The sequence below is a fragment of the Microcoleus sp. B6-A1 genome, assembly GCF_036705085.1.
GTDB lineage: Bacteria > Cyanobacteriota > Cyanobacteriia > Cyanobacteriales > Microcoleaceae > Microcoleus.
Map to the genome: position 1 here is coordinate 25,474 of NZ_JAUBTU010000007.1, position 99,802 is coordinate 125,275.

At 45.6% G+C, this 99,802-nt stretch carries 68 protein-coding genes, 1 pseudogene and 1 CRISPR repeat array; of the genes and pseudogenes, 50 read left to right on the forward strand and 19 right to left on the reverse strand.

Translation table 11 applies throughout. The annotated features are described in order from the left end of the window. The 6 genes from QUB11_RS03985 to QUB11_RS04010 form a co-directional block, all read left to right on the forward strand. A partial coding sequence (locus tag QUB11_RS03985; protein ID WP_333389869.1) for a hypothetical protein occupies positions 1-274 on the forward strand: 274 nt, incomplete at its 5' end. A gap of 71 nt (positions 275-345) precedes the next feature. Beyond that, positions 346-552: a glycogen debranching protein gene (locus tag QUB11_RS03990; RefSeq protein WP_333038077.1), complete on the forward strand. Its 207-nt coding sequence runs from the start codon at positions 346-348 to the stop codon at positions 550-552. A gap of 523 nt (positions 553-1,075) precedes the next feature. Further along, entirely contained in the window at positions 1,076-2,071 is a 996-nt protein-coding gene (locus QUB11_RS03995; RefSeq protein ID WP_333201059.1) for an AEC family transporter, read from the forward strand. 74 nt (positions 2,072-2,145) lie between these two features. Beyond that, complete coding sequence (locus QUB11_RS04000) at positions 2,146-2,985, forward strand: Uma2 family endonuclease (protein ID WP_333201098.1); 840 nt, start codon at positions 2,146-2,148, stop codon at positions 2,983-2,985. Positions 2,986-3,061: 76 nt separating this feature from the next. Next, a complete protein-coding gene (locus QUB11_RS04005) occupies positions 3,062-3,475 on the forward strand; it encodes a nuclear transport factor 2 family protein (protein WP_190657739.1) in 414 nt (137 codons plus the stop codon). Between the two features lie 486 nt (positions 3,476-3,961). Beyond that, complete coding sequence (locus QUB11_RS04010) at positions 3,962-4,450, forward strand: hypothetical protein (RefSeq protein WP_333256334.1); 489 nt, start codon at positions 3,962-3,964, stop codon at positions 4,448-4,450. Between the two features lie 123 nt (positions 4,451-4,573). Here the strand turns inward: QUB11_RS04010 and QUB11_RS04015 are convergent, their stop codons facing one another. The 3 genes from QUB11_RS04015 to QUB11_RS04025 all read right to left on the reverse strand — a co-directional run bounded on the left by QUB11_RS04015 (position 4,574) and on the right by QUB11_RS04025 (position 6,811). Further along, positions 4,574-5,242: a 2OG-Fe dioxygenase family protein gene (locus QUB11_RS04015; RefSeq protein WP_333201054.1), complete on the reverse strand. Its 669-nt coding sequence runs from the start codon at positions 5,240-5,242 to the stop codon at positions 4,574-4,576. 201 nt (positions 5,243-5,443) lie between these two features. Next, complete coding sequence (locus QUB11_RS04020; protein ID WP_333201052.1) at positions 5,444-6,208, reverse strand: aldolase/citrate lyase family protein; 765 nt, start codon at positions 6,206-6,208, stop codon at positions 5,444-5,446. A gap of 90 nt (positions 6,209-6,298) precedes the next feature. Further along, positions 6,299-6,811: a hypothetical protein gene (locus tag QUB11_RS04025; protein ID WP_333201050.1), complete on the reverse strand. Its 513-nt coding sequence runs from the start codon at positions 6,809-6,811 to the stop codon at positions 6,299-6,301. Positions 6,812-6,945: 134 nt separating this feature from the next. Here QUB11_RS04025 and QUB11_RS04030 point away from each other — a divergent pair, with 134 nt between their 5' ends. The 10 genes from QUB11_RS04030 (at position 6,946) to QUB11_RS04075 (ending at position 27,883) form a co-directional block, all read left to right on the forward strand. Next, on the forward strand, positions 6,946-9,123 hold the full coding sequence (locus QUB11_RS04030; RefSeq protein ID WP_445300747.1) for an FAD-dependent oxidoreductase: 2,178 nt from the start codon (positions 6,946-6,948) through the stop codon (positions 9,121-9,123). Positions 9,124-9,415: 292 nt separating this feature from the next. Then, complete coding sequence (locus QUB11_RS04035) at positions 9,416-15,232, forward strand: HAMP domain-containing protein (protein WP_333201046.1); 5,817 nt, start codon at positions 9,416-9,418, stop codon at positions 15,230-15,232. 265 nt (positions 15,233-15,497) lie between these two features. After that, positions 15,498-16,325 (forward strand): protein-glutamate O-methyltransferase CheR, encoded by an 828-nt coding sequence (locus QUB11_RS04040; RefSeq protein ID WP_333201044.1) that lies wholly within the window; start codon positions 15,498-15,500, stop codon positions 16,323-16,325. Further along, complete coding sequence (locus QUB11_RS04045) at positions 16,279-17,004, forward strand: chemotaxis protein CheB (RefSeq protein WP_333201042.1); 726 nt, start codon at positions 16,279-16,281, stop codon at positions 17,002-17,004. Before QUB11_RS04040 ends, QUB11_RS04045 begins: the two co-directional genes overlap by 47 nt. 7 nt (positions 17,005-17,011) lie before the next feature. Further along, positions 17,012-19,081, forward strand: a complete 2,070-nt coding sequence (locus QUB11_RS04050; RefSeq protein WP_333201040.1) for a response regulator — start codon at positions 17,012-17,014, stop codon at positions 19,079-19,081. Positions 19,082-19,302: 221 nt separating this feature from the next. Further along, positions 19,303-20,130, forward strand: a complete 828-nt coding sequence (map, locus tag QUB11_RS04055; RefSeq protein ID WP_333201038.1) for a type I methionyl aminopeptidase — start codon at positions 19,303-19,305, stop codon at positions 20,128-20,130. 205 nt (positions 20,131-20,335) lie between these two features. Next, positions 20,336-21,028 carry a response regulator transcription factor gene (locus tag QUB11_RS04060; RefSeq protein WP_333052586.1) on the forward strand — a complete coding sequence of 231 codons (693 nt, stop codon included), beginning with the start codon at positions 20,336-20,338 and terminating at the stop codon, positions 21,026-21,028. Between the two features lie 131 nt (positions 21,029-21,159). Then, the gene (locus QUB11_RS04065) at positions 21,160-21,339 is read left to right on the forward strand and encodes a hypothetical protein (protein ID WP_333201036.1); all 180 of its coding nucleotides are present in this window, start codon (positions 21,160-21,162) and stop codon (positions 21,337-21,339) included. A 373-nt stretch (positions 21,340-21,712) separates the two neighbouring features. Next, positions 21,713-22,072, forward strand: coding sequence for a hypothetical protein (locus tag QUB11_RS04070; protein WP_333201034.1), 360 nt, complete (start codon positions 21,713-21,715; stop codon positions 22,070-22,072). A gap of 624 nt (positions 22,073-22,696) precedes the next feature. Further along, positions 22,697-27,883: an nSTAND1 domain-containing NTPase gene (locus QUB11_RS04075; protein ID WP_333389870.1), complete on the forward strand. Its 5,187-nt coding sequence runs from the start codon at positions 22,697-22,699 to the stop codon at positions 27,881-27,883. Between the two features lie 262 nt (positions 27,884-28,145). Here the strand turns inward: QUB11_RS04075 and QUB11_RS04080 are convergent, their stop codons facing one another. Further along, entirely contained in the window at positions 28,146-28,328 is a 183-nt protein-coding gene (locus tag QUB11_RS04080; RefSeq protein ID WP_333389871.1) for a hypothetical protein, read from the reverse strand. After that, positions 28,315-28,527, reverse strand: a complete 213-nt coding sequence (locus tag QUB11_RS04085; RefSeq protein WP_332980081.1) for a hypothetical protein — start codon at positions 28,525-28,527, stop codon at positions 28,315-28,317. Before QUB11_RS04085 ends, QUB11_RS04080 begins: the two co-directional genes overlap by 14 nt. A gap of 227 nt (positions 28,528-28,754) precedes the next feature. Between QUB11_RS04085 and QUB11_RS04090 the strand changes: the two genes are divergently transcribed. Beyond that, entirely contained in the window at positions 28,755-31,043 is a 2,289-nt protein-coding gene (locus QUB11_RS04090; RefSeq protein WP_333389872.1) for an FdhF/YdeP family oxidoreductase, read from the forward strand. Between the two features lie 158 nt (positions 31,044-31,201). Here QUB11_RS04090 and QUB11_RS04095 read toward each other — a convergent pair whose 3' ends face one another. After that, a complete protein-coding gene (locus tag QUB11_RS04095) occupies positions 31,202-32,446 on the reverse strand; it encodes a glycosyltransferase family 2 protein (RefSeq protein WP_333389873.1) in 1,245 nt (414 codons plus the stop codon). A 426-nt stretch (positions 32,447-32,872) separates the two neighbouring features. Between QUB11_RS04095 and QUB11_RS04100 the strand changes: the two genes are divergently transcribed. Both QUB11_RS04100 and QUB11_RS04105 read left to right on the forward strand, forming a co-directional pair. Next, a complete protein-coding gene (locus tag QUB11_RS04100; RefSeq protein WP_333389874.1) occupies positions 32,873-33,280 on the forward strand; it encodes a hypothetical protein in 408 nt (135 codons plus the stop codon). Further along, the gene (locus QUB11_RS04105; RefSeq protein ID WP_333389875.1) at positions 33,274-35,817 is read left to right on the forward strand and encodes a protein kinase domain-containing protein; all 2,544 of its coding nucleotides are present in this window, start codon (positions 33,274-33,276) and stop codon (positions 35,815-35,817) included. The genes QUB11_RS04100 and QUB11_RS04105 overlap by 7 nt, the downstream gene beginning before the upstream one ends. A gap of 251 nt (positions 35,818-36,068) precedes the next feature. On the opposite strand, the gene QUB11_RS04110 is transcribed toward QUB11_RS04105, so the two are convergent. Further along, on the reverse strand, positions 36,069-37,481 hold the full coding sequence (locus QUB11_RS04110; protein ID WP_333389876.1) for a hypothetical protein: 1,413 nt from the start codon (positions 37,479-37,481) through the stop codon (positions 36,069-36,071). A 77-nt stretch (positions 37,482-37,558) separates the two neighbouring features. Between QUB11_RS04110 and QUB11_RS04115 the strand changes: the two genes are divergently transcribed. Continuing rightward, the gene (locus QUB11_RS04115) at positions 37,559-38,584 is read left to right on the forward strand and encodes a hypothetical protein (protein ID WP_333389877.1); all 1,026 of its coding nucleotides are present in this window, start codon (positions 37,559-37,561) and stop codon (positions 38,582-38,584) included. Between the two features lie 307 nt (positions 38,585-38,891). On the opposite strand, the gene QUB11_RS04120 is transcribed toward QUB11_RS04115, so the two are convergent. Further along, positions 38,892-39,215 carry a TMEM14 family protein gene (locus QUB11_RS04120; protein ID WP_190735279.1) on the reverse strand — a complete coding sequence of 108 codons (324 nt, stop codon included), beginning with the start codon at positions 39,213-39,215 and terminating at the stop codon, positions 38,892-38,894. 126 nt (positions 39,216-39,341) lie between these two features. Between QUB11_RS04120 and QUB11_RS04125 the strand changes: the two genes are divergently transcribed. The 4 genes from QUB11_RS04125 (at position 39,342) to QUB11_RS04140 (ending at position 43,084) form a co-directional block, all read left to right on the forward strand. Continuing rightward, positions 39,342-40,646 carry an ATP-binding protein gene (locus tag QUB11_RS04125; RefSeq protein ID WP_333389878.1) on the forward strand — a complete coding sequence of 435 codons (1,305 nt, stop codon included), beginning with the start codon at positions 39,342-39,344 and terminating at the stop codon, positions 40,644-40,646. 367 nt (positions 40,647-41,013) lie between these two features. Then, the gene (locus QUB11_RS04130; RefSeq protein ID WP_333103984.1) at positions 41,014-41,460 is read left to right on the forward strand and encodes a tellurite resistance TerB family protein; all 447 of its coding nucleotides are present in this window, start codon (positions 41,014-41,016) and stop codon (positions 41,458-41,460) included. Positions 41,461-41,609: 149 nt separating this feature from the next. After that, positions 41,610-42,035 carry a thioesterase family protein gene (locus tag QUB11_RS04135; RefSeq protein ID WP_333389879.1) on the forward strand — a complete coding sequence of 142 codons (426 nt, stop codon included), beginning with the start codon at positions 41,610-41,612 and terminating at the stop codon, positions 42,033-42,035. A 77-nt stretch (positions 42,036-42,112) separates the two neighbouring features. Beyond that, the gene (locus QUB11_RS04140) at positions 42,113-43,084 is read left to right on the forward strand and encodes a putative 2-dehydropantoate 2-reductase (protein ID WP_333201012.1); all 972 of its coding nucleotides are present in this window, start codon (positions 42,113-42,115) and stop codon (positions 43,082-43,084) included. 113 nt (positions 43,085-43,197) lie between these two features. Here QUB11_RS04140 and QUB11_RS04145 read toward each other — a convergent pair whose 3' ends face one another. The 4 genes from QUB11_RS04145 to menA form a co-directional block, all read right to left on the reverse strand. Then, on the reverse strand, positions 43,198-44,619 hold the full coding sequence (locus tag QUB11_RS04145; protein WP_333201010.1) for a 2-succinylbenzoate--CoA ligase: 1,422 nt from the start codon (positions 44,617-44,619) through the stop codon (positions 43,198-43,200). Positions 44,620-44,694: 75 nt separating this feature from the next. Further along, positions 44,695-45,828 carry an o-succinylbenzoate synthase gene (locus QUB11_RS04150; RefSeq protein ID WP_333201008.1) on the reverse strand — a complete coding sequence of 378 codons (1,134 nt, stop codon included), beginning with the start codon at positions 45,826-45,828 and terminating at the stop codon, positions 44,695-44,697. Positions 45,829-45,839: 11 nt separating this feature from the next. Next, positions 45,840-46,640, reverse strand: a complete 801-nt coding sequence (menH, locus tag QUB11_RS04155) for a 2-succinyl-6-hydroxy-2,4-cyclohexadiene-1-carboxylate synthase (protein WP_333201006.1) — start codon at positions 46,638-46,640, stop codon at positions 45,840-45,842. 142 nt (positions 46,641-46,782) lie between these two features. Next, positions 46,783-47,679 carry a 2-carboxy-1,4-naphthoquinone phytyltransferase gene (menA, locus tag QUB11_RS04160; RefSeq protein ID WP_333201003.1) on the reverse strand — a complete coding sequence of 299 codons (897 nt, stop codon included), beginning with the start codon at positions 47,677-47,679 and terminating at the stop codon, positions 46,783-46,785. Positions 47,680-48,062: 383 nt separating this feature from the next. Between menA and QUB11_RS04165 the strand changes: the two genes are divergently transcribed. Both QUB11_RS04165 and menD read left to right on the forward strand, forming a co-directional pair. Further along, the gene (locus QUB11_RS04165; RefSeq protein ID WP_333201001.1) at positions 48,063-49,496 is read left to right on the forward strand and encodes an isochorismate synthase; all 1,434 of its coding nucleotides are present in this window, start codon (positions 48,063-48,065) and stop codon (positions 49,494-49,496) included. Positions 49,497-49,511: 15 nt separating this feature from the next. Further along, on the forward strand, positions 49,512-51,548 hold the full coding sequence (menD, locus tag QUB11_RS04170) for a 2-succinyl-5-enolpyruvyl-6-hydroxy-3-cyclohexene-1-carboxylic-acid synthase (RefSeq protein WP_333200999.1): 2,037 nt from the start codon (positions 49,512-49,514) through the stop codon (positions 51,546-51,548). Between the two features lie 130 nt (positions 51,549-51,678). Here the strand turns inward: menD and grxC are convergent, their stop codons facing one another. Continuing rightward, positions 51,679-51,993 (reverse strand): glutaredoxin 3, encoded by a 315-nt coding sequence (gene grxC, locus QUB11_RS04175; protein ID WP_333200997.1) that lies wholly within the window; start codon positions 51,991-51,993, stop codon positions 51,679-51,681. 251 nt (positions 51,994-52,244) lie between these two features. On the opposite strand from grxC, the gene QUB11_RS04180 reads away from it, so the two are divergent. After that, entirely contained in the window at positions 52,245-52,460 is a 216-nt protein-coding gene (locus QUB11_RS04180) for a hypothetical protein (protein ID WP_190731630.1), read from the forward strand. A gap of 174 nt (positions 52,461-52,634) precedes the next feature. Here QUB11_RS04180 and QUB11_RS04185 read toward each other — a convergent pair whose 3' ends face one another. Further along, positions 52,635-53,501 (reverse strand): WYL domain-containing protein, encoded by an 867-nt coding sequence (locus QUB11_RS04185; RefSeq protein WP_333200995.1) that lies wholly within the window; start codon positions 53,499-53,501, stop codon positions 52,635-52,637. 97 nt (positions 53,502-53,598) lie between these two features. On the opposite strand from QUB11_RS04185, the gene cas3 reads away from it, so the two are divergent. From cas3 to QUB11_RS04260, 16 genes are all read left to right on the forward strand, one after another. Further along, on the forward strand, positions 53,599-55,791 hold the full coding sequence (gene cas3 / locus QUB11_RS04190; RefSeq protein WP_333200994.1) for a type I-D CRISPR-associated helicase Cas3': 2,193 nt from the start codon (positions 53,599-53,601) through the stop codon (positions 55,789-55,791). Between the two features lie 249 nt (positions 55,792-56,040). After that, positions 56,041-56,328 (forward strand): hypothetical protein, encoded by a 288-nt coding sequence (locus tag QUB11_RS04195; protein WP_333200992.1) that lies wholly within the window; start codon positions 56,041-56,043, stop codon positions 56,326-56,328. Positions 56,329-56,362: 34 nt separating this feature from the next. Continuing rightward, entirely contained in the window at positions 56,363-56,812 is a 450-nt protein-coding gene (gene mntA, locus QUB11_RS04200; RefSeq protein ID WP_333200990.1) for a type VII toxin-antitoxin system MntA family adenylyltransferase antitoxin, read from the forward strand. Beyond that, positions 56,809-57,240: a type VII toxin-antitoxin system HepT family RNase toxin gene (gene hepT / locus QUB11_RS04205; protein ID WP_333389880.1), complete on the forward strand. Its 432-nt coding sequence runs from the start codon at positions 56,809-56,811 to the stop codon at positions 57,238-57,240. Before mntA ends, hepT begins: the two co-directional genes overlap by 4 nt. Positions 57,241-57,243: 3 nt before the next feature. Then, positions 57,244-60,744 (forward strand): type I-D CRISPR-associated protein Cas10d/Csc3, encoded by a 3,501-nt coding sequence (cas10d, locus tag QUB11_RS04210; RefSeq protein WP_333200986.1) that lies wholly within the window; start codon positions 57,244-57,246, stop codon positions 60,742-60,744. A 57-nt stretch (positions 60,745-60,801) separates the two neighbouring features. Next, positions 60,802-61,857 carry a type I-D CRISPR-associated protein Cas7/Csc2 gene (gene cas7d / locus QUB11_RS04215; protein ID WP_333200984.1) on the forward strand — a complete coding sequence of 352 codons (1,056 nt, stop codon included), beginning with the start codon at positions 60,802-60,804 and terminating at the stop codon, positions 61,855-61,857. A gap of 5 nt (positions 61,858-61,862) precedes the next feature. Then, positions 61,863-62,570, forward strand: a complete 708-nt coding sequence (gene cas5d / locus QUB11_RS04220; RefSeq protein ID WP_333104006.1) for a type I-D CRISPR-associated protein Cas5/Csc1 — start codon at positions 61,863-61,865, stop codon at positions 62,568-62,570. 343 nt (positions 62,571-62,913) lie between these two features. Continuing rightward, positions 62,914-63,747, forward strand: a complete 834-nt coding sequence (gene cas6 / locus QUB11_RS04225) for a CRISPR-associated endoribonuclease Cas6 (protein ID WP_333200982.1) — start codon at positions 62,914-62,916, stop codon at positions 63,745-63,747. Positions 63,748-63,896: 149 nt separating this feature from the next. Next, entirely contained in the window at positions 63,897-64,490 is a 594-nt protein-coding gene (gene cas4 / locus QUB11_RS04230) for a CRISPR-associated protein Cas4 (RefSeq protein WP_333200980.1), read from the forward strand. Positions 64,491-64,517: 27 nt separating this feature from the next. Further along, the gene (cas1d, locus tag QUB11_RS04235; protein ID WP_333200977.1) at positions 64,518-65,519 is read left to right on the forward strand and encodes a type I-D CRISPR-associated endonuclease Cas1d; all 1,002 of its coding nucleotides are present in this window, start codon (positions 64,518-64,520) and stop codon (positions 65,517-65,519) included. Positions 65,520-65,521: 2 nt separating this feature from the next. Further along, on the forward strand, positions 65,522-65,797 hold the full coding sequence (gene cas2, locus QUB11_RS04240; RefSeq protein WP_333200975.1) for a CRISPR-associated endonuclease Cas2: 276 nt from the start codon (positions 65,522-65,524) through the stop codon (positions 65,795-65,797). A 251-nt stretch (positions 65,798-66,048) separates the two neighbouring features. Then, a CRISPR array of direct repeats spans positions 66,049-73,116; the repeat unit is 37 nt; unit sequence GCCGAAAACAACCTAAAACCCTACCAGGGATTGAAAC. A 138-nt stretch (positions 73,117-73,254) separates the two neighbouring features. Further along, the gene (locus QUB11_RS31235; RefSeq protein ID WP_445300748.1) at positions 73,255-73,407 is read left to right on the forward strand and encodes a transposase; all 153 of its coding nucleotides are present in this window, start codon (positions 73,255-73,257) and stop codon (positions 73,405-73,407) included. A 124-nt stretch (positions 73,408-73,531) separates the two neighbouring features. Next, positions 73,532-74,650 carry an alkene reductase gene (locus QUB11_RS04245; RefSeq protein WP_333200972.1) on the forward strand — a complete coding sequence of 373 codons (1,119 nt, stop codon included), beginning with the start codon at positions 73,532-73,534 and terminating at the stop codon, positions 74,648-74,650. A 255-nt stretch (positions 74,651-74,905) separates the two neighbouring features. Next, positions 74,906-75,913 (forward strand): protochlorophyllide reductase, encoded by a 1,008-nt coding sequence (locus QUB11_RS04250; protein WP_333099251.1) that lies wholly within the window; start codon positions 74,906-74,908, stop codon positions 75,911-75,913. An 803-nt stretch (positions 75,914-76,716) separates the two neighbouring features. Then, the gene (locus tag QUB11_RS04255; RefSeq protein ID WP_333200971.1) at positions 76,717-78,777 is read left to right on the forward strand and encodes a ShlB/FhaC/HecB family hemolysin secretion/activation protein; all 2,061 of its coding nucleotides are present in this window, start codon (positions 76,717-76,719) and stop codon (positions 78,775-78,777) included. Positions 78,778-78,790: 13 nt separating this feature from the next. Next, complete coding sequence (locus QUB11_RS04260; protein WP_333200969.1) at positions 78,791-79,030, forward strand: hypothetical protein; 240 nt, start codon at positions 78,791-78,793, stop codon at positions 79,028-79,030. 107 nt (positions 79,031-79,137) lie between these two features. Here QUB11_RS04260 and QUB11_RS04265 read toward each other — a convergent pair whose 3' ends face one another. The 4 genes and pseudogenes from QUB11_RS04265 to QUB11_RS04280 all read right to left on the reverse strand — a co-directional run bounded on the left by QUB11_RS04265 (position 79,138) and on the right by QUB11_RS04280 (position 80,829). Further along, complete coding sequence (locus tag QUB11_RS04265; RefSeq protein WP_333200967.1) at positions 79,138-79,581, reverse strand: hypothetical protein; 444 nt, start codon at positions 79,579-79,581, stop codon at positions 79,138-79,140. 46 nt (positions 79,582-79,627) lie between these two features. Continuing rightward, a pseudogene (locus QUB11_RS04270) lies at positions 79,628-79,859 on the reverse strand (DUF433 domain-containing protein). A 131-nt stretch (positions 79,860-79,990) separates the two neighbouring features. Next, positions 79,991-80,281: a hypothetical protein gene (locus QUB11_RS04275; protein ID WP_333200965.1), complete on the reverse strand. Its 291-nt coding sequence runs from the start codon at positions 80,279-80,281 to the stop codon at positions 79,991-79,993. Further along, complete coding sequence (locus tag QUB11_RS04280) at positions 80,278-80,829, reverse strand: DUF6036 family nucleotidyltransferase (protein ID WP_333200963.1); 552 nt, start codon at positions 80,827-80,829, stop codon at positions 80,278-80,280. The genes QUB11_RS04275 and QUB11_RS04280 overlap by 4 nt, the downstream gene beginning before the upstream one ends. Before the next feature lie 200 nt (positions 80,830-81,029). Between QUB11_RS04280 and QUB11_RS04285 the strand changes: the two genes are divergently transcribed. From QUB11_RS04285 to cruG, 7 genes are all read left to right on the forward strand, one after another. Beyond that, positions 81,030-83,927: a two-partner secretion domain-containing protein gene (locus tag QUB11_RS04285; protein ID WP_333200961.1), complete on the forward strand. Its 2,898-nt coding sequence runs from the start codon at positions 81,030-81,032 to the stop codon at positions 83,925-83,927. Positions 83,928-83,992: 65 nt separating this feature from the next. Then, complete coding sequence (locus QUB11_RS04290; RefSeq protein ID WP_333389881.1) at positions 83,993-86,884, forward strand: S-layer family protein; 2,892 nt, start codon at positions 83,993-83,995, stop codon at positions 86,882-86,884. 65 nt (positions 86,885-86,949) lie between these two features. Next, a complete protein-coding gene (locus tag QUB11_RS04295; protein WP_333389882.1) occupies positions 86,950-89,856 on the forward strand; it encodes an S-layer family protein in 2,907 nt (968 codons plus the stop codon). A 120-nt stretch (positions 89,857-89,976) separates the two neighbouring features. Then, the gene (locus QUB11_RS04300; RefSeq protein ID WP_333389883.1) at positions 89,977-92,592 is read left to right on the forward strand and encodes a CHAT domain-containing protein; all 2,616 of its coding nucleotides are present in this window, start codon (positions 89,977-89,979) and stop codon (positions 92,590-92,592) included. Between the two features lie 249 nt (positions 92,593-92,841). Then, positions 92,842-93,783 (forward strand): gamma-carotene 1'-hydroxylase CruF, encoded by a 942-nt coding sequence (gene cruF / locus QUB11_RS04305; protein WP_333389884.1) that lies wholly within the window; start codon positions 92,842-92,844, stop codon positions 93,781-93,783. A 128-nt stretch (positions 93,784-93,911) separates the two neighbouring features. After that, positions 93,912-94,055: a hypothetical protein gene (locus QUB11_RS04310; RefSeq protein WP_333389885.1), complete on the forward strand. Its 144-nt coding sequence runs from the start codon at positions 93,912-93,914 to the stop codon at positions 94,053-94,055. A gap of 384 nt (positions 94,056-94,439) precedes the next feature. Further along, positions 94,440-95,651: a 2'-O-glycosyltransferase CruG gene (gene cruG, locus QUB11_RS04315; protein ID WP_333389887.1), complete on the forward strand. Its 1,212-nt coding sequence runs from the start codon at positions 94,440-94,442 to the stop codon at positions 95,649-95,651. An 89-nt stretch (positions 95,652-95,740) separates the two neighbouring features. Here the strand turns inward: cruG and QUB11_RS04320 are convergent. Next, the coding region (locus tag QUB11_RS04320) for an Ig-like domain-containing protein (RefSeq protein ID WP_333389886.1) at positions 95,741-99,802 on the reverse strand (4,062 nt) is incomplete at its 5' end.

Here is a 99,802-nt window from a genome sequence, read left to right on the forward strand (position 1 = left end):
TGTGTGTGAAACAGGCATCTTGCCTGTGTGTGGAACAGGCATCTTGCCTGTGTGTGAAACAGGCATCTTGCCTGTGTGTGGAACAGGCATCTTGCCTGTGTGTGAAACAGGCATCTTGCCTGTGTATGGAACAGGCATCTTGCCTGTGTGTGAAACAGGCATCTTGCCTGTGTATGGAACAGGCATCTTGCCTGTGTATGGAACAGGCATCTTGCCTGTGTGTGGCACAGGCATCTTGCCTGTTAACCTAAAATGCCGCACTAGGGTTAATTAATACCGACCTAATTAATTGACAAAAATATAGGAAAATTTAGATAAGAGTTAAGTTAATTGGGAGAGTAGATCGTGATTATTTGGGTAAACGAGCAAATCGATCCGTCTGGTATTCTTTATTCTTGCATTGCTTGTTGCGATGAGACTCAAGCGAAGGATTGCCACGAATCTTTTGAGAAGAATTTGACGGCAGAGCAAAAACAGCAGGGCTGGGTTGCTACCTTGCGGACTGTTAGTTCTTGGGATGAGGTGCCTGTTAATGCTTTGAAATTGAATTGATTAGTGCAAGTCATCAGCCACTTTAGTCTCGCCCTGTTTCCGTTCGATCGAAGTGGCAGGAAAACGTTGCACGTCTGTTCGTCCAAGGCAAGATAACTGGGAGCATCTCATATTTGTAAAAACACTTCTTCTGGCTCCTTCCTTCTTCCTTCTTCCTTCTTCCTCTTTTCTCCTGGCTCCTGACTCCTGACTCCTAACTCGAATTTCTAGCGGAGGGCGGCTTTCATTGAGATGCTCTCAGATAACTCGATCGCACATTGGTCAAATTAACAGAGGTTTTGTGAAACAGAAGGCAAAAAGCTACCAGCATTTGGGGCTGCTAGTCTGAGGATTGTGGCCTGGAAGGTGCGGGAATTTGGGCGGAAATTTTCGGGCCTGCAGTGCTGCCAACACGCTAGGACGAAAAAGCGTGCAAGTGCGATCCTCTTCGAGGGTTCCGCTAACGACAATTCGCATTTCTTAAAGTGATTTTAGGATTACTATTAATAGATAGAGGCATTTCCAATTGTCTAGTTAAATTTTTATGATTGAAACCTTATTTCACGCTTATACGCCTCTAGTTATCTGGACGGGCTTAGGACTGCTGCTGTTTCGGTACATCCCAGTTGATTTTCCCAAGCTGCTGAGCCACTTTCTTTTCTGGATTGGGATACCGCTGCAAATTCTAGTTTTAGCCCGTCAGAGCGATTTTTCGGGTGCTGTGGGATTCACGCCGGCGATCGCCATATTCGTGTTATTTCTGAGTACGAGTTGTGCTTGGCTGACTTGGGTATTATTGCGTAGGCTGAGTGCGGCCCACATCAAAAAGCCCTATTTTCAGGGCAAGAATTCTCTGGTAAATTTATTCTTAGTAAATTTTAATTCCCTGAAGCGATCGAGCGAAGGGAGTTTTATCCTAGCTTCGATGTTAGGGAATACGGGCTTTGTTGGATTAGCAATCACCCCGTCTATCATCAGCACCGATAACACCAACTGGGCTGTCTTGTACAGCGTCACTAACAACGTTATTGGAACTTATTGTTTCGGTGTATTTATTGCTAGCTATTTCGGGAACTCGGAGCAAAAAAAACACTGGTGGACTCAGATCCGGGACGTGCTGACAGTTCCCGCTCTCTGGGCATTTTTAATTGGTTTTTATACTAGAAACATCCCCCTGCCCGAAACAGTGGAATCGGGATTGCAGACTGCTGTTTGGGTGGTAATTGCCAGTGCTTTGCTGCTGGTTGGCATCCGGCTGAGGTCTATTAAGAAATGGGAAAGTTTTGAACTGGCGTTAATCCCGTCGCTGTTAAAAGTGGTAATTGTGCCGGTGCTAATCGGATTGGGTGCTAGTTATTTCGGATTGAGTGGCGATCCGAGGTTTGTGTTGGTGTTGATGTCGGGAACGCCCACAGCTCTTTCCGTGCTGATTTTAGCAGAAGTCTACGAGCTCGATCGCGATTTGTTAGCTAGCAGCATCGCCATCACTTCTGTCGGTTTGCTGTTGATGCTTCCGCTGTGGTTAGCTGGGTTTAGTTAATATTAGCTAAAGTTTCAAATCAGATTGCTATAAAATTTCGCAGTACAATGAACAATAACTGCACGGAAAAGACGATGAATGAGACAATAACTGCTACAGGTCTGCCTCCTGCATTCCCCGACCATACCCAACTGCCAGACGAAGACGGTACATTTGTGAAAAATTTTCAGGAGCATCCTCAGAGCATCATTCTGACAGATTCGATCGGGCCGGTTGTAGAGCGGCTGCATCCAGACGGACAATATGCGATCGGGCAAGATTGCGGCATTTACTGGCGAGAAACTGACCCGCCAGAACGAGGTGCAGAAGCACCGGATTGGTTTTACGTGCCGAATGTACCCGCAACACTCGATGGTTTTCGCCGTTCTTATGTACTTTGGCGGGAACACATGGCTCCGTTCATTGCTTTAGAATTTGCTAGTGGTAATGGAGAGGAAGAGCGCGATCGTACTCCGCTTTCTGTGGCGGCCGACGGTACAACAACTAAACCCGGTAAGTTTTGGGTGTACGAGAGAATTATCCGCATCCCTTACTACGGCATTTATGAAATGAGAACGGGCAATTTAGAGGTCTATCACCTAATAGATTTTGGGTATCGAAGGATGGAGCCAAACGAACGCGGTCACTATCCCATTCCTGTACTAGATGTAGAATTGGGACTGTGGCAGGGAAGCTATCAAAATCAAGAACTGCTTTGGCTGCGGTGGTGGGATTCGCAGGGGAATTTGCTGTTAACTGGCTCCGAACAAGTTGAAATTGAGCGGGGCAGGGTCGAACAAGAACGGGAAAGAGCCGAACAAGAACGGGAAAGAGCCGAACAAGAACGGGAAAGAGCCGAACAAGCAGAGCGAAAAGCCGCCCAGTTAGCCGATCGACTGCGAGCAATGGGAATCGATCCCGATGCTGAGGATTGATATCAAATTCCCAAAACTCTCTCTGTAGCGCGAGCATCCCGCACCTTACCTTTTACAATCACAAAAAACCAAGCTGATGGAAACTAAACCACCTCTACCGCCCTTTACGTTGGAAACGGCTAAAGCCAAAGTTCAAGCTGCTGAAGATGCCTGGAATACCCGCGATCCAGAACGAGTAGCCTTAGCTTATACGGAAGATTCTCAGTGGCGAAACCGTGCCGAATTCTTCAGCGGACGGGAAGAAATCAAGGCTTTTTTAAGACGAAAATGGGCAAAGGAATTAGATTACCGTTTAAAGAAAGAACTGTGGAGTTTTACAGATAATCGGATTTCTGTTCGATTTGAGTATGAGTGGCACGATGATTCTGGCTACTGGTATCGCGCCTATGGTAATGAACAGTGGGAATTTGCCGAAAATGGGTTAATGCGAAGACGTGAAGCTAGTATTAATGATGTTCCCATTCAAGAGTCTGAACGGAAGTTTCGATAAGATTTATCGGTGAGTTGTTAGACGCATAAACCTGGTTTTTTAGGAAAATATGCAGGTTTGTAGTAAGGACTTTAGTCATGATTGCCTAGACCTCTTGCAAAAATAGCTGGGACGGGCAAGATGCCCGTCCCACAAAAAGTTTTTTCTCTTGTGGGATGGGCATCTTGCCCGTCCGAAAATTTGATCGAAAGGACTTTTGCAAGAAGTCTACTCAATGCCAGAAAGACGAATAAAGCCCTCACTACTAACGAAAGGTTTGTAGTCAGGACTTTAGTGATGATTAGAACTCTTGCAAAAATACAAGGCACCCCACCCCAACCCTCCCATTGAATCAGGGGAGGAGGCAAGATTATTCTTGTTTCCCCGCTTAATAAGGGGGACTTGCGGGGGGTGAATTTGACTTTTGCAAGAACTCTAGAGAAGTTTATAGAGCATCTGCGATCGTGTACAATCTGAAAAAACAATTTTAATGGAGTTTTGTTGCAAATGAAATTTTTGGCGATCGAAACACTAATTGTTAGTTCTATCCTTCTGTCAATCTCATCATTGTCCTCTGCTCAAAGTAATCAACAGGGCTCTACAATTTTACCCACAGGAGCTTACTACGCTCAAGGAACAATGTTCAATAACTCCCGTAGAGAGATTGCACATCAAAACAATAGAATCTGCATCAAGATCGTCGATGGCCCTGCAAATCCCTACAAAGGCGTCGAATCTATCACAATTAGCAGCGTGTCTTTGGAAAATGGGAAATACTATATTGATGCAACTGGCACGGAGCTAGTATTAAAAAACAATGGAAAAGCATTCTCTGGCGACATTCGCGGTACATGGGAGTATAGAGGTATCTCCCCCGATCGAAGGAGTGAACCCATACAAGCTAAAAAAATGGCAGAATGTGTAGCGGCTCAAGGACGATATGTGGAGAAGATGGAAGGAATATCAATTTCAGGAATCGATTTTCCCAAGCATTAACCATCATTGAAATGGGGAGGGGCGCAACCAAAAGGTGATCTGTGGGATGCAGTAATGGGTAATCGAAGTAAGGTGCGCGGCGCGCACCCTACATCATTAGGTTATTCGTCCCAGACTTTATCCTCAATCGGTAAGCAAACTCGGAGAAGTCAGCACAAAGACATCCCTGGTTCCCACTCCTTCAGATTCCGGTTTAATCGGCGTAGTAAAGTGGAAAAATTCGTGGTCGTTAACTAACAGCAATTCCCCTGGCTGCAGAATTTTATTAAAAACAGGCTTCTCTTTTTTAGCCAAGTACAAATGCGTTTCCCCGCCGACAATATTAGTTCTGTCCACCGAGAAAATCCCGATAAAGTCAGTACCGTCTTGGTGAATGCCTTCCGGTGCGGGGTTGCCGAAATTGTGCGGCGAACAAGTTGTCCTGATTTGATGGATGCCGATTTCAGCTTCAGGGTGAATTTTGCAGGAATCGAAAAAAGCAAAAATCATCTGTTTGAAATTATCGAGGGCGATTAGTCGATCGTCCAATTCGGCAAATTCCCGCCTGATATCACCCACTAGCGGATTGTATGTTTTGCTTTGATACAAATAGCCGTGAGGTAACTTAACTAACTCATTTCCGTTGACTGCAAACCGCGATAATCTTCTCGAACGATACTTACCTTTCACATACGGATCGACAGGCATATCGTCAAAAAATTCCTTGAAACCTTCTAGCTTAATCGAGTTTACTTTTTTGAAAGTAAACATGAAGGCATAATCCAAATGAATGGATTCTAATACGGTTTTCATAGATTTTACTCCCTGAAGCCTTGCTCCCCTCCCTAATTTTGCCTGGAGGAGGTGTATGCTTCTACTCTAGCGCAGGTTTTTTGGATGTGTCGTAAAAGACACTACAAAAATTGCAAAGATATCGTAAAGCTTGCAAGATGAATCCGGGGCTGGTTCTTCTTTTAATCCAAAATCCCCAATCTAAAATCTAAAATCTAAAATCTAAAATCGATTGACTGCTTTCACCAGCGACTGACAGGCCCGCAGGAAAACGGCAACATCGACCCCAAGTGCAACGTACTGAACGCCAGCATCAATCCACTGCTGGGCGATTTCGGGGTTTTCGGCAAAAGTACCGGCGGCTTTGCCTGCTTTGCGGATGGTTTGCACTGCCTCTTGCATCATGTCGATGACTCGGGGATCGCGGACTTGACCGGGAATGCCGATCGACTGTGACAAATCGTAAGGCCCCAGAAAAATCACGTCCACCTCTGGCACAGTAACAATTTCTGCCAGGTTGTCGATGCCGCCTTTGCCTTCGACATGAATCACAACTAAGGATTCTTCGTTGAGTTTGTCGGTGATATTTGTACCTGCAGCGGTGTAAAGCCCCGCCCGCGTAGCGAAGGAAAGGCCTCGCGTGCCCAGAGGACTGTATTTAGCGCTTTTGACAGCGGTTTCGGCATCGATTTTGCTTTCTATTTGAGGTACTTGAACGCCTGCACTGCCGATATCAAGAGCTCGTTGAATTTGCGGCCCGTCGTTTTTGCGGACACGAATAATCGGTGCAATTCCAGTGCAGTCGGCGGCGCGACACAAATCTTCAGCAGCAAGCGGGTTCAGGGGCCCGTGTTCCATATCGATAACGGCGAAATCAAATCCAGCGTGACCGCATATTTCCATGAATGCGGGATAAGCGCAGTTCATAAATAAACCGAGGACTGTTTCGCCTTGTTTAATTTTTTGTTTCAGTTGGTTTTGACGCATAATTTTGGACTTTTTTTTACCGCAGATGAATGCCGATGAACCCAGATTATTTTTAATAATACAACTAAAATATTGCGGTTACAAATTATTTTAGGTTAAGAGTATCGCTAAAAATTTGGTAGCTGCTTTTGCTTCAATCTTAAAGGGAATCAAGCACAAAAGCCAGCCACAAATAAACATTCCTAAGATTGGTAAAAATATGGCTCCCACGGATGGTTCTACTAACCAAGCAAATAAAGAAAACATTCCTATACTGCCAGTTGTCCACAGCCAAAGAATCAGAATTCCTATAACTGTTGTATGTAAACTCATCCTAATTCTGATGGAACAACCGAACTGTTGATTATGTATATCTCCTTGTATAATTGGGAACAATAAATGTCTCCCGATGATGATGCGATTAATTTTGAATTTTTTGCCATAAATCGTTCCTTCATAGGGTTTTGCAGGGGGTTGACCAAAGGGTATAATTATTCTAAAAACTTTGGGAGGAGTAACAACTTCGTCTAACCTGCGTAAAACTTCCGAATAAGTTAAACTGGTGGTAATTGTTAAACTCTCAAAAGGAATGAATGACCTAAAAAATTTGACGATTTTGAGCATAAGGTAGATCCGGCTGTTCAATAGTTGTTGCTGGTATTAATGCCTCTTATCTAAAAAAGTTTTCCCTGACAACACCGCGAAATACCAGTATACTGCAAAATAAACATTTAGATGGGAGGAGTGTTTTTCGGGCTATGTCAAAATTAATTCCACAATCTCCGATGAAACTTCGACAGTATCTATTTTTGCTCAAAGGTCGATCGATCCTTAGCCTCACCCTCGGCATAATTTCCGCGATAGGGAGCATTTCGCCAGTATTTGCCGCACCGGGTCGCAATCCCGACACTGCTGAAACTTGCGACATTCTAGTAGCAGGCGGCGGGCTCTCCGGCGCTGCTACCGCTTACGAAGGTTTGCTGGCGGGGCGCACAGTTTGCCTCACTGAAATTACTGACTGGGTAGGCGGTCAAATTTCCTCCCAGGGAACTTCCGCACTCGATGAAAGAGATACTCAGCGATCGCTCTTATTTTACCCCCGCGGCTACCTCGAATTGCGGGAACGGATCAAGGAACATTACGGCCGGCTAAATCCCGGAGGCTGTTGGGTTAGCTATTCCTGTTTCATGCCCTACGACGGTCACAAAATTCTATTTAACATCTTGCAGGATGCCGCTAGAAAAGGCAAAGGCACGCTGAAATGGTTTCCCAATACAGTTATTAAAGAACTAGCAATTACTCCTGCTGTGGCGGGGAATACGGTTGGGGGTCAACAAATTAAAAGTGCGATCGCCATTCAACACAAACCGGCCCCCAACACCGGGCCAATCAACACCGAAACTCTTTCTCAGACTATCGAAGATGCCTATCGCTACGAAAATTCTCCGCGATTTAACAAAACTATTATTCGGTTTATTCCTAAAGCATCTGGAACCCCCCCTAACCCCCCCTTACCAAGGGGGGGGAATTCCACCAGTTCCCCTTTACAAGGGGGGAATTCCACCAGTTCCTCCCCTTCTGGCAGTAGGGGGGCTGCTGATTGGTACGTTGTAGATGCCACTGAAACAGGTGAATTGATCGGACTTGCCGATGTTCCCTACCGCCTCGGAATTGACCCGCGTTCCCCTCTTGAACCTTCCTCCGCCAGCCCCACCGGCGATGCTTACTGCACTCAAGGTTTTACCTACACCTTTGCAATGGAGGCAACGAAGGAACCGCAGCAGCATCAAGTGCCGTCTTTTTATCAACAATACGCTCCTTACTACAGTTACGAATTGCAGAGATTGGCGAGCTTTCCCTTGGTTTTCAGCTACCGCCAAATCAGGAGCATGAGACCGGATCAAAAGCGACCTTCAGACCCGAAGCAATTCCCGATTTATCCGGGGGATATTTCGATGCAAAACTGGACTTGGGGCAATGACTATCGTCCCGGCAATTCTCAAGATAATTTAATTTACACTCGCCAGCAGTTGGAAGAAGCAGGTCAACTGCAACCGGGGGGATGGATGGGCGGTTTGCGAACGGAAACTTTGCGAAAGGGAGAGGAAAATGCCAAAGGATTTTTCTACTGGCTGGTAACAGGAACTACTGACTCGCAGCTAGGAGAGGGAGTCAAAAAGCCTAATCCAAACAATCGTTTTTTGAGCGGGTTGGATTCGCCGATGGGGACGGTGCACGGACTTTCTAAATATCCTTATATGCGGGAGGGCCGACGCATTATTGGGCGGCCGAGTTTCAATCAGCCTCAAGGTTTTACGGTGTGGGAAGTTGATATGTCTCGCACTGACTTTACGGCTGATTTTTACCGCCAGAATTTGTCGGAGGAAGAGTATCGGAAGTTGTGGTTAGCTGTGGGTGGTTTGAATGCGCCGGCTTTGGCTGTGGGAAGTCAATCTGTTGAGGATACAAAATCGCGATCGCGCGCTACGATTTATCCTGATTCTGTGGGTATTGGTCATTATGCGATCGACTTTCACCCCTGCATGACCAACAGTCCGCCGGAAGCACCAGGAAATACCGAACGCGAAGGCACTCGCAAAGGTCAAGGGCAAGCTTATCCCTTCCAAATTCCGCTGCGGGCAATGATTCCTCAGAAAATTGACAATATGTTAGTGGCGGGTAAAAGTATTGCTGTTAGCCACACAGCGGCCGCTGCTTATCGAGTGCATTCTTTTGAATGGTCTGCCGGTGTGGCGGCGGGAGTTACGGCTGCTTTTTCCCTAGAAAAGGGGATTCTCCCTTATGAATTAGTGGACGAATTGCCATCCCGCGAGCCAAACTTGGAAGTGTTACAGTTGCGGTTGCAACAAAATGCCAATCCCATCGCCTTTCCGGGTACTTCTATTTTCAATAGTTCGTGGCAAAATTGGAAATAATCGCAGTTGGTAATCTGTAGCGCTGGCATCCTGCCCGCCCTACAATAAAATTCACTCTGTGTGGAACAGGGTGGAACAGGCTTTCGGGCCTGTTCCTGACACCCCACAATTAACTGGTTAGCAAGAAGAGTTTGCTAACCCGTATAAAATAACCAATAACAAAATAGCTGATAAACAGCAATTTGTCATCCATCTTTCGATAGAAGCAATCAGACACTGCTTTAGTCGGATAATATCAATAATCTCAAAAATATTCCCCCCTTCCCCTTCAAACTCGTCAAAGGTAACGGTCATGTCAACTGCACAGATAACAAGCCCCAATTCCAATAATGGTTATGCCAAACAGTTACTCAGAACCTTAGTAGCAGTCAAAAAAGGGGACTTTTCAGTTCGGATGCCCATAGACCAGACCGGTCTAGCGGGGAAAATTGCTGACGAACTTAACGACATTATCGATCTCAATGAGAGAATGGCGGCCGAACTCGATCGCATCGGCACAGTTGTCGGTAAAGAAGGCAAAATCGCCCAGCGGGCCACCATCGGCAGCGCCGAGGGGTCATGGGCAGCTAGCGTCAACTCTGTCAATACCCTAATTACAGATTTAGTGCAACCAACCTCTGAAACCGCCAGAGTAATTCGGGCCGTAGCAAAAGGAGATTTATCGCAAACTATCGCCTTAGAAATAGAAGACAGACCCCTCAAAGGAGAATTCCTCCAAACCGCGCAAATTGTTAACACAATGGTAGACCAGTTGAGCTCCTTTGCGTCGGAAGTAACGCGGGTGGCTAGGGAAGTGGGAACCGAAGGGAAATTAGGCGTGCAAGCAGAAGTTAAAGGAGTTGCTGGAACCTGGAAAGATTTAACGGATTCAGTTAACTCGATGGCGGGGAATTTAACAGCACAAGTGCGTAACATTGCCGAAGTGACGACGGCTGTGGCCAATGGCGATTTATCCAAGAAAATTACAGTAGATGTTAAAGGGGAAATTCTCGAACTGAAAAACACGATTAACATCATGGTGGATCAGTTGAGTTCCTTCGCATCTGAAGTAACCAGAGTTGCTAGGGAAGTAGGAACGGAAGGCAAATTAGGGGTGCAAGCTGAAGTGCGGGGAGTTGCTGGAACCTGGAAAGATTTAACGGATTCAGTTAACTCAATGGCCGGCAATCTTACCGCACAAGTACGGAATATTGCCGACGTGACGACGGCTGTGGCAAATGGTGACTTATCTAAAAAAATTACAGTAGATGTTAAAGGTGAAATTCTGGAGTTAAAAAACACTATTAACATCATGGTGGATCAGTTAAATTCCTTCGCATCTGAAGTAACCAGAGTTGCTAGGGAAGTAGGTTCCGAAGGCAAACTCGGCGGTCAAGCTGAGGTGAAAGGAGTTGCCGGAACTTGGAAGGATTTAACGGATAGCGTTAACTTCATGGCAGGCAGTTTGACAGCACAAGTGCGGAACATCGCTGAAGTGACAACCGCTGTGGCCAAGGGCGATTTATCTAAGAAAATTACCGTAGATGTTAAAGGCGAAATTCTCGAACTGAAAAACACCGTCAACACGATGGTTGACCAGTTAAATTCCTTCGCATCTGAAGTAACCAGGGTTGCTAGGGAAGTGGGAACGGAAGGGAAATTAGGCGTACAAGCAGAAGTGCAAGAAGTAGCAGGAACCTGGAAAGATTTAACGGATTCAGTTAACTCAATGGCCGGCAATCTTACCGCACAAGTCCGCAACATTGCTGAGGTGACGACGGCGGTTGCTAACGGTGACTTATCTAAAAAAATTACGGTACAGGTTAAAGGCGAAATTTTAGAACTAAAAAACACCATTAACGTGATGGTGGATCAGCTTAATTCCTTCGCATCTGAAGTAACCAGGGTTGCCAGAGAAGTGGGTTCGGAAGGTAAACTCGGCGGTCAAGCGGATGTGCGAGGCGTAGCAGGAACTTGGAAGGATTTAACGGATAGCGTTAACTTCATGGCGGGTAGTTTGACCGAACAAGTACGGAATATTGCGGCTGTTACGACTGCTGTGGCAAATGGCGACTTGTCGAAGAAAATTACTGTAGATGTTAAAGGTGAAATTCTGGAGTTGAAAAACACCGTCAACACGATGGTGGATCAGTTAAATTCCTTCGCCTCTGAAGTAACCAGGGTTGCGAGGGAAGTGGGAACGGAAGGGAAATTAGGCGTGCAAGCTGAAGTTAAAGGAGTTGCGGGAACTTGGAAAGATTTAACGGATTCAGTTAACTCGATGGCGGGGAATTTAACAGCACAAGTGCGTAACATTGCCGAAGTGACAACCGCTGTGGCCAATGGCGATTTATCCAAGAAAATTACAGTAGATGTTAAAGGGGAAATTCTCGAACTGAAAAACACGATTAACATCATGGTGGATCAGTTGAGTTCCTTCGCATCAGAAGTAACCAGAGTTGCTAGGGAAGTAGGAACGGAAGGTAAATTAGGTGTGCAAGCTTACGTGCGGGGTGTAGGGGGAACTTGGAAAGATTTAACCGATAATGTTAACTTGATGGCGGGGAATTTGACGGCGCAGGTGCGGAATATTGCGGAAGTGACGAAAGCGGTGGCAAATGGCGATTTGTCTAAGAAAATCACCGTCGATGTCAAAGGCGAAATTCTGGAGTTGAAAGATACTATTAACGTGATGGTGGATCAGCTTAATTCCTTCGCTTCTGAGGTGACGCGGGTGGCGCGGGAGGTGGGGACTGAGGGTAAATTGGGCGGTCAAGCTGAGGTGAAAGGAGTTGCGGGAACTTGGAAAGATTTAACCGACAACGTAAACTCGATGGCGGGGAATTTGACAGCGCAAGTGCGGGGTATTGCTAAGGTTGTGACGGCGGTGGCGAATGGCGATTTGAAGCGCAAATTAATGCTGGAAGCTAAGGGAGAAATTGCGACTCTGGCAGATACGATTAACGAAATGATTGATACGCTGGCGACGTTTGCCGATCAAGTTACTACAGTGGCGCGGGAAGTGGGAATTGAAGGGAAATTGGGCGGCCAGGCGAAGGTTCCGGGCGCGGCGGGGACGTGGCGAGATTTGACGGATAATGTGAATGAGTTGGCGGCGAATTTGACTACTCAGTTGCGGGCGATTGCAGAAGTGGCAATTGCTGTTACCAGAGGCGATTTAACGAGGTCAATTTCCGTCGCCACGGAAGGAGAAGTTGCCATTGTTAAGGACAACATTAACCAGATGATCGCCAATCTCCGGGAGACGACGCAGAAGAATACTGAGCAAGATTGGCTGAAAACAAACCTTGCTAAGTTCACTCGAATGCTACAAGGTCAGCGGGATTTAGAAACTGTTTCTAAACTAATTCTATCAGAATTGACGCCGCTGGTGTCTGCTCAGCATGGCGTCTTCTTCATGATGGAATCTGTCGAACATGATCCGTTTCTCAAACTGTTAAGTACCTACGCATACCGCGAACGCAAACAGTTAGGAAATAGATTCCATTTAGGCGAAGGTTTGGTAGGACAGTGCGCCCTGGAAAAGGAACGCATACTGTTGACAGAAGTGCCGGAAAACTACGTTAAAATTGGATCGGGACTGGGAGAATCTACGCCGTTGAATGTGGTGGTTTTACCCGTACTATTTGAGGGACAAGTGACGGCAGTAATCGAGTTAGCTTCGTTCCGCCGCTTCAGCGAAATACACTTGACATTCCTCGACCAACTTACAGAAAGTATCGCAATTGTCTTAAATACAATTGCGGCGAGTATGCGGACGGAAGAGTTGCTGAAACAGTCACAGTCTTTGGCAGAAGAGTTACAAACTCAGCAAAAAGAACTAACGGAAACTAACAAGCGTCTCGAACAGCAAGCGCAGTCACTCCGCGCATCTGAGGAACTGTTGAAGAGTCAGCAGGAAGAGTTGCAACAAACGAATGAAGAACTAGAAGAACAAGCTGAATTGCTAGCGCTGCAAAATAAGGAAGTTGAGCGGAAAAACCGAGATATCGAACAGGCGAGGGGGTTGTTGGAAGAAAGAGCCGAACAGTTGGCTCTAACTTCTAAGTATAAGTCGGAGTTTCTGGCAAATATGTCTCACGAGTTGCGAACTCCGCTAAATTCGCTGTTGATTCTGGCTCGATTGCTTTCTGACAATACTGAAGGCAATTTGACTCTGAAGCAAGTTGAATACACGCGCACAATTTACTCGGCGGGAAATGATTTGCTGGGGCTGATTAATGACATCTTGGATCTCGCTAAGATTGAATCGGGCACGATGTCCGTGGAAATTGAGCAAGTGTTGTTTACGGACTTGCGAGATCATTTGGATCGGACTTTCCGCCAAATCGCCCAGGATAAGAAGTTGAGTTTTAAAATAGAGCTTGAGGCTGGGTTGCCAAAAGGTCTCTATACTGATGCTAAACGCCTGCAACAAGTTTTGAAGAATCTCCTCTCTAATGCGTTTAAGTTTACAGAGCGAGGTGAGGTGAAATTGCGTGCGGAAGTAGCGCGGGAAGGGTGGAGTTTAGAGATAGAAAGTTTAAGGAGTTCCCCTACTGTTTTGGCTTTCTCAGTTAGCGATACCGGGATTGGGATTTCTGCTGAAAAACACAGGGTTATTTTTGAGGCTTTCCAACAAGCAGATGGTAGCACTAGCCGCAAATACGGGGGAACGGGTTTGGGTTTGTCAATTAGTAGAGAAATCGCTAATTTGTTAGGTGGAGAAATTAAATTGACAAGTCGCCCTGGTGAGGGTAGTAGGTTCACGCTTTATCTGCCACAAACTTACCAAGAATCGCGAATAATGAATGAAACGGGTTCGGGGACGGGCAAGCAAACGCCTCAATTACCCCCTGCTAATTCTCCCGCACTTCCTTTGCCGAATTTCCACTTGCCGATCGCGCCTTACCCCTCACCTTTAATCTCTGATGATCGAGAAAATATTGAGAGTGACGATCGCGTGCTTTTGATTATTGAAGATGATGTAAACTTCGCTCGAATTCTGTTGGATATGGCGCAGGAACAGGGTTTTAAAGGTTTGGTGGCTTTGCGGAGCGATATCGGTTTGGCGATGGCGCGAGAGTTCAAGCCAACTGCGATTATGCTAGATCTAAATTTGCCTGTGATGGATGGCTGGACAGTGCTCGATCGCTTGAAGCACGACCCAAGTACGCGCCACATTCCGGTTCACATTGTATCAGTTGAAGAAGGGCGGCAGCGTAGTTTGCAGTTAGGGGCGATCGCCTACTTACAAAAGCCTGTCAGTCGCGAAGCATTGAGCAAAGCTTTGACTGATATTAAGGGGTTTGTGGAGCGGCCAGTGAAGAATTTGCTAGTCGTGGAAGACGACGAAACGCAGCGTCTGGGCATTGTGGATTTAATCGGCAATCACGATGTTTCTACAACGGCTGTGGGGAGTGGTGCAGAGGCGCTAGCAATTTTGAAATCGGGGCATTTTGACTGCGTTGTACTCGATTTGGGACTACCAGATATGACGGGTTTTGAACTGATAGAGCAGATCAAGCAAGAGGCTACTTTGAAAAGTCTGCCGCTTATTATTTATACGGGCAAAGAGTTGACACGATCCGAAGAAACTCAACTCAAGCGCATGGCCGAAACAATCATTGTTAAAGATGTGCGATCGCCAGAACGTTTGTTAGATGAAACAGCTTTGTTTTTGCACCGAGTCCAAGCAAATTTGCCGGAACCGAAGCGCCAAATGCTAGAGCAATTGTATCAAACAGATTCGACGCTGGCGGGCAAAACAGTCTTGATTGTTGACGACGATATGCGGAATATTTTCGCCCTCACGAGTATGCTGGAGCGCCATAAAATGAAGATTGAGTATGCTGAGAATGGCAGAGAGGGCATTGCTAAATTGCAAAATACCCCTGGCATAAATATTGTGTTGATGGACGTGATGATGCCAGAGATGGACGGTTACGAAACCATGCAAGCAATTCGTAATATGCCTCAATTTGCTTCCTTGCCAATGATTGCTCTTACTGCGAAAGCTATGAAGGGCGATCGGGAAAAATGTATCGAAGCTGGTGCGTCTGACTACATTACCAAACCTGTTGATACGGAACAGTTGCTCTCGCTGCTGCGTGTCTGGCTTTATCGATAGGAAGAAGTCATTAGTCATTAGTCATTAGTCATTAGTCATTAGTCATTAGTCAGCAGTCAACAGTCAGCAGTCAACAGTCAACAGTCAACAGTCATTAGTCATTAGTCAGCAGTCAACAGTCAGCAGTCAACAGTCAACAGTCAACAGTCAACAGTCAACAGTCAACAGTCAACAGTCATTAGTCATTAGTCAGCAGTCAACAGTCAACAGTCAACAGTCAACAGTCAACAGTCAACTATGCCCAATAACCAATTAGTAATTAAAAATGCCCCAAAGCCATGAACTTGAAACAATCGAAATTCAACTCCTACTAGAGGGAATGTTTCGCTATTACGGATTTGATTTTCGCAATTATGCTCTTGCCTCTCTCAAGCGCCGTATTTGGAACACTATTCGCTCGGAACGGCTCACCACTGTCTCTGCCCTTCAGGAAAAGGTACTTCACAATCCTGCTTACCTAGATCGTTTACTGCTGGATATTTCTGTCAATGTAACGGCGATGTTTCGCGATCCCAGCTTTTACATTAGTTTCAGAAATAAAGTGGTGCCGCTACTGCGTACTTATCCTTTTATTCGGATTTGGCACGCTGGATGTTCAACGGGCGAAGAAGTCTATTCTATGGCAATCTTGCTGCAAGAAGAAGGACTGTACGACCGTTGTCGGATTTACGCTACGGACATGAATGAATTAGTTTTGAAAACCGCCAAAACAGGGATATTCCCGCTGAAACAAATGCAAGAATATACGCAACTATACCACCAAGCGGGGGGCAAGAAAGCGTTTTCTGAGTATTACACTGCTGCCTATGAAAATGCGATTTTTCGCTCTTCACTTAAAGATAATATTGTCTTTGCTCACCACAACCTAGCAACGGATAATTCTTTTAATGAATTTAATGTTATCTTGTGCCGTAATGTGCTGATTTATTTCAATTCAAACCTCCAAGAGCGGGTACACAAGCTTTTTTATGAGAGCCTGGGAATGTTTGGAGTTTTAGGACTAGGACATCAGGAGTCTATGACTTTTACACCTTATGAAAAATACTATGAACCAATTGAAAGTAGTGATAAACTCTACCGAAGAGTTAAATAAAAAAAATTTTGAAATAGTGGTTGTGGGCACGTCTTTGGGAGGGCTACAGGCTCTGACTGTGCTGCTGGCAGATTTGCCACAAAGCTTTCCTTTGCCTGTAGTTATTGTCCAACACCGCCATAAGAGTTCTCAGAATAGGCTCACGGATGTTTTACAACAGCAAAGCTCTCTCCAAATCACAGAGGCCGAAGACAAAGAGGAGATCGTACCTGGACGGGTTTACTTGGCTCCTGCTGACTATCACTTGCTAATAGAATCGCCCTCTGACGAGGAGTTTAGCCTGTATGAAAACAACTTTACAGAATGGGGGAGCGTGGCAGTGGAGTCAATCCATAATTCAAAATCCCCAATCCCCAATCGCGGAACTCCTAAATTTGCACTATCAACTGAGGCTCCTGTCTCCTACGCGCGGCCCTCAATCGATGTGCTGTTTGAGTCTGCTGCGGATGCCTTTGGGGAGAAAGTGATCGGGATAATTTTAACGGGAGCTAATTCGGATGGTAGTAAAGGGCTGGCAAAAATTAAAGCTGAGGGAGGATTGACATTTGTGGAGGAACCGGCTTCAGCTCTATGCCCGACCATGCCAGCGTCGGCGATCGCAAATGTTGAAGTAGACTGGATTTTACCCCTCTCTAAAATCGCTCCCTGTTTAGTCAATTTGCTAAGAATTAAAGATTAAAAAATTTATGAATCTGCAGTCCCCCCATCGAGTAAATGTCCTTTTAGTTGACGATCGCCCAGAAAATTTGGTAGCTCTAGAAGCTATCCTCAACAGCCCCTCTTATCATCTAGTACAAGCTAATTCGGGCGCGGAGGCTCTGAGATGTCTGCTTAATGAAGATTTTGCGGTAATTTTGCTTGATGTGCAGATGCCGGGAATGGATGGATTTGAGACAGCAACATTGATTCGCTCTAGAGATCGATCGCGAGCGACTCCGATTATTTTTATCACAGCATTCAGCAGTAATGACACCCACGTGTTTAAAGGTTATTCTCTGGGTGCGGTGGATTACCTGTTCAAACCCTTGGAACCCGAAATATTGACATCGAAGGTGGGGGTTTTTGTGGAATTGTTCCAAAAAACCGTCGAGGTGAAGCAGCAAGCAACACAGTTAGCTGCTGTTAATAGTGAACTAAGTAAAAGTGAAGAGCGGTTTCGCACTTTGTGTGCTTGTTCGCCACTGGGAATTTACTTAGCTGACGTTGAAGGCCGCTGTACTTACATTAATCCCCGTTGTCAAGCGATTTGCGGGTTAGCTTTGGACGAAAGCTTGGTAGAGGTTTGGCAGCGGGAAGTTCATCCAGAAGATCGCGATCGCGTAGTCACAGATTGGTTAGCTTGGATTAAAGAAAGTCAGGAATATTCTAACGAGTTTCGATTAGCTGGTAGCGAAAGTGTGCGTTGGGTTCACGTGCAGTCGTCACCAATGTTTTCGGATTTGGGAAAACTTATCGGTCATGTGGGCACGGTTAGAGATGTCACAGACCGCAAGCAAGCAGAGGAAGAACGCGGGAGACTAATCCGCGAACAAGTGGCGCGGCAAGAAGCGGAGAGAGCTAACCAGATGAAGGATGAATTTCTAGCTATTCTCTCTCACGAACTCCGCACTCCTTTAAATGCAATTCTCGGCTGGTCTAGGCTGCTTCGTACCAAAACATTTGACCAAGACACTATTGAGAAAGCCCTAGAAACAATTGAGCGCAATGCTAAATCTCAAGCTCAACTCATCGAAGATATTTTAGATGTTTCGCGGATTCTGCGGGGGAAACTAAATTTAAATAAGCATCCGATTCGGTTGGAATCTGCGATTAAGCTGGCAATAGATTCTTTGCAGCCGCTGACTGAGGAAAAATCAATAGTCATAGAATTAACGTGCAGTCCCAATGTAGGTGAAGTTATCGGCGATCCCGATCGGTTGCAGCAAATTGTGTGGAATTTGCTGTCAAATGCGATTAAGTTTAGTCCGCAAGAGGGTAAAGTAGAGGTGCGGTTAGAGTCAGTTGGAGATGAGGCTCACATTCAGATAATTGATAGCGGCATTGGTATCGCTCCTGATTTTTTGCCTTATGTTTTCGATCGCTTCCGCCAAGCTGATAGCAGCACAACTAGGTCTTACGGGGGTTTGGGACTGGGATTGGCGATCGTCCGTCACTTGGTTGAACAGCACGGCGGTAAGGTGTATGCAGAGAATAATCCGGGCGAGGGTGCGAAATTTACGGTGGCTTTACCTATTGCTCAGAGGAAGACCGGAGGTGCAGGGGATGCTTGGTCGGAACTCAATGACGGGACAGAGGCTCTGCCCAGTCTGGCTAATTTGCAATTGCTGGTGGTGGATGATGACGATGACACGCGGGAGTTTTTGATTGCTTTACTCGAAGACGAAGGAGCTATGGTGCGATCGGCGGCATCGGTGGCCGGGGCTCTAGATGCACTGGAGAGTTATTGGCCGGATGTGCTGCTGAGCGACATTGGAATGCCCGAAGCAGACGGCTACGAGTTGATCGCGCGGGTGAGAGAAATGGAAGTGCTTAGGGGTGGAAAGATGCCTGCGATCGCTCTGACGGCCTACGCCAGAGAGTCCGAGCGCAAGCAAGCGCTGGAAGCGGGTTTCCAGATGCACTTATCTAAACCAGTTGACATAAATAAGTTAATTGCCGCAATTGCTAACCTCACAGGAAGACTCGGAAATCCCGCTCCAACTGATATCTTGCACCATGCTCAAGAACAGGCAAGATGCCTGTTCCACAAAGAGTAAATTTTCTGGTGGGGAGTAGGGGTTGGGCAGGAGAGCCCGTGCGTGAAGGCTGATTGACCCCCCAATTTCGTGCCGATTACTGAGAAAAATATTAAGCTAGCTAAAAGGATACGCGATCGACAGTTCGGAACAAGACACTCGTTTTTCCACAAAAAACTGGATATTTGCCGTTTTTTGCTTCAACCTGCCGTCCAAGTACAAAATTACTCGCCAATCAATTCATGAATATTTTTAGCAGTCTGCTTTCTAGCCCAACTCAAGCACCCCAAGTCAAAAAACAGCGTCGAGGCATTGAAATTAAGTCGGAACGCGAAATCGAAATTATGCGGCAGGCAGCGAAAATCGTTGCAACGGTACTCAAAGAAATTTCCCTAATGGTGAAACCGGGAATGACTACTGCTGATTTGGATGCTTATGCCGAAAAACGCATCCGCGAAATGGGTGCAACTCCCAGTTTTAAAGGCTATCACGGTTTCACCGGTTCGATTTGCTCTAGCATTAATAACGAAGTTGTTCACGGCATCCCCAGCGCCAAAAAGGTAATTCGGGCAGGAGATGTTCTCAAGGTAGATACGGGGGCATATTACCAAGGTTTTCACGGCGATTCTTGCATCACGATCGCAGTTGTGGAAGTGACTCCCGAATCGGCAAAATTAATCCGAGTTGCAGAAGAAGCTCTCTACAAAGGCATCGAACAAGTGAAGGCTGGAGCCTATTTGCTCGATCTGGCTGGTGCGATCGAAGATCATGTCAAAAGCAACGGTTTTAGCGTCGTTGAGGAGTTTACCGGCCACGGTGTCGGGCGAAATTTGCACGAGGAACCGTCGGTTTTCAATTTCCGCACGCGGGAAATGCCGAACGTGAAATTGCGAGCGGGCATGACATTGGCGATCGAACCAATTCTGAATGCCGGTTCTAAATACACTCGGACGCTTTCTGACAAGTGGACTGCTGTAACCGTTGACAATGCTATGTCGGCTCAGTTTGAGCATACTGTGTTGGTGACAGAAACTGGCTATGAAATTTTGACAGATCGTTCAAAAGTTTAAGTGGAAGGGTTCAACAATAATTTTGAGTTTTGAGTTTCGAGTTTTGAATTAAAGATTTAAACACTTTTTAATCGTTAGATCAAAACCTAACTCAAAGCTCTTGAGTTGGACAACAAGTTTTTAACTTCCTTCGAGGGATGGAGTGACAATAAGACTTAAATGCGGCTAAATTAAAAAATAGTGGTAAAGCGTAAAGGTAACAACTATGTCAGCACGATTATTATTGGTAGATGATGAACCGGGCTTGCGGGAAGCAGTACAAGCTTATTTGGAAGATAGCGATTTTGCGGTTGAGGTGGCCAGTAATGCTCGCGATGGGTGGGAACTCTTGCAGCAGACTAATCCAGATTTGGTGATTTCAGACATTATGATGCCCCAGGTGGACGGTTATCAATTTCTCAAGCAAGTGCGGGAAGATCCTCGCTATAAGGCTTTGCCGGTGGTGTTTTTGACTGCTAAGGGGATGACGAGCGATCGCATTCAAGGCTATCAAGCAGGCTGCGATGCTTATCTTTCTAAACCCTTCGATCCCGACGAATTAGTAGCAATAGTAACCAATTTGCTGGCCCGCCGCGCGGCTGCTAAGGAGACGAGCGAAAATCCTGAAAGTCCAGATATTGCTGCTTTGACAAGCCAAATGGCGAGAATTGAGTCTTTGCTGAGCGGGCGGAGTTCGATCGCCCAAAGTCCTTCGCCGATTAAAATTGATTTGACTCCGCGAGAACAAAGTGTTTTGGATTTGGTTGCTCAAGGTTTGATGAATAAGGAAATTGCCCGCCGCTTAGAAACTAGCGTGCGTAATGTGGAAAAGTACGTCAGCCGTTTGTTTAGCAAGACGGGTACTAACAGCCGTACTGAGTTGGTTCGCTTCGCTCTCGAACACGGCTTGACGAAATAGGAGTCCTCTCGACTTGGCTGGAGGCTCTGCCTCGCCGAGCTGCGTTACCAGGCTCTTCCTGGTAACGAGAATTATGCAAAAAATTAGAAATGTTAAGATATAAGTATTGACAGATATTCCGTGGCTGTGGTATGTCACATCAGCTTGCTGGTGGCAGCGCGGGTGTGCCAAAACTGGTGTGCGAAAACGGGTGTGCGATTCCCTACGGGATAGCTACGCACGCGCGGACTTCTCACCCACTTTGCTTCGAGTCTGAGATGAACACTCGCAAACACCGGGGAATTACTTACCGGGAAAACCTGACTGTTTAAGAGTTTTCACGTAGTAAATACAAAGGCAAACAGTTGACCGGATATGCTCCGTTAAGCAAACTTGCCACAAACAGTCACAGATAAGGTTATCTCCTGTGGAAAAACAAGCCACTATTAATTACAGTCCTGGACGCACTCCGACAAAGAAACCGGGTTTTTTACCGAATTTACGGTGTGTAACGCATCTTTAGGCAAAAAAACGCGGTTTCTCGGCCCCCAGGCATAAAATTTTAGACCCTAGTTAATGCTCTCAGATTCATCTGTGGAGTCAATCTAAAATCTCAAATCTAAAATCGACTCACAGCGCTCTAAAGTAGCCGCAGATGTTGAATGTATAGCAGTACCAAAGTTTAGTTTATATCAGGAGGATACCATGAGGAAAATCACGGCGCGACAAACGATAAGTGTTATAGTAGCACTGCCGATCGTACTAATAGCCAATACAAATCAAGCTTTTGCCACTGATACCAGTCAGAAAATAGATCCAATTAAGAAAGTTTCGGATTTTGGCGATGAGCTAGATTTTGATATTGGGCCACCAACAACAATTAGCATTGAAGAAAGCGAGGATTGGGATGAACCTGATTTCGCAGCTACTTTAGATATGGAGATTAGTAAATTTATGACAAAAAATCTTCAAGCTGTAATTGATGAGCCGCCCCCGGTAGTTTATCTCAGTGCGGCCAGGGGCCAGTCAACCCGAGAATGCCGGATTTCTGGGATCTGCGAATAACTGAATCGGATTTGTGCGATTTTGGCGATGGCTGGGACTCCCGCAAACAAAGACTCATTTGCTGGGTAGAATTGGAGCAATTATCAAGATTTCAGTAAACTCCGGTTGATTTTGCTGGGAATATGCGAATAACAGAGTATGTATTTTTTTGGGTATGCTTTAATTGCGATCGGCTAAAATAATAAGTATGCAGGCTGAAATAAACTTAATTAATTGATAGTTCCCAGTGATGGGAAATCGCCAAAAAGGGCAAAAATAAAATTAATCATGTGATTCTTCGCTGTGATTGGCAAACGTAACAACGGGTAAAAGTAAACTTAGTTAGAGCAACCGCCACAACGGTTAGGAAGTTCTTAATTGCACTTTCCCCCTGCCGTCGAGTCCTTCCATCCGTTACATCCATTAAAAAATCCGTTGCCGAACTTCCATCCGTTACATCCGTTACATCCGTTAAAAAATCCGTTGCCGAACTGCCATCCGTTACATCCGTTACATCCGTTAAAAAATCCGTTGCCGAACTGCCATCCGTTACATCCGTTACATCCGTTAAAAAATCCGTTGCCGAACTTCCTTTTTTCGGCAGTTGACAGCACCTATCCTCAGAAACTTTTTCAAATATTAATTATGATTAATTCCCACTGCCAGCAAGACACCGCAGCACAGCAAAACAAAAGTTCGCTGCAAACTCTCACCCGGACTCTCTCGATGTCTCAGGGGCAATTTTCCCTGATTTTGGTGCGGTGCAATTACAGTGCGATGAGAGAGGAAATTGTAAGGCAATTGCGGGAGGAGTCTGATATCGAGATTCGAGAAATTGTCCTCCCGCCATCTGTTAAAACTCTTTACACGACGATAGAAACCAAAATTTCCTGCAGCCATCCGCCAGCTTTAATGGTGTTTGGATTAGAATCGGTAAGTGCGATCGATCGACTGCTGACATCTACCAACTACGTGAGGGAAGAATTTCGGAATAATTTTCCCTTCCCGGTGGTGCTGTGGGTGACAGACAAAATCTTAAAAAAACTGATTCGGTTAGTAACAGATATCGAAACTTGGACGACAAGTGTGGAATTTGTGATTGGCCCCGACGACTTGGTTGATTTCCTGGGCAAAAGTGCCGATCGCATTTTTTCCAACATTTTAGAAAGTGGCAATTGGCGTTTAACTAATTCTGCCATTCTCGGAGCCAATTCTTTGAGTGAACTAGAGTCGGCTAGCCAAGACTTGCAAACTTGCAACATCAGGTTAGAACCAGCTATTGAAGCGAGTTTGCAATTTATTCGCGGTAGGCACGAATATGCTTGTCACCGCATCCCTACGGCTATTGAATTGTATCAAAAAAGTCTCAGTTTTTGGAAGTATCAAGTAGCATTTATTGGGCCAAAAACAGAATTTAGCGATTTGTTATTTACCGTTCACCCTGCACCGGTGTTAGAGGGAATGCTGCTATTCCACATCGGTCTTTGCTACCGCTTCCAAGCCGAAAAACACCGCAGCGGCAACCGTCCTTACTGGACGGAAGCTAAGAATTATTTTCAGGAATGTATTGATGTTTTAGAACGGGCGGGACGGCCGGATGCCGTTGGTATATTCATCAATCAACTTGGCGAAGTATTGCAGCATTTAGAAGATTGGGATGCACTCTGGAATTTAGCTATCAAAGCTCGGAGGTTACATGAAAATATGGAAAATTCAGCAGTTAATTTGGCTCAAGATTACGGCTTTTTGGCTAGAGTAGCCTTAGAGCAAAAGAACTGGCCAGGGGCGAAAGAATGGGCTTTAATCGCTCTAGACGTTCTCAACTCAAATTTAGAAGCGACGGGACAGGGAACGCCTGTAAAGTCGCAGCATCTAGGCTTGTATCTGTTAATTTTAGCAGAGGCCCAGAGTCAGTTGGGTGAGGTGCAGGAGGCGATCGCAAATTTAGAGCTTGCTCGCTTGGAAACCGAACCTTGCTACAACCCGCAACTGTATTTGCGGGTTTTAGAAATGCTGCGATCGCTCTATTTTCAGCGGGGAGAATATCTCGAAGCATTTCAAATTAAGCAAGATTATCGAGCAGTGGAACACACGTATCGGTTCCGAGCTTTTATTGGAGCCGGAAAATTGCAGCCGCACAGAGAAGCGGTTAATTCCGTCGCCGAAACTATTGCCGGCGCTGCTACTATTGCTGACGAAATTACAGCTTCCGGCAGAGAGCAAGACCTCAACCGCTTGATATATAGGATGAACAATACCCCCGACAAACTGACAGTAATTTACGGTCAGTCTGGAGTTGGCAAAAGTTCAATAGTCACGGGAGGATTAGTACCAGCTCTCAAACAAAAAAAAATAGAAATGCGGACTGTTTTGCCCGTAGTGCTGCAAGTTTACAACAACTGGCCGCGGGAATTGACCAGACAGTTATCTGCTGGGAAAGCTGAAATATTCGATCCGGAAATTTCCGAAGCCTTACCAGAAAATGATCCGGTAGATTTTCCTGTAGAAGCAGGTGCAGTCAAGGGAAATCATATTTCGGGATTTCACGGTGACTCGACTGGGAATAATGAGGAGAGAAGGGAGCAGTCACAGCCAGTAGAATTAATCATACAACAACAGGCGATCGAATACGAAAACATTATCAAGGAGCTGCAAATAAATTCAGAACATCTAGTGACTGTTCTGATATTTGACCAATTTGAAGAATTTTTTTTCGTGTGGAAAGAGCCAGCGGAACGACAAGTATTTTTTGATTTTTTGCGGGAATGCTTGAAAATCAAATATTTAAAAGTCGTCCTGTGTTTGCGGGAAGATTACTTACACTATTTGCTGGAATTTTCCCGACCCAAAAACCAGACAGGATTCGTTAACAATGATATTTTAGAGGACATTCTCAGCAAAAACATTCTGTTTTATTTGGGAAATTTTTCGCTGGTCGATGCGCGATCGGTAATTCGCACTTTAACTGAGCGAGCGCAGTTTTACTTAGAACCGGAGCTGATCGAAGAATTAGTCCAAGATTTAGCTGGAGAATTAGGAGAAGTCCGCCCGATCGAACTACAACTTGTCGGCGCTCAACTGCAACAAGAGAACATTAGAACTTTAACTCAATATCAGGAACTTGGCAACAATCCGCAACAAAAATTAGTCGAAAGATTTCTCGAAGAAGTCATCAAAGATTGCGGCCCGGAAAATGAAGTAGCGGCGCGCCGAGTTTTGTATTTGCTGACAGATGAAGATGAGATCCGTCCCCTAAAAACCCGCGCCGAATTAGCCTCTAATTTAGCGACATTTGCTGAAGCTGACAAATTAGATTTAGTTTTAGAACTGTTAGTAAACTCGGGTTTAGTTTTTCGCTGGACGGAACTGCCAGCAGAGCTTTATCAGCTCGTTCACGATTATTTAGTTAGCTTCATTCGCCAGCAGCAAGAATTAGATAAAAAGGCAGAATTTGAGGAACTGCGAAAGCAAAACCAAATTAACCGAGATGAAATTGAACAAATTCGCAAAGACAGAGAGCAAGATGCTTTGCTGTCGGAAGCTAGAGAGAAACAGCACGAAGCGGAAGCTCAACTTTACCAAACTCGGAGATGGCAATTGCGGGCAGCGGTTCTAGGACTGCTTGTGCTCGGAGGTGTTTCGGCGATGGCATTCGAGCAAGCAAAATTAGCAGAAAGCGCGCGGCAAGAAGCAGAAAGAAGTCGGACTGACGCCCTAAATTCGGCGTCGGAATCTTTAGTGATTTCTAATGAAAAAAATCAATTAGGAGTGTTGGGAAATAGTATCAAAATTGGTCGTGATTCTCTGAAAAGTACAGCGCTTCCTGTAGACACTAAAACTAAAATTGCAGAAAGACTCAGACAAGCAGTTTCCGGGGTGCAAGAACGCAACCGTTTCGAGCAGCACAGCAAGTTTGTTTTGGATGTTAGTGTCAGTCCCGATGGCAATTCAGTTGCTTCGGCAAGTGCTGACAAAACTGTTAAATTGTGGACTAAAGAAGGTAAGTTATTAAAAACTTTCAATCACCCGGATAGCGTGACGAGTGTTAGTTTTAGTCCCGATGGGAAAACGATCGCTACTGGTTGTGCCGATCGCACAATTAGAATTTGGCAAGTAGATAACGACAAAAGTGCTAGTGGCATTTTATCCGGCCACCGCGATATCGTCACCAGCGTCAGTTTCAGTCCCGACGGCAAAACCCTAGCTTCCGCCAGTCACGACAACACCGTCAAAATCTGGAACCTTGCGAACAAAAAATTGCTGCAAACCTTAACCGGACACAAAGACTGGGTGCTGGGCGTCAGTTTCAGCCCCGACGGCCAAACAATAGCCTCAGCAAGCGTTGACAAAACTGTCAAACTTTGGAACCGAGAAACTAAAACCCAGAAATTTAAAATTAATCCCAAAACACTAACCAAACATTCTGACATTGTTTACAGCATTAAGTTCAGTCCAAACAGTCGAGAACTCGTCTCAGCAAGTGCCGACACCACAGCCAAAGTTTGGAACCGAAACGGTGAGGAAATCAGAACTCTCAAAGGACACAACGATGAAGTTGTCAGCGCGAGTTTCAGTCGCGACGGCAAACAAATTGTCACCGGCAGTGCCGACGATACGGTGAAAGTTTGGAGTCGCAGCGGCACTTTGCTCAATACTTTTCGAGGACATCAAGACGACGTAAGGGCCGTGAGTTTCAGCGGTGACGGCACTATTGCTTCCGCAAGTAAAGACAAAATAGTGAAAATTTGGAAACCGGACAGCACTCCGCTGAATAAGATTTTATCGGGACACGGAGACTGGGTTTACAAAGTCAGTTTTAGTGCTGACAGTAAAACAATTGCCTCTGCTAGCGGGGACAAAACAGTGAGACTTTGGCGCACTGACGGCAGTTTATTCAAAACCTTAGAAGGTCACAAGGATTCTGTTACCTGGGTGAGCATTTCGCCTGATGATAAAACTGTTGCTTCGGCGAGCGATGACAAAACCGTGAAAGTCTGGAGTTTAGACGGCAAACTGTTAGATACTCTCAGCCACAGCGGCATTGTTAGAAGCGTGAGTTTTAGTCCAGACGGAAAGATAATTGCCGCCGCAAGTGCCGATCGCAAATTGTACCTCTGGCGCTGGAACGGTTCTAAAGCAACTTTGTTGGCAAAACTAGATCACAGCAATCCAGTAATTAGCGTTAGCTTCAGTCCCGACGGCAAAACTATTGCTACTGCTACCGCTGCTGAGGACAAGGTAAGCGGGAAGAAAAAGGCTTTTGAAATTACCGGAGAAAAGAGAGTTTACCTGTGGCAATTTAATGGTTCGTCGGCAAAAATTATGAAAACTCTAGACCACCAAGACAGTGTTAAAAATGTTAGTTTTAGTCCCGACGGTAAGACTATTGCTGCTGCTTGCGGTGACAAAAAAGTTTACTTGTGGGAGTTTGATGGAAAAATGGCGAATTTAACTGAAAAACTCGACCACAGCGATACTGTAGAAAGCGTGAGTTTTAGTCCCGACGGCAAATTGATTGCGGCGGCGAGTGGGGGAAATACTGTTAAGCTGTGGGATTTTGACGGCAAGAAGGCGCTGCTATCGAAGACTTTGGAATCGAGCGATCGCGTGTTGAGCGTTACTTTTAGTTCTGACAGCAAAACTCTGGCTTTTGCTAGTAGGGATAGGACTGTAATTCTGTTGCCTGTGGCGAATTTGGAACTGAATAATATCATTGCTCGGAGTTGCGAATGGTTGGGAGATTATTTGCAGAATGACCCGAATGTTGCTGAGGGCGATCGACTGCTGTGTCTGGGATTTGGGAAGCAGGCGTTAAATAAGGGGAAGCGGTGAAATTGACAGCGGTAAGTTGCGGGCTGCACACCCTACATAATTATATTTTGCTAATTCTCATCAACATAATTTTATGGAAAAATTCTGTATATGTCTCGGCGGTGCGCTACTCGCTGACAAATTAAAGTTTTTGTCGGTGCATCAACTGTGAGTCCAATACGGTAAGCTGTTCTACATTTAAACAGTGTGTCAAAAATCAATAAAACTCTTGTGGGACGCGCTTCTAGCCTGTCCAGAATTTCCAATTTGAATGCGTAACAGCTTAGTCACCAACACGAATTTTATATTTATCTGGATAACCTTTCATTTTTTCCAGATATCCTAATGCAAAGGGATTGTCTGATTCTAAGAATTGAAAAACTATAGGTTCTATCCTACTTCTAATTTCAGCAGGTAAAGCAGCTAGTTCTTTGAGGAACCGATTTGTATATTCAACTTGCCACATTATTTTGTTTGATTGAGTTATAATACTTTAGTGCTTGTTCTTTTGATAATCTATCATCACCTTCAGTTTCTTCTATAAGTTTAGCCAGACCATAGTTTTCCAAAATTTCCTCGATTTTCTCAAATTGTTCAAGGGGGATTTGAACAGCAATCGGCTGCTGATTTTCGTCGATTACATAACTTTTATGTAGTTCTAGCATTTTGTAGTGTTTATATCTGAGTATATGAATTATTATAATAGATACATTTTTTTTGTCAAGAGGCGATCGCGTCTGCCTGTCGAGTTGCTCAACCGATCGCTTAAACAAATCTATCTACTGGCTAATTGTGTTGGCAGTAAAATTGCGCTAAAATTCCACTGACAAGCTTAACCTTTTTGGCAATTCCCCACCGAATTAACCAGCAATCAAAACCCGAGGTAAACCAGATGGATGTCAACTCCCAAAATGTCCAACCAATCCCGCCATTCAACGAGACAAACGAGGAAACACCAGAGATAGGTGGCGGTTTACCCGTAATTGAATATTGGGCCGAACATACATTGTCCCCGGAAGGGCCGAAGCTTTGGAAAACTTTGCTCCACAAAAGTGCTTGTTTGTCCTGTTCTTGGGGCACGGGCGGGCAGAAAGGAGGTTTTACAAATGAAGAGGGCGAAAAACTTCAGCGGTGCATGAAAAGCGTCGAAGCAATCTCCGCTGAAATTAAGCCGGCTATCTCAACTCAATTTTTTGAACAGCAGAGTATTGCACAACTTCAGCAATTAACTTCAATGGAAGCCGACAGGCTGGGAAGGCTTAGTTTTCCGATGATTTTGCGGGCTGGTTCATCTCATTACGATCGCATTTCTTGGGAAGAAGTTTATCAAATTGCCGAAGCTGCTTTTCGCAAAACCCCCGAACGAGTGGCTTCTTACAGTTCTGGTCGCTCTTCCAACGAAGCGGCTTTTCTGCTGCAATTGATGATGCGGGCGATGGGTTCCAATAACTTAGCAGATTGTTCCGATCTCTGCCACGCTCCCTCGACAATCGGGTTAAGCGAAATGTTTGCCACCCGCACCTCGGTAGTGAGTCTAGAAAACTTGAAGGAAGCAGATTGCGTCGTGCTCGCGGGCAGCAATTCTTCCTACAACCATCCCCGCTTGATGAACGAATTGATTAAAATTCGCGACAAAGGCGGTAAAATAATTGTAATCAATCCGGTGATGGAAATCGGGTTAGTCAAGTTTGGTTCTCCGGCATTTCCCGTCAAATCGCTCATCCCCGGTTCCGATATTTCCTCCTTATACTTGCAACCAATTCCCGGTAGCGATACGGCGCTATTTGTGGGCATTCAAAAGTCTATAATCGAACAAGGTTTGCTGGACAAAAGCTATTTGCAAGCTCATACAGAAGGCTGGGAAGCAGTAGTACAGCACGCCCGTGAAACCGATTGGGAAACTATTACTAAAACCTGCGGAGTTTCCCAAGCAGAAATTGAGGCAACCGCCAGAATTATTGGCACGTCCCAGCGAGTAGTCTTTGGTTGGGCGATGGGAATTACCCAACAGGATAACGGTGTAGATAACGTTTTCAGCATTGCCAATACTGCCTTAATGACAGGAAATGTCGGCAAAGAAGGGGCGGGATTAATGCCCGTCAGAGGACACTCAAACGTCCAAGGATTCGGCTCTATGGGCGTCACTGTGAAGCTTAAAAAAGAAATTCAACAAGCTTTAGAAAAGTTATTGAATCGTCCCCTGAGTCCTGTGAAGGGCTACGACACTCGATCGCTCATTGAAGCAGCAGAGGCAGGCAAAGTCGATACGCTGATATGTCTGGGCGGCAACTTGTATGGGGCGAATCCAGATTCAACGCAGGCCAAACAGGCTTTAAGCAATGTTGAAACAGTTATCTACCTCGCAACCAAACCGAATTTAGGGCATTTTCACGGATTGGCAAAGCACAATACAATTGTGATTCCGGTACTGAATCGCTTTGAAAACCCCCACAAAACAACGGTGGAATCTGGGAATAACTTTGTGCGTTTAAATGATGAGGGCGAAACTCATCTCCAGAATTCTGATTTGATTCCTGAAGTGCATTTTTTAACAGAATTAGCCAGCCGAATTCACGGTAATTTTCCCGTTGATTGGCGCCAACTTCAAGACACAAAATACGTTCGGCAATTGATTGCTAAAACTATTCCTGGCTATGAAAAAATAGCGACAATTGATGAAACACAAGAGGAATTTACCATCAGCGGTCGCATTTTTACAGAACCTAAATTCCCTACAGAGTCTGGGAAAGCGAAGATGTTTGTCACGCCTTTACCTAAGCTGAGATTACCGGAAGCGAAAGAGTTTGGAGTATCGGAGTCAACACAGGGTATTGTTGTGGCATTGATGACGGGACGCAGCTATTCTCAGCACAATACTGTCGTCTACAAAATTGATGACAAATACCGGGGAATGCCGCACCGCAACTGCATTTTGATGAATCGTGCGGATGCAGAAAGCACGGGTTTTCAAGAACATCAGCGGGTTACAGTGCAGGGAAATGTGGGGAAAATGGAAAATGTGGAGGTGATTTACGGGGCGGTTCGTGAGGGTGCTGCTTTGATGTTTTATCCTGAAGTTAATGTGATTTTTCACCCGGAGATTGAAAGGCGATCGGGCACGCCGGCTTACAAGCGCGTACCTGCTTTTGTATACGCGGAAGTTCGGCAACGGATTCTGTAACGGATGTAACGGATGTTATGATTAGCTCTGCCTTCTGTCTTCTATAACTCACATTTTAGATGATTTTTAAGAACAGGCAAGATGCCTGTTCCACAAGGAGTTAATTTTTTGTGGGGAGTAGGGGTTGGGCATCTTGCCTGCCCATATGCAAGTCTTAATTAACTCTTAATTTGCAAAGTTCTACCCCGCCAAGTCCATCCCCAGCCGGTTTCTGTTTTAATCGCAGAGGCGATCGCCATCGCCGCCACGAACGCACCTCCGAAACCTCCCAACCACCAGTATTTCGTCGGACAGTCAGAAATCTCGGCACCCAAGCGGCGCAAAGTGTAATGCTGCCAAATTACGATTACGGATAAACAGATAGTTAACCAGGTAATTGGCAATTGGTAATTGGTAATTGGTAATTGGTAATTGGTGATTGTCAGAATTTCTGCGAAGTCCCCGTTTGCCAGCAAGATAGCTAATGCCAACCACGGCATCGGATAAAGAAAAAACATAATTGCAGCCATGTAAACCATCAGCCCCCAACTGCGGTTAGCGCCGAGATACAAATTCTTTGTCCAGCCTTCCCACAATGCGTTCCAAGACCGATACATCCGCACGGATGCCAAATTTGACCCGGAATAAAGTCCGAGCTTTAAACCCGCACGTTTGATGCGTCTAGCTAATTCCACATCTTCCACAATAACGCTTGCAACGGCTTCGTGACCGCCGATTTTTTCGTAGCCCGATCGCCTAAATAACATGAATGGCCCGCCGGCAAAAGCACTGTCTGTTTGCGAGGGATCGTTGACGGCGGTAAAGTCGTAGCAAACTGCTAAGTGATTGAACATTATCGGCTGTACTAACCACTCGGCAAAACACTCACAAACCAGTGCTGGCATACAGGTGAACAAGTCTATTTTCTCGGTTTCGGCTGTGGCGATAGCGGTTTCGATCGCCCCTGGTTTGAGTCGCACGTCGGCATCGATAAATAATAAGAAGTCTCCGGTTGCTATTTGAACAGCTTGGGCGCAGGCCCAGTTTTTGCCCGCCCAATATTGGTTGGTTGGTCGCGGCTCACCTGCTAATATTTTAAGCCGGGGGTCGTTGAGCTGCTGTTGCAGGGTTTGCCCGATCGCCTTGGTGTCGTCTGTCGAGCGATCGTCTACAATCAAAACCTCTAAGTTGTCCACAGACAGCGGTGTACTCTCCAAAATGGCGATCGCGCAATCCCGAATATTCTCTGCCTCGTTGTATGCTGGTACGATTACCGAAACTTTAGGGAACTGCGCGGCGGACTCCGGTGAGGGCCTCGCGGAACTTCTGTCGGTGCGAGGCGCATTTTTGACCGATCGGCGCAAATTCTTACTGTAAGCTCTACTTACAATCAGAGAAAAAATTAGCAGGGTTAACAATATCAAAGCGAACTGACCTCAAAATTTCGGTACAGGATTTGTCTCCCTAAATATTAAAAAATATTAAAGCAAAAAGCTAGTCGATCGCCCGAAAAGTTATTTTGACCGAAAGCATCCAGGATACAAGCCCCCGGATTCATCTCGCGCAAGTCAATGCTTCAATGCTTCAATGCTTCAATCTAAAATCTAAAATCGATTGACCACCTCCTTTGCTATAATTTGTGAGCATCTTTCGGCTCGCCCGCACCGAGGGGCAAGACCCCTCACCCAGACAGCGACCGAAAAGCCGAGGATAGATATCAGTTGTCAGAGGAGATTGCAATGGGCGAATTTTTTACAGTCGATGTGTTTGCGAACACGATAGCGGTACTCGGCGCTTTGGGTTTTTTCTTTTTGGGATATCAAGCTTTGCAGATGTTGAAAAAATAAAGTATGTCAGAACTGAGATGTTACACCATTGTCAAGAACGGGCAAGATGCCCGTTCCACAAAGAATGATTTTTCTTGTGGAACAGGCATCTTGCCTGTTCCTAAACAAGTAATTGAGAATGGTGCAATATCTCAGTCAGAAGTCAGAAGTCAGAAGTCAGAAGGAAAGAGGTCTGAAGGAAAGAAGTCAGAGGGAAGAAGTCCGATGGAACTCGGAATAAGGAAAGAAAGAAGAAGGAAAGAAACAACTATTCCGAATACCCAATGCCCTGTTTTGCCAATGCCCAATGCCCTGTTTTGCCAATGCCCTGGAACACCTAATTTACCTGAAAAAGGCTATACAACTGACTCAACAGTCCAACTGTTTCTTGCGAAAATCAACCAAAAAAAGGCTGGGTTATTATCATGGTGAGCCAACTTTTAGATGGACGCTATCAAATCATTGAAGTCATAGAAACAGGAGAATTTGGACAAACATATCTTGCCAAAGATATTCGCCGTCCCGGAGAACCGCAGTGCTTTGTCAAGCACCTGCGCCCCGGTACTACCGAACCGAAATTAATTAATACTACGCGCCGTCTTTTTCAAAAAGAAGCAGAAGTTCTAGAAAGGCTCGGTCAACACGACCAAATTCCTCAGCTATTCGCTTATTTTGAAGAAAATGAAGAATTTTTCTTAGTTGAATCTTTTGTTGCCGGTCACTCGCTATCAACCGAGATTGTACCGGGCAAACCTATGAGCGAAGAAAAAATGATTCCTTTGCTGAAGGAACTGTTAGAAATTTTAGTGTTTGTACACGGACAGGGAGTAATTCACCGAGATATTAAACCGGCAAACTTAATCCGCCGCTATTCAGATAACAAGTTAGTTTTAATCGACTTTGGCTCGGTGAAAGAAATTCACATTGCTCAAAGACAAGCCCCGGTAACTGTGCGGATTGGCACCCTGGAATATATGCCGATCGAACAATTTCAATACAACCCCCAACTCAACAGCGATATCTACGCTTTGGGAATGATTGGCATCCAAGCAATGACGGGTTTGCCGGCTTACGATTTGCCGAAACTGCGGGATTTGAAAAATTCTAATAAAGGCGAAATTGTTTGGCGACATTTAGCCGTGTGTTCCCAAGCGCTGGCCGATGTTTTAGACAATATGGTGCGCTATGATTTTCGGGAGAGATACCAGTCGGCGGCGGAAGCTTTAGCCGATTTGAGGAAAATTGGCGATCGATCGCGGGCGCGGATTCCCAAGCTAACAATATATCGCGAAGAAGTCGATCGGCGCAGCAGCAGCCGGGGTGATATTACCGTCGTCGGTCGGAGAATATTAGATGAACTGCGCGTCAGTTTGGAATTGCTGCCAGAAGAAGCAGAGGCGATCGAAGATGAGGTATTGAACCCTTACCGGAAATACAGGGAAAAAGGCGAACGCTACGAACAATCACTGCAAGAAGCAATGCAGCAAGAATATCCATTTTCTCTGGAAACTCGCGACGAATTAAAACGCTTGCAGCAAGTTTTAGGGCTTACCGACGAAGATGCCGCGAAAATCGAAGAATTAGTCATTCCTAAATCTTTATTTGCTAAATTGTACAAGGCGATCTCCACAGTTTTGGAGGGACACCGCAACCCCAATGGGCCACCAGCCAGCAGTGCCCCTCAACTCGAATTGCAGGCAAGTCCGGCGGTATCCCCGCAGGTACATCTGAACGGAAAAACCGATTTATCGTTAGCGCAGCCCGCCCCTACGGGGGCTACGCCAACAGAGAGGATCGCCAGCCCAGCAGCACTTGTCCCCAAAGAAACTCGCAAATTCAATCCTTATCTTGCCGGGGCAACAATTGCGGCTCTCTTAGCTGCGATCGGCGGAATTTATGGATATCTCAAGTGGCAAGAATGGCAGCAGCGAGTCCAGAAAGAATCCCAACAGCTCAATCAAATTGAAGCTCTTTATAAAGGCAGTAATTATGAAGACTGCATCAGCCAAATACCAACAATTGCCGATACTTCCAGCCGCTATGCGTCCGCTCAGGAGTTACAAGAACAGTGCCAAGCAGGTCTGCGGTGGAAGAACGCCAAAGTCAAAAATTTCGCTCAGCATTCCGATGCCGTTGGGTCTGTTGCTTTCAGTCCAGACGGCTTAATGTTAGCCAGCGGTTCTAAAGACAAAACCATCCAAATTTGGGATTTAGCTACAGGCAAGTCGATCCGCACTTTTCCAGGAGATTCCTCCACTATTTGGTCGGTTGCATTTGACTCAAACGGTACGAAACTGGCGACGGGAACCGGTTTTTGGCGAGTCATGTTGTGGGATTTGAAAACAGGGCAAGTGATTCGCAGTCTCGACCACACTGCTTCTGTTTGGTCTGTTGCTCTTAGCCCCAACGGACAGCTTGTCGCTAGCGGTAGCGGAGACAAAACCACAAAGATTTCGGATGCAGCAACTGGTCGCTTGATTCAGAGTTTTCCAGACCATACAGATTTTGTTTATTCTGTTGCTTTCACTCCAGATGGAAAAAGTTTGGTTAGCGCTTCTAAGGATAAAAAAATTACAGTTGTTGATGTCACAACAGGGGCGTTGCTCAAAACTATTGAGGGACACGGCGACGCGGTGAGGTCGGTTGCTGTTAGCCCAGACGGCAAGACAATTGTTAGCGGTTCCTACGATGAAAGTATTAAAATCTGGAATATCGAAACAGGAGATTTAATTCGCTCTATCAAGGGACATTCTGACGATATTGTCTCGGTTGCTATCAGCCCGGATGGGAATTTTATTGCGAGCGGGAGCAAGGATAAAACTATTAAAGTTTGGGATTTTGCTACCGGAGAATTGCTGAATACTTTGACGGGACATTCCGATGAGGTTTATGTGGTGACTTTTAGTCCTGATGGCAAAACTATTGCTAGCGGTTCTAAAGACAATACTATTAAGTTGTGGTTGAGGTAATCATCCGATTTTAGATTTTAGATTTTAGATTTTAGATTTTAGATGGGAATGACTTACTGCATAATGGTTGGGAGCTTCCCTACAGTTCCATCCTGTTGAGGAACTGGTGTAATATCAATTCGGGTCGATTACCCCTAATACGGTAGGGGCGGGTTCACCCAAAATATCTGCCAATAATTGACAATCTCAAAAACCCGCCCTTTTAATCGCTCGATCGTACATGATATCATTAGTCATTAGTCATTAGTCATTTAATTGGTATAATTCAGCTCGTTTTTTAAGGTTTTGGGAAAGTGCCAATAAGGCGTTTCTAATTCGTCCTCAGTTGGATAATTTTCAGGGGATTCCTCTCGGATTTGAAAAAAGTGGTAGAGGTTAGCCACAGTTAAATCGGATATTTCTTGCCAATTCGAGGCAGCTAAAGCTTGATAGCCAGTCGCGATCGCCTGCTGGCTGACATAAACTTCGTATCTCCGGCGGATTTCCGGCGACACAGCGAAGGTTAGTTGGTCGCGCAAGGATAGAAAGTGAGACTTTTGCTTTAAAGTTTCATAAAGGGAAGGTTCCGCAGCTAATACCGCGAATGTAGTGTACACGCTGCTTTTTAAACTATCGGCGGTGAGTTTATCTAAACTAGCTAACTGGTGCTGCTCTTTTGGAGACAAAGTTTCCATCCAATCAACCTCATTTTGCCAAAATTCTATTACACTTAAATCATGACCGAGAATCCTAGTAACTTCGGGAAATAAAAAATCTAGTTCTGGTTCCGATTGACATCCTTTAACAACAGTTAGAATATTTTGACGAATTTTTGATTGGAGTTCCAGCAGGCGATCGCTCACCATATCGTAGGCCCGCTGCAAGTGAAACGTGACGCCGATCGCCTGCTCGATCGCCCAAACACATTCCATTTGCCTGAGTTGTCCGGCAGAACAAACCCCCTCCAACAAACTGGGATTGTCATAAATTTTTAAAGCCTCAAACAGCATATCCCGCCCGCTATTAATTTCGGAATTCCGAAGTTTAATATCTGGCACTGTCAGGGCTGACTGACAGCGTTTGATAGCTTTAGAAAAAATCTCATAACCGTTAACCAGTTTCTGGCGGTGCATTTCAAAACTAGAGTCGTGAGCCACCTTAAAAATCTGCTGGATCACCTCTACTCCCCTATCTTTGAGGATGTGTCTGAGATCGATAAATCCGTCTTTAATTTTTAGCTTCTGGTGCTTTGCCTCTTCTCGGATTTTTAATACTTGGTTGAGGTTTACTGCTGACAAAACTGTGCTCGATACAGCGCCAATACCAATGACAGCAGCAGTCGCTTGCATCACTGCCAAATTAATTTTCAGAGAGTTAAGCATTCTGTATATTTTTTGAAACCCCTGATGAGTTTGAGCCACCTGCAACGGCGCCACAGTCACGTATACGGGAGCTACCAGCGGCTGTATGGGGCCACCTCCGGCTAACTGTGCGAGCAATCTTATAACTCCGCGCGAGGATAGAGTTTCACTTCTTGATTGATAAAAAATTTTTGCTATCTCCACAAACTCCCCTGTCACCGGATCTCTAGCAGCAGGGAGCAATTTTCCTGTTTTGGCAGCAGGCTGTACAAGGTTGCCACTATTGAGTCGCGCCTGAGTTGCAGGGGTGAATATATAATCCATGTGGTGACTCAGTTTCCATTCAAAAAGGCAGATGTTCTGTATTGTATGCTGTTTAGGGAAACGAGACATGAAAGGAAATGAATGAGTATCTCAAGGCATTCCAGGCTATTACCCAGTTTAGCGATCGATTGTTGGCAGACGAATATCAATCCGTGGAGATTAAACAGTCAGCTACCCAACTCAGTTTAGATGTGGAACCTTGTATTGACGAAATTAAGCAATCTGCCATCCGACTCAAGGGGTTACTTCAGGTATGTTTCAAAGATGTATCTCAGGCTGAGGATGTCTGGAATAGCAAGCCGAGAATTGCTGGAGCATCTCCTGTTGATGTCTGGGAGCAAATTGGCGAACTAAGCGGATGCGATGTGAGAATTCGCAGTTTAGGAAAACAGGGCAAATATGATGCTGTTGCTAAAGTTCGCCAATCTTGGAGCGACAAGGCGACCAAATTAAAAAATCAGTGGTTTTTGTGGGATAAAAACCCTCAAGTCTTTCAAAGAGATACTATTGGTTTTTTTGAAAAAGATAATTTGCACAAAGAGTTGCGGAATGCAGTTGATGCCCAAGCCGAGCGAGTGATTTTAATTATGGAGAATGAACTGAGTTTAATTTTTCAAGAATTACAATCTATTGATATAGAAAAAATTGAGCTTTGTATTGAATGCTTCGACCTAAACAGTCAGTCTAAATTTAGAGAGCGACTACAATCAATAGGCGGGGAGATTGTATCGAAGTTTACGGAACCACTGAAATATTTGCCTGATTCTTATATGAAAACTTTTAAAGAAACGCTGAAAGAACCTGTAGAAACTCTGGTTCATAAAAGCAAGGTGGGAATCAGTTTGGTCGATTTTGAAGAGTCCTGTAAAGTGATTGGCTTAATCCTGGATAATGTAATTATAGCAATTTTTGATGAGCGCATTAAACTGGCAATTCAAACAGTTGAAAAAGCGATTAAATTCTACAATAATTTTTTAGAGAAGCAGGCGCGGTATCAGCAAGAGACAGCCCAACAGCGATCGGCAGAAAAAAATTGGATCGAATGCCAGCGGCAGCAACTCAGGGAAGTTCAGCAGTATATTGATGCAGTCATTAGTCATTAGTCATTAGTCATTAGTCATTAGTCATTAGTCATTAGTTATTAGTCATTAGTCATTAGTCATTAGTCATTAGTCACTAGTCACTGGTTATTGGTTATTGGTTAGTAGTTATTGGTTATTGTTTATTGGTTATTAGAACGAACAACTAACAATTAACAAATAACCACTGACCACTAAAAACAGTCAACACTCAACAGTCAACACTCAACAGTCAACACTCAACAGTCAACACTCAACAGTCAACACTCAACAGTCAACAGTCAACAGTCAACAGTCAACAGTCAACAGTCAACAGTCAACAGTCAACTGATTATTGATATTGACCGCTGATTTCGTAAACGATCGCGCCCAAAGACGCTAAGCTAGCTAAAATTAGCATTCCGGCGGGCATGAATTTTTGAGTTTTAACAAGGCGCACAATAAAGACTATTACTAAAACAGCGGAGATGGCTGCTGCTAATGTTAAACCCCAACTTTGTCCCATAAGCTGGGCGGTGCCGGCAAAAATTAGCAGCGAACCGCTAATCAAGCCCGAAATGAGCGAGGCTTGGCTTTTGGCCTTGATATAACCCATGATGCCGCCAACCAGTGTTAAAATGCCGTAGCCGATCGCGGCTGCTGTACCTAAATTCATTTTTAATCCTCCCGATTTCACTGTTTGCATCTAAATTTATACAGCGCGGCCTGCAATGAGTGTCACGAATTGTTAGAAAATTTATTAAACCCAGTCAGGATATGTAACTGTTATACAATTGCCATTATGTCAGCCCTAACTTCTGGTGCGATCGCCCAAATCCGTTACCTCCAGCGCCTCGCAGCATCCCTGCTGCTGTATCAATCGGTTCTCAAAAGCCCCGCCGGTCAAGCCTTTCTCGATTTGCTGCAAGCCCTCCACCACAGCGAAGTCAGCGGTTTGGAATGTCAGGTAGCTTACGGGAACTGGTTCAAACTTCAGGCTGCTAAAAATTTAAGCTGGAAAGATTCTCTGATTTGGGAAATTCTCAAAGACGAAAACCCCTTTTCACGCCGAGCACAGCAAACAGATTTTGCAAGTTTGCCCCCCGCGTTGGTGGAGGCCGCCCGACATGATTTAGAAGTGCTGCAAAATATTTACGAATGCAGCAGCGAACAGTTGAGCAAGTGGGTGCGGGTAGCGGGTCAACTTGACGCAGTGCCTCCGATTTGGCATTCAGAAACTCGAGCAGAACAGGGAGATTTGCCACTGCACGGAAAACTGGAAAAATGGTCGAGCGCGGCGGAATCTTTGGCAGTTTATTACCGACAGTTTGGCACGGGTTTGTTTGCTGAATATCGCGCTTTTGCGTGGCGGGGAGGGCAGTTGGCGAGTATTTCGCATCCCGATCGCATAACTTTGAAAGAGTTGGTTTGCTGCGACTGGCAGCGGGATGCTCTTGTGAAAAATACGGAGTTTTTACTGGCAGGTTATCCGGCTTTGCACGTTTTGCTGTACGGAAGCCGCGGTTCGGGCAAGTCTTCTTTGGTTAAGTCGCTGTTAAATGAATTTAGCGATCGCAATCTGCGCTTGATTGAAGTATCTAAATCGGATTTGCAAGATTTGCCGCTAATTGTCGAGCAGTTGCGGGGAGTTCCTCAAAAGTTTATTATTTTTGTGGATGACCTTTCCTTTGAGGAAGATGACGATGCTTTTAAAGCTCTGAAAGTTGTTTTGGAAGGAAATGTCACTGCTCGCTCTCAAAATGTGGTAGTTTACGCAACATCTAACCGCAGGCATTTAATTCGAGAGTTTTTTGACGACAGGCCTCGCCCCCGCGACGGGGATGAAGTTCACGCTTGGGATACTGTGCAGGAAAAACTTTCATTTAGCGATCGATTTGGCTTGACTTTAACTTTTGAACCTGCAGATCAAAACACTTATTTAACAATTGTCCGACATCTGGCAGAACTTGCTGACATCAAACTCGCTGCTGAGGATTTGGAACACCGCGCTAAAGAATGGGCAACTCGTCGCAATGGGCGATCGGGCAGGACTGCGCGGCAGTTTGTTGATTTCCTGAAAGCAGAGTTAGCCCTTTTTGACAAGTAGATGGTCTGCGCTGGGAGGGCGGGTTTTAACTGAGATGTTACATCCTTCTCAATAAGTTTTTTATGAACAGGCAAGATGCCTGTTCCACAATAAAATTCACTCTTTGTGGAACAGGCATCTTGCCTGTTGCTTACAAGGGTGCAAGATGCCTGTTTTAGCCGATATATGGGAAGGCAATTCAGGATCTGAATAAACCCGCCATTGCAGCGCCGAAGGGCGAAATAAAAATTCTTAATTTTTTCATAATTTTCTTGATAATAAATAACTAACCAAATTTGATATAATTATCAAAATCTCCCAAGAAACCTCCAGAGCCAGAACCCATCCTGACTCCATAAATCCACCACTAAATAATGAGGAAAATATCATGGGTTTATTTGATAAAGTATCGCAGACTCGCCAAGAAACGGAAGTAACGTTAGGGCCTGCCGAATCATTTGCGGCGATCGCACTAATTGCGGTAGCAGCCGACGGTTACATCAATGACAGCGAAAGTAAAGCGATTAGCATGACGCTATCTCGGATGCAACTGTTCCGCAGCTATCCCGATGACGTGATGAGAAAAATGCTCGATCGCCTGCTGATGATTCTGCAACGGCAAGGAGTTGAGGTACTGTTTAATGCTGCTTTGGCAACGCTTCCCGACGAACTTAAAGAAACAGTTTTTGCTGTGACAACTGATATCGCTTTAGCAGATGGCGAGGTTTCAGAAGAAGAAGAACAACTTTTGAACGATCTTTACAGTGCATTGGGGCTTTCGGAAGATATTGCACTCAAGATTATAGATGTGATGTTGATTAAGAACAAAGGTTAAGAAAGAAGGGAAAGGAGTGAGGAGGGCGAGTTTTACAATATAAAAAATTAGCACTTACTTAGCTGATAACTTCTCCCAAAGTGCGGGTTTACCGATATGATGGTTAGTAAAATTGCGATCCCATTTGCGATCGCCCGTTACTACCTCAAATGCCTTTCACTTACCTCCGTACTGTTCACTTTCAAGATACCGATGCTGCTGGAGTCGTTTACTTTGCTAACGTTTTGGCGATGTGCCACGAAGCTTACGAGGCATCTCTAGCAGCATCTGGAATTAATCTCAAAGCATTTTTCAGCAATCCCGAGGTTGCCTTTCCCATAATTCATGCTAGTGTAGATTTTTATCGCCCAATGTTTGCGGGCGATCGGCTGATAATTCAATTGACGCCCAAACAACTTACTGGCGATGAATTTGAAATTGCCTATCAAGTATTTTCTGAGGAAGTTGCAGGAAGAAGCGCTGCTAAAGCTCTGACTAAGCACGTCTGCATCGATGCACTTAACCGAACTAGAAAACAGCTATCTGAAGACTTGATGCAGTGGATGAGGAAATTTGAGATTGAAATTTCCGATTAGTTCTATCTTTAAATAATAACAGGGAATGACTGTCAAATTTCTGTTTGGTTGATAATTATTTCTGAATAGTTGATATTATGTCAAATCGCAATTATGCCATTGTGGGCACGGGAGCTTTAGGCGGATTCTACGGTGCTAGACTGCAACAAGCAGGTTTAGAAGTCAATTTTTTGCTACGCAGCGATTACGATTACGTCAAAAAACACGGTTTGATTGTCGAGTCTCCCGAAGGCGACTTCACCCTGCCCCACGTCCGCGCCTACCACGACGCGCACAAAATGCCTCAGTGCGACGTAGTAATTCTAGCGCTGAAAACAACTCAAAATCACTTGTTGCCCAAAATTTTGCCTCCTTTATTAAAGGATAACGGCGCGGTTTTAGTATTGCAAAACGGATTGAATACAGAACCGGAAGTAGCTAAAATTGTCGGTGCAGAACGAGTGGTTGGCGGGCTGTGTTTTCTCTGTTCTTATAAAGTTGGGCCCGGTCACATCTGCCACCTAGATTACGGCACTATCACGCTGGGAGAATATTCCCAAGAGTACAAAGCAATCGGTATTACTAATAAATTGCACCAAATTGCTGCGGACTTTAAACGTGCTCATATTCCCATAAAAATGAGCGATGATTTGCTATTGTCAAGGTGGAAAAAGCTGGTTTGGAATATTCCTTATAACGGGCTGTCTGTAGTTTTGGATGCGAGAACTGACGAACTGATGGCTAATCCTGATACTCTGATTTTAGTTGAGGAAATCATGGGGGAAGTGGTAGCGGGAGCCAAAAGTTGCGATCGCATTATTCCCGATGACTTTATCCCACATATGCTCGAATACACTGAGAAAATGAAGCCTTACCGCACGAGCATGAAAATCGATTATGATGAATCGCGGCCCCTGGAAGTTGAGGCGATTTTTGGTAATCCGATACGGGTGGCGCAGCAAGCAGGTATTAAGTTGCGGCAAATAGAGGTACTTTACCGAATGTTGAAGTTTGTGGATTTTCAAAGACAAGAAGCGGAGAGGACGAGAAGGCTATTAGGTTTGTCCTAATTGGCAATTGGCAATTGGGCGGGGCGGGTTTGTGAGATTTCTCGCTGGTGTTGTAGATATTGGTGAACCCGCCCTTACAGGAATTACTGTCAAATCCGGTTAATTCTATCGATTTACCGGCGATGACACATCGCAATTTCTTGCAATTGTTCTCGATTGACTTTGCCTTGAGAATTGCGCGGCAATTGTTCGACGATTACCCAATATTTCGGCCGCTTAAACTTGCTCAACTTATCTTCTATTGCCGCTTGCAGATTTTTGACAGTAACTTCGGAATTAGCGGGAACGTAGATAGCCGTAACGACTTGACCCCAATCTTTGTCTGGCAAGCCAATTACAGCAATATCCGCCACTAAATTAGTCGATCGCACAACGGCTTCGACTTCCGCCGGAAAGACATTTTCTCCGCCTGTGATAATTTTGTCGCTGCTGCGTCCGACGATATTTAAGTAGTTATTTTTATCAAAAAATCCCAAATCGTCTAATTGGAAATATTCGCGATCGCCAAATTGTTCAGGATAATAACCCAACGCCAAAGATTTAGCATTTACCACAATATTTCCGATTTGATTCTCGCACAAAATATCGCCCTTGGCACTGCGAATAGTTATTTTAGCGTGCGGTAAGATTTTACCGGAACTGTTATTGCCAGCGAGAAAATCTTGGGGTTTTAGTGTAGCAATTTGCGAGGCAGTTTCGGTCATGCCATAACTGGGCGCTAATTTGATGTGATAGTTTCTAGCTGTTTCTAAAAGTTCCGGCCAAGCGGGAGCACCGCCCAAAAGTACAGCACGAAACCGTCCCAGCCAATTAGCTGTATCTGGGTTTTGCAGCAGCCGTTGCAGTTGAGTTGGAACTAAAGAAATGAAAAATTCTTCTGGCTCAATCTGACATATTTTACCATTTTCTAATTCTTTAAATGGCTGAATAGCCAGTTTTCCTCCGGTAGTAAAGGAACGCATGAATTGCATTAAACCGCTGACGTGGTATAATGGCAAAACGCAGAACGAGTTGATTTTGTCAACTTGAAAATATTGTTTAAAGCCTTGCACTGATGCGGTTAGTGTTTCCCAAGTGTGGATGGCAAAACGAATTTTTCCCGACGAACCGCCGGTGGGAATCATAATCGTATCAGTACCGTTTTTAGTCGGCGAATGGAATTCGCGGCTATACAAACGAAGTCCGCCTTCGCGGACTGGGATATGGGGATTTTTGGGAAGCGGGCATTGTCCCCAAATTAAGTCTGGTTGAACTAAATCAAAGACTTGTTGCCATTCTTGTTTTACCCAGTTGGGATTGCAGAGAAAAATCGGGCATTTGGCGGCGCGGGCGGCGGTGAAACTGGCCAGGAATTGCACTGGTTCTGGTTCGGCGAGGCAAATTTTTGGGGGTGTTTTTTGTGCGGGATTTTGGGTGATTTCTTGAAATAACCGATCGACAATTCGGGCAAATTCGCGACTGTCACAACCGATCAGCCAATTATCGGCCAAGCCAGACGCGATATCCAGGATATTTACTGTTAGATTTGTTGCCATAGATGCTTTCACCAAGTTTCTCGATTCAAAACAATTACCTAACCGCTTGATTTAGTCGTGGGAGTAATCTAAAATCTAAAATCTAAAATCTAAAATCGAATGATTGTCATCGAACCAGCAATCTGTGCCGAAGCCGAGTGCTCTATTATTTAAAGACAATTCTGTTGCTAAGTTTAAGGCTGCTTGTCTGCCGATTTCGGTTTCAAATACTGATGATAAAACAGCGTCTATATTGTGAGTTTGACAAAATTTTCGCAGTTGGGATGGGGAACCAGCAATCGCAGGTTTAATGACGAAAATTCCCCGCCAGCCTTGGCTGTAGCACTCTTGGATACGATCGAGGTTGGCTGCAGATTCATCAAGGGCGAGATCAGTTGCATAAATAGCATTCAATGCTACCATTTCCTGAAACTGTGTTACTGGCAGCGGCTGTTCCAAAAATTCAATGCTTGCGGAAAAGTCACTTGCTTTTACCTCGTCGCAAGCTTCCAGCCATGTTTTAGCCTCCGAGTAAGTGAGTCCCCCGTTGGCATCTAACCGCAAAAATGCTTTTTCGCGATCGCACAAATTGTGCATTGCTTGGATTAGCTGCTGAAAAATCTTTAATTCTTGTTCAATTGCAGCAACACCAATTTTCCATTTAAACGTCCGATATCCCTCTAACCAAAGCACTTGCACAGCCTGCAAAGCTGTTTCTCCTGCAGGCAATAAACCGCTGAACCGATTTTTTTCTTCCTCATTCCCAACCTCTCTCCATTGGTGACTGCTTAAGACTGAACCCGCAATCAATCTCGATTTTAGGCGAAGTCTAGATCCCCCTAAATCCCCCTTAATAAGGGGGACTTTGAGAATATTTCTTGTCCCCCCCTTAGTAGGGGCGGTGCCCCCGTGCCCGCCCTTAGTTAGGGGGGATCTAGAGTTTGATAGTGCCGACTCAAAGCCAAATTGACAAGCCGGCAATTCAGCGGAAATAGCAAAAATCATTTCTGATGAAATATTACCTGACAACAGGTGACAAAAATCTAAAGCTTGCTCAAAACTTTCGGAACCAAACCAACTCAAAGGGGCAATTTCTCCCCAACCAATTCGACCATTTTCGTCAGTAAGTCGCAGGATAATTCCTGATCGAATATCCCAAATGCCGTGACTTGTTTGCAAAGGACGCTTAAATTTTCGCTGATAAGTGCGAAACTCGAATTGATAAAGCATTAGTTTTTTAGTTAATCATAAAATTCTCTCACAACTGATCCAAAGTTATCAATATTTTCAAAATGGATATTATGACCAGCTTTTGGTACAATTTCCAGAAGGGCGGCTGGACACAAGCTGGCAATTTCGGTATTTATACTTGTAAATTTATCATCATAAGCTCCCGCTAGCAAGAGGATGGGAATTTGATTTTGTGCGAGTTTTTCCCAGAGAGATGGCTGGTTGCCGGTTCCCATGTTGCGGAGTGATTTGGCTAACTCTAAGGGATTGTTTGCTAAGCGGGTTTCTATGAGTTTGTCGAAGTGGGGAGAGTTTTTTAAAGATTTGAATAAAGGGCGATCGTACCAGTTGAATAAAAAATCTTTAAGGTTGCTATTTTCCAGCTTTTGTGCTATCTGTAAATCGGCTTCGCGGCGGTGCGATCGCTCTTTTTCTGTCTTCAATCCTGGCGAAGCTGACTCTAACACTACTTTCTCGAATCTTTCTGGAAAATGTAATGTCATGTAAAGTGCCAATCGCCCGCCCATTGAATACCCCAATAACAAACATTTGTCTATTTGTAGATTATCTAATAAGTGTATCAATGCTTGGGCTGTATTTGATATATTGTAGCAACTTTCGTCGCCGTTGACTTGGGTTTTTCCGTGGCCGGGAAGGTCAACTGCTAAGCAGCAATAACTGTTAGAAAGTAAGGGAATGACCCTGCTAAAGTCTTGACTGCTGCCCGTGAATCCATGCAAAAATAAAAGTGTCGGCTGATTCTTGTTGCCAGTTAAGGAGTAGTTAAACTTATAATTATTAAATAGGTCCATATACACTTATACGATTCAATGTGAGGTACGGATTGCTAAATTAAAGAAGATTTTGAGAAGTCACCCAACTCGGCCAACTCTCCCAACTCCCTCAGCTTAGCAAACCATACCTCAATTTTACCGAAATTTTTGATTAGCCACTCTACAAAACAAACCCCAATGCCAGCAGCAATCCGCTCGAAAAATGCAGCGTAACTGCGATAAACTTAGAGTTGCTGACCTTTGCCGGTTGGTCGTGATAGTCTGTGACATGGCGGCAAAGGTCGATCGCAAATGGCAAACTTCCAAAAATCAACAGCGTCCAAATTGGGAACATTCCCAAAGCCACAAATAGCACAGTCAAAGCATAAATGCTACCGCATAACCACTGCAACAACTGAGCACCTTTTTTCGTACCGAGTCGCACAATCGGCGATTTTTTCCCCGCAGCCAAATCGTCCTCAACTTGATGAAAGTGAGAACAAAATAAGATGATACTCGTTGTAATTCCCACGATTGCAGAACCCACAAAATTAGTTGCAGACCAAGTTTGAGTTTGACTGTAATAAGCCGCGGCCAAAGCTAGTGGCCCGAAGGTGAAAAAGCAAATAATTTCTCCCAAACCCTGATAGCCAAGACGAAACGGAGGCCCTTGATAAGTGTAGCCGAGAGCACAGCACAAAACTACTAGCAAAATTACTGTTGGGTCTTTTTGCCACCAGCTTATGGCGCAGATTCCTGACACTCCGACTGCTAAAAACAGGTTTGCCAGCCCGAAAATTAAAGCTTTATTTCCGGTTAAGTTAACTAGAGAATGTGCCTTGTTTTTATCGATGCCTGTTTCTGAGTCAAATACATCATTGCTGAGATTCAGCCATGCTATAATCAAAATGGCTGACATTAAAAATGTCGAAAAAATTGACGAATTAATCGTTTGAGTTTCGGCAAAAGCAACTGCTGTTCCTACTGAAATAGGAATCACCGCAACGCTGTACATGGGCGGCTTGATTGCCGCCAGCCACAATTTACTATTTGGACGTTCAATTAACTTTGTTGTCATTACACAAACTTGATTCAATTGATAGCAGCGTAGTAATTTTACAATTTTATTGGTGAAGAAACTCTACTCTGTATCGGGTTGAGTGCGCGGCGGACATCCACACAGAGGCTGTGGCGGTACTCAAACAGCGCAAGTAGCCCGTGTGTAAACCTCTGCGGGGGGCGATCGACTTTTGGGAAATTTAGCCGATCGATCTTAAAGTTTTGTGTCTAAATGTTTCGATTGATCGCCCGACGGTCGGTTTTTTTCCCCAACAGAGCCCAAACAGGGAGGGAAACTCAAAAGGTCGTGTTTTGCGATCGCCCTCCCGTGCTTAGATCGAAATAGGGGTTTTAGCCGGACAAACCCACACTCTATCTGACAAATCTGCTATTCTCGCTTTCATGACAGTAATACCGCACCGCGCTAATCTCTTGCAAGACCGCAATCAACTGCATCAGTTTCTGTTAAATTGCCAGCAGTCTTTAACTGAAAAAGATCGCACAAAAATAGTTAGTATTTCTCAGGAAATTTACCCCCTCGATCCGCTAGCTGTACTGCAAGAGATTTCCGAACCTTGTCAGCGGCACTTTTACTTTGAAAAAAGAGACCCGATTGCCGGCAAAAGTTTTGCAATTGCCGCCCTTGATTCGGCAATCCATCTCACCGTAGCAGGAAGCGATCGATTTGTGGCAGCTCAAAACTTTATTCGTTCAACAGTTGCCAATACAATTACCATTGGTGCGGAACGCTTGCCATTTAGCGGGCCTCACTTTTTTTGTAGCTTTGCTTTTTTTGATGAGAACATTGCTGCTAATTCTTACTTTCCGCCCGCCACCATATTTTTACCAAAATGGCAAATTACCAGACAGAAAGATAGCTGCATTCTCGTCGCAAATGCAATCATAGAAAAAGATCGAAACGTTAAAAACATTGCTGAAAATATTTGGCAAACCTTTGATAAAATTGAATCTCGCAAATACCATAAACTAACTACTGCGATCGACAGTTCGATATCTTTGAAACAAATCCCCGTCAATGATGCCAGTCAATTTAAAACATCAGTCAAGTCTGCTTTAGAATTGATCGCATCTAAATATTTTAGTAAAATTGTTTTATCCCAAGCAATCAATGTGATTTCTCAAACCCCTTTCAGTTTAATAGATTCATTAAACAACTTGCGCCTCAGCTATCCAGATTGCTATGTATTTTCAACCAGTAACGGCAAAGGACAAAATTTTATCGGTGCCAGTCCAGAACGCTTAATTAGCATTCACAACAATCAGTTATTAACAGATGCTTTAGCAGGTTCAGCACCGAGGGGAAAAACTGAGGCAGGAGATACGAAATTAGCCCAGGGATTGCTAGAAAGCGAGAAAGATATTCGAGAACATCAGGTTGTGATTGACTTTATTGTCGATCGCCTGTCTAAACTCGGCATAACTCCCAATTTTTCCCCAGTTCCCAGACTGCTGCAACTATCAAACATTCAGCATTTGTGGACACCCATTACAGCTCAAATTCCCGCCGATATTCATTTATTAAAGATTTTAGCTCAACTGCATCCAACCCCAGCGGTAGCGGGCGTGCCGAGAGATATTGCCCTAGAACAAATTCGCCGCTGCGAAAGCTGCGATCGCTCTTTGTACGCAGCACCCCTCGGCTGGATCGATCGCACCGGCAACGGCGAATTTGCCGTGGGCATTCGATCGGCATTAATCGATGGCGATCGGGCTATACTCTATGCTGGTGCTGGTATTGTGGCGGGTTCCGAACCCGAAAAAGAACTAGCAGAAATTCAGCTCAAATTACAACCACTTTTAAACGCTTTGGTTTAGCAATATATTATAAAAATGATTGATTTTCGCAATACCAACACTCTCTGGTCTTCAATATTAGCAGAGACATTGCAACGACTGGGATTAACTACCGCCGTCATTTGTCCCGGTTCGCGATCGGCACCGCTAACAATAGCTTTTGCCCTGAACAACAAAATAGAAACTATTCCCATACTCGACGAACGTTCAGCCAGCTTTTTTGCATTAGGAATTGCCAAAAAATCCTCTTTGCCAACAGCACTAATTTGCACATCGGGAACCGCCGCAGCCAACTTTTATCCTGCGATAATAGAAGCGAGAGAAAGTCGAATTCCACTGCTAATATTCACCGCCGATCGACCTCCAGAATTGCGCGACTGTCACGCCGGACAAGCGATCGACCAAGTGAAAATATACGGCAATTATCCCAACTGGCAAGCTGAATTAGCGATACCTTCTGCGTCCAGAGGAATGCTAGACTATCTGCGGCAGACGATCGTGTATGCTTGGGAGCGATCGCAATTTCCAACACCAGGCCCCGTCCACCTCAACATCCCCTTTCGCGACCCACTTGTACCCGTTCCAGACATAGCTGTAGAAGTTTTAGAAACACAATTCAATCCCGAAGATTTCTTTGCAGGATTAGAACCAATTTTTGCAGGAGAAAGCTCTACCCCCCCCAGCCCCCCCTTGTTAAGGGGGGGAGAAGAAAGTAGAATGCAACAATGGCAAAAGTGCAGCAAAGGGATTATTATTGCAGGCGTTGCACAGCCCCAATTTGCCGAAAAATACTGTAGTGCGATCGCCCAAATTTCCAAATCCTTAAACTGGCCAGTTTTAGCTGAAGGACTATCTCCAGCTAGAAACTACGCCCAACTAAACCCCCATCTAATTTATACCTACGATTTAATCCTGCGAAACCGCGAACTAGCGGATAAATTAACCCCAGAAATCGCCATTCAAATCGGAGACTTACCCACAAGCAAAGAACTGCGAAACTGGCTAGACAAAACCCAACCAAAACGCTACATAATCGACCCCAGCCACCACAACTTCGATCCGCTACATGGCAAAACAATTCACCTGCGAACCTCCGTAGAAAATCTCGCAACTATATTAACTCTTGTCCCCCCCCTTATTAAGGGGGGGTTAGGGGGGGATCTAGCCCCTGCTGCCACTAATATCTCCCCTCAAGTCCCCCCCCTTAATAAGGGGGGGTTAGGGGGGGATCGAGCCCTTGCTACCACGAATATCCCCCCTCAAATCCCCCCCCTTAACAAGGGGGAATCAACTCAAATCCCCCCCCTTAACAAGGGGGAATCAACTCAAATCCCCCCCCTTAACAAGGGCGAGTCAACTCAAGTCCCCCCCCTTAACAAGGGGGGGTTAGGGGGGGTTCAAACCTCTCCCTCAAACGAATACCTCCAACTTTGGCGCAACACCGAAATCCAAGTCAGACAAACAATAGACCAAAAAATATCAGCAATTAACACCATAATCGAACCCAAAGTTTCCTGGCTGCTTTCCCAGATTTTGCCACCTGGAACACCGATATTTATTGCCAACAGTATGCCCGTCAGAGATGTAGAGTTTTTCTGGAAGCCGAACAACTTAGAAATCAAACCCTTTTTCAATCGCGGCGCTAACGGTATAGACGGCACATTATCAACAGCTTTGGGAGTTGCTCACCGCAATCAAAGCAGCATCATGCTAACAGGCGATTTAGCACTTTTGCACGATACAAACGGTTTTTTAATTAAGAATAAATTTGTCGGTCATCTGACAATCATATTAATTAATAACAACGGTGGCGGGATTTTTGAAATGTTGCCAGTTGCCAAATTTGACCCGCCCTTTGAAGAGTTTTTTGCCACGCCGCAGCAGATAAATTTTGCTCAGTTGTGTGCAACTTACGGCGTGGAACACGAGATAATAGACGATTGGGAACAGTTCAAACAAAAATTAAGTTGTTTGCCAAATAGCGGGATTCGCGTCTTAGAATTGCAAACAGACAGGCGATCGGATGCTAAATGGCGGCAAGATAATTTAGGTAAATTTGCTCAAGGTTCCTAGTAAGGACTTTTGTCAATAAGCCTTTCGCGGGCGGGCTCTTCGGCCCAACCCCTACTCCCCACAAGCAGAAAATTCACTCTTTGTGGAACAGGCATCTTGCCTGTTCCGGGAAATGCTGCAATATCTCAGTTTAAACTGCTGGTTGAGCTAGCAGCGGATCTAACTGTCCTTCTGCATCGAGTTTGTGAATGTCATCGCAGCCGCCTACGTGTTGGTTATTAATGAAAATTTGGGGCACGCTGCGGCGTCCGTTAGCGCGATCGGACATTGCCTTCCTAGCCACTTCGTCGCCATCAATTTTGTATTCCGTGAAATTTACGCCTTTCCACCACAGCAAAGTTTTGGCGCGGATGCAGTAAGGACAGGTTTGCCAAGTATAGATTTCCACATTGGCTTTGATGCGATCGGGCTTGCGGCCCAAGATGGGATTGAGAAAATCAAGCATTTTCAGTAGGGGGCTAAGGGTGGAACTCATTTAGACATCATACCCAATGTATAAATTCCGCTGGTATGGGCGCATCTGCCAGAGGTGGGTTTTAAGCTGTCGGGCGATCGCCCTGTGACCCAAGTCACAACTTTACTCTACTCGGATCACTTGCTTTCACCCCTGACAATCACCTTCGCGGCCTCATTAATATCACCGATCTTTTGAGGAAACCAGAAGATGATAAATATATCGAATTCAACCGCACTGCCATGCACCCCGTACAACTCCTCCCCGGCGCTATCTCTGAAATCCTCGCTTCTGTAACCGATACAGGCGTTTTGACTCTGGCGGATCGCTACGGTTTGATGGCCGCCACCTTCGACGACTCTCTGAATGACGAAGACAGAGGCTGTGTCAACCGCTTGCTGCGGGCGGTGCTCCGAGGCCGAGTGAAAGTAGTCAACGAACTTTCAGCAGCATTCTAATCGGGATTTGAAGTTTTGTTCTGAAGGCAGGGTGAGTCAGCGGTAGATGAAAATAGTGGAAACTCAGGCAGGAGTGGAAACAGCGGTAATTTGAATTCGATTTAAAAGTTTTCTCCTCTAACTCAACAACGGTTTTTTTGTCAAAGCAGCCTTTACCGGCTGCTTTTTTTTGATCTAATCGCGGATTTCGAGGTTGTACTGGCGGCAGAGGGCGATCAGTTTTTGTTGGAAGCGATCGCGCACTGACTCTGGGGCAACAATCGCGCAATCTTCCCAGTAAGGAGCGATTTCGCGAAAAAACCAGAAGGTATTTGAGATATTCCGAATCACTCGCTTGATAGGCGGATCGCCTTCTGGTTCACTGACTTCCTCATCTTCCTGCTTGCGTCTGTAGTTAAAGGCAAGTCTGCCGGATAAATGAAATTCTACGGGAATCCGCGCTAAATTTGGCAGCCAAGGTCGATCAACCGACATCACCGCAGCATCTTCAATGCGATCGAGCAGCAGCGTCCAGTTGTGTTCGAGTCCTGGTACGTCTTGATTACCTTCCGATTCTTCGCAGCGACACATTAAATACTGTCGCTTTTCTATGGGGACAATGCGAGCGTGCAAGATGGTGTAATGCCAAAGGCGATCGGTTGCATCCCGGTAAGACAGGCGGAAGGGTTGCTGTCTGTGAATAAAATTGTCGATTTTTTGCCGCCAAGTAGGTAAGGGGTTGCTCAAAAACTGATCGATTTCAGCCCGGAAAGGGAGAGTCAGTTCGCTGCGATCGCTCAACAATTGGGCAATAGCCAGCGCTTCATCAGTTTTGCCCAAGTCAAGCAATTGCTGTCGGGCGATGTCTAGGGCTTTGATGCGGGTTTGGGGCCAGTCGTGGTTGGGGGCGATCGTCAGTTGGCGGCGGGCGATGGCTTCTATCAGTTTCGATATGTTCGGGCGATCGCCCCACGTCTTCCCGAATTCTTGGGCCAAGGCTTCCAACTGGGATTTATCTCGTTCAGAAACCGATAGGGTGATCGATTGACCTTTGCGACTCATAAATATACGGACACTTTATCTTGGTACAGGGTTGATTATCTCTATTGTCGGTGTCAATATGGGGAATATCCACTTTCTACGGACACACTTTCAGCATATGTCCGACTACCAAATTACCCTCAAATCCGTTTATTCCTGTCCCGCTGCGGAGATTCCCCAGGAAGTCAAATTACCGGAAGGTTGGACACTTTCTTGGCATCAACTCGAAACTTTAAAGGCAATTCGCGATCCGAATATTGATGTCATTATCAATACCGCGATGACCGGCGACGGTAAAAGCTTGGCGGCTTATCTAGAAACACTTCTCCAAGGAATACTCCAAGGGTATTACAATGTCATTGGACTGTACCCAACAAATGAACTAGCTCGCGACCAAGAAATCCAAATTAAGCAATACATTGAGTTGTTTAAACTCGTTGATGAATTGCGAGTTTCGAGACTGAGTGGCCCGGAGTTAGAAATTTACGCCGAAAGTGAAAACATCAAAAAGTGGGAAGCGATCGCCACTCGCACTCAGCAATCTGAAATAATTCTTACTAATCCTGACATTTTTCACTACCTCCACCGCCACGCTTATTTAACTCCCAAAGATAGTCCGAATAAGCTGTGGAGTCCGATCGATACTAGATTCGAGTTATTCATTGTTGATGAATTTCACGTTTGCACGGCTCCGCAAACTGCCAGCATTATCAACACGATGCTGTTGATTAAGCACACCAACCGCCGCAAAAAGTATCTATTTCTGTCAGCAACACCAGACGAACAATTAATTCACCTTTTACAGAAAGCTGGTTTTCAACCGAAGATCTTTGATCCGCTGACAGAGAACAAATATCGGTTTCCAGATACAGCAAGCCAAAAAATTGAATTACAAGCAGAGGGATGGCGGCAAGTATCGCGAGCAATTTCTTTAACTTTCATTTCTCTGGAACCTACCTATCAAGCTACCGAAACTTGGCTTTGGGAAAATCGCAATTTAATCGAAGATTATTTTCGGCAGCATCCGGGTAGTAAAGGAGCGATTATTCTCAATTCAATTGCAGCCGTCAAGCGTCTAACTCCCAGATTTAAGGAATTCTTGCATACTCTCAGAGTTGAGGAAAACACCAGTTTGACGGGGAAAGGGGATAAAGAGCGATCGCTCGAAGCAGACTTAGTTTTGGGAACTAGCACCATTGATGTCGGCGTTGACTTCAAAATAAATTTCTTAATTTTTGAATCTGCCGATGCAGGCAGTTTCATTCAGCGGTTGGGACGGCTGGGACGCCATGAGAGTCACGAAAAAGATGGTAAAAAGATAGCATTTAATCAGTTTACAGCTTATGCTCTCACACCTAACTTTTTAGTAGCAAGACTATTTGAAGACAAGGATGCACCGCTAGTAGCAGATGGTATTTACGATCGTCCTAAATTCCACGCTCAAATCCGCGATAACTACCGCAAAATCAATGATTTCCGAGGCTATTACAAACGGTGGGCAGGGGTGCAGTCAGTTTTGCTCAGCAGCAGCCAAGGATTAGCCCACCCAACCATCAAACGGGAATTTGCAGAAAGTCATAAAGCATTTAAGAAAGATTGCGAACAAGTCTTTGACACCAGTTTGGGAAGGGTGAGAGGTTGCGTCAAGAAATGGACAATAGAATGGCAGGAGTTATCGAAACAAAAAACAGGAAATCCCATTGCCGAAGATGCTTGCACTTTTCGAGGTTCTAGTTCTCTTCAGTGTGGTTTGTACGACCTCACCGAGCGAAACGAAGCAGACCGATTTAAGACCTACGATTTGCCGGGAATTTTGAGCAATTTGGAAATTGAACCTATGACAGAAGCCGCTTATATGCGACTGCTGCAAGAGACAGCGGAACGCACAGGTCAACCCATCCCTAAAGGACGATTTGAACGCTGTTTAGCCTTTATGAAATTGCAAACTTATCGAGAGGAGCGAATCAATTGGAAATTTATCTATCCCGGAGATTTGGGCGAAGTTGCAGATACTTGGAAAGTTCAAGTTTTGTTGGCTATTCAGGTTTTGCAGCCGGGAAATCGCTGGATTAATGAAATTAACAAGCGGCTTAAATTGCGTGGTTTGGTGAGTTACGTCATCCGCTATCCGGTTCAGGAAGCTAAAAAACGGCTGCAATTGCCCATGCACTTTCAAATTTATCCAATTGACGAGTCTGGTAGGCACGAACCCGGAGCACCTTACTCGGTGGCCTTCGGTCAATCGGCCCTGCTTTTGGATACTCTCGCTTATCGGATCAAGAGTAAAGGGGGTGAAACGTGGATTTGTTGAAAGCTCAAGCCCTGATAGGGATTTGGCATCGTGCCGAAACCGATGCTGGGAAAGGAGGCAACCACCACTAGGAAATGGGTGAAGTTTCAATCCCTGATAGGTATTTATACTCTTGAGCAGAGTCAAGAAGTATTACTTTCCCAGGTGGAGTATAGCAGAAAGTGTAGAAGATAGTTTGATATGGTCTTCACTCATTTAATAGGGTGTAGTAGAATGACAGATGTTGCCCTACGACAGAGAGATGTCCCTATGTCCTCCCAGAAGATCGACCCCGACCAACTGCACCATTTGCTTTGCGGTCTAACACAAGACCTGAGCGAATTCCTGCGCCTATTTACTTCAATCTTACACAAATGTCAAAAACTTGTAACAATTCTTTACGAGCAGCAAAGTCAGATTCAGTGTTCTGAGGCTGAAAACATTTATCTCACAAGGATTAACAGCGATATGACAGACAAAATTTCTGAATTGGAATGTCAAGTAAATCCTTTTTCTCAGGATGGAGATGCTATTTGCAATTCAAGATTTATTGAATAACATCCTGTCGATACTAACCAAGGACTAAATTGCCATGAAAAATCAAGCATTGATAGATTTAGAAATACTTACTTCCCAACTTCCGAATAAAATTCCTTACCTCAAAATGTTAGTTTTGTTTGGCTCTAGAGCAACAGGCCAAACTCATGCTAAAAGTGACTGGGATTTTGCCACACTCTATGATGAAGACAAACGGAAAGCTTGCATTGGAGAGCGTGCTTTTGCTTGGTTTGAGGTTCCTCAAAAACTCGGTGAATTTTTTGAAATCAACAGTGATGAAATTGATGTTGTTGAGTTAAACAGATGCTCCTCACTTATTGCTCATTTTGTCGCTCGTGATGGCAAGGTTTTGTATGAAAGTGAACCCGGAGAATTTGAAAAATTCAAACAAAAGGCTTTGATGAGCGATTCAAAACTGAAGCAAACAGAGTGGGAGCTTCGGAATAAAATTGAGTTGTTTTTGAAGAAATGGGATGTAGTATGAGTATTGAGCCTACAGTTGTTTTAAGCAGATTGGAGTTTATTGGTAATTATCTTCTAGAATCAAGGCGGTTTCGAGGAATGAGTTTAGAAAATTACTTGAGTAGTTTTGACCATAAAACAATTTCGGAGCGAATTATGGAATTAATTGCTCAAGCTGCGATCGATATCAACGAGCATATCCTAACTCGCGACAAAAATATTCAGCCTCTCTCCAATAAAGACTCTTTTGTCAAGGCTGGACAATATGGGATTATCACCCCTGAACTTGCGACAGATTTAGCACTGTCAGCAGGACTCCGTAATATTTTAGCTCACAGATATTTGGAGATAAATTATGTAGAGCTATTCAATGGTATTCAAGCAGCATTAAATCAATATCCGATCTATATCCAACAAATCACTGAATATCTTAATTCTAGGAGGAAGTAGAAAATGGCCAAGAAGAATAAACCAACCGAGTCAGAATTTATACAACTATCACTTTTTGACGCACCACAGAATTTGAATGTTGAACAGTTTGATGATTTGGAAGAGGATGATTTGGAAGAAGAAGACGATGATGATGATTTGGGGTTGGGTTTTGAAAGTACCGATCGCGATATTGAACCGCCCCGACAGGAGTTAATTACCGTCAAGCTTTTGCGATCGGCAATCTTGGCTCAAAATCCCAATGACCCCATCATGGCTGATTTTGCCGAGTATGTTCTGCCCAATCTGCTGCGAGTGGCGATCGGCGTTACTGCTAAAGGCGGTAAATGGATCGAAGCACAAGAACAGGAACTCGCAGCAAAAGGCATAGTGATGAACAGGAGAAGTGCCTCCGATCAATCCCTCAATACTCATTTACTTAATGGACTGTTCCCTGCTAATTTAATCGAACAGCGCCTAGAAAAGTTGAACACAACCGTTAAGCGGGTGATTCGCGAACCAGAAAGACGGTTACTCGTTGCTGCTTTCATTCTCCACGACTTCGAGAAATTTGATTATGACAGATTTCCCCAGATGCCACAGAAATACAAAGATTTTCAGAAAAACAAGGAACATAAAATCCGTGAATTTTCAATCCCGGAACATAGAGAAATTATTGATGTCATCATTCACGACATCAATCTCCATCGCTTAATAAATCCCAACGATCCAGAAGCCTATCGCGAGTATATTGATGATTTACTCTGCATTGCCGATAACGCTCAAACGCGATGGAATACCAACTGGAATTTTTCCAGACACAGTGGACTTCAGCCTCAACTGGAAGGAGATAAACTGGTTGAATTGGCTAGATTAGCTTGTCTAGCTGACCGTTTGGCATCGATTGTGAAACATCCTCAAGACGCTCTCAAACCGGGTTTGAATAATCTGATTGGTCAAGTCAGTGACAGACAACTGAAACTCTCCTATCACAGCATTGCTGAAAATCGAGGTGTCCTCACTAATATTGTCAATAATGCCGTGATGGATGCCCATACTGAACTAAATTCAGAAGATATTCATTACTATGAGCCACTGCTTTATTTACCAACAGGCATCATTTATTTGACGCGGTGCAATGCACCTTCTGTTAAAGTTGATGGTATACCAGATCGAGTTGTTAATCAAATCAAATCCCTCTGTGCCAAAGAACTAGAAGACAGACAAACAGGTTTTAGTCGAGATGGTAAAGGCATGAAATATGCCGATTACTACAATTTATTTTTCGACATCCCTGATTTGATGAAAGTCGCACTTAAAGCAACGTTGAGGATTCTGAAGGATGGAAAAAAACCTGTTTCAAAAGACCGTAGCGACAATCTGATAAAATTTCAAAAACAGGAAATATTATCAGTTGATTATGACTTCCGATTTACCGATGATATTCGGATCGATCAACTTGCTGAATTTGGAGATTCAGTAAGCCGAAAAATTTGGGGAGATTGCGTTGCAAAAATGGAAGGGGAACGCAAGAAGCGCGAAGCAGAACGTAAGAAAGATCCAGAATTACCCAAACTACCAATAATTGATTTGACTCCAGAAAAGTTAATTAATCAAGTTGCAGAGTTCTGGAATCTTTCAGAACACCTACCAACTATCCGAGAAATTCAGCGAATTAATGAAAGCATCAAGGAACACAAACTCAAAGGTAGTACGGGCGGTGTTCCTTACGAATGGTACTATTTGGCAGCCAAATATATAGAACATCACTCTAGCATTGAGGATGTGCGTCCAGTTGGCGAGGAGTTAATTGCACATATTACAACTTTAATTCAGCCAATTTTATCTCAATACAATATCCCCGATGGTTGGGACGATTTGCGACTGTGGGTGACGCGAGTTGTGATGTTACAAACACCAGAATCAGAGCCAATCTCAGGTCAGATTTTCTTAGATGAGTTAGATCGTTATCAAGCTGCGAAAAAAACTGGACGCGGAAAAAAATTAATTTGTTCGATTTCTCATTCGGCTTATACCGTTACCGAACAAATGGAATCAGCCGTTTTATTCACACCGCAAGTTTATACTAACAAGCAAATGCTGGGAGGCTCTAATGCTAAACGCAATATTTCCAGTATTGCTGGGATCGAAATGATGCTGCGACAGATTTTAATGAGTCAAACTCAGGAAATTGGGGCACGTTTTGAGGATGCGAAATACCGCTATCTCTACTTTTATCCCACTTATTACTGCACTCCTGAAACTAACGCATTTTTGCATCAGGCTTACGATAATATTTTCCAAACTCGCTTCGATACGGGAGTTCGCAATCACTTTATTAGCAAGGAACTTCAGGCTAATTTTGAATTGAGCCGCTATCAAAGTGTAGATGTCTTTCATTTGGATGAAAGAGCGGAAGGTAAAAAGGACAAGGCATTCAAGCTTACTTATCCCGAAAATCAACCGCTGACCTTTTATTTTATGGCTTTGCCTCCTGAAAAGAAAGGGAAAGATAAAAAAATAACTGATACAGAATCTTGGATTATGCCAGCTTGGTTGGCATTTGCATTTCCCATGATTCTGGATGTCAAAACTGTGGTTTCGGAGTCGCCAATCCCGCCATTTAATGACGGTGCTGAGTTTGAGGAAAGCGTATTTTTAGACAGTGCACCGCCAGCTTTTCGGGTTTTGACGAAGCGCGATCGCTTTCGTCTCGACTATATCTTAGAAGGATGGGAGGAAAACGGCAAAAAATACCCTGCACCTTTAAATGCTTTGACTGCTGCTTATGCAATTCATTTAGATGTGAATGCTAAGCAGGGAAAATCTGGATACGATGCCAATTGGGGCAAACTGAGCGAACTCGCAAAAGATTTTGAAACTAGCCCGCTTTATGTTTTTGCTTACTTAAATAATTGGGTTCGTAAGCAAAAACTCGATGCACCAAGTTTGAGTAAAATTAAGCTTTATGCTCACTCATTTTACCCTTGTTTTGACCACTACGTTACCTATAAACCTGAATGGAAGGACTTAATTGTGGAAGCAGCATCACCCTTGAATCATCCGAAAAAACTTACCGAACTTTATCGCAAGTTCTACCGGGCTAAATCGACTCCCGGAAAACCGACCAAATCAAATGCAATTCTCAAGCCAATTGATGAAGCTGCAGATGTAATTCTCAAAGCATATAAGGAGGGAGGATTTAATTTAGTCCAAACTGTAGCTGCTAAAATCTTTAAACTGATGGAGCGAGTGCATAACTCTACCGCGGAGGGACGTTGGGTGATTGCTAAACGGGATGAGGAACGCGAGGCAATTATGGACTTTGCGAATTACTTTGTTATTGAAGTGTTTGAAAAGTCTTTTGCAGGCGATCGCGCTCGTTTAGCTGGTCGTCAACTCAACCTCATTCGAGATACTTGCGAGTTCCTTTATCGCCTGGAAAGCGATAAGGAAAATCGTGCAAGTAAAAAGCTAGCAAGTGATAAGGATTTTGAAGATAATGATGCTAAAAATGATGAGTAACTAGCTAGCTTTGCAACTCACCCGACTTAATGTACAAAACCTAACTGGAGACAAACAATGACTTTTTTGAAAAATGTTGACCAAACCAAATGCTTCCAAAATGAAATTCCCTACAAACCAATGGGAAAATATATCCATTTCTTGACTATTCGTGTCACCGAATCCTATCCCTTATTTCAAACAGACCAAGAACTTAATAAGGCGAGAGTGAGGGCGGGAATAAAACGCGAGAATCGCGCTCCGATCAGCCGTCTGACGATGTTCAAGCGCAAACAATCTACCCCGGAACGCCTAGTGGGTCGGGAATTGCTTCGCAATTATGGATTTATGACCGCACAAGAGTGCGAGTACAACGTCCGATTTGCAATGGATAACCCCGATTGCATTATCTATGGCTTTGCTATTGGTGATTCTGGATCGGAAAAATCTAAGGTGGTGGTTGATACTGCATACTCAATCACACCCTTTGATGATTCTCATGAAACCTTTACGCTTAATGCCCCCTACGAAAATGGCACAATGGCAGCGAAGGGAGAGATGAAAGAATTACCAAAAGGCAAAGATAAGGGCAAGTTAGATGGAGAAATTGGTACAACTACAGCCAGAATTAATCAACAAGATCACATCCGACCACAGGTATTCTTTCCGAGCATTATCACTCTAAAAGATGCTACTGAGGCAGGCTTTCTATATGTCTTCAATAACATCCTGCGTACCAGTCGCTACGGTGCACAAACCACTCGTACAGGCACGATGCGTAATGAATTGATTGGTGTTGTTTTTGCCGATGGCGAAATCACGAGTAACCTCCGTTGGACTCAGGCAATCTACGACCTGTTTCCTGATGAAGTTCTGCAATCTCTTGACCCGTTAGATGAAGATGATGTGATGGAGCACGCTAAGACTGCTATTCAATCTCTGTTGGATGACGAACCGATTGTAAAAATTCCTTTCATCAATGAAGAATTTGATGCTCTTCTCAAAGAAGTTAAGGCTCTGACGAGTAATGAGACAACGCTCAAAGCAATTTTAAAGAAAGCCGATGACGAGGCTAAAGCTTACGCGAAGAAGCATATCAAGGGTAAGGCAGGAGCTACAGCAGCAGCGGAGTAACAACAATGGCTTTTATTTACCGCTGTCAAATCGAGTTGCACGATAGCCTTTATTTTGCAACTCGCGAGATAGGGAGACTTTACGAAACTGAGCCGGTAATTCACAATTACGCGCTTTGTTATGCCCTCGGTTTGGTGGATAGCGAAATCTATTCCACCACCGTTTCTGAAGAACATTCCTATCGCTATTTCTGTCCCGAACAAGTTCCTAAATACGAGCCGCATTTAACGGCGCTCAACCAACAGGGGATTTATGTTACTCCGGGGCGATCTATTTCTCACTCCTCTACTCTCAACACTTGGAAATATGCCAACAATAACTATCACGTTGAGATGGAGAAAACTCAGAAAAATATCCCTAGTTTTGGCAGAACCAAAGAAATTGCGCCGGAAAGCAAATTTGAGTTTTTCATAATCTCAGAGAAGTCTCTGAAACTGGCAAAGTGGATACGGTTGGGAAAGTGGATGAGCAAAGCAGCAGTCGAAATCGTAGAACAGAAGGAAGTGAAGCGCTCGACTTCTGAAGCTAACTTAAATTTTCCCTATCTGCTAAATCCTTTAGATGTGATGTTTTCCCATCAAGTGATTAGCTACGATGTGGTTAATATGCCTCCGGTTAGCCTCATCCAAAATGTCAAAATGCTAGGGCGATATTACGAGTTTGAGCCACTCAAAATTCCCGCTTGTATGGAATACCGCTTTCGGGCAGATTAATAGGAGGCAGAGCCTCTAGAAATGCGTTCCCAGGTAGAACCTGGGAACGAGCAATTTACCATAATTCCTGTAGGGGCGGGTTCACCAATATCTGTAATAAAAACGAGAGATTCTGTAAACCCGCCCCGATCTTCAATTATGGTCGATCGTTCCCATATCTTATCATATTATATCCCTTGGCTTGACCGTAATACCCCGACCGGGGCGGGTTTTTGAGATTGTCAATTATTGGCAGATATTGTTGGTAAACCCGCCCCTACAATATTATCGGTAATCGATCGCAAATCATATCATTTCCTGGTGGTCTGCAACGCTTTCAACAATCACCAACCATTAACCAAATATGCCACACAGCCTAGTCCTCAACATCCTCCCCCTGGCCCCAATTCCCCCCGGATACCTCACCGGCAGACACCTGCACGCCCTCTTCCTCACCCTCGTGAGTTCGGTTGACAAAAAACTCGGCGATCGCCTCCACGATGCCGCCGCCCAAAAATCCTTCACCCTCAGCCCTTTGCAAACTAAAAAATGCCCTTTCAAAAAACACCATTTCCTCCAATGGGAACACACAGAATCGATTCCAGAACACACCCTCTGTTGGTGGCGAATTACTCTGCTTGATGACACTTTATTTGGCAAGTTAACTAATCTTTGGCTGAACCTCAATCCGTCGAAGCCGTGGCATCTCGGACCCGCAGATTTGATGATTACTAAGATTCTCGGAACGCCCCAAGTAGATCAGCCTTGGGCTAATGCTTGCGATTACTCTCAATTGTACGATCGCGCTTCTGAAACTAATCGCTTAATTGCCTTCAGTTTTGCGACTCCTACTACCTTTCGACAGGGCAAATTTGATTCAGTGATTCCTACTAGAGACTGCGTTTTTAATAGTCTCCTCAGTCGCTGGAATAAGTACAGCCCGATCGCACTTCCCGATCTTTCCTTCGATGCACTTTTTTCGACATTTGTCAATATCCGCAGTGAAAAATTGACAAACTATCAAAGCGATTTTGTTGGCATGGTTGGGGAGGTTAGTTATCGGATTTTGGGAGATGTCGAGCCTTTAGCGATTAAGCAAATTAATGCTTTGGCTGATTTTGCTGTTTACTGCGGGGTGGGGAGGAAAACTCCGATGGGGATGGGAATGACTAGGCGGATTGTTGTTAATAAGAGTTAAAGAGATTTTGAGGGCGGGCAAGATACCGGAATTCCAAGGCGGGCAAGATGCCCAACCCCTACTCCCCACAATAACACTAAACTCTTGTGGAACAGGCATCTTGCCTGTTGCTAATTCCAATTACTAATTTCCTACAAACCATCAAAAAAATGAACGATTCTGATTACATTTCGATCGCAACTCTCAACCAGTATTCTTACTGTCCTCACCGCTGTTGGCGAATGTCTTGTGCGGGAGAATTCACCGATAATCAGTATACCATTGAAGGGACAAGTTTGCACGATCGCGTTCACACGATGAGCGAAATTAACCGCAATGAAACTTGGCAGGTGCGGGCGATTTGGCTGAAATCCGAGCGCTACAAACTGATTGGTAAATCGGATTTGATTGAGTCGGCTGATGGTAAGATTTACCCCGTGGAATACAAGCGGGGACGGAAGGGGGAATGGGATAATGATGAGTTGCAAGTTTGCGCTCAAGCGCTTTGTTTGGAGGAGATGACGGGGAAAACTATTGCGACTGGATATGTGTATTACGCGCAATCGCATCAGCGGCAATTAGTGGAGATTTCTGAGCAATTGAGACAGGATGCGATCGCCACCATCACCGCTATCCAATTTTTGCTGCAAACAGGCACAATGCCTCGACCTAATTATACCAAACGCTGTCAAGGTTGCAGCCTTTATCAGCAATGTTTGCCGCAAGCTGCTGATAAAGTCCTGCGCTATCAAGAAGCTAATTAATCCAAACTACAAATTTAGGAGTCAATCATGGGGACACTGTATATCAATCAAGATGATGTGTTTATTGGGAAAACAGATGAACGCCTCAATGTCAAGGCAAAAAATCAAATCTTACAGGATGTGCCTTTGATTCATTTAGATGGAGTGGTGATTTTGGGACGGGCGACTATTTCTCCGGCGGCGATCGCAGAATTGCTACAACGGAAAATTCCTCTGACTTTTATCACCGATACTGGTCACTATTTGGGTAAGCTAGAACCGGAATTAAGTAAAAACATTTTCGTTCGCAATGCTCAGTGGAAAGCGGCGGGGGAAACTTCCCAAGCTATTCATGTTGTCCGGGGTTTTATTCGCGGAAAATTGAAGAATTATCGCAGCAGTTTATCTCAAACTCAGCGGGAACATTCCGAACTAAATTTAGCATCGGCAATTATGCAGATTTCCAATGCGATCGCCAAACTTGACAAAACTGACAATATTGACTCTTTGCGCGGGCACGAGGGGGCTGGTAGTGCCGCGTATTTCGGAGTTTTTAACCAATTAATTCGCGCGGAAGGCTTTGTGTTTCAACCGCGACACCGCCCTGCTACCGATCCGGTGAATTCTTTGATGAATTTTGCTTACACGCTGCTGCGTCACGACGTGCAAAGTGCGATTAATATTGTGGGATTTGACCCTTATTTAGGATACCTTCATATGCAGCGCTACGGCCGCGTGGGTTTAGCATTTGATTTGATGGAAGAGTTCCGCCCTTTGGTAGCAGACAGTATCATTTTGAATGCGATTAACCGCCGGATTCTGACGCCGAATGATTTTACTGTGGAACCGCTGAGTAATGTGGTGCGACTGTCGGAAACGGCACGGAAAGAGTTTCTGAAGTTGTATGAAAAGAAAAAGCAGTCTGAGTTTAAGCATCCTGTTTTGAAACGCAAGTGTACCTATCAAGAAGCTTTTGAAATTCAAGGGCGGCTGTTGGCGAAATATTTGATGGGCGAAATTGACAAATATCCACCTTTAGTTTTGTACTAGATATGCACATTCTGATTTCTTACGATATTTCGGAAGACAAGCGCCGGACAAAGATTCACAAAATGCTCAAGTCTTACGGGCAGTGGATGCAGTACAGTGTGTTTGAGTGTGCTGATTTGAGCGAGACTCAGTATGCAAAGTTGCGATCGCGCCTGAACAAACTCATCAAACCCAACGAAGACAGTATTTTGTTTTTCCCGCTGTGCGCTTGCTGTCAGGGTAAGATCGAACGTATTGGTGGGGTAGTGCCTGCAGATCGCACAATATTTTTTGCTTAGTTTCCGTGAATGGGTAGGTGTTAAAATCGGGGTATCAAATTTTTCGGCTCAAACACATGTCCAGCAAGAGTTTGATGCCCCCAGTCTAAAAAAAACCTTCACGGAAAGTCTGTAAGCTTTACAGGATAAGCTTTTGGAGGGAGTATGGAAATTTGGGTATTGACAAGCCGCAGGCTGGAATGGTACTTTTGTTTGAGATTCACGGAACTGCACCTTGAAAACCAAATACAGCAAGGCTTCTGGAACGGGCGGCCGAAAACAACCTAAAACCCTACCAGGGATTGAAACAATAATCAACCCTTATATCTCCCACGATACCCCTGATAGCCGAAAACAACCTAAAACCCTACCAGGGATTGAAACTTTCGACTTCATCGAGTACATCTCGCATAGAATGCGCCGAAAACAACCTAAAACCCTACCAGGGATTGAAACGCATGGGAAACCTTGGAATCCTTGTGTAGAGCGCTGCCGAAAACAACCTAAAACCCTACCAGGGATTGAAACTAAACTGTTAGCCATCATCCATGCACCTACACGCGCGCCGAAAACAACCTAAAACCCTACCAGGGATTGAAACCTAATGTACTCTCAAAGCTCACCGTAACATCTGGCCGAAAACAACCTAAAACCCTACCAGGGATTGAAACAGCTCATCATAAAGCCAAACAAAACCTGTATTTGCCGAAAACAACCTAAAACCCTACCAGGGATTGAAACCTTGCTCAATCGTCAGACCGAGGAGCCCAGAAGCCTTTAAAGAGCCGAAAACAACCTAAAACCCTACCAGGGATTGAAACTCGGCGGTACCTTGAAATAAAATCAGCTAATACAATAGGGAAGCCGAAAACAACCTAAAACCCTACCAGGGATTGAAACTATTTAGAGAATTGCGCGATATTATTGGTTTGCGCCGAAAACAACCTAAAACCCTACCAGGGATTGAAACTTTAAACCAGCTCTATTTTGTTGAGGAGCAGAAGCCGAAAACAACCTAAAACCCTACCAGGGATTGAAACCAAAATTTAATAAAATGCTTCTGCAACGGATGAATTCCGCCGAAAACAACCTAAAACCCTACCAGGGATTGAAACCATGATCCGTTAGCCAGTTCGCCATGGTCATCAAATCGGGCCGAAAACAACCTAAAACCCTACCAGGGATTGAAACGTAGCGGCCGTGCTTTGGCTGTACCACACAAAGTTGAGTGTGAGCCGAAAACAACCTAAAACCCTACCAGGGATTGAAACAAAATGATTTCGATTCTTTTGTCTTTGTACTTGATGCCGAAAACAACCTAAAACCCTACCAGGGATTGAAACACTTGATAACCCTACTGGTAGAAGCCCTTATTGCCGCCGAAAACAACCTAAAACCCTACCAGGGATTGAAACATAAACAACTGGATTTCCTTTGAAAAGATAAACGCCGAAAACAACCTAAAACCCTACCAGGGATTGAAACGTTTGAGATGTATTTCACTAGGACGCGCTTCTCTGATAGGCCGAAAACAACCTAAAACCCTACCAGGGATTGAAACACTCAAGACTGCTAGAATCAGTCAGTACAGAGTGTTAAGCCGAAAACAACCTAAAACCCTACCAGGGATTGAAACGAAAAACTCGAATCAGAACACAATGAAAATACCCAAAGCCGAAAACAACCTAAAACCCTACCAGGGATTGAAACGATAAAAACTTGTCAGCAGTGCATACACCACGCGGTAGCCGAAAACAACCTAAAACCCTACCAGGGATTGAAACGCGACACCTAAAACCCTCGCTCCAAAAGCCTTGCGCCGAAAACAACCTAAAACCCTACCAGGGATTGAAACTTCCACCTAAAGCGCCTCTTGTAGGAGCTCTGCGCCGAAAACAACCTAAAACCCTACCAGGGATTGAAACGTTACTATCGGCAATTGCGAGTATTCTGCAATCCGCCGAAAACAACCTAAAACCCTACCAGGGATTGAAACTTCGGAAAAACTACACAACTCTATAGCTGCTGGTGCCGAAAACAACCTAAAACCCTACCAGGGATTGAAACTCAATTCCTCTGGCGTATAATACCCCGCGACGCGGCGCATGCCGAAAACAACCTAAAACCCTACCAGGGATTGAAACCTCATCCTCTCCGAGTTTGAGGAACGAGCTATCTTAGCCGAAAACAACCTAAAACCCTACCAGGGATTGAAACGGCTTCTGAGTCAGAAACAATTACCTGGAACTTTAATAGCCGAAAACAACCTAAAACCCTACCAGGGATTGAAACAATGCTATTCACATGAAGTAGCTGGAATGATAGGCCGAAAACAACCTAAAACCCTACCAGGGATTGAAACCTATTTTAAGCTTGTCAACAATTCCAGAGTTAGCGCCGAAAACAACCTAAAACCCTACCAGGGATTGAAACATTGAGCAATGGCTATCAGAATATGCCACAATAGCCGAAAACAACCTAAAACCCTACCAGGGATTGAAACATTACTTTGACGATCTAAATACTTGAATTTTAGCCGAAAACAACCTAAAACCCTACCAGGGATTGAAACAACCCACTTAGAAATTTGCAATGGAGGGATTCCGGCTGCCGAAAACAACCTAAAACCCTACCAGGGATTGAAACCCGAGCGACCCATTGCGCTGTTTGCGGACTACGAGTTCGATTTTGTGCCGAAAACAACCTAAAACCCTACCAGGGATTGAAACAAAATATTGCAATCGGATATCAGATGAATGATGAAACGAGCCGAAAACAACCTAAAACCCTACCAGGGATTGAAACCAACACTCGCACCCGCCAAACTGATTGTAGATGCTCATAAGCCGAAAACAACCTAAAACCCTACCAGGGATTGAAACTAAAACTGTCACAGTGCCAGAGTTGATAATTGACGGCCGAAAACAACCTAAAACCCTACCAGGGATTGAAACCTTTTTCATTGCGAATATCAAGCTCGTTGCGAGCCGAAAACAACCTAAAACCCTACCAGGGATTGAAACTCTTAAAAACGCTATCGCACTATAAGCAGCATTCAATGGCCGAAAACAACCTAAAACCCTACCAGGGATTGAAACCAACTATTGTTTGCTAAAGTTAAAAAAGCAAGAGCCGAAAACAACCTAAAACCCTACCAGGGATTGAAACTCTGCACAATGCGGGGTCAACTCAACTACTCGCAGCCGAAAACAACCTAAAACCCTACCAGGGATTGAAACTTTTGGTGCTTAGACTTTGAAAGATTTTAATACACAGCCGGCCGAAAACAACCTAAAACCCTACCAGGGATTGAAACTTTTGTGCGGTCGGCTGATGCTGTGGGCGATTTGCCGAAAACAACCTAAAACCCTACCAGGGATTGAAACTTCGAGTACGATCGCATGTTCGACAATGTTGTCGGGCCGAAAACAACCTAAAACCCTACCAGGGATTGAAACGCTTTGATATCTCACGATGGAAACATCAGGACCCATCAAGCCGAAAACAACCTAAAACCCTACCAGGGATTGAAACTTGTAATTGATTCGGATTCGTCCGCCATCGCGAGCTCCTGCCGAAAACAACCTAAAACCCTACCAGGGATTGAAACTTTTGACGTATCGTTGAAAGTCCAGTGAAGAATCGCCGAAAACAACCTAAAACCCTACCAGGGATTGAAACAAATAAAGGTTTAAGTACAGGGGATTTATGTGTGCCGAAAACAACCTAAAACCCTACCAGGGATTGAAACGAAAGGATTGAAGTTTTAGGTGGTGGCAGTTGGGCCGAAAACAACCTAAAACCCTACCAGGGATTGAAACCTCGCCTTTGCAGGCGATCGCATAAATCTAATGAGCCGAAAACAACCTAAAACCCTACCAGGGATTGAAACTTAAAGAGCTATCTGAGTAACGATAAATCAAGCTATATAAGCCGAAAACAACCTAAAACCCTACCAGGGATTGAAACTTTAAAAAACGTGACACCGCGAGTGCAGAAGTGGAAGCCGAAAACAACCTAAAACCCTACCAGGGATTGAAACAATTGGATGATATCAAGCAAGAAATTGAAACTAAAAAAGCCGAAAACAACCTAAAACCCTACCAGGGATTGAAACGTCAATATCGCCAGCAGATTTCTCCTTTTGCCCCGCCGAAAACAACCTAAAACCCTACCAGGGATTGAAACAAAAATATCCCACAGCGCTTTATTGCTTCATCCGCTGGGCCGAAAACAACCTAAAACCCTACCAGGGATTGAAACCTACGATGCTGCTCAAAGTTGGGAAACTCAGAACCCGCTATAGCCGAAAACAACCTAAAACCCTACCAGGGATTGAAACCAAAAAAATGGCTACCTGATGGGGTAGCCGATGGGCCGAAAACAACCTAAAACCCTACCAGGGATTGAAACGTACTTTTCGGCTTCTATTGGGTCAATATAAAAGCCGAAAACAACCTAAAACCCTACCAGGGATTGAAACTGAACCTATTTGAGGTTGGTTGGTCTACTGCTGAGGATGAAGAGCCGAAAACAACCTAAAACCCTACCAGGGATTGAAACTACACTGGTAAGTAGTTAGGTCAATGCGGGTTTCAGGCCGAAAACAACCTAAAACCCTACCAGGGATTGAAACTCCTTCTCTGCTCCCATCTCCCAGTTTCCTGTAGCGCCGAAAACAACCTAAAACCCTACCAGGGATTGAAACAATTTGAACGCAAAGCTGACATTCAGATTGCTGCTGAGCCGAAAACAACCTAAAACCCTACCAGGGATTGAAACAAGACATGATCTTTTATGAGGTCGGGAAGATTTGCCGAAAACAACCTAAAACCCTACCAGGGATTGAAACCTTTGTGCCGTGACTCCAAATCTTCCCAATTTTTGAGCCGAAAACAACCTAAAACCCTACCAGGGATTGAAACCTGTGGGTTCAGATGACGGTTCAGCACAGTCAAGAGGCCGAAAACAACCTAAAACCCTACCAGGGATTGAAACTCCAAAGGTGCGGGCCTCATCATTGGTGAGGTTGCAATCGAAGCCGAAAACAACCTAAAACCCTACCAGGGATTGAAACGCAATCGTAGGCAAGCTGCTTTAAGCAGTCGATGCGGGCCGAAAACAACCTAAAACCCTACCAGGGATTGAAACTAGCAGCCGATCGCCCTTGACGACCGATCGGCAAAGCCGAAAACAACCTAAAACCCTACCAGGGATTGAAACTTCCCGTGCATATTTCCGTAAATTCATGTATCCGCCGAAAACAACCTAAAACCCTACCAGGGATTGAAACTAAGGATTCCAGTTACTTACAAAATCGAAAAATTGAGCCGAAAACAACCTAAAACCCTACCAGGGATTGAAACTTGGTATTCTGGGACGCGGGTATCAAGATTAATGGGCCGAAAACAACCTAAAACCCTACCAGGGATTGAAACGGGATAGACGGTAAAGCTTCCTGTTTTTTCCTCGTGGAGCCGAAAACAACCTAAAACCCTACCAGGGATTGAAACTTTCGCAGCGCTGTTGCACAGCTTGCAGAATGTCTGGCCGAAAACAACCTAAAACCCTACCAGGGATTGAAACTTTACCAGAATCGGTATCTATCCAAGATTTCATTCGCCGAAAACAACCTAAAACCCTACCAGGGATTGAAACTTAAAAAATGAAGTATTGCGTGAGTAAGTTGCCGAGCCGAAAACAACCTAAAACCCTACCAGGGATTGAAACAGCTAATAGAAACCGCTGATTATTTCTTATTAGCGCCGAAAACAACCTAAAACCCTACCAGGGATTGAAACCTTGAACGGAGAAATGGATCTGAATTCATATTTGGGCCGAAAACAACCTAAAACCCTACCAGGGATTGAAACTCCCAAACCTGCTAGAGTGCGGGTGTGAGTCACGATTATGCCGAAAACAACCTAAAACCCTACCAGGGATTGAAACTCCAAGTTTGCCGACGATGACGATCGCGTATCACGCCGAAAACAACCTAAAACCCTACCAGGGATTGAAACCGAGTATCCGTACCGCCCTCTGAGCTAGGTATGGAGCCGAAAACAACCTAAAACCCTACCAGGGATTGAAACAGATTTACCCGCTGCAAAACTATCTCGCCGCCGACGGTAGCCGAAAACAACCTAAAACCCTACCAGGGATTGAAACCTCTCATTGCTTAATCTTTAGCTCCTCTATTTGGGCCGAAAACAACCTAAAACCCTACCAGGGATTGAAACCTAGTAGCAGCCCAAAGCTTGAGAGAGGAAGGGATTACGCCGAAAACAACCTAAAACCCTACCAGGGATTGAAACCTTCTTCCACATCAGCATCAGGGGAAGCGAGAGCCGAAAACAACCTAAAACCCTACCAGGGATTGAAACTGAGTAAATCTGCAACTCTAGAAATTGCATCAGGGTCAAGCCGAAAACAACCTAAAACCCTACCAGGGATTGAAACCGTTTGGTGGGTGTGTTTCGGGATTCGCCGCTGTGTCGAGCCGAAAACAACCTAAAACCCTACCAGGGATTGAAACTTAATGCTATATTCATGATGTTTTAGTGTTATAAGCCGAAAACAACCTAAAACCCTACCAGGGATTGAAACTCTAATGTGGCGACATGATCGACCACCGCCAAAGCAGATGAGCCGAAAACAACCTAAAACCCTACCAGGGATTGAAACTCGGCTTCGGCAATAATTTCTTCCAGGTCGCGTTCGCCGAAAACAACCTAAAACCCTACCAGGGATTGAAACGTAGAAAGATTTTCAGGCGATAAAGACGTGTTTGGCCGAAAACAACCTAAAACCCTACCAGGGATTGAAACCGCTCTAATCTTGGCGTGGTGTCTGTTATAGGCTGTGCGCCGAAAACAACCTAAAACCCTACCAGGGATTGAAACTTTGAATAAAAACATAGCTTGCCTCATCAATACGCCGAAAACAACCTAAAACCCTACCAGGGATTGAAACATAGCCCCCTCCTTTAGTAACTATTGAATTTCTGCCGAAAACAACCTAAAACCCTACCAGGGATTGAAACAAGTATTTTTAATAAACCCATGATAGCATCTTTGCCGAAAACAACCTAAAACCCTACCAGGGATTGAAACGGAACCCCAAAACTGGGGAAAAGATGGAGATTCCAGCGCCGAAAACAACCTAAAACCCTACCAGGGATTGAAACGACCCAGATGATGAATTAGGAATATACCTAGAAGCTAGCCGAAAACAACCTAAAACCCTACCAGGGATTGAAACCGCCCAATCCTAAAGCACTAAATGCTAGGCGCGACGCCCTCCAGCCGAAAACAACCTAAAACCCTACCAGGGATTGAAACTTTCGGAAGTATTCAGCAGTATTCAGCAGAGGAGGAGACAGGAGGAAAGAGGGTATTCTTCTCCTGACTCCTGACTCCTGACTCCTGACTCCTTCTTCGCCGGAAACAAATTTACTTCCAACACTCACAGCAGAGGTGGTGCTCATCGATAATCTCACATTTGATAAAAGTGCTCCGATTCAGGAATTGATTCAAACAGCAGGGTGTAGACTATTATATTTACCGCCATACTCTCCAGAGTTTAACAAAATTGAACAAAGAAGAGTCTTGGCTAAAAAGTCAAAATCGTAAACAGCTTGATGAGTTTGATTGCTTACATTTTGGCGACCCTTGGATGTCTTGCGCCTGGGAGCATAACACCGGCCGTTGCTAAATGTGATTTCCCAGACTCTTCTGTTGAGAAAACCTCAAAATTATGACCACTCAAACAACTTCTCCACTCCTACTAAGCCCCTTCAAAATCGGAGATTTACCCTTAAAAAACCGGGTACTCATGGCACCCATGACGAGAGCCAGAGCCGGTGAAGCGCGGATGCCCAACGCCTTGATGGCAGAGTATTACACTCAGCGAGCCTCCGCTGGTTTAATCATTACAGAAGCCACAGTGGTTTCTACTCAAGCTAATGGTTGGCTCAATACACCCGGTATTTATTCAGACGAACAAGGCGAAGCTTGGAAACAAGTTGTGACTGCGGTTCATGCCCACGAAACGCCGATTTTCATGCAGCTTTGGCACTGCGGACGAGCTTCCCACAGCAGTTTTCATCAAAACAATCAATTGCCAGTTGCAGCCTCTGCCATCAAAATAAACGGAGAAGGCATTCATACCCCTCTAGGCAAACAACCCTACGAAACTCCCCGCGCTCTAGAAACCGATGAAATCTCCCTGGTTGTAGAAGATTATCGCAAGGCGGCAGAACGAGCTAAAATGGCAGGTTTTGACGGTGTAGAAATTCACGCGGCAAACGGCTATCTCATTGACACGTTCCTCCAAACAAAAACCAATCACCGCACTGATTCCTATGGCGGCACAGTTGAAAATCGCTACCGTTTTCTTAAGGAAATTGTAGAGGCGATTATCACAGTATTTCCGGCAAACAAAGTGGGAGTTAGACTTTCTCCCAACGGTGTTTTCAATGACATGGGTTCTCCCAGTTACCGCGAAGATTTTCTGTATTTCGCGAAGCAGTTAAATGCCTATGATTTAGCTTACCTTCACTTGGTGGACGGTCTAGCTTTTGGCTTTCATGAATTGGGAACACCGATGATGATAGGAGAGTTTCGCGATGTGTTTGCAGGGCCGCTCGTCGGCAACTGCGGATATACTCAAGAACAGGCTGAAACGGCCCTGAGCAGCAAAGTTGCGGATTTAATTGCTTTTGGTCGAGATTTTATCAGCAATCCTGACTTGGTAGAGCGTTTTACTAATGGTTGGCCGCTCAATCCGCCTGCTGAAGTCGGCGTCTGGTATTCTTTTGAGCCTGAAGGTTATATCGATTTCCCTAGATATCAGGAATCGGCGGCTATTTCTTAATTGAGTTGGTTGGGGCGGGTTTATCAATACCGAGTATGTCAATCATAGATAATGGTCAACTCGCCCCAACAGGATTTATGGTTAATTCACCAAAGTAGGAGTGGGAGTTGAAGCGATATTTAATTGTCATCGCCGGTTGAGATCGAGAACGTTTCCCCATATCCTAATAACCATAGGGTACTTTAAAACATCCAAGCTGCTAGCTCAGGGTTTGAGTGCCTGAAAATAATCAATAGCGGAAGCGCTTTTAACAAGATGGCACAAAATCACAAATCAACGGTTATCATCACCGGCGCTTCCTCCGGCGTCGGTTTGTACGGCGCGAAAGCTCTCGCAGACAAGGGATGGCACGTAGTCATGGCCTGTCGGGACGTGCGAAAAGCCGGAGACGCCGCCCGCGAGTTGGGTATACCTGAAGGCAGTTTCTCCATCATGGAGATTGACTTGGGCGATTTGGAGAGCGTGCGCCGGTTTGCTCGCGCATTTAAGGCCAGCGGCAGGCCTCTGGACGCTTTGGTGTGCAACGCGGCCATTTATATGCCTTTGATTAAGGAACCGCTGCGGAGCCCGGAGGGTTATGAGTTGACGATGACTACCAATCACTTGGGTCATTTCCTGCTGTGCAACCTGATGATGGAAAATATGAAGCCTTCCTATTATTCCGATGCGAGAATCGTGATTTTGGGAACCGTGACTCACAATCCAGACGAGTTGGGCGGGAAGATTCCGCCGCGCCCGGATTTAGGCAAGTTTGAGGGTTTTGAAGCGGGTTTCAAAGACCCGATTTCGATGGTTGATGGCAAGAAGTTTGAACCGGTCAAGGCTTACAAAGATAGCAAAGTTTGCAACGTGCTGACGATGCGGGAATTGCACCGCCGCTTTCACGAATCCACGGGGATTACTTTCACTTCGCTGTATCCGGGATGCGTCGCGGATACGCCGCTGTTCCGCAATCACTATCCCCTATTTCAGAAGCTGTTCCCGCTGTTTCAGAAGAATATCACCGGGGGTTACGTGTCGCAGGAGTTGGCGGGGGAAAGGCTGGCGATGGTGGTTGCTGATCCCGAATACAAGCAATCTGGGGCTTATTGGAGTTGGGGGAACCGCCAGAAAAAAGATGGTAAGTCTTTTGTGCAAAAGGTTTCTCCCCAGGCCCGCGATGATGAAAAAGGCGAGCGGATGTGGGAGTTGAGTGCTAAGTTGGTGGGATTGACTGACGGGGCTCAAATGGGTGCTGCGGCTGGTGCGGGCCGCTCTGCATAATTCAAAGTTACAAATCCCCTTGATCAGGCTTGGCGCTTGAAACGGCGTCTACGCACAGGAAGTGGGTAGACGCGGACTCAATAATAAAAGGGGTATTAAAGCAGGGCTGTTTCATTCTCTTGTAGGGGCCGCCCCCCGTGGCTGCCCCAATTCCTGAAACAGATACAAAATCGTGGGTGGATGAGGAGGGTAGGCACGGGGAGTAGGGGTAGCACTACCCCCTACAAAATCATCGTTTTCTTGAGAATGAAACAGCCCTGGTATTAAAGTCGGATTTGGTATGATGCACCAAAATCAAAGAAACCGGGTTTTTTAGTGGCTTTGCGGGTTGTAACTCACATCTTGCACTATTATTAAGAACAGGCAAGATGCCTGTTCCACAAGAAAATTTATCTCTTGTGGAACAGGCATCTTGCCTCTTCATAAAAAAATTATTGAGAATGGTGCCAGCTCCCAGTTGTAGCGCGTCTTTTCGGACACAACCCGGTTTCTGGTTTACCGTGGCGTGCAGGACTGTTCTGGTTGCGACCTTAGCATGAAAGCGTAGGTTTTGCAACCCAAAATATCGGCTTTTTTTTACTGTTTACGATCGACTTACACGATATTTTTTCGGATAATAAGCCAGTTGGTGCGTAAGTCTTGGGAAATGAACAGCCGTCGATCGACCTTTTGGTTTGTAGCCGTCGCCGAAACTGTTGGCTGGGACGGCTGTTTCCTTTTTTTGCTGTTAAGATTGATTTTTACTTGAGGGTGCTCTATTGCGGAAAATATTTTCACCCAATTATTCGAGATAATTAGATTCTATGGCTTGTCGATCGCAAAAACTATTTTTATTCGCTGGTATTTTTGGGTTAGTTTTGTTGGGAAAACCAGCCAAAACATCCGCTAGCACAGTTGAAATTTTGGCCTCAAATGTTGAGGATTTGGCCGCAGTTAGCAGCGGAGGCGATCGAGCTTTCCTTCCCGATACTAATCTTGACAAACGCGAAGACTTGCCGATAAAAGACGAGCAAACGCAGTTACCCACAGAGTCAGAACGATCGGCTTTGGCGACAACTCTACCCTTATCCCCATTTGCGGAAATCCCCGACTTAGAGTCGGAAGCGGCAAATTCAGCCGATCGCACTTTCAGCACAAAAACTCAAGAAACCGAGCTTTTTAACTCCGATCAAAAACTAGAAGAAAATATTGACCCACAAAAAATTGATTTGGGTATCGATCGAACCTCGCAACTAGCCCAACTGCCCAACCCAATTTTGCCGCGAGAACCAGAATTACCACCTCCTGAGCCGCCGCAACCCCCTGCGCCGTCTCCCCTCCAACCCACCCAGCCAACACCAGTTGAAAGCGAAATTAGACCAGGCATTCTGGGTACAATTAAGGTCGATCGCTTTGAATTTGAGGGCAACACAGCTTTTAGCGATCGCGAACTCGCAGAAGTTACGCAACAGTTTGCCGGTCGCGAAATCACCTTTGCCGAACTGATCGCAGCCGAAGCAGCCGTCACTCAAAAATATGTAGCGGCAGGATACATCAATTCCGGCGCTGTAATTCCCGCCAACCAAACCTTTCCGAGAGAAGGAGGTGTGGTGAAAATTCGGATTGTAGAAGGCGGATTAGATGAAATTGTGATTACTGGAAACAGACGCTTAAATTCAAATTACGTGCGATCGCGCCTAGAACGGGCTACCAGACGCCCCCTGAATCGCGATAGCCTGCTGGAAGCCTTGCAAATGCTGCAACTCGACCCCTTAATTGGCAATATTTCCGCCGAATTGCAAGCCGGAAGCCGCCCGGAAAACAGCCGCTTAGAAGTGCGCGTAAAAGAAGCAGACAGCTTTAGCGCTGAAGTGTTCGCAGACAACAATCGATCGCCCAGCGTCGGCAGTTTTCGGCGCGGTATCCGCATCAATCAAGCAAATTTGCTCGGTTTGGGCGACGGATTAGAGGTATCTTATGCTAACACCGACGGCAGCAATGAATTCAACGGCAGCTACACAGTCCCCGTCAACGCGCGCAACGGCACGATTGGGTTCGCTGCGAGTGCTGCTAGCACCAATATCATCGAGGAACCGTTTGATGCTGCCCAAATCGAGGGGAAATCGCGCACTTACGAGTTAACTTACCGTCAGCCGATTGTCGAAAAGCCCGATCGCACTTTGGCTTTGGGACTGAGTTTTTCGCGGCAAGAAAGCGATACATTCCTGTCAGGGAAACGATTTGCGCTTTCGGCGGGAGCAAATGAGCGCGGCGAAACCCGGGTTTCGGCTGTGCGCTTTTTTCAGGAATACGTGCAGCGGAGTTCCAGCCAAGTGTTCGCGGCGCGATCGCAGTTTTCCCTCGGCACTAATTTTTTGGGCGCGACTGCGAACGATAGCGGGCCCGACAGCCACTTTCTGGCGTGGCGCGGACAAGCGCAATACGTGCGGCTGCTAGCGCCCGAAACCTTGCTGATAGTGCGTTCCGACATTCAGTTAGCCGATCGCCCCCTGCTTTCCCTCGAACAAATTGGGATCGGTGGCGTTCAAAGCGTGCGCGGATACCGCCAAGATTTGCTGTTAACTGATAGCGGTGCGATCGCGTCTGCTGAAGTGCGAATCCCGGTTTGGCGTGTCCCGGAAGTCCAAGGTTTGTTGCAAGTCGCTCCGTTTATCGATTTTGGGGTAGGGTGGAACCATTCGGAGGAAAAGCCGAATCCTGACTCGGATAAACTGCTGGGTGCGGGTTTGGGCTTAGTTTGGCAGATGGGCGATCGGTTGAATGTGCGTTTAGACTATGGTATTCCTTTGATCAATGCTCGATCGGGCGATCGAACTTTGCAGGAAAAAGGCATCTACTTTAGAATCAATTATTTTCCGTTTTAAATTGTAGGTTGGGTTGAGTGCGATCGAACCCTACGCAACGCTAGAGCCCAACACTTTCATCTTTAGCGCTGACGGTCAAATTTTATTAAGTGGCGGCCTCGATCGCACGATTAAACTGTGGGATATCCTGACAGGATGTTGTATTAGGACGTTGATGGGCGATCGGCTGTATGAAGGCATGAATATTCGAGGCCGGGCGGAATTGACGAATGCTCAAAAAGCGACATTGAAAGCGTTAGGGGCTTTGATTTGACACTCGATAGAGCTTCCGAATCATCTCCAAGGTCAGGCAGTGTTTACCAGATAACGCCTGAGTTAAGCGACCGCGCTGCGGGGTCGGCTTGAACGAATTGTTAGCCGTCAAGGCCGCGACTGGCTAATTTCTTCAAGCACTCCGGTTTGACCGTTGTTACATTTTCCAACTAGCAGCGAAATTGTGCTTGAGTAATTTTTCAGAACAGAGTAGCGTGTAGCAGTAATGCGTACACTCTTGCCTTCAAGTGAATAAACAATTTTAGAGTAGGTGCTATAGTCACCACGGGCCTTTGCAACGGGCATGACTGCACGAATTAGGTCTTTATATTTCGGTGCTGGAAACTCCAGGGTTCGCTGCCTCCCACCTGGGTAAGTCCGCACATTGCGAATCAGTGCTGTGTCGCAGTAAAGATCAGCTACGGCTGGATCAAATGCGCGCTCAAGCGATTGATAGTTAGCAAACACTTTTTCAGCTTTGTTTAGCTCGTTAGCTAGCACCGGATTGGTAAATAGCACAAGGAAGAGAATAGATTTCGTTAAGATTTTCATGAATAGTCCAAAGATTAAAATTGACGGCTAACTTATAAAAGTAATTTCATGCGGATAAGGTCGCAGTCATAAACCGACGCTCGCGGTCAGCAGCATAAGCTATGCTGGCTTTTAAATCTTCTCGCGTCAGATCGGGAAAATCACCCTTGAATTTCTGCTTCGGTCATCTCGGAAGCTAGGTACTCAAGCACTTCATAAACCGTAATTCGCAAGCCGCGTACACAAGGCTTACCACCGCGTTTATTTGGTTCGATCGTGATGTGGTTTCGGTAGTTCATAGTTAGAATTATCGCGATCGTGTTCTCGACCTTTGCAAAATCTTAGCCTATGGCTGCGGATCTGGCAAGGTTGTCAATCTTGTTTTTAATACGATCGCGCAAAAGTTTTTTGAAATAGCGTAATCCCATTCTCATAGCTTATACATATAACCAAGTTCAAGTGCGTTGCAAAAGCTATTCAGGCGATTCAGCAAAGCATTGTAATAGAGGTAAGCATCATCCCGTTCATCTTCAAGAAGAGCATACAGGGTCAGTTCTGGCTCTGCTGCTAGACGATCTTTAGGAACATCTAAGCCCGCTTCGGCTAGGCGCGTTGCTGCGATCGCGACTAACAATGACCCAACTGTATTCGTCTTACCATGATGAAGCTCGTCCAATCCAGGTAGAATTAGCTCCGCTCCCGGCAACTCATTCAAGCTCATGACTGTTCCTCCTCTGAGTTACTTTCAAAACGTTCGATGAAGTTCTCAACTTTGCTTCTAAGCACATCAGGATTAAGAGAGGGAAATCGTATTAATTCGGGTGCAATGGCTTCAAAGCTCTCACGTAGTTCTTCTAAGAAAAATAATTTATTTTCATACATGGCTTGAACATCTTTAATGTCACGGTCAAATCCCCTGGATAGTTTGGAGAGCGCTTGGGCTGTAAAGTCATAGTGATAAAACGAGATTTGACCGTGTTTGCCAATGAAGATGCTCCTGTCACGCCAGCCCGGAAGTGGGGGCAAGAAATCTTGTGGGGAAGCTAGTTCGATATTGATGTTCAATTCTTGTTTGATTTTGGCTATCGCTTGAAAGATGCCTGGGGGTTCAGGATCTAGACGAATATCGATATCAACTGTGGAACTCCGCCATCCAATCAGTAGGGCACTAGCACCACCCGTAAAATAAATGCAGCCTGAACCCTGAGCTTCTCTACCCAAGACTTGCATCAATCGTTCTATCTTCTGAGAGTCAACATTTGGACGCATATTCTACACACATATTTAAACAGAAACAGATTTCCTCAGCCGTCGCACTAAAAAAAGCTATCTTGATTATATTTGGGAAAAGTCCACTTTAGGGGTGAAAGAGAGCCGATCGAGCACTGGGGCGATCGCACTGATATAATCCAAATATATAATTCTGATGGAACCGGAAACGATATTATTTATATAACAGGATTTAAGGTATGTCTCGCCTGTCTTCCGGCCTACTGTTTGTTTTCTTATTGCTATTTCCCTCGAAAACCTTCGCCCAAATAATTCCCGATAATACCCTGGGCCCGGAAAGTTCGCGCACTGTTCCCGATACAATCAACAACTTACCCTCAGATAGAATCACTGGCGGCGCAACTCGTGGTGTTAACCTATTTCACAGTTGGCGCGAATTTAACATCCGTGAAGGGCGGGGAGCTTATTTTGAAAATCCCAGCGGAATTGCCAACATCTTCACCCGCGTTACGGGCGGCAACCCCTCAAATATTTTAGGGACTCTGGGAGTTTTAGGCAACGGCAACTTATTTTTAATTAACCCAAAAGGAATTATATTCGGGCCGAATGCGCGGTTAGATTTGCGCGGTTCGTTTATCGGTTCAACGGCTGACAGTATTGTGTTTAATAACGGCTTTGAATTCAGCAGCACAAACCCGCAAACATCCCCGCTGTTAACCGTTAATATTCCCGTTGGTTTAAGATTTAGAGACAATGCCGGTGCAATTGTCAACCAATCGACGGCTTTAGGAAAGGTAAACCTGCCAGCCTCTGCTGTGCCCATCCCGATTAGCGATCGAGTTGGTTTAGCAGTAGAACCAGGTCAAACTTTAGCACTGATTGGCGGCGACATCCAACTTCAAGGCGGCAATTTAACCGCCAGCGGCGGACAAATTTTACTCGGTAGCGCAACGAGTCCCGGTTTAGTTAATTTTGCAATGACAGCGGAGGAAAAGGGAAATTTAACTTTAAATTATGACAATATTCAGAACTTTGGCAATATTCAAATATCCGATGGCTCACTGATTAACACCAGCGGAATTGGTGGTGGCAGAGTAGAGTTAAAAGGTGGAAATGTCGCCCTCAGCGGTGCGCGAATTTATGCGCTGACACTGGGAAATATTGATGGTAGAGGTATCGATATCAGCGCTCAAAAGTTGCGGGTGGAAAACGGAACGCAATTTTCTACCCTGACTCTAGGAGATGGTGCAGGAGGCCATATTAACTTCCGGGCTGCTGATTCAGTAGAAATGAGCGGGCTGGGAGTTGAGGGCTATCAACAGGTTGCAATTAAATATTTGGTATCGGGAACTACAGACCCGTTTGACCCGCTATTTGTGCTGTTGAATGCTAGTGCTGGCGCTGGTTCGGGGGGGGATATTACGATCGACACCGGCCGCCTGCTATTCAACAATGGGGTAGTAGGTAGCGGGATAACTTTTGGTGCTGGAAGGGGAGGAAACTTAATCATTCGCGCCAATACTTTTGAGATGGTGGGTTCTGGAATCAACAACGGGACAGCGAAAGAAAGTACCGGTGCGGGAGGAAGTATTAGTGTTGATGTCAATCGATTAATTATGCGCGACGGTTCTCTTCTGGGTACTACAAGTTACAGCAGCGGCCCGTCGGGGAATATCAACATTAAAGCTGCTGAATCGGTAGAATTGTCTAACACCGGCCCGAAAACTGTTGTGTCAACTGGCATCAGCACGCTGAGTATCGGTTCTAACGGAAGGGCGGGGAATATTAACGTTGATACGAAGCGGTTGACTCTTTCGGGAGGTTCTGCTTTTACTTTAGGAACGGGTGTTTTAGTTGGCAGGTTTTTGTTTTCTCAGGAGGGGGGGCCGGCGGGAAATTTAACTGTTAGGGCTACTGAGTCAGTAGAAATTTCAGGTATTTCCCAAGTTTTGACCAGCGGAATTCAGAATGCTAGCGCGCTGACTTCTGGAACTTTGAGCTCTAGTCGGGGTGGGGATATTCGGATTGATACGCCAAGCCTGACTGTGCGGGATGGGGGGATAGTTTCTACGAGCTCTTTGGGATATGGAGATGTGGGGAATATTACTGTTAATGCCGATCGCATTTCAGTCAGCGGCAGCGGAAATAATGGTTTGTTTGTCAGTACAATTGATGCTTCGGTGGGCAAGACATTCGGTACTAATCCCAATGCTACGGCAAATGCCGGTTCGTTGAATCTGAATGCCGATCGACTAATTGTCCGAGATGGAGCTACAGTGACAGTGCAGGCTACGGGAACCGGACGCGCTGGTAATATCAATATTGTCGCAAATTCGATCAACCTTGACAACAAAGCGAGGATTGACGGCACGACTATATCGGGTACTGGGGCAAATATTAACCTGCAAGCGCGAGACATCCAATTGCGCCGCAACAGCCGAATTACCACCGATGCAGGCACTTCGGACGGTGGCAATATCAACATCAACAGCGACATTCTTGTCGCCCTCCCGCAAGAAAACAGCGACATTACAGCCAACGCCGGCACTGCAGGCGGCGGCCGCGTCAATATCAATGTCCCCAATGTCTTCGGTTTTACAGCAGCGAGTCGCGAACAAGTCAGAAGCAGGTTGGGGCTCAGTGACGGCGAATTTGCAGCGTTGCAAGTAAGTCCTACTTCTCTAATTCCTAGCAGCGACATCGCCGCGATTTCCCAAAGTGGCGGCGCGGCTTTGCAAGGGGCGGTAACATTTAGTTCTGTTGGAGTGAATCCCGCTCAAGGTTTAGTGGAACTGCCGCAAAATGTGGTCAATCCGGCTGCGTTAATTGCTGCAAATCCCTGCATCGAAGGGGCCGAGAACGAGTTTACTGTGACGGGGCGGGGGGGATTGCCACCGAGTCCTAATGAAGTTCTCAGCAGCGCAGGAGAACCGTTTCCGTGGGTGGAACCAGCGGTAGGTGGAAGTCAGCAAGTAGAAGGTCAAAGAACATCCCTAGAAATTCGACCAACAGAAATTATTCCCGCTCAAGGTTGGGTAATGGACGATCGAGGACAAGTGACGCTGGTAGCCTATAATGCTGGTGGTGTTGCATCTCTTCGCAGTCCGAAACCGACGGGTGTTTGCGTACCTCAATAGGTACTCTTCAGCTTTTAGCTAACCCCTTGCTATTTTCCTAATACTAAATTAATCAGACTTAAAAGATGCGCTGCCAATCTTGGGCCCTATTTTTTGCATTCTTACTCCTGTGTCCTTTCCCCGCCGTCGCTCAAATTATCCCAGACAGCAGCTTGGGTGCAGAAAGTTCGCGGACAGTGACCGATACTATCAACAACTTACCCTCGGACAGAATAGAAGGCGGTGCAACTCGCGGCGTTAACCTATTTCACAGCTTGCGTGAATTTAACATCCGTGAAGGGCGGGGAGCCTATTTTGCCAATCCCAGCGGAATTGCGAATATTTTTACCCGCGTTACTGGTGGCAACCCTTCTAATATTTTAGGAACTCTGGGAGTTTTGGGAAACAGTAACTTGTTTTTAATTAACCCCAAAGGAATTGTCTTTGGCCCCAATGCTCGGTTAGATTTGCGCGGCTCATTTATTGGATCTACTGGTAGCGGCGTTCTCTTTGATAATGGGTTTGAATTTAGTGCAGCTAATTCTAATGCAGTGCCATTGTTAGCGATTAATATTCCTGTGGGTTTAAGATTTAGAGAAAATCCCGGCACAATTGTTAACTCTTCCCAAGCAATCGGCCCCACACCAACCTTACCGCCCTTGCCCGTAGAAATTCCTGTTTCTAACAAACTTGGTTTAGCAGTAGACCCCGGCCAAACTTTAGCATTAATTGGCGGAGACATTCAACTCCCAGGTGGAAATTTAACAGCTTATACCGGACAAATATTACTGGGAAGTGTGAAGAGTCCTGGTTTAGTGCAATTTGAACCAACTGCTTTAGGTCTGAATTTAAACTATGGCAATATTCAGAACTTCGGCAATATAGAAATGAACGGTGCATTTATAAACACCAGCGGATTAGGAGGCGGGAAAATTGACATCACAGGTGGAAATGTCACCGTCAGTAGTTCGGGAATTTATAGCCTAACATTGGGAAATATTGATGGCAGAAGTATTGATATTAATGCCCAAAACTTGCGAGTAGATAAAGGGTCGCAAATTCTCACCGCCACATTGGGAGATGGGAAGGGGAACAATTTAAATATCCACGCTACTGACTCAGTAGAAATGAGCGGGCTGGGAATTGAAGGCTATCAGCGGTTTTATAGCCAATATCTACCCTCTGGAACGTTCAACCCTTTTGACCCGCAAATAGTTCTGAGTGCTGGTACTGCTGGCAGTGGAGCCGCCGGAGAGATTAACATTGACACTGGACGGCTGCTGCTGCGCGATGGGGTACTGGGCGGTACAGTCACTTTTAGTCCTGGAAATGCCGGAAATCTGAATATCCGTGCTAACACCGTCGAACTCGTCAGTTCTGCGCTCAGCAGCGGAACAAATCGCGGAAGTATCGGCTCTGGCGGCAGCATAACTGTTGAGGCTCAACGCTTAATCATGCGCGGTGGCTCCAATCTCGTAACTATCAGCCGCAGTGATGGAGCATCGGGGAATATCGCCATTAAAACTTCTGAATCTGTAGAATTGTCGGGGAGTCTCCCTGGAAGTACGGCGCAAACTATCCTCGGCACCAACTCTTTCGATGGGAATGGGAAAGCTGGGGATATTACCATCGACACTAAGCGGCTGACTGTTTCTGATGGAGCCTCAATTACTTTATCTACGGGTTCGATTATTGGCGAAACCGTGTTTTCTACCAGTGGGGGACCTGGAGGAAATTTAACTATCAGAGCTTCAGAGTCGATAGAAGTGAGCGGCGTGTCTGGAGTTTTAGGGGATGCGGGTTTCGCACCGAGTTCTCTGGGTACTCAAAGTACAAGCTCTGCTAGGGGTGGAGATATCCGCCTCTCTACGCCCATGCTCACTGTAAAAAATGGGGGTATTATTTCTGCGGCTTCTTTGAGCGCAGCAGATGCGGGAGATATTAAAATTAATGCCGATCGCACAGAAGTCCAAGGCAGTGGGAATAGCGGTCTGTTCAGCAGTAGAATTGAGGCTTCGGCTGGCAGGGCGCTGAATTTTGTCAATCCCAATGCTACGGCAAATGCGGGTTCGTTGAATCTAAATGCCGATCGACTAATTGTCAGAGATGGAGCTATAGTGACGGTGCAGGCTACGGGAACCGGACGCGCTGGTAATATCAATGTTGTCGCAAATTCGATCGCTCTTGACAACAAAGCGAGGATTGACGGCACGACTGTATCGGGTACTGGGGCAAATATTAACCTGCAAGCGCGAGACATCCAATTGCGCCGCAACAGCCAAATTACCACCGATGCGGGTATTTCTGATGGTGGCAATATCAACATTAAAAGCGATATTTTGGTGGCTTTACCACGAGAAAATAGCGATATTACTGCTAATGCGCGATCGGCAGGCGGTGGGCGCGTGAATATCAATGTCCCCAATGTCTTCGGTTTTACAGCAACGAGTCGCGAACAAGTCAGAAGCAGGTTGGGGATCGGTGACGGCGAATTTGCAGCGTTGCAAGTAAGTCCTACTTCTCTAATTCCTAGCAGCGATATTGCGGCGATTTCTCAAAGTGGCGGCGCGGCTTTGCAAGGGGCGGTAACATTTAGTTCTGTTGGAGTCAATCCTGCTCAAGGTTTAGTGGAACTGCCACAAAATGTTGTCGATCCGGCTGCGTTAATTGTGGCAAATCCCTGCACGCAAGGGGCCGATAGCGCATTTACCGCTACTGGGAAAGGAGGAGTGCCACCGAGTCCTAATGATGTTCTCAGCAGCAATTTTAGCCAGTTTGATTGGGTGGAACCAGCGGTAGGTGGAACTCAGCAAATAGAAAGCCCAAGAGCTTCCATAGAAATGCGGCCAACAGAAATTATTCCCGCTCAAGGTTGGGTAATAGATGAGCAAGGAAAAGTAACGCTGGTAGCGTATAATTCAAGTAATGGTGCATCTCTTCGCAATCCGAAACCGACGGGTGTTTGCGTACCTCAATAGGTACTCTTCAGGTTTGAGCTAACCCGTCGCTATTTTCCTAATACTAAATTAACAGGAATTAAAAGATGCCCCGCCAATCTTGCGCCCTATTTTTTGCGTTCTTACTGCTGTTTCCTTTCCCCGGCGTCGCCCAAATCATCCCCGATAATAGCTTGGGAACAGAAAGTTCGCGGACAGTTCCGGACACGATTAATAACTTACCCTCGGACAGAATAGAAGGCGGTGCAACTCGCGGAGCGAATTTATTTCACAGTTTACAACAATTTAACGTTGGTGAAGGACGAGGCGCATATTTTGCCAATCCTAACGGGATTGCGAATATTTTTACCCGCGTTACTGGTGGCAACCCTTCCCATATTTTAGGTGTGTTGGGAGTTCAAGGTAATGCTAACTTATTTTTACTTAATCCGAAAGGGATTATCTTTGGCCCCAATGCGCGGTTAGACTTACGCGGCTCTTTTATTGGTTCAACAGGTAGCGGCGTTCTCTTTGATAATGGGTTTGAATTTAGTGCAGCTAATTCTAATGCAGTGCCATTATTAGCGGTTAATATTCCTGTGGGTTTAAGATTTAGAGAAAATCCCGGCACAATTGTCAACTCTTCCCAAACAAAGGCTCCTACATCCGCCTTACCACCACTACCCATAGAAATTCCTGCTTTTGAAAAACTCGGTTTAGCCGTAGATCCCGGTCAAACTTTAGCATTAATTGGCGGTGACATTCAACTGCAAGGAGGAAATCTAACTGCTTATACCGGACAAATTCTTCTAGGTAGCGTCAAGAGTCCAGGTTTAGTGCAATTTGAACCAACAGCTTTAGGTCTGAATTTAAACTATGGCAATATTCAGAACTTCGGCAATATTGAAATGAACGGTGCATTTATAAATACTAGCGGATTAGGAGGTGGGAAAGTCGATATTCGAGGTGGAAATATTAATCTTAACGGTTCAGGGATTTATGGACTGACACTCGGAAATATTGATGGTAGAGGCATTGACATCAATTCCCAAAACTTGCGAGTAGAGGGGGGATCGCAAATTTTCGCATCCACACTGGGAGAGGGGAGAGGAAGCGATATCAACATCCGCGCTACTGACTCAGTAGAAATGATCGGGTTGGGAATTGAGGGCTATCAGCAGCTTACAGAAAATTTTCAGACATCTGGAACAGGCAACCCATTTATTTCGCAAATCGTTCTGTTTACTAGCACTATTGGCAGTGGAGCCGCCGGAGATATTAACATTGAAGCCGGACGGCTGTTGATGAGCAATGGGGTAGTGGGCGGTGCCCCCACCTTTGGTGCCGGGAATGGTGGAAATCTGGCTATCCGCGCCAACACCGTCGAACTCGTCAGTTCAACGCTCTATAACGGAACAACGAACGAAAGCACTGGTCAAGGCGGAAACATCTCTGTTGAAGCGCAACGGTTAATACTGCGCGATGGCGGTGCGTTTGCCAGCTTCAGCCTTAGTGATGGAGCATCGGGGAATATCGCGATTAAAGCGAGTGAATCTGTGGAATTATCGGGTAGTCTTCCTGGAGGTCTAGGGCAAACTCGGCTCGGCACGAATACTTTTGATGGGAATGGAAAAGGTGGAGATATTAGCATCGACACTAAGCGGCTGAGTGTTTCTAATGGAGCCACAATTAGTTTAACGACTGGTGCTATTTTTGGGGAAGTTGTGTTTTCTACAAGTGGGGGGACGGGAGGAAATTTAACTGTGAGAGCCTCCGAGTCTATAGAGGTGAGCGGCGAGTCAAGATTTTTGGGGAATGCGGGCTATGTTGCAAGTTCTTTTGTTACTCAAACTGCAAGTTCTGGTAGAGGTGGAGATATCCGCATCTCAACACCTAAACTAACTGTGCAGAATGGGGGGGTTATTTCTGCGGCTTCTTTGGGTATAGCAGATGCAGGAGATATTACAATTAATGCCGATCGCTTACAAGTGCAAGGTATTGGGAGTAACAGTGGGTTGAGGAGTGGAATTGAGGCCTCGGTTGGTAGGGCGTTTAATGCTGTCAATTCCACTGCTAGCGGAAATGCAGGCTCGTTGAATTTGAATGCTAATCAATTGATTCTTCGGGATAGTGCAGTTGTTAACGTTCAATCTTCAGGAACAGGTAGGGCTGGCAATATTAACGTTGTAGCTAACTCAATTGCCCTGGATAATAAAAGCATAATTGATGGCACTACTGTCTCTGGTACAGGGGCTAATATTAACCTGCAAGCGCAAGATATTCAGTTGCGGCGCGGCAGTCGAATCACCACGGATGCAGGTATTTCTGAGGGCGGTAATATCAGAATTAATAGCGATATTTTGGTAGCTTTACCGCGAGAAAATAGTGATATTACAGCTAATGCTCGCACAGCTAGGGGCGGACAAGTTACGGTCAATGTACCAAATATCTTTGGCTTTACAAGCCTTAACCGCGACCAAGCCAGGAGTAGTTTAGGACTGACTGATGCTCAATTTGCAGCGTTGCAAGTAAGTCCGACTTCTCTAATTCCTACCAGCGATATTGCGGCGATTTCCCAAAGTAGCGGCCCGGCTTTGCAAGGTACTGTAACATTTAGTGCTTCTGGGGTGAATCCTGCTCAAGGTTTAGTGGAACTGCCGCAAAATGTGGTAGATCCGGCTGCTTTAATTGCGGCAAATCCCTGCACGCAAGAGGCAGGGAGCGCATTTACCGTCACTGGGAAAGGAGGAGTGCCACCCAGTCCCAATGATGCCCTCAGCAGCAATTCTAGCCAGTTTAATTGGGTGGAAGGTTCGGCAACGGATTATGTAACGGATGTAACGGATGTAACGGATAGAGGTTTGAAGGCAGAAAGGGAAAAAAAGGCTGAGGAAGTTGTTCCGGCGCAAGGTTGGGTGGTGAATGCTTCTGGGGATGTGACACTTGTTGGATATAATCCGGGTAATGTTTCGGGGCGGAATCTTCGGCCAAATTCTGTTTGTCCACCGCGCTGAAATTAGGTTTTTTTTAACCGCAGATGTAGGCGGATTGACGCGGATTAACGCAGATAAAGAATAAGATGTATTTGGGTGAGTTAGTAGGTGTGTCTGCGCTTGTAATTTTATTTTCTAAATATGAAGTTTACCCGATCGCTCCGGCAAGTAATTCTGTTATTTGTGATTTCCTGTCTGCTAGCAGTTGCGATTCCTCCTGGAATTGCTCAGGTTAATCCACCACAAACGGTGCAGCTTGTTCGACAAGCTCGAACTCTGTACCAAGAGGAACGTTTTTCGGAAGCTGTACCTTTGTTGCAGCAAGCGGCGGCGCAGTTTGAGGCAAAAGGCGAAAATCTCGATCGCGCCACAGCTTTGAGCAATTTAGCTGCAACCTATGGGCAGTTGGGGCTTTGGGAACAAGCAGAAAAAGCTGTAAATTCGAGTTTGTCGGCTGTGCGAACACAAGCCAACACTCCCGAACAGCAGCGGATTTTGGCTGAAACTCTCAATATTCAAGGACAGTTGCAACTTGAACGCGGGCAGACTCAAGATGCGATCGAGATTTGGACGCAAGCTGCGAAAATTTTCGAGCAAATTGATAGAAAACCCCAACTTTTTCAAGTTCAAATTAATCAAAGTCGGGCTTGGGAAACTCTTGGACTTTACCCCAGAGCTTGCAAAATGCTGTTAGCTTCTTTCAAGCTGGAAAACCAAACTTGCGAAGTTTCGGCAGCGGGTTTGGAAAGTTTGAAAAATGGGTCGGTTTCCCTCGAACAAGTCCGGGCAATTCATGCTTTAGGGCGGGTATTGCGGGTTTTGGGACAACTGGAACGATCGCAGGATGTGCTTTCGGCGGGACTCGAAGCAGCCAAAAAATTAGGTAGCCGATCAGAGGAGGCTGCAATTTATCTCAATCTGGGCAATACGGTACGGGCTAAAAGCAATAAACCGGGTTTGACACCGGAACAGCGGGGTGATTGGGAACGCTTTGCCCTAGAGTATTATGGTCGATCGATCCAGGCGATCCCGAATCGATCGCTTTTACAAATTCAGGCGAAGTTAAATCAATTGAGTTTGTTGGTCGATCGCCAAGATTGGTCTGAAGCAGAGGCTTTATGGCGTTCTCTAGAACCTCAAACCGCTCAATTTGGGTCGAACCGCGCCGGACTTTACGCTCAAATTAATTTAGCTCAAAGCTTGATGAAATTAGCTCAGTCGCCTGCGAAAACTGTGAGTTTAAGCGATATTGACACAATGCTCGATCGCTCTGTCGAACGAGCAAAAAGTTTGGGCGATCGACGAATACAAGCTTATATTCTGGCAGCAAAAGGCAAACTATCGGAAATCCAACAGCAGTATCAGAAAGCAGAAAATCTCACAACCGAGGCTTTGACTTTAGCACCGGCATTTCAATCTCCCGATATTGCTTACCAATTGTTTTGGCAACTGGGACGAATTCGGAAAGCTCAGGGAAATACAGAAGGGGCGATCGTTCAATATACTCAAGCTGTCAATATATTGTCTTCTCTGCGGGGCGATTTGGTAACAGTCAATCCCGAAGTGCAATTTTCGTTTCGGGAAAGTGCCGAACCGGTTTATCGGGAATTAGTCGGGATGCTTTTGCAAGAGGAATCTCCCAGTCAAGCTAAATTGAAACTAGCGCGCCAAACGGTGGAATCGTTGCAGTTGGCGGAATTGGACAACTTTTTTCGGGATGCTTGCGCTGATGCTAAACCAAAGTCGATCGAGGAAATTGATCCGACAGCGGCGGTGATTTATCCGATTATTTTGAGCGATCGTTTGGAGGTAATTTTGTCAATTCCCGGCAAACCTCTGCGCCGCTACGCTACTGTGAAGTCTCAAGCCGAGTTGGAAACTGCCTTCAGACAAGCCAAAAATACCATCAGGCCTGCTTCTTTCCCCCGCGACAGGAGGCTACCCGTCGAACAGGTTTACGACTGGTTAATCCGCCCCGCAGAGGCGGATTTGACCGCCAGCGGGATTAAAACCCTGGTATTTGTGCTCGACGGTTATTTGCGGAATCTGCCGATGGCGGTGCTGCACGACGGTGAAAAGTTTTTGGTAGAAAAATACAATATTGCTTTGGCGCCGGGATTGCAATTGCTGGCACCGAAACCGCTGAACAAAGTCAAGTTAAAAGTGCTCACCGCTGGCCTCTCGGAAGCGCGTCAAGGCTTCTCGGCTTTGCCGGGGGTGAAGGAGGAAGTTCAGCAAATTGCAGCCGAGATGCCGGCGAGTTCGCTGCTGAATGAAGATTTTGTCAGCGGGCGGTTGCACGATCGAATTAAAGCTTTGTCTTACCCGATCGTCCATTTGGCAACTCACGGTCAGTTTAGCTCGAATGCGGCGGATACTTTTATTGTGACTTGGGATCAGAAAGTGAATGTTAAGGAGTTCGATCGACTGCTGCGAGCCCGCACTGGGGAGAGACAACAGCCGATCGAACTTTTGGTTTTGAGTGCTTGCGAAACTGCTTCGGGCGATAACCGCGCGGCTTTGGGTTTGGCGGGGGCCGCAATTCGATCGGGTGCGCGCAGCACCGCCGCCACCCTTTGGCAAGTCAACGACGAATCTACAGCTATCTTTATGACTGAGTTTTACAAGCAACTGGCTTCTTCTAAAACCAGCAAAGCTGAAGCCCTCCGCAACGCTCAATTAACGCTGCTCAAAAACCCACAGTATCAGAATCCCTATTTCTGGGCACCTTTCGTGCTAGTGGGGAATTGGCAATGATTTAAGATGGGGCATTGGGCATGGGGCATCGGGCATGGGGCATCTGACAATTTTAGATTTTAGATTTTAGATTTTAGATTGCTCAGGGCATTGGGCATCGGCGGGCGGTGGACAACAGTCAACAGTCAACAGTCAACTGACAATTGACAACTGACAATTGACAACTGACTCAAATGCAGTTGGTTTTTTGTTAAAGTTTGTAAACTGTTAAGAGTGCTTTTTGCATCTAATATTTTTTCGAGGAGTCCCATGAAGCAACTTTTGATTGCTGAGCGCTTTTGCTTAATTGCCCACGTCTTGTCAATGGCTTTTGGATTGGCAGGGTTGCTGCTGATTTTACCCCGTCCCGAATTGGTGATGAGTTTGCCACCAGCAGGGCAAACGCTATTCCAGTGGGGGATGGCTGGGGGTGGAGTAGTTTATATCATCTTTGGTGCAGCAGCAGTTGCTCTCTATTCCTTGCGGACGTTGGGTTGGGGTGCAACTCTGGCTTTTTTAGTGCCTTCTGTGTTTTTGTCCTTGAGTAGCGAGTTGTTGGGAACGAGTACCGGTTTTCCCTTCGGCCACTACCACTATTTAAGCGGTTTGGGCTACAAAATTGCAGGGCTGGTTCCGTTTACAATTCCTCTGTCGTGGTTTTATCTGGGACTGGTTTCCTATGTAATTGCTCGCGCTGGAGTAGCTGGTGGTAAAGGTGAACTCAACTGGGTGCGCCAAATAGGGGCGATCGCCCTTGGTGCTTTGCTGCTAACAGCTTGGGATTTTGTACTAGATCCGGCGATGAGTCAAACTGCTGTGCCTTTTTGGGAGTTTGAGGAACTTGGGGCTTTCTTTGGGATGCCTTACCGCAATTTGGCTGGCTGGATGGGTACGGGGGCGCTATTTATGTCTGTAGCAGCTTTCTTGTGGAGAAAAACACCGATTAAATTAGAGCGATCGGAATTGGGTTTGCCCTTAATTGTTTATTTGGTAAACTTTGCTTTCGGAGCAATTATCACTGTAGTTTCCTTGGATTCTCGGTTCTGGTTCCCGACATCGCTAGCGGTGCTTCTGGGTGTAGTTCCGGCGATCGCGTTAAGCTGGATCGCTAAACCCGCAACAGGTGACGTAACCGAAACAATGCCGTCTTTGGAGACATCTGTTATCACGGCCCAAATTCCACCTGAGCCCGTGGGCGTTTTGCGTAAGTGAGTTGCTAGTGAGCAACCCCGGCTGATTTAGCAAAAATTTACACTAAATTTTGAGCTAGTTTAAAAACCCGGTTTCTACAAGAAACCGGGTTTTTTAGTGGTGATTTTTTCATTCCCAATTCCTGTAATATGTTTGAGGTCAAAATTTTATTATCGCAGAAGGAAGAAGGAAGTTCGGCAACGGATTATGTAACGGATGTAACGGATGTAACGGATGTAACGGATGTCAGGAAGAAGGAAGTTCGGCAACGGATTCGCTTTCAGAGGATGTAACGGATGTAACGGATGTAACGGATGTAACGGATGTCCGTCGGAAGAAGGAAGAAGGAAGAAGCAGTAATAGCAATGGTTTCAGAGATTAAGAATGTCCTAACCGTCGGCAGTTGCTATAAATTTTTTAAATTGATACCAGTTACCAAAATAATGAACTGTAAATAAGCTCGCAACCCATATCCCCATAAGGTTCAGTTAAGATCGATCCCCCCTAACCCCCCTTAAAAAGGGGGGGACAAGAAGTTGCTCAAAGTCAACCCCTACTCCCCTTCTTAAGGGGGATGCGAGGGGGATCTCCGGGGAATTAACAGTGTTAACTGAACCGTATTGACCCATATCCCGTCAGTCATTCCCAATTCTTCAATTATTCAATTCTTCAATAGTATGGTTTTCCCGATCGCCCCTCACCAGTTCCCCGAAGTGCTGACAAGTATCATCGCTGTCGCACTCTTGCTGCTGCAATTGCCCGCTGCAGCCCTTCTGATGTCGCGTTTGATTAAAGGCCCATCGCGCATCCCGCCCCTGGAACCGGATTCGCCGACGCTGGATTTGTTGGGTAGTTGTACTGCGGTAGTACCGACTTTGAACGAAGCCGATCGCATTTCGCCTTGTTTGGAAGGATTAAGTCGCCAAAGTTACGAACTCCGAGAAGCGATCGTGGTTGACAGCTATTCGGTAGACGGAACCGGAGATTTAGTCAAAGCAGCAGCACAAAAAGACCCCCGGTTTCGCTTGATTAACGACGATCCGCTGCCGGCGGGTTGGGTAGGGCGTCCGTGGGCGCTGAATGCGGGTTTTTTGGCAAGTTCCGAGAAGTGCGAGTGGATTTTGGGGATAGATGCGGATACTGTGCCGCATCCGGGTTTGATTGCGAGTTTGCTCAAAACAGCGAAAGCTGGAAATTACGATTTGATTTCGCTGTCGCCCCAGTTTATCCTCAAGTATCCAGGGGAGTTGTGGCTGCAACCGGCTTTGTTAATGACTTTGGTTTATCGGTTCGGGCCGACGGGGACTGGCGGGGATGTGCCGGAACGGGTGATGGCGAACGGTCAGTGTTTTCTCTGTAAGCGCGAGGTTTTGGTGGCATTGGGGGGCTATGAGGTCGCGAGGGGTTCTTTTTGCGATGATGTGACTCTGGCTCGCTATGCGGCTGCTAAGGGCTTTAAGGTGGGCTTTTTGGATGGGGCTAAGGTGTTGAAGGTGCGGATGTATGAGGGGGCGATCGAGACTTGGAATGAATGGGGTCGATCGCTGGATTTGAAAGATGCTGCTTCAAGCGGTCAAATTTGGGGCGATTTGTGGCTGTTGCTGGCGGTTCAAGGTTTGCCGGTGCCGATTGTGTTGTGCTATTTGTTGTTTGGTTCGCTGCCGCCGGTTGGTGTATTTCCGCACTTTTGGCTGTTGGGATTGAATGTATTTTTGGTTGCAGTGCGATCGGCTTTGTGTTTGGCGATCGCACCTTCTTACGATACAACTGGGGCATCGGGTAAATGGCTGTTTTGGCTGTCACCTTTGGCCGATCCGCTGGCGTTTTTGCGAATTCTAATTTCTGCGTTGAATCAGCCTACTCAGTGGCGCGGCCGAAAGTATGAATAATCGTTAAATTTTTGCTAGACCTTTTAAAATTGGTAGAAGTGCGATCGCCTTTTTTGATTGAAGGGGCGATCGTACTTTTCGTTATTTCCTTAAATCAACCGGAAATTAGCGGATGTAATCGCATTGGCACTCACTCCAATCATCACACCTAACTCTTCCCCTGTCAATAGGTTCTTAATAAGAGTTCCCTGAGTATTTTGAGTGATTGCTAACTGACCAAAGCTCAAACCTCCGGTTAATCCAATCAAATCTTGACCGATTGTAAAATCAGCGATGATATCAAATCCTTGACCAGTTGTTAAGGCAAAGATATCATTGCCGCTACCGCCAATCAAACTATCATTACCCAAGTCTCCGTAAAGAATATCATCACCTTGACAACCAGTGAGAGTATCGTTGTCTTCGCCTCCGTAAAGAGTATCATTTCCTTCGCACCCTCCCAGGATATCTGCTGATTCGTTACCGCTAATTAAGTCATTACCTTCACCGCCGCAGATGGTATCCGAACCTAACTGTCCAAACAGATTGTCATCACCTTGACTGCCAAGCATTATGTCGTTACCTTTGCCTCCATATAAAACGTCATTATCCTTACCGCCATCGATGAAATCATCATCTTTATCACCCAAAATGATGTCATCACCTTCGCGGCCATTTAGGGAGTCATTGCCTTTGCCTCCGAAGATTAAATCCTTGCCCAATTCGCCAAGCACGATGTCGTTTCCTTCATCTCCATAGAGGATGTCGTCACCTTTGCCTCCGGTGATGAAGTCGTTGCCTTGGTTGCCATTAAAGATGTCGTTGCTGGCACCACCATATAAGTTGTCATTCCCGGATTTGGCATCGAATATATTGCCGTTGTTACTGCCGAGAAATTCATCGTTTTGGGCAGTGCCTATTGGAATTCCCGATACACCAAGTATGGTGTTTTCAACTGCATTGGGTTGGTTTAAGTTGGGATAGGCAATGTCATCGCAGATGCAGTCATCATTGGGGATGTTGCTGGTTGTTGGTGTTGGCGTTGGAGTCGGTGTTCCCGATGGTGTTTCCGATGGCGTGGGTGTTCCCGTTGGTGTAGGTGTTCCCGTTGGTGCCGGTGTTCCCGATGGTGTCGGTGTTCCCAATGGTGTAGGTGTTCCCGTTGGTGCCGGTGTTCCCGTTGGCGTCGGTGTTACCGTTGGCGTCGGTGTTCCCGATGGTGTCGGTGTTCCCGTTGGTGTCGGTGTTACCGATGGCGTAGGTGTTCCCGTTGGTGTCGGTGTTTCTGTGGAATTACTAAAGAGAATGATGTCGCTTGGTGAGAGAGAATTGGCTTTGATAGAGATAGTTTGACCATTCCCTAAGTTTAAGACTAAACCCGAAGGGGTAGATTGTAATGCTGCGAGCACTTGTTCCGGTGAGGTGAAACCGAAGGCGACATCAAGTTGTAATTTATCTTCTCCAGGGGTGAAGTCTAAAATTAGGTTTTGTCCGCCGAAAGTACCAGGAAGGGAATTAAAGATAAACGTGTCATTGCCAACTCCCCCGGTGAAGGTGTTGTTGCCAACTCCGCCATTGAGGGTGTCATTGCCAGCGCCACCATCAAGAGTGTCATCACCATCGCTACCGCTAATATTGTCTGGGTTGCTTGTACCGATGAAGTTGTCGTTAAAGGGACTGCCAATGATAGTGACAGGTTGAGTGATGTTGCTGAAGTTTTGAGTAAGGCTGTTGGGGGACGACGAATAATCGAAGAAGTTGGTTGGAGTGGGTGTTCCCGATTGTGTCGGCGTTCCCGTTGGAGTAGGTGTTCCCGATGGTGTCGGTGTTCCCGATGGTGTTCCCGATGGAGTGGGTGTTTCCGATGGCGTGGGTGTTCCCGATGGTGTTCCCGATGGAGTGGGTGTTCCCAATGGTGTCGGTGTTCCCGATGGAGTGGGTGTTCCCAATGGTGTCGGTGTTCCCGATGGTGTCGGTGTTCCCGATGGTGTCGGTGTTCCCGATGGTGTCGGTGTTCCCGATGGTGTCGGTGTTCCCGTTGGTGTCGGTGTTCCCGATGGTGTCGGTGTTCCCGTTGGTGTCGGTGTTCCCGTTGGTGTTCCCGATGGCGTGGGTGTTCCCGATGGTGTTTCCGATGGCGTTGGAGTCGGTGTTCCCGATGGTGTTGGTGTTTCCGATGGCGTTGGAGTCGGTGTTCCCGATGGTGTTTCCGATGGCGCGGGTGTTACCGATGGTGTCGGTGTTCCCGATGGCGCGGGGGCAGGTGCGGGTGCGGGAGCAGGTGCGGGTGCGGGAGCAGGTGCGGGCGCTGGTGCAGGTGTTTCCGCAGGGGCAGGGGCAGGTGTTGGTGCAGGTGCGGGTGTCGCAACATCAATACTAAAAGTACCCAAACTGCTAGCAGCAGCAAAATTACCGCTAGCATCCTTCACCTGCGATGCTTGCAAATTAACTGTGTAAGTACCATTATCAGCATTATCCCAAGTTCCCCCAGGCGGCGTCAACGAATATGTCGCTGTCCGAGGCGTACCATTACTATTAGTATCGACACTGATAAAGGTAGCAGGAATAGCACCCCCTGATCCATTTACAACAACATCAGAATTATCTAAACTGCTAACATCAACTCCATTGCTATCACTGAAAGTAACTGTCAATGTCTGACTTGTACCGCCCGCTGTAGTAATGTTAGAAATTGCAGCTAAGTTAGCAGTAGGTGGGGTGACATCAACAATAGGTGTGGTGACATTAGCAGTGCGAATCAGTTGAGTTGCTGCGGTATTGTTATTACCCGCAGTATCCGTTGCTTTGGCAGCAGGGACATCAACTGTGACATTACCACTAGCAGCGGGAGTGACCTCAAAGGTATAAGTTTTTCCGTCAACTTTAACAAAGTTACCGACAGTCGCATTGGCTACGGTGATATCAGTATTATCAAAGCCGGTGACATCTTCATTAAAGGTAGCAGTGACGCTAAATAAACCAGTTACTGTTGGTGTTGAAGTTGATGTTAAGGCAACTGTTGGTGGGGTGATGTCAGGTGTGGTGACATTAGCAGTGCGAGTCAGTTGAGTTGCTGCGGTATTGTTATTACCCGCAGTATCAGTTGCTTTGGCAGCAAGTACATCAACTGTGACATTACCATCAGCGGTGGGAGTGACATCAAAGCTGTAGGTTTTGGCATCAACTTTAACAAAGTTATTGACAGTCGCATTGGCTACGGTGATATCAGTATTATCAAAGCCGGTGACATCTTCATTAAAGGTGGCTGTGACGCTAAATAAACCAGTTACTGTTGGTGTGGAAGTTGATGTTAAGGCAACTGTTGGTGCGGTGATGTCAGGTATGGTGACATTAGCAGTGCGAGTCAGTTGAGTTGCTGCGGTATTGTTATTACCCGCAGTATCCGTTGCTTTGGCAGCAGGGACATCAACTGTGACATTACCACTAGCAGCGGGAGTGACATCAAAGGTGTAAGTTTTGGCATCAACTTTAACAAAGTTATCGACAGTCGCATTGGCGACGGTGATATCAGTATTATCAAAGCCGTTGACATCTTCATTAAAGGTAGCCGTGACGCTAAATAAACCAGTTACTGTTGGTGTTGAAGTTGATGTTAAGGCAACTGTTGGTGCGGTAATATCAGCAGTGCGAACAAGTTGGGTGGCTGCGGTATTGTTATTACCTGTTGTATCTGTGGCTGTAGCTGCTGGAATATCTACGGTGACATTGCCAGTGGCTGTTGGTGTAACTGTGAAATCATAGGTTGTACCGCTACCTGTAAATCCGCTAACAGTGCCGTTAGCAACAGTCACGTCAGTGTCAGTAAATCCTGTGACGGTTTCGCTGAAGGTTGCTGTGACTAAAAATGGTGCGTTTGTGTTGGTTGGTGATGCGGATGTGAGGGCAACTGTGGGGGCTGTAATATCAGCAGTGCGAATTAGTTGAGTGGCTGCGGTATTGTTATTACCAGCGGTATCTGTGGCTGTAGCAGCAAGTACATCAACGCTGACAGCGCCACTAGCATTCGGTGTAACTGTGAAATTATAGGTTGTACCGCTACCTGTAAATCCGCTAACAGTTCCGTTAGCAACAGTCACGTCAGTGTCAGTAAATCCTGTGACGGTTTCGCTGAATGTTGCTGTGACGATAAATGGTGCGTTTGTGGTTGTTGG

Excerpts from the sequence above, each read along its gene's own strand:
- hepT (WP_333389880.1), top strand. The coding sequence starts at position 56,809 with ATGAGTATTGAGCCTACAGTTGTTTTAAGCAGATTGGAGTTTATTGGT.
- QUB11_RS04165 (WP_333201001.1), top strand. The coding sequence starts at position 48,063 with ATGACAGTAATACCGCACCGCGCTAATCTCTTGCAAGACCGCAATCAA.
- QUB11_RS03995 (WP_333201059.1), top strand. The coding sequence starts at position 1,076 with ATGATTGAAACCTTATTTCACGCTTATACGCCTCTAGTTATCTGGACG.
- QUB11_RS04265 (WP_333200967.1), bottom strand. The coding sequence starts at position 79,581 with ATGAAAATCTTAACGAAATCTATTCTCTTCCTTGTGCTATTTACCAAT.
- QUB11_RS04255 (WP_333200971.1), top strand. The coding sequence starts at position 76,717 with ATGGCTTGTCGATCGCAAAAACTATTTTTATTCGCTGGTATTTTTGGG.
- map (WP_333201038.1), top strand. The coding sequence starts at position 19,303 with ATGAATATTTTTAGCAGTCTGCTTTCTAGCCCAACTCAAGCACCCCAA.
- QUB11_RS04040 (WP_333201044.1), top strand. The coding sequence starts at position 15,498 with ATGCCCCAAAGCCATGAACTTGAAACAATCGAAATTCAACTCCTACTA.
- QUB11_RS04145 (WP_333201010.1), bottom strand. The coding sequence starts at position 44,619 with ATGGCAACAAATCTAACAGTAAATATCCTGGATATCGCGTCTGGCTTG.
- QUB11_RS04050 (WP_333201040.1), top strand. The coding sequence starts at position 17,012 with ATGAATCTGCAGTCCCCCCATCGAGTAAATGTCCTTTTAGTTGACGAT.
- cas10d (WP_333200986.1), top strand. The coding sequence starts at position 57,244 with ATGGCCAAGAAGAATAAACCAACCGAGTCAGAATTTATACAACTATCA.
- QUB11_RS04140 (WP_333201012.1), top strand. The coding sequence starts at position 42,113 with ATGTCAAATCGCAATTATGCCATTGTGGGCACGGGAGCTTTAGGCGGA.
- QUB11_RS04295 (WP_333389882.1), top strand. The coding sequence starts at position 86,950 with ATGCCCCGCCAATCTTGCGCCCTATTTTTTGCGTTCTTACTGCTGTTT.
- QUB11_RS04195 (WP_333200992.1), top strand. The coding sequence starts at position 56,041 with ATGTCCTCCCAGAAGATCGACCCCGACCAACTGCACCATTTGCTTTGC.
- QUB11_RS04300 (WP_333389883.1), top strand. The coding sequence starts at position 89,977 with ATGAAGTTTACCCGATCGCTCCGGCAAGTAATTCTGTTATTTGTGATT.
- QUB11_RS04290 (WP_333389881.1), top strand. The coding sequence starts at position 83,993 with ATGCGCTGCCAATCTTGGGCCCTATTTTTTGCATTCTTACTCCTGTGT.
- QUB11_RS04000 (WP_333201098.1), top strand. The coding sequence starts at position 2,146 with ATGAATGAGACAATAACTGCTACAGGTCTGCCTCCTGCATTCCCCGAC.
- QUB11_RS04035 (WP_333201046.1), top strand. The coding sequence starts at position 9,416 with ATGTCAACTGCACAGATAACAAGCCCCAATTCCAATAATGGTTATGCC.
- QUB11_RS04135 (WP_333389879.1), top strand. The coding sequence starts at position 41,610 with ATGCCTTTCACTTACCTCCGTACTGTTCACTTTCAAGATACCGATGCT.
- QUB11_RS04070 (WP_333201034.1), top strand. The coding sequence starts at position 21,713 with ATGAGGAAAATCACGGCGCGACAAACGATAAGTGTTATAGTAGCACTG.
- QUB11_RS04110 (WP_333389876.1), bottom strand. The coding sequence starts at position 37,481 with ATGGATTATATATTCACCCCTGCAACTCAGGCGCGACTCAATAGTGGC.
- QUB11_RS04280 (WP_333200963.1), bottom strand. The coding sequence starts at position 80,829 with ATGCGTCCAAATGTTGACTCTCAGAAGATAGAACGATTGATGCAAGTC.
- QUB11_RS04025 (WP_333201050.1), bottom strand. The coding sequence starts at position 6,811 with ATGCTCAAAATCGTCAAATTTTTTAGGTCATTCATTCCTTTTGAGAGT.
- QUB11_RS04075 (WP_333389870.1), top strand. The coding sequence starts at position 22,697 with ATGATTAATTCCCACTGCCAGCAAGACACCGCAGCACAGCAAAACAAA.
- QUB11_RS04245 (WP_333200972.1), top strand. The coding sequence starts at position 73,532 with ATGACCACTCAAACAACTTCTCCACTCCTACTAAGCCCCTTCAAAATC.
- QUB11_RS04115 (WP_333389877.1), top strand. The coding sequence starts at position 37,559 with ATGAATGAGTATCTCAAGGCATTCCAGGCTATTACCCAGTTTAGCGAT.
- cas3 (WP_333200994.1), top strand. The coding sequence starts at position 53,599 with ATGTCCGACTACCAAATTACCCTCAAATCCGTTTATTCCTGTCCCGCT.
- menA (WP_333201003.1), bottom strand. The coding sequence starts at position 47,679 with ATGACAACAAAGTTAATTGAACGTCCAAATAGTAAATTGTGGCTGGCG.
- QUB11_RS04150 (WP_333201008.1), bottom strand. The coding sequence starts at position 45,828 with ATGCTTTATCAATTCGAGTTTCGCACTTATCAGCGAAAATTTAAGCGT.
- QUB11_RS04060 (WP_333052586.1), top strand. The coding sequence starts at position 20,336 with ATGTCAGCACGATTATTATTGGTAGATGATGAACCGGGCTTGCGGGAA.
- cas2 (WP_333200975.1), top strand. The coding sequence starts at position 65,522 with ATGCACATTCTGATTTCTTACGATATTTCGGAAGACAAGCGCCGGACA.
- QUB11_RS04045 (WP_333201042.1), top strand. The coding sequence starts at position 16,279 with ATGAACCAATTGAAAGTAGTGATAAACTCTACCGAAGAGTTAAATAAA.
- QUB11_RS04085 (WP_332980081.1), bottom strand. The coding sequence starts at position 28,527 with ATGCTAGAACTACATAAAAGTTATGTAATCGACGAAAATCAGCAGCCG.
- QUB11_RS04015 (WP_333201054.1), bottom strand. The coding sequence starts at position 5,242 with ATGAAAACCGTATTAGAATCCATTCATTTGGATTATGCCTTCATGTTT.
- QUB11_RS04130 (WP_333103984.1), top strand. The coding sequence starts at position 41,014 with ATGGGTTTATTTGATAAAGTATCGCAGACTCGCCAAGAAACGGAAGTA.
- QUB11_RS04100 (WP_333389874.1), top strand. The coding sequence starts at position 32,873 with ATGTCAGAACTGAGATGTTACACCATTGTCAAGAACGGGCAAGATGCC.
- QUB11_RS04090 (WP_333389872.1), top strand. The coding sequence starts at position 28,755 with ATGGATGTCAACTCCCAAAATGTCCAACCAATCCCGCCATTCAACGAG.
- QUB11_RS04275 (WP_333200965.1), bottom strand. The coding sequence starts at position 80,281 with ATGAGCTTGAATGAGTTGCCGGGAGCGGAGCTAATTCTACCTGGATTG.
- QUB11_RS04065 (WP_333201036.1), top strand. The coding sequence starts at position 21,160 with ATGTCACATCAGCTTGCTGGTGGCAGCGCGGGTGTGCCAAAACTGGTG.
- QUB11_RS04005 (WP_190657739.1), top strand. The coding sequence starts at position 3,062 with ATGGAAACTAAACCACCTCTACCGCCCTTTACGTTGGAAACGGCTAAA.
- menH (WP_333201006.1), bottom strand. The coding sequence starts at position 46,640 with ATGGACCTATTTAATAATTATAAGTTTAACTACTCCTTAACTGGCAAC.
- cas1d (WP_333200977.1), top strand. The coding sequence starts at position 64,518 with ATGGGGACACTGTATATCAATCAAGATGATGTGTTTATTGGGAAAACA.
- QUB11_RS04285 (WP_333200961.1), top strand. The coding sequence starts at position 81,030 with ATGTCTCGCCTGTCTTCCGGCCTACTGTTTGTTTTCTTATTGCTATTT.
- cas7d (WP_333200984.1), top strand. The coding sequence starts at position 60,802 with ATGACTTTTTTGAAAAATGTTGACCAAACCAAATGCTTCCAAAATGAA.
- QUB11_RS04030 (WP_445300747.1), top strand. The coding sequence starts at position 6,946 with ATGTCAAAATTAATTCCACAATCTCCGATGAAACTTCGACAGTATCTA.
- mntA (WP_333200990.1), top strand. The coding sequence starts at position 56,363 with ATGAAAAATCAAGCATTGATAGATTTAGAAATACTTACTTCCCAACTT.
- QUB11_RS04020 (WP_333201052.1), bottom strand. The coding sequence starts at position 6,208 with ATGCGTCAAAACCAACTGAAACAAAAAATTAAACAAGGCGAAACAGTC.
- cas4 (WP_333200980.1), top strand. The coding sequence starts at position 63,897 with ATGAACGATTCTGATTACATTTCGATCGCAACTCTCAACCAGTATTCT.
- QUB11_RS04185 (WP_333200995.1), bottom strand. The coding sequence starts at position 53,501 with ATGAGTCGCAAAGGTCAATCGATCACCCTATCGGTTTCTGAACGAGAT.
- QUB11_RS04310 (WP_333389885.1), top strand. The coding sequence starts at position 93,912 with ATGTTTGAGGTCAAAATTTTATTATCGCAGAAGGAAGAAGGAAGTTCG.
- QUB11_RS04180 (WP_190731630.1), top strand. The coding sequence starts at position 52,245 with ATGCACCCCGTACAACTCCTCCCCGGCGCTATCTCTGAAATCCTCGCT.
- QUB11_RS04105 (WP_333389875.1), top strand. The coding sequence starts at position 33,274 with ATGGTGAGCCAACTTTTAGATGGACGCTATCAAATCATTGAAGTCATA.
- QUB11_RS04250 (WP_333099251.1), top strand. The coding sequence starts at position 74,906 with ATGGCACAAAATCACAAATCAACGGTTATCATCACCGGCGCTTCCTCC.
- cas5d (WP_333104006.1), top strand. The coding sequence starts at position 61,863 with ATGGCTTTTATTTACCGCTGTCAAATCGAGTTGCACGATAGCCTTTAT.
- QUB11_RS04125 (WP_333389878.1), top strand. The coding sequence starts at position 39,342 with ATGTCAGCCCTAACTTCTGGTGCGATCGCCCAAATCCGTTACCTCCAG.
- QUB11_RS04010 (WP_333256334.1), top strand. The coding sequence starts at position 3,962 with ATGAAATTTTTGGCGATCGAAACACTAATTGTTAGTTCTATCCTTCTG.
- QUB11_RS04120 (WP_190735279.1), bottom strand. The coding sequence starts at position 39,215 with ATGAATTTAGGTACAGCAGCCGCGATCGGCTACGGCATTTTAACACTG.
- QUB11_RS04080 (WP_333389871.1), bottom strand. The coding sequence starts at position 28,328 with ATGTGGCAAGTTGAATATACAAATCGGTTCCTCAAAGAACTAGCTGCT.
- menD (WP_333200999.1), top strand. The coding sequence starts at position 49,512 with ATGATTGATTTTCGCAATACCAACACTCTCTGGTCTTCAATATTAGCA.
- cruF (WP_333389884.1), top strand. The coding sequence starts at position 92,842 with ATGAAGCAACTTTTGATTGCTGAGCGCTTTTGCTTAATTGCCCACGTC.
- grxC (WP_333200997.1), bottom strand. The coding sequence starts at position 51,993 with ATGCTTGATTTTCTCAATCCCATCTTGGGCCGCAAGCCCGATCGCATC.
- cas6 (WP_333200982.1), top strand. The coding sequence starts at position 62,914 with ATGCCACACAGCCTAGTCCTCAACATCCTCCCCCTGGCCCCAATTCCC.
- cruG (WP_333389887.1), top strand. The coding sequence starts at position 94,440 with ATGGTTTTCCCGATCGCCCCTCACCAGTTCCCCGAAGTGCTGACAAGT.